This is a genomic window from Glycomyces sp. NPDC049804 (assembly GCF_040674615.1).
GTDB classification, from domain to species: domain Bacteria; phylum Actinomycetota; class Actinomycetes; order Mycobacteriales; family Micromonosporaceae; genus Glycomyces; species Glycomyces niveus.
The window spans coordinates 1-115,343 of sequence record NZ_JBFAMQ010000006.1 but is presented as its reverse complement, the minus strand read 5'-3'; the positions used below and the strand labels follow the sequence as shown (position 1 = coordinate 115,343).

At 69.7% G+C, this 115,343-nt stretch carries 86 protein-coding genes and 1 pseudogene (1 of these 87 running past the window's edge); 38 read left to right on the top strand and 49 right to left on the bottom strand.

The genetic code is table 11. From position 1 onward, the window contains the following. Window positions 1–516, top strand: the 3' end of a protein-coding gene (locus tag AB0K52_RS11595) for an ROK family protein (protein ID WP_363529797.1). It extends 663 nt beyond the left edge of the window; only the last 516 of its 1,179 coding nucleotides appear in the window; its start codon lies off the left edge, out of view; its stop codon occupies window positions 514–516. Window positions 517–576: 60 nt separating this feature from the next. Here the strand turns inward: AB0K52_RS11595 and AB0K52_RS11590 are convergent, their stop codons facing one another. Further along, a complete protein-coding gene (locus AB0K52_RS11590) occupies window positions 577–1,293 on the bottom strand; it encodes a hypothetical protein (RefSeq protein ID WP_363529794.1) in 717 nt (238 codons plus the stop codon). A gap of 97 nt (window positions 1,294–1,390) precedes the next feature. On the opposite strand from AB0K52_RS11590, the gene AB0K52_RS11585 reads away from it, so the two are divergent. Both AB0K52_RS11585 and AB0K52_RS11580 read left to right on the top strand, forming a co-directional pair. Beyond that, window positions 1,391–1,978: a TetR family transcriptional regulator gene (locus tag AB0K52_RS11585; RefSeq protein ID WP_363529791.1), complete on the top strand. Its 588-nt coding sequence runs from the start codon at window positions 1,391–1,393 to the stop codon at window positions 1,976–1,978. Window positions 1,979–2,066: 88 nt separating this feature from the next. Beyond that, complete coding sequence (locus AB0K52_RS11580) at window positions 2,067–3,044, top strand: NAD(P)-dependent oxidoreductase (RefSeq protein ID WP_363529788.1); 978 nt, start codon at window positions 2,067–2,069, stop codon at window positions 3,042–3,044. A gap of 186 nt (window positions 3,045–3,230) precedes the next feature. Here the strand turns inward: AB0K52_RS11580 and AB0K52_RS11575 are convergent. Beyond that, window positions 3,231–4,197, bottom strand: a pseudogene (locus tag AB0K52_RS11575) (WYL domain-containing protein). Between the two features lie 110 nt (window positions 4,198–4,307). Here AB0K52_RS11575 and AB0K52_RS11570 point away from each other — a divergent pair. Continuing rightward, entirely contained in the window at window positions 4,308–4,703 is a 396-nt protein-coding gene (locus AB0K52_RS11570) for a RidA family protein (RefSeq protein WP_363529785.1), read from the top strand. Between the two features lie 44 nt (window positions 4,704–4,747). On the opposite strand, the gene AB0K52_RS11565 is transcribed toward AB0K52_RS11570, so the two are convergent. Together AB0K52_RS11565 and AB0K52_RS11560 are read right to left on the bottom strand one after the other, a co-directional pair. Then, window positions 4,748–6,364: a family 43 glycosylhydrolase gene (locus AB0K52_RS11565; protein ID WP_363530562.1), complete on the bottom strand. Its 1,617-nt coding sequence runs from the start codon at window positions 6,362–6,364 to the stop codon at window positions 4,748–4,750. Window positions 6,365–6,462: 98 nt separating this feature from the next. Further along, entirely contained in the window at window positions 6,463–7,068 is a 606-nt protein-coding gene (locus AB0K52_RS11560; RefSeq protein ID WP_363529782.1) for an RICIN domain-containing protein, read from the bottom strand. Between the two features lie 138 nt (window positions 7,069–7,206). On the opposite strand from AB0K52_RS11560, the gene AB0K52_RS11555 reads away from it, so the two are divergent. After that, window positions 7,207–8,241: a LacI family DNA-binding transcriptional regulator gene (locus AB0K52_RS11555; RefSeq protein ID WP_363529779.1), complete on the top strand. Its 1,035-nt coding sequence runs from the start codon at window positions 7,207–7,209 to the stop codon at window positions 8,239–8,241. A 24-nt stretch (window positions 8,242–8,265) separates the two neighbouring features. Here the strand turns inward: AB0K52_RS11555 and AB0K52_RS11550 are convergent, their stop codons facing one another. Further along, on the bottom strand, window positions 8,266–10,068 hold the full coding sequence (locus AB0K52_RS11550) for a ricin-type beta-trefoil lectin domain protein (protein ID WP_363529776.1): 1,803 nt from the start codon (window positions 10,066–10,068) through the stop codon (window positions 8,266–8,268). 226 nt (window positions 10,069–10,294) lie between these two features. Between AB0K52_RS11550 and AB0K52_RS11545 the strand changes: the two genes are divergently transcribed. After that, on the top strand, window positions 10,295–10,990 hold the full coding sequence (locus tag AB0K52_RS11545) for a hypothetical protein (RefSeq protein ID WP_363529773.1): 696 nt from the start codon (window positions 10,295–10,297) through the stop codon (window positions 10,988–10,990). A 342-nt stretch (window positions 10,991–11,332) separates the two neighbouring features. Here the strand turns inward: AB0K52_RS11545 and AB0K52_RS11540 are convergent, their stop codons facing one another. From AB0K52_RS11540 to AB0K52_RS11530, 3 genes are all read right to left on the bottom strand, one after another. Next, the gene (locus AB0K52_RS11540) at window positions 11,333–12,319 is read right to left on the bottom strand and encodes a LacI family DNA-binding transcriptional regulator (RefSeq protein ID WP_363529770.1); all 987 of its coding nucleotides are present in this window, start codon (window positions 12,317–12,319) and stop codon (window positions 11,333–11,335) included. A gap of 190 nt (window positions 12,320–12,509) precedes the next feature. Continuing rightward, the gene (locus tag AB0K52_RS11535) at window positions 12,510–13,463 is read right to left on the bottom strand and encodes an alpha/beta hydrolase (protein ID WP_363529768.1); all 954 of its coding nucleotides are present in this window, start codon (window positions 13,461–13,463) and stop codon (window positions 12,510–12,512) included. A 284-nt stretch (window positions 13,464–13,747) separates the two neighbouring features. Continuing rightward, window positions 13,748–15,433, bottom strand: a complete 1,686-nt coding sequence (locus AB0K52_RS11530) for a cellulase family glycosylhydrolase (protein ID WP_363529765.1) — start codon at window positions 15,431–15,433, stop codon at window positions 13,748–13,750. Window positions 15,434–15,832: 399 nt separating this feature from the next. On the opposite strand from AB0K52_RS11530, the gene AB0K52_RS11525 reads away from it, so the two are divergent. From AB0K52_RS11525 to AB0K52_RS11515, 3 genes are all read left to right on the top strand, one after another. Further along, window positions 15,833–17,887, top strand: a complete 2,055-nt coding sequence (locus AB0K52_RS11525; protein WP_363529762.1) for a glycoside hydrolase family 36 protein — start codon at window positions 15,833–15,835, stop codon at window positions 17,885–17,887. A gap of 227 nt (window positions 17,888–18,114) precedes the next feature. Next, entirely contained in the window at window positions 18,115–19,809 is a 1,695-nt protein-coding gene (locus AB0K52_RS11520) for a hypothetical protein (protein ID WP_363529760.1), read from the top strand. A gap of 314 nt (window positions 19,810–20,123) precedes the next feature. Continuing rightward, complete coding sequence (locus tag AB0K52_RS11515) at window positions 20,124–20,843, top strand: FadR/GntR family transcriptional regulator (RefSeq protein ID WP_363529758.1); 720 nt, start codon at window positions 20,124–20,126, stop codon at window positions 20,841–20,843. Between the two features lie 4 nt (window positions 20,844–20,847). Here AB0K52_RS11515 and AB0K52_RS11510 read toward each other — a convergent pair whose 3' ends face one another. Next, on the bottom strand, window positions 20,848–22,401 hold the full coding sequence (locus tag AB0K52_RS11510; RefSeq protein WP_363529757.1) for an NAD(P)/FAD-dependent oxidoreductase: 1,554 nt from the start codon (window positions 22,399–22,401) through the stop codon (window positions 20,848–20,850). 279 nt (window positions 22,402–22,680) lie between these two features. On the opposite strand from AB0K52_RS11510, the gene AB0K52_RS11505 reads away from it, so the two are divergent. From AB0K52_RS11505 to AB0K52_RS11470, 8 genes are all read left to right on the top strand, one after another. Next, on the top strand, window positions 22,681–23,700 hold the full coding sequence (locus tag AB0K52_RS11505) for a LacI family DNA-binding transcriptional regulator (protein ID WP_363529754.1): 1,020 nt from the start codon (window positions 22,681–22,683) through the stop codon (window positions 23,698–23,700). A gap of 53 nt (window positions 23,701–23,753) precedes the next feature. Then, window positions 23,754–25,031: an extracellular solute-binding protein gene (locus AB0K52_RS11500; protein ID WP_363529751.1), complete on the top strand. Its 1,278-nt coding sequence runs from the start codon at window positions 23,754–23,756 to the stop codon at window positions 25,029–25,031. A 2-nt stretch (window positions 25,032–25,033) separates the two neighbouring features. Then, window positions 25,034–25,987 (top strand): sugar ABC transporter permease, encoded by a 954-nt coding sequence (locus AB0K52_RS11495; protein ID WP_363529748.1) that lies wholly within the window; start codon window positions 25,034–25,036, stop codon window positions 25,985–25,987. Window positions 25,988–25,989: 2 nt separating this feature from the next. Further along, window positions 25,990–26,892 carry a carbohydrate ABC transporter permease gene (locus AB0K52_RS11490; RefSeq protein ID WP_363529745.1) on the top strand — a complete coding sequence of 301 codons (903 nt, stop codon included), beginning with the start codon at window positions 25,990–25,992 and terminating at the stop codon, window positions 26,890–26,892. A 25-nt stretch (window positions 26,893–26,917) separates the two neighbouring features. After that, the gene (locus AB0K52_RS11485) at window positions 26,918–27,874 is read left to right on the top strand and encodes a glycosyl hydrolase family 32 (protein ID WP_363529742.1); all 957 of its coding nucleotides are present in this window, start codon (window positions 26,918–26,920) and stop codon (window positions 27,872–27,874) included. After that, window positions 27,871–28,785 (top strand): carbohydrate kinase, encoded by a 915-nt coding sequence (locus AB0K52_RS11480; protein ID WP_363529739.1) that lies wholly within the window; start codon window positions 27,871–27,873, stop codon window positions 28,783–28,785. Before AB0K52_RS11485 ends, AB0K52_RS11480 begins: the two co-directional genes overlap by 4 nt. Before the next feature lie 152 nt (window positions 28,786–28,937). Further along, entirely contained in the window at window positions 28,938–30,470 is a 1,533-nt protein-coding gene (locus tag AB0K52_RS11475) for a GH32 C-terminal domain-containing protein (RefSeq protein WP_363529736.1), read from the top strand. A gap of 275 nt (window positions 30,471–30,745) precedes the next feature. Further along, the gene (locus AB0K52_RS11470; RefSeq protein ID WP_363530559.1) at window positions 30,746–32,119 is read left to right on the top strand and encodes a potassium transporter TrkG; all 1,374 of its coding nucleotides are present in this window, start codon (window positions 30,746–30,748) and stop codon (window positions 32,117–32,119) included. Here AB0K52_RS11470 and AB0K52_RS11465 read toward each other — a convergent pair. The 4 genes from AB0K52_RS11465 to AB0K52_RS11450 all read right to left on the bottom strand — a co-directional run bounded on the left by AB0K52_RS11465 (window position 32,089) and on the right by AB0K52_RS11450 (window position 34,288). Next, a complete protein-coding gene (locus AB0K52_RS11465) occupies window positions 32,089–33,075 on the bottom strand; it encodes a DUF389 domain-containing protein (protein WP_363529733.1) in 987 nt (328 codons plus the stop codon). The two genes, AB0K52_RS11470 and AB0K52_RS11465, sit on opposite strands and share 31 nt — an antisense overlap. 153 nt (window positions 33,076–33,228) lie before the next feature. Then, window positions 33,229–33,639 (bottom strand): hypothetical protein, encoded by a 411-nt coding sequence (locus tag AB0K52_RS11460; RefSeq protein WP_363529730.1) that lies wholly within the window; start codon window positions 33,637–33,639, stop codon window positions 33,229–33,231. A gap of 14 nt (window positions 33,640–33,653) precedes the next feature. After that, complete coding sequence (locus AB0K52_RS11455) at window positions 33,654–33,911, bottom strand: hypothetical protein (RefSeq protein WP_363529727.1); 258 nt, start codon at window positions 33,909–33,911, stop codon at window positions 33,654–33,656. Continuing rightward, a complete protein-coding gene (locus AB0K52_RS11450; protein ID WP_363529724.1) occupies window positions 33,911–34,288 on the bottom strand; it encodes a DUF2089 domain-containing protein in 378 nt (125 codons plus the stop codon). The genes AB0K52_RS11455 and AB0K52_RS11450 overlap by 1 nt, the downstream gene beginning before the upstream one ends. Before the next feature lie 195 nt (window positions 34,289–34,483). On the opposite strand from AB0K52_RS11450, the gene AB0K52_RS11445 reads away from it, so the two are divergent. Beyond that, entirely contained in the window at window positions 34,484–35,185 is a 702-nt protein-coding gene (locus AB0K52_RS11445; RefSeq protein ID WP_363529721.1) for a rhamnogalacturonan acetylesterase, read from the top strand. A 53-nt stretch (window positions 35,186–35,238) separates the two neighbouring features. Here the strand turns inward: AB0K52_RS11445 and AB0K52_RS11440 are convergent, their stop codons facing one another. Beyond that, window positions 35,239–36,030 (bottom strand): TetR/AcrR family transcriptional regulator, encoded by a 792-nt coding sequence (locus tag AB0K52_RS11440; RefSeq protein ID WP_363529718.1) that lies wholly within the window; start codon window positions 36,028–36,030, stop codon window positions 35,239–35,241. Between the two features lie 107 nt (window positions 36,031–36,137). Here AB0K52_RS11440 and AB0K52_RS11435 point away from each other — a divergent pair, with 107 nt between their 5' ends. After that, window positions 36,138–36,743: a GNAT family N-acetyltransferase gene (locus tag AB0K52_RS11435; RefSeq protein ID WP_363529715.1), complete on the top strand. Its 606-nt coding sequence runs from the start codon at window positions 36,138–36,140 to the stop codon at window positions 36,741–36,743. Between the two features lie 614 nt (window positions 36,744–37,357). On the opposite strand, the gene AB0K52_RS11430 is transcribed toward AB0K52_RS11435, so the two are convergent. Further along, window positions 37,358–38,236, bottom strand: a complete 879-nt coding sequence (locus AB0K52_RS11430; RefSeq protein ID WP_363529712.1) for an aminoglycoside phosphotransferase family protein — start codon at window positions 38,234–38,236, stop codon at window positions 37,358–37,360. A 454-nt stretch (window positions 38,237–38,690) separates the two neighbouring features. After that, complete coding sequence (locus AB0K52_RS11425) at window positions 38,691–39,281, bottom strand: M15 family metallopeptidase (RefSeq protein WP_363529709.1); 591 nt, start codon at window positions 39,279–39,281, stop codon at window positions 38,691–38,693. An 89-nt stretch (window positions 39,282–39,370) separates the two neighbouring features. Between AB0K52_RS11425 and AB0K52_RS11420 the strand changes: the two genes are divergently transcribed. Both AB0K52_RS11420 and AB0K52_RS11415 read left to right on the top strand, forming a co-directional pair. Next, window positions 39,371–40,045: a response regulator transcription factor gene (locus tag AB0K52_RS11420; RefSeq protein WP_363529706.1), complete on the top strand. Its 675-nt coding sequence runs from the start codon at window positions 39,371–39,373 to the stop codon at window positions 40,043–40,045. After that, window positions 40,038–41,156 carry a HAMP domain-containing sensor histidine kinase gene (locus AB0K52_RS11415; protein ID WP_363529703.1) on the top strand — a complete coding sequence of 373 codons (1,119 nt, stop codon included), beginning with the start codon at window positions 40,038–40,040 and terminating at the stop codon, window positions 41,154–41,156. The genes AB0K52_RS11420 and AB0K52_RS11415 overlap by 8 nt, the downstream gene beginning before the upstream one ends. Before the next feature lie 622 nt (window positions 41,157–41,778). Here the strand turns inward: AB0K52_RS11415 and vanX are convergent. From vanX to AB0K52_RS11400, 3 genes are read right to left on the bottom strand one after another with little or no spacing between them, the layout of a single operon-like run. Next, window positions 41,779–42,387, bottom strand: coding sequence for a D-Ala-D-Ala dipeptidase VanX (gene vanX, locus AB0K52_RS11410; RefSeq protein ID WP_363529700.1), 609 nt, complete (start codon window positions 42,385–42,387; stop codon window positions 41,779–41,781). Continuing rightward, complete coding sequence (gene vanA, locus AB0K52_RS11405; RefSeq protein ID WP_363529697.1) at window positions 42,377–43,417, bottom strand: D-alanine--(R)-lactate ligase; 1,041 nt, start codon at window positions 43,415–43,417, stop codon at window positions 42,377–42,379. Before vanA ends, vanX begins: the two co-directional genes overlap by 11 nt. Then, on the bottom strand, window positions 43,410–44,387 hold the full coding sequence (locus AB0K52_RS11400) for a D-isomer specific 2-hydroxyacid dehydrogenase family protein (RefSeq protein WP_363529694.1): 978 nt from the start codon (window positions 44,385–44,387) through the stop codon (window positions 43,410–43,412). The genes vanA and AB0K52_RS11400 overlap by 8 nt, the downstream gene beginning before the upstream one ends. Before the next feature lie 130 nt (window positions 44,388–44,517). On the opposite strand from AB0K52_RS11400, the gene murF reads away from it, so the two are divergent. Further along, a complete protein-coding gene (gene murF / locus AB0K52_RS11395) occupies window positions 44,518–45,864 on the top strand; it encodes a UDP-N-acetylmuramoyl-tripeptide--D-alanyl-D-alanine ligase (RefSeq protein WP_363529691.1) in 1,347 nt (448 codons plus the stop codon). On the opposite strand, the gene AB0K52_RS11390 is transcribed toward murF, so the two are convergent. Both AB0K52_RS11390 and AB0K52_RS11385 read right to left on the bottom strand, forming a co-directional pair. Beyond that, window positions 45,856–46,689 (bottom strand): hypothetical protein, encoded by an 834-nt coding sequence (locus tag AB0K52_RS11390; protein WP_363529689.1) that lies wholly within the window; start codon window positions 46,687–46,689, stop codon window positions 45,856–45,858. The two genes, murF and AB0K52_RS11390, sit on opposite strands and share 9 nt — an antisense overlap. 78 nt (window positions 46,690–46,767) lie before the next feature. After that, the gene (locus AB0K52_RS11385; protein WP_363529686.1) at window positions 46,768–47,700 is read right to left on the bottom strand and encodes an aldo/keto reductase; all 933 of its coding nucleotides are present in this window, start codon (window positions 47,698–47,700) and stop codon (window positions 46,768–46,770) included. Between the two features lie 127 nt (window positions 47,701–47,827). Between AB0K52_RS11385 and AB0K52_RS11380 the strand changes: the two genes are divergently transcribed. Beyond that, window positions 47,828–48,709: a LysR family transcriptional regulator gene (locus AB0K52_RS11380; protein WP_363529684.1), complete on the top strand. Its 882-nt coding sequence runs from the start codon at window positions 47,828–47,830 to the stop codon at window positions 48,707–48,709. 22 nt (window positions 48,710–48,731) lie between these two features. On the opposite strand, the gene AB0K52_RS11375 is transcribed toward AB0K52_RS11380, so the two are convergent. The 5 genes from AB0K52_RS11375 to AB0K52_RS11355 form a co-directional block, all read right to left on the bottom strand. Further along, window positions 48,732–49,421: a hypothetical protein gene (locus AB0K52_RS11375; protein WP_363529681.1), complete on the bottom strand. Its 690-nt coding sequence runs from the start codon at window positions 49,419–49,421 to the stop codon at window positions 48,732–48,734. Between the two features lie 25 nt (window positions 49,422–49,446). Next, on the bottom strand, window positions 49,447–50,340 hold the full coding sequence (locus AB0K52_RS11370; protein WP_363530556.1) for a carbohydrate ABC transporter permease: 894 nt from the start codon (window positions 50,338–50,340) through the stop codon (window positions 49,447–49,449). Between the two features lie 26 nt (window positions 50,341–50,366). Next, the gene (locus AB0K52_RS11365; RefSeq protein ID WP_208494522.1) at window positions 50,367–51,383 is read right to left on the bottom strand and encodes an ABC transporter permease subunit; all 1,017 of its coding nucleotides are present in this window, start codon (window positions 51,381–51,383) and stop codon (window positions 50,367–50,369) included. A gap of 93 nt (window positions 51,384–51,476) precedes the next feature. Beyond that, window positions 51,477–53,156 (bottom strand): extracellular solute-binding protein, encoded by a 1,680-nt coding sequence (locus AB0K52_RS11360; RefSeq protein WP_363529677.1) that lies wholly within the window; start codon window positions 53,154–53,156, stop codon window positions 51,477–51,479. Between the two features lie 399 nt (window positions 53,157–53,555). Further along, on the bottom strand, window positions 53,556–54,509 hold the full coding sequence (locus tag AB0K52_RS11355) for a glycoside hydrolase family 43 protein (RefSeq protein WP_363529674.1): 954 nt from the start codon (window positions 54,507–54,509) through the stop codon (window positions 53,556–53,558). Window positions 54,510–54,603: 94 nt separating this feature from the next. Here AB0K52_RS11355 and AB0K52_RS11350 point away from each other — a divergent pair, with 94 nt between their 5' ends. Both AB0K52_RS11350 and AB0K52_RS11345 read left to right on the top strand, forming a co-directional pair. Continuing rightward, window positions 54,604–54,750, top strand: coding sequence for a hypothetical protein (locus AB0K52_RS11350; RefSeq protein ID WP_363529672.1), 147 nt, complete (start codon window positions 54,604–54,606; stop codon window positions 54,748–54,750). Between the two features lie 8 nt (window positions 54,751–54,758). Continuing rightward, entirely contained in the window at window positions 54,759–56,138 is a 1,380-nt protein-coding gene (locus AB0K52_RS11345) for a glycoside hydrolase family 43 protein (RefSeq protein WP_363530553.1), read from the top strand. A gap of 74 nt (window positions 56,139–56,212) precedes the next feature. Here AB0K52_RS11345 and AB0K52_RS11340 read toward each other — a convergent pair whose 3' ends face one another. Both AB0K52_RS11340 and AB0K52_RS11335 read right to left on the bottom strand, forming a co-directional pair. Beyond that, the gene (locus AB0K52_RS11340; protein WP_363529669.1) at window positions 56,213–57,523 is read right to left on the bottom strand and encodes a ricin-type beta-trefoil lectin domain protein; all 1,311 of its coding nucleotides are present in this window, start codon (window positions 57,521–57,523) and stop codon (window positions 56,213–56,215) included. A 269-nt stretch (window positions 57,524–57,792) separates the two neighbouring features. Continuing rightward, window positions 57,793–58,560, bottom strand: coding sequence for a FadR/GntR family transcriptional regulator (locus AB0K52_RS11335; RefSeq protein ID WP_363529666.1), 768 nt, complete (start codon window positions 58,558–58,560; stop codon window positions 57,793–57,795). Window positions 58,561–58,690: 130 nt separating this feature from the next. Here AB0K52_RS11335 and AB0K52_RS11330 point away from each other — a divergent pair, with 130 nt between their 5' ends. The 6 genes from AB0K52_RS11330 (at window position 58,691) to AB0K52_RS11305 (ending at window position 66,813) form a co-directional block, all read left to right on the top strand. Continuing rightward, window positions 58,691–59,959 (top strand): extracellular solute-binding protein, encoded by a 1,269-nt coding sequence (locus AB0K52_RS11330; protein WP_363529663.1) that lies wholly within the window; start codon window positions 58,691–58,693, stop codon window positions 59,957–59,959. Continuing rightward, window positions 59,960–60,922 (top strand): sugar ABC transporter permease, encoded by a 963-nt coding sequence (locus tag AB0K52_RS11325; RefSeq protein WP_363529660.1) that lies wholly within the window; start codon window positions 59,960–59,962, stop codon window positions 60,920–60,922. Continuing rightward, a complete protein-coding gene (locus AB0K52_RS11320) occupies window positions 60,922–61,749 on the top strand; it encodes a carbohydrate ABC transporter permease (RefSeq protein WP_363529657.1) in 828 nt (275 codons plus the stop codon). Before AB0K52_RS11325 ends, AB0K52_RS11320 begins: the two co-directional genes overlap by 1 nt. A gap of 1 nt (window position 61,750) precedes the next feature. After that, window positions 61,751–62,989 carry a mandelate racemase/muconate lactonizing enzyme family protein gene (locus AB0K52_RS11315; RefSeq protein ID WP_363529654.1) on the top strand — a complete coding sequence of 413 codons (1,239 nt, stop codon included), beginning with the start codon at window positions 61,751–61,753 and terminating at the stop codon, window positions 62,987–62,989. Between the two features lie 35 nt (window positions 62,990–63,024). Next, window positions 63,025–65,442, top strand: coding sequence for a ricin-type beta-trefoil lectin domain protein (locus AB0K52_RS11310; RefSeq protein WP_363529652.1), 2,418 nt, complete (start codon window positions 63,025–63,027; stop codon window positions 65,440–65,442). Between the two features lie 159 nt (window positions 65,443–65,601). Next, window positions 65,602–66,813 (top strand): alpha-L-fucosidase, encoded by a 1,212-nt coding sequence (locus AB0K52_RS11305; RefSeq protein ID WP_363529649.1) that lies wholly within the window; start codon window positions 65,602–65,604, stop codon window positions 66,811–66,813. A gap of 122 nt (window positions 66,814–66,935) precedes the next feature. Here the strand turns inward: AB0K52_RS11305 and AB0K52_RS11300 are convergent, their stop codons facing one another. After that, entirely contained in the window at window positions 66,936–67,751 is an 816-nt protein-coding gene (locus AB0K52_RS11300; RefSeq protein ID WP_363529646.1) for a helix-turn-helix domain-containing protein, read from the bottom strand. A 109-nt stretch (window positions 67,752–67,860) separates the two neighbouring features. Here AB0K52_RS11300 and AB0K52_RS11295 point away from each other — a divergent pair, with 109 nt between their 5' ends. Next, complete coding sequence (locus AB0K52_RS11295; protein WP_363529643.1) at window positions 67,861–69,057, top strand: Gfo/Idh/MocA family oxidoreductase; 1,197 nt, start codon at window positions 67,861–67,863, stop codon at window positions 69,055–69,057. Window positions 69,058–69,116: 59 nt separating this feature from the next. On the opposite strand, the gene AB0K52_RS11290 is transcribed toward AB0K52_RS11295, so the two are convergent. Beyond that, window positions 69,117–70,139, bottom strand: a complete 1,023-nt coding sequence (locus tag AB0K52_RS11290; protein WP_363529641.1) for a LacI family DNA-binding transcriptional regulator — start codon at window positions 70,137–70,139, stop codon at window positions 69,117–69,119. A gap of 340 nt (window positions 70,140–70,479) precedes the next feature. Here AB0K52_RS11290 and AB0K52_RS11285 point away from each other — a divergent pair, with 340 nt between their 5' ends. From AB0K52_RS11285 to AB0K52_RS11275, 3 genes are read left to right on the top strand one after another with little or no spacing between them, the layout of a single operon-like run. After that, entirely contained in the window at window positions 70,480–72,147 is a 1,668-nt protein-coding gene (locus AB0K52_RS11285; protein WP_363529638.1) for an extracellular solute-binding protein, read from the top strand. Continuing rightward, the gene (locus AB0K52_RS11280; RefSeq protein WP_363529635.1) at window positions 72,144–73,121 is read left to right on the top strand and encodes an ABC transporter permease subunit; all 978 of its coding nucleotides are present in this window, start codon (window positions 72,144–72,146) and stop codon (window positions 73,119–73,121) included. The genes AB0K52_RS11285 and AB0K52_RS11280 overlap by 4 nt, the downstream gene beginning before the upstream one ends. Next, complete coding sequence (locus AB0K52_RS11275; RefSeq protein WP_363529632.1) at window positions 73,121–74,023, top strand: carbohydrate ABC transporter permease; 903 nt, start codon at window positions 73,121–73,123, stop codon at window positions 74,021–74,023. The genes AB0K52_RS11280 and AB0K52_RS11275 overlap by 1 nt, the downstream gene beginning before the upstream one ends. Window positions 74,024–74,084: 61 nt before the next feature. Here the strand turns inward: AB0K52_RS11275 and AB0K52_RS11270 are convergent, their stop codons facing one another. Beyond that, window positions 74,085–75,752, bottom strand: a complete 1,668-nt coding sequence (locus AB0K52_RS11270) for an RICIN domain-containing protein (protein WP_363529629.1) — start codon at window positions 75,750–75,752, stop codon at window positions 74,085–74,087. 270 nt (window positions 75,753–76,022) lie between these two features. On the opposite strand from AB0K52_RS11270, the gene AB0K52_RS11265 reads away from it, so the two are divergent. After that, complete coding sequence (locus tag AB0K52_RS11265; RefSeq protein ID WP_363529626.1) at window positions 76,023–77,027, top strand: hydroxyacid dehydrogenase; 1,005 nt, start codon at window positions 76,023–76,025, stop codon at window positions 77,025–77,027. Between the two features lie 61 nt (window positions 77,028–77,088). On the opposite strand, the gene AB0K52_RS11260 is transcribed toward AB0K52_RS11265, so the two are convergent. The 13 genes from AB0K52_RS11260 to AB0K52_RS11200 all read right to left on the bottom strand — a co-directional run bounded on the left by AB0K52_RS11260 (window position 77,089) and on the right by AB0K52_RS11200 (window position 99,117). Then, entirely contained in the window at window positions 77,089–80,499 is a 3,411-nt protein-coding gene (locus AB0K52_RS11260) for a discoidin domain-containing protein (RefSeq protein ID WP_363529623.1), read from the bottom strand. A 202-nt stretch (window positions 80,500–80,701) separates the two neighbouring features. Beyond that, a complete protein-coding gene (locus AB0K52_RS11255; RefSeq protein ID WP_363529620.1) occupies window positions 80,702–83,137 on the bottom strand; it encodes a glycoside hydrolase family 2 TIM barrel-domain containing protein in 2,436 nt (811 codons plus the stop codon). A gap of 102 nt (window positions 83,138–83,239) precedes the next feature. Further along, window positions 83,240–84,892: an ABC transporter substrate-binding protein gene (locus AB0K52_RS11250; protein ID WP_363529617.1), complete on the bottom strand. Its 1,653-nt coding sequence runs from the start codon at window positions 84,890–84,892 to the stop codon at window positions 83,240–83,242. Window positions 84,893–85,011: 119 nt separating this feature from the next. Next, window positions 85,012–85,854, bottom strand: a complete 843-nt coding sequence (locus AB0K52_RS11245; RefSeq protein WP_363530550.1) for a carbohydrate ABC transporter permease — start codon at window positions 85,852–85,854, stop codon at window positions 85,012–85,014. 125 nt (window positions 85,855–85,979) lie between these two features. After that, window positions 85,980–86,933, bottom strand: a complete 954-nt coding sequence (locus AB0K52_RS11240) for an ABC transporter permease subunit (RefSeq protein WP_363529614.1) — start codon at window positions 86,931–86,933, stop codon at window positions 85,980–85,982. Between the two features lie 241 nt (window positions 86,934–87,174). After that, the gene (locus tag AB0K52_RS11235; protein ID WP_363529611.1) at window positions 87,175–87,927 is read right to left on the bottom strand and encodes an alpha/beta fold hydrolase; all 753 of its coding nucleotides are present in this window, start codon (window positions 87,925–87,927) and stop codon (window positions 87,175–87,177) included. A 53-nt stretch (window positions 87,928–87,980) separates the two neighbouring features. Further along, window positions 87,981–90,053: an alpha-galactosidase gene (locus AB0K52_RS11230; protein WP_363529608.1), complete on the bottom strand. Its 2,073-nt coding sequence runs from the start codon at window positions 90,051–90,053 to the stop codon at window positions 87,981–87,983. Between the two features lie 74 nt (window positions 90,054–90,127). Beyond that, entirely contained in the window at window positions 90,128–92,677 is a 2,550-nt protein-coding gene (locus AB0K52_RS11225) for a CBM35 domain-containing protein (RefSeq protein WP_363529606.1), read from the bottom strand. 20 nt (window positions 92,678–92,697) lie between these two features. Continuing rightward, window positions 92,698–93,714, bottom strand: a complete 1,017-nt coding sequence (locus tag AB0K52_RS11220) for a LacI family DNA-binding transcriptional regulator (protein WP_363529603.1) — start codon at window positions 93,712–93,714, stop codon at window positions 92,698–92,700. A 29-nt stretch (window positions 93,715–93,743) separates the two neighbouring features. After that, window positions 93,744–95,066 (bottom strand): sugar ABC transporter substrate-binding protein, encoded by a 1,323-nt coding sequence (locus AB0K52_RS11215; RefSeq protein WP_363529600.1) that lies wholly within the window; start codon window positions 95,064–95,066, stop codon window positions 93,744–93,746. Window positions 95,067–95,110: 44 nt separating this feature from the next. Further along, window positions 95,111–95,926: a carbohydrate ABC transporter permease gene (locus tag AB0K52_RS11210; protein ID WP_363529598.1), complete on the bottom strand. Its 816-nt coding sequence runs from the start codon at window positions 95,924–95,926 to the stop codon at window positions 95,111–95,113. A 12-nt stretch (window positions 95,927–95,938) separates the two neighbouring features. Beyond that, entirely contained in the window at window positions 95,939–96,874 is a 936-nt protein-coding gene (locus AB0K52_RS11205; protein WP_363529595.1) for a sugar ABC transporter permease, read from the bottom strand. 194 nt (window positions 96,875–97,068) lie between these two features. Continuing rightward, the gene (locus tag AB0K52_RS11200) at window positions 97,069–99,117 is read right to left on the bottom strand and encodes a glycoside hydrolase family 36 protein (RefSeq protein ID WP_363529592.1); all 2,049 of its coding nucleotides are present in this window, start codon (window positions 99,115–99,117) and stop codon (window positions 97,069–97,071) included. 195 nt (window positions 99,118–99,312) lie between these two features. On the opposite strand from AB0K52_RS11200, the gene AB0K52_RS11195 reads away from it, so the two are divergent. Then, a complete protein-coding gene (locus AB0K52_RS11195; RefSeq protein ID WP_363529589.1) occupies window positions 99,313–103,590 on the top strand; it encodes an Ig domain-containing protein in 4,278 nt (1,425 codons plus the stop codon). An 80-nt stretch (window positions 103,591–103,670) separates the two neighbouring features. On the opposite strand, the gene AB0K52_RS11190 is transcribed toward AB0K52_RS11195, so the two are convergent. From AB0K52_RS11190 to AB0K52_RS11170, 5 genes are all read right to left on the bottom strand, one after another. Next, complete coding sequence (locus AB0K52_RS11190; protein WP_363529586.1) at window positions 103,671–105,710, bottom strand: cellulase family glycosylhydrolase; 2,040 nt, start codon at window positions 105,708–105,710, stop codon at window positions 103,671–103,673. Between the two features lie 121 nt (window positions 105,711–105,831). Next, window positions 105,832–107,889: a cellulase family glycosylhydrolase gene (locus AB0K52_RS11185; protein WP_363529583.1), complete on the bottom strand. Its 2,058-nt coding sequence runs from the start codon at window positions 107,887–107,889 to the stop codon at window positions 105,832–105,834. 340 nt (window positions 107,890–108,229) lie between these two features. After that, entirely contained in the window at window positions 108,230–109,699 is a 1,470-nt protein-coding gene (locus AB0K52_RS11180) for a ricin-type beta-trefoil lectin domain protein (protein ID WP_363529580.1), read from the bottom strand. Window positions 109,700–109,839: 140 nt separating this feature from the next. Further along, entirely contained in the window at window positions 109,840–112,053 is a 2,214-nt protein-coding gene (locus tag AB0K52_RS11175) for an alpha-galactosidase (RefSeq protein ID WP_363529577.1), read from the bottom strand. Between the two features lie 92 nt (window positions 112,054–112,145). After that, window positions 112,146–113,288, bottom strand: coding sequence for an ROK family transcriptional regulator (locus AB0K52_RS11170; protein ID WP_363529574.1), 1,143 nt, complete (start codon window positions 113,286–113,288; stop codon window positions 112,146–112,148). A gap of 241 nt (window positions 113,289–113,529) precedes the next feature. On the opposite strand from AB0K52_RS11170, the gene AB0K52_RS11165 reads away from it, so the two are divergent. Beyond that, entirely contained in the window at window positions 113,530–115,218 is a 1,689-nt protein-coding gene (locus tag AB0K52_RS11165) for a hypothetical protein (protein WP_363529571.1), read from the top strand. Window positions 115,219–115,343 lie beyond the last annotated feature (125 nt).

The following is a 115,343-nucleotide window of genomic DNA, read 5'->3' as shown; positions in this document are numbered from 1 at the left end:
GTGACCTCGAACGGGGTCGAGCTCGGGCACATCTCCGTGGACGCCCTCGGCACGGTCTGCGGCTGCGGCAACCGCGGCTGCCTCGAACTCGTCGGCGGCCCGAACGCGGTGGTGCGCGACGCGAAGGACCACCCGGGCCTGTCCGCCCGGCTCGACCTCGAAGGCGACCAGCTCGGCGCGTTCATGCGCATCGGGCGGGCCGCGCTCGCGGGCGACCCGGACGCCGCGGCACTCATCGACGCCTCCGCGCAGATGCTCGCGGTCGGCACCGTCTCGCTGGTGAACATGTTCGACGTCGGCCGCGTCGTGCTCGCCGGGCGGGCCTTCGCCGACCTCGGCCCGCGCTACCGGGACGCGATACAGGAGGTGCTCGACCGCTCGGTGTTCATGCGGGACGTCCACACCGTCCAGGTCGACCTCGCCGGGGACGTCTCGCAGGCTCCGGCCATCGGCGGCGCCGCGATGGTGCTGCGGAACTTCCTCGAGTCCTCGGGCCTGCGCGAACGCGAAGGCTAGGAACGCGAAAGCCGCGGGGAGACGCTGCTCCCCGCGGCTTCCTCCTACCCCCTGGCAGGTCTAGGGCTTCGCGACCGCGTAGGGCGCGTCGGGCTGCGGCCCGGTGCCCTCGTAGGCCGCGATCCACGAGTCGTGGAGCCACATCTGGGTGCCGCGCCGGCCCTGCCCCGAGTCCCAGGCGATGTCGCGCTCGAAGGTCAGGACGCGCCCGTCCGGGCCGATGATGACCCAGGCGTAGAGGCCGCCGTCGTGGTGGAACTTGACCTTCATGCCCGAGACGGTGAGCTCGGTGCCGTCAGCGGCCGTGATCGCCTCGTCGTGCCGCTGCACGAAGTTCACCGAGAGCCCTTCGAGGTAGCCCGGGTCGAGTTCGCGCAGGAAGTTCCGCGCGTGCCGCTCGGCCTCGGCCTCGTCGAGGAGCGCGGCGCCGGCGTCCTCCTCGGTGAGGCGGGTGTACCCGAGGATCGTGCCCTCGGCGTCGAGGACGACGGTGGCGTGCGGGCCGCCCAGGCGCATCTCGTCGGGCTGGTGGCGGATGACGGTGACGGCGCGCTCGTCGTGGTGCTCGGTGCGCACGTCGACGATCGCCCAGTCCTTCGGGATCTCCAGGCCGGTGCCTTGCAGCGCATCGGTCTCCAGGTGCATCGCGGTCTGCATGTCGGGCTCCGGGAGGTCGGGTTCGGGATCGGTGTCGTTGGCGGCGTACACGGCCGCAGCGGTGCCGACGGTGACGAGCACGGCGCCCACCGCGACGGCGGTGGCGATTCGACGGGCCATCGGACGGCTCCTTTCAGAATCCAACGGAAACGTTGGAGTTGAGTATAAGCACACCGACCGTGGACTTTCAACGCAACCGTTGGATATGCTTCCCGGCATGGCCTGGAACACCGCTGAGACCAAGCGCAAGCTCAAGGACGCCGCCGTCGCGGAGTTCGCCGCGCACGGCCTCGACGGCACCACGATGGAGAAGATCGCGCGCCGCGCCGGGCTCAACAAGGAGCGGCTCTACTCGTACTTCGGAGACAAGCCGCAGCTGTTCGCCACCGTCCTCGCCGACGAGCTGAACAAGGTCGCCGCGGCTGTGCCGCTCACCGAGATCGAAGGGCCGCAAGCGGTCGGCGACTACGCCGCGGACGTGTACGACTACCACTCCGCGCACCCCGAGCTGACCCGGCTGCTGCTGTGGGAGGGGCTGATGGACCTGCCCGAGGTCCCCGACGAAGCCGCCCGCACCGACTACTACCGGGCCAAGGTCGCCGTCTTCGAACGCGCCCAGCGCGAAGGGCGGATCAGCGGCCGCATCCCCGCCGCCGACCTCGCGTTCCTCGTCCTCGCCCTCGCCGGCTGGTGGTACGCCGTGCCGCAGATGGCCCGGATGATGCACGCCGACAACGCCTCCGGCGCCTCCTCGAACCGGGCCGCGCTCAAGGAGGCCGCCGTCCGCCTCGCGGCCCCGGAGTGACCGCTCGCCGCAGGTCGCCGCTCCCCTGGCACCGGCCCCGGCCCGCCGGTACACTTCGGCGCGTCTCGACCTGATGGGAGCACCAACCATGAAGATCGTCGTCATCGGCGGCTCCGGCCACATCGGCACCTTCCTCGTGCCGCGCCTCGTGCGCGCCGGGCACGAGGTCGTCAACATCAGCCGGGGCACGAGCACCGCCTACGTCGAAGCGCCCGAATGGGAGCAGGTGCGCCAGGTCGCGGCCGACCGCGAGCGCCAGGACGCCGAGGGGACCTTCGGCGCCACCGTGCTCGCACTCGAACCCGACGTCGTGGTCGACCTCGTCTGCTTCACCCTCGAATCCGCGACCGCGCTCGTCGAGGCCCTGCGCGGCCGCGTCGCGCACCTGCTGCACTGCGGCTCCATCTGGCGCTACGGCAAGAGCCGCAAGCTCCCCATCGCCGAAGACGGCGAAGGGGCCGAACCGCCGCTCGACGAGTACGGCGTCCAGAAGGACCGCATCGCGCGGATGCTCAAGGAGGAGACCGCATCAGGCGGGCTCGTCACCACCACGATCCACCCCGGCCACATCGTCGGCCCCGGCTGGCACCCGATCGGCCCGCTCGGCAACCTCGACCCCGAGGTCTGGACGACCATCGCCGCCGGCGAGCCGCTCCAGATCCCCGGCAGCGGCGCCGAGACGATGCACCATGTGCACGCCGACGACCTCGCCCAGGCCTTCGAACTCGCCATCGCCGACCGCGACGCCGCCGCGGGCGAGGACTTCAACATCGTCGCCCCCACCGCCCTCAGCGTGCGCGGCTACGCCGCCATCGCCGCCTCCTGGTTCGGCCAGACCGCGGCCCTCGAAACCGTGACCTGGGACGAGTTCCGCGCCGGCACCACCGAGCAGCACGCCGAGGTCGCCTGGAACCACCTCGACCGCAGCCAGTGCTTCTCCATCGAGAAGGCCAAGGCCCGCTTGGGATACGCCCCCGCGTACGAGCCCGAGGCCGCCGTCCTCGAATCGCTGCGCTGGCTCCTCGACAACGGGCGGATCGAGACGCCGAACCCGCTGATCGTTTAGGGCCAGCCCCGCGGGTCAGGGCGCGGCGGTATCCGAGTCCGTTCGGTCGCGGCGTCGATGTACGGTTCGAGGCGTCGCCGAGGCCGCGGAAGGCCCTCTGCACAGTTGTATTCGGAGGGCCGACAACGCGCCGGCACGGCGGGCCACTGGCCGGATGACGACCGGTCCGACCCGCAGGGCAGGCCCTCAGGCGTACCGGGCCGCGAGCGCCGCCGCGCGGGCGTGCAGCGCGCGTCGCAGCGACTGCGGCGCAAGGGCCTCCGCGCCCGGGCCGAGCCGCCACAGCGCCCACTCCGCGTGCTCGGCGTCCTGGTAGACGACCTCCAGCACCAGCCGCCCGTCGGCGTCGGGCTCCTCAGCGTCGGCGCGGACGGCCACCACCGGGGCCAGGAGCGCCTCGCGCTGTTCGGGATCGATCCGCCCGCACGGTGAGATGGTCCTCGGCCAGGAACCTCGCGCACCGCTCGCGCCAGATCCGGTCGAGGTCCACGCGCTCGGGCCGCTCGGCAGGTTCCGCGAGCACCTCGGCCGCGAGGCACCGCGACAGGCGATAGGTGCGGTCCGCGCCCTCCCGCGTCGCCAGCAGGTACCCCTTGTCCCGCACGGTGACCAGCCCCAGCGGGTCCACGGTGCGCCAGCGCGGCTCCCCGTCCCTCGCCGCGTAGCGGAGGCGCAGCCGCCGTCCGTCGAGCACCGCACGCCTGACCTCGAGCATGACCGCCTCGGGGATCGCCTCCGCGGCGTGCCGCCGCGAGAGCAGGTCCGTCTCCGGTTCGACCAGGAAGCGGCTGGCCGCGTCCCCGACCGCCGCCTGATGCCGCTCGGGGAGGGCGTCGACCACCTTCCGCATCGCCGAGGCCAGCGCCGAACCGAGGCCGAACGCCTGCTCGCCGCGGCCTGATCCGGCCGTCAAGAGGGCAAGGGCCTCTTCGTGGTTGAGGCCCGTCAGCTCGGTGCGGAAGCCGGGCAGGAGGGCGAAGCCGCCGTGGCGGCCGCGTTCGGCGTACACCGGGACGCCCGCAGTCGAGAGCGCTTCGATGTCGCGCAGCACGGTGCGGGTGGAGACCTCGAGCTCGGCGGCGAGCGCGTCGGCGGTCATGCGCCCGCGCTGGCGCAGCAGGAGGACGAGGGAGACCAGGCGGTCGGCGCGCATGCGGGAATTCTAGTGGGAATACCTGACAAAGGATGTCGTGATTCCTTGGCAGGCTCGGTTCCGCGGCGGCAGCGTGCCGCCGCGCTTGATGGAATGGAGCCGATGTGGCGATGGAACGAACCGCGGTCAACCCGGTGGAGTGGTCGCTCGAGCTGGGGTTCAACCAGGGGGAGCTGGTGACCGGGCAGTCCCGGACCCTGTACTGCTCGGGGCAGACCGCGATGGACGCCGACGGCAAGCCGCAGCACGAGGGCGACATGGGCGCGCAGCTGGCGCTCGCGCTCGACAACCTCGAGGGCGTGCTCGGCGCGGCGGGCATGTCGCTCGCGAACCTGGTGCGGCTCAACGTCTACACGACGGACGTCGACGGGCTGTTCCCGCATTACGGCGTGCTGGCCGCCCGCCTGGGCGCGGCTGGTGCCGCGCCCGCGTCCACGATGCTCGGCGTGACGCGCCTGGCCCTCCCGGGCCAGATGGTCGAGCTCGAGGGCACCGCGGTGGCGTAGCGGACCGGGCCTCGCGGCGGCCTGACCGCCGCGAGGTCTGCCGGTCAGGGCGTGACGACCTCGAAGCGCCGCACGGTGATCGCGCCGCCGAGCGCCTGGGTGGCGTGGTTGAAGACCGCGAAGCGGTAGCCCATGAAGAAGGTCCAGTTGCTGTTGAGGGTGAACGCGGGGCCGAGCGGGATGAAGTTCGAGCCGTCCTCGCTGTAGGAGAAGACCGCCTGGCGGCCGGAGCCGGGCCGGATGTCGGCCTTGACGCGCAGCCAGACGCGGGTGCCGCACAGTTCGGCGCGGGCGCGTTCGGTGCCGGTGCCGGTGGTGTTCCAGGAGCCGTCCATGGTGAGGCCGTCGGTCATGGACAGGCGGGTGACGCCGTTCTCGCGGCGCAGGCCGATCCAGGCGGAGGCGTCGCGGAGCATGGCGAGGCCGGCGCGGTCGCCGTTGGCCATCGCGGAAGGGTCGATCTCCACGGTGGCCGTCGAGGTCGGGCCGGGGATGCGGTGGGTGATGGTGTTGCGGGCGTTGTAGAGGTCGTTGGTGACCGTGGCGGTCTGGAGGCGCAGGCCGTTGCCGGTGGTCCACTTCGTGTTGTCGGGGTTGTGGTTCCACTCCCATTTGGCGGCGAGGGCCGCCGAGGTGAAGGTGTCGGCGCCGGTCATCGGGGGCACCGGGTGCGGGGTGAGGTTCGGGAACGGGTAGGTCTGGCCCCAGGCGCCGTTCACGGTGGTGACCTGCGGCCAGCCGTCCGAGGTCCAGGTGATCGGGGCGAGGGCGGGCATGCGGCCGCCGGGGTAGGCGTCGACGAAGGCCATGTAGTACCAGGCGCCGCCGGGGGTGGAGACGAGTCCGCCCTGGTGCGGGACGCCGCCGCCGGCGATGGGGCCGCGCATGTCGAGCAGGACCTGCCGGAGCGTGTAAGGGCCCCAAGGGGACGAGGCCTTGAGGATGTACTGGCCGTTCGCGGGCCGGGTGAGGAAGATGTAGTAGTTCCCGTTGATCTTGTAGAAGCGGGCGCCTTCGAGGGTGCCGATGTTCGACGGCGTCGAGAAGACCTGCTGGTTGCGGACCTCGGTCTTCCCGTCGGCGGAGAGCTGGGCGACCGAGATCTGGGTGTTGCCGTACGCCACGTACATGGTGTTGTCGGTGTCGATGAGCATGCCGGCGTCGTAGTACGCGCGGGAGAGCTGCGCGTGCTGCGTCCAGGGCCCGGCCGGGTTCGTCGCGGTGTACATGTAGGACCGGGCGAAGTCGATCTGGCCGAGCCAGTAGTAACGGGACTCGCTGGGGCGGTAGGCGAGCGTCGAGGCCCAGATGCCGCGCACGTAGCCGCGGCCGCCGCTGAGGTCGTATTTGGCGCCGAAGTCGAGCCGGGGCACGGAGTGGCCGATGAACTCCCAGTTGACGAGGTCTCGCGAGTGGAGCACGGGGGCCCCGGGCGAGTAGTGCATGGTCGAGGCGGTCATGTAGAAGTCCGCGCCGACGCGGATGACCTCGACGTCGGCGAAGTCCTGCCACACCACGGGGTTCGTGAAGGAGGTCTGCTGCGCCTCGGCCTGGCCGAGGGCGTAGGGGGCGTACACGGCGGCTGCGGCTCCGGCGGCTAGTCCCGCGCCCGCGATGAGCAGGCGGCGGCGGTCGGACGAGTGGCGGAGTGCGTGTTCGATCCAGTTCACGGTGGTGCTCCGGGTTTTCCTCGAGGTCGGGGAGGGGCGGTCGGTTCGGTATCGCTCGATGGCACCGACCGCCCCATGGGGGATCGGGCTCAGGCCCCGCCGATGGCGGCGAGGACGGTGTCGGCGCCGCAGGTGACGCCGACGGGGGTGAGCGTCCACTGCTGGTTGGCCGCTCCGGTGGGGGCGTACTGCACGATCGGCGCGCCCGCGCTGGTCGACCAGTTGTGGACGTCGAGGGCTTTGCCGGAGTGGCGGTTGACGATCGAGTAGTACCCGGCCGCGTCCCTGGTGACCTTCCACTGCTGGTTGGCGCCGCCCGTGTCGGTGTACTGGGCGACCGTCGCGCCGTCGGCGGTGCTGGCGTTCCACACGTCGAGCACCAGCCCGGAGCCCCGGACCTGGATCTTGTGGTAGCCGGTGCCGAGGTCGATGAAGCGGAACTGCTGGTTGGTGCCCTCCCAGTTCGTGTACTGGGTGAGGATCGCGCCGGTCGCGGTGGAGGCGCCCTGGATGTCGAGGACGAGGCCGGAGTGGCGGGACTGGACGGTGTACCAGTCGCTGGCGGTCGGCTGGGCCTCGGCGCGGTCGGGGGCGAGGCCGATCAGTGCGGCCGTGGCGAGCACGACCGCTGCCGCCACCGCACCGAGGGCGCGGGCCCACCGGGCGAGGAGGGCGATGTCAGGTGCCGGTTGCATCGGGACTCCTTGATCCGAAATTTTCGATTGAGATATCGAAATTTCCGATTACAAGTTATCGATATGCATCGATTCCTGTCAAGTCGGCGCGGCACATCGATCCGGACCGTCCGGCACGACCGCCGCTAGAATCCTCGAATGGACTCCTCCCCCGACGCCCCCGCGCCGCAAGGCGAACCGTTCACGATCGCGCAGCTCGCCGAACACGCGGGCGTCTCGGTGGCCACGGTCTCCAAGGTCGTGAACGGGCGGCTCGACGTCGCGCCCGAGACCCGGGAACTGGTCGAGACGCTCATCCGCCGCTACGGCTACCGCCGCCAGAAGAAGGCCTCCCGGCCCGCGCCGCTCATCGAGGTCGTCTTCCACGAGATCCGCGGCCTCTACCCGGTCGAGGTCATCAACGGCGTCAGCGCGGTCGCGCGCGCGAACGGCCTGGGCATCGTGGTCTCCGAGCTCGGCGGCGGCCACACCCCGGGCCGCGGCTGGGTCGAGGACGTCCTGGCGCGCCGCCCCGTCGGCGTCATCCCCGTCTTCTGCGGCGTCACCCCCGACCAGCGGGAGCGCCTGCGCGCCAGGGAGATCCCGATCGTCGCGGTCGACCCGACGGGCGAGCCCGACCACGACGACCCGTCCGTGGGCACCAGCAACTGGAACGGCGGCCTGGAGGCCACGCGGCACCTGCTCGAACTCGGGCACCGCCGCATCGCGGTCATCACCGGGCCTGACAAGGTGCTCGCGGGCCGGGCCCGGCTCGACGGCTACCGCGCCGCCATGGACCTCGCCGGCGTCCCGGTCGACCCCGAGCTGGTGTGCGTGGGCGACTTCCAGATCGAGGACGGCCGCAAGTTCACCCGCGACCTCCTGCGCCTGCCCGACCCGCCCACCGCCATCTTCGCCTGCAACGACGGCGAGGCTCTGGGCGTCTACCAGGCCGCCGCGGAGGCCGGGGTCCGCATCCCCGAGGATCTGAGCGTCGTCGGCTTCGACGACCTCCCGATGGCCGAGTGGAACATCCCGCCGCTCACGTCGATCCGCCAGCCGCTCCACGAGATGGCCGAGACCGCCGCGCGGATGCTCCTAGAGCTCGCGGCCGGGCGCGTCCCGCCCAAGCGCCGCGTCGAGATCGCCACCGAGTTCGTCCTGCGCACGAGCACGGCCCCGCCCGCCCGCTGAACCGCGGGCGGGCGGGGCGGCGGGTCAGCCGAGCGACCACCGCTGGTTCGATCCGCCGTGGCAGGTCCACAGCACCGCCTGGGTGCCGTTGGCCGTGGCCGCGCCGGAGACGTCCAGGCACAGGCCCGACAGGGCGTTCCTGACGGTGCCGTCGGCCTGGAGGGTCCAGCGCTGGTTCGTGCCGCCGTGGCAGGACCAGATGATCACCGGCGTGCCCGCGGTGGTCTGGTTCTCGTAGGCGTCGAGGCAGCGCCGCGACGATCCGCTGTAGACGGACAGTTCACCGCTCGCGCTCAGCGTCCACTGTTGGTTGGCGCCGGTGTGGCAGTCCCAGATCTGGACGCGGGTCCCGTTGGCCGTGGCCGAGTTCGGCACGTCCAGGCAGCGGTTGGACGCCGCCGAGCGGAGCTGCCCGGTGTCGTCGCCTCCGCCTCCCGTGGCCGGGGTGAGGTAGACCGAGTACGCGTCCCGGGCGCTCTGGATGTTGACCGGCACGGTGATCGAGCCGTTCGCGGCGCTCACATCCTGGCTGTACACGACCTGCGGCGCGGTGAGCGGGGCCGCCTCCGGGATGCGGTTGACCGTGACGTGGACGTTCCCGCCCTCGGTCAGCCACGGCACCGAGGCCAGCCCGTTGAAGGTGACCGAAGTGGACCCGGTGGCGCCGTTGATGTTCCCCAGCACGGCCACCGCCCGGCGGGCGGCCTCGTCCTTGGCGGCTGAGATCGCGGTGCCGTTCACCTGGCCGGAGGTCTGGACCAGCCGCCCGGTCATGTCCGCGTAGGACTTCATCACCCACCAGTTGCCGGTGGGCTGCCAGGTGCCGCCGGACTGGGTCAGCAGCCCGGTCAGGTTCGGGGTGAGGCAGCAGAACCAGTTGCCGCGGATCGCGTTGTCGTAGTCGGACTGGGCGAACCGCGCCAGGTACCACGCGGTGACGTTGGCGGTCTGCATGTTCTGGGGCTGGTACTCGTTGGCGGACAGCGGCAGCGCCGGGATGCCCTGTGCGGAGAGCGCCGCGAGCGTCGCGTCGCCCACGGCCACCGGGTCGTCGACGTTGCCGAGGGTGTGGTTGGCGATCATGTCGGGCAGGGTGCCGGCGGCCTTGACGTGGGAGAGGAAGGTCCGCCACTGCTCGGGCCGGCGGTCGGGGGTGTACGCGAACGACGGGCCGACGATCTCGGCGTCGGGGTCGACGCGCTGGATGGTGCGGACCGCGGTGTCCCACATCTGGAAGTACTGGGGGCTGTTGACCCCGCGCGTCCAGAAGATGTCGATGTCGGGCTCGTTCCAGATGTCGTAGGTGATCGGCAGGCCGGTGTCGCGCAGCTGCGCGACGACGGTCTCGAGGAAGGTCACCCAGTTCGAGCAGTTGCCGTTGTCGCAGGGGTACATGGTGTTCGCGGGCTGGCCGCCGTACGCGCCGTACATGTCGCTGAGGATCGCCTGGTACTGGGCGTTGTAGGGGGCGGCGGTGAACCGCCGCGCCTGGGAGGTGATCGAGGCGAGCACGGCCTGGGTCGCCTGGCCGTTGCGGTAGCCGTCCTGGATCCAGCCGCGTGAGACGTGGCCGCCGCCGCGGAAGGCGTTCATGCGCAGGGGGTCGAGGAGTGAGGCGGGCGGCTGGGAGCCGTCCGCGTTGACGCCGTAGAGGAAGCCGAGCCCGACGCCGGTCGAGGGGCCGGCGTCGGAGGCGAGGTTGACGGTAAGCCCGCTCTGCGCCCGGGCCGCCTGCGGCGCGAGGAGCTGGGCGGACAAGACCATCAGGAAGGCGAGGAGGACCGCGGCGGCGCCGCGGCCTCGGACTGTGAGCGCTCTCAGTCTCATGGATGCTCCAGGTCGGTGAGGTTTCTCGGATGGGGTGGCCGAAGCCGGGAGGCGCCGCGGTAGCGGCGGTCGCGGCGGGGATCGAGGACGCCGCGCACCGATTCATTCGATGTTTCGACCGAACGATTCGATCCACATACCATAGACAGATGTCGATATTCGGTCAACCCGTGCGAGCCCGATGTGGAGCGCGGGCGGTGTCGGCGGGGCCGGATAGGCTCCGGCCATGCCGAACTCCTCGTACCTGTGCACCACCGACGCCGAATCCCTCTACCCCTCGACGACCGTGGCGGACTTCGAGCCGTCCACGCACGTCGTGGCGTGCGACGCCCGCTGCGTCCCGCTGCTGTGGCTCGCGATGTTCCGCGCCGCGGACATCAGGACCCAGACGATCGTGATCGAGGCCGACCCTGACGAGGTCTCCTTCGAGTTCGATGTGGCGACCGGCGACTTCGTCGAGATCGAAGGGGAGGACGAGGAGGACGAGGTCGTCGAGGCGGTCGCGCCGCTCGTCGCCAAGGAGCGGGCGCTCGCGCAGCTCGACGCCGCCGTGCCCGTGCTCAACCGGCTCTTCGAAGCCGAAGGGCCCCTTGACGACCACGCGGCGATGCTGCGGCAGGCCGTGGCCGCCGCGCCCGGGAGGTTCATCACGATCGAGCTCGACGAGATCGACGCGCTCTGGGAGGAGGGCACCTTTCAGCCCGCGCTCCGCACCGCACTGTCCGCCATGGACGCGAGCGCCGACCGGGCGGCCGAGCGCGCCGACCTCGTCGAGATCGCGCAGCTGCGCGCCGGCCGCGCCTTCCCGCCGGCCCGCTTCCTGCTCGACGGCCGCGACGCGGCGGACGACGACTTCTGGAACTTCGTGCGGCTGCTCGGCACCGCGTTCAGCGCCGCCGTGCCGTGGGAGCCGAGCAATTAGGGGTGCTTGCGAATCCTCGGCGAGTCGGTGTCCGGGTCCGTTTGTTCGCTCGCAGTACCGCTGGACGGCTCGCAAGCGTCGCCGAGGCCGCGGAAGGCCCTCCGCATACCGGTGTCGCATGTGGAGGGCCGACAACGAAGCGAGCGGGGAACGGGCCGGACTGCCGCCCGGGGTTCCCGAACACCTAGGGCCTGTCCTGTGCATCAGGAAGCGGCGGTATCCGAGTCCGTTGGTTCGCTCGCAAGGCGGAAGGCCCTCCCTATGCCGGGGTGGTATCGGGAGGGCCGACAACGCGGCGAGCCGGGCCGGATGGCGACCGGTCTGATGGACCGGACCGGCCCCCTAAGCCGACTGGCGCCAGAGCATCTTGGACGCCACGACCCGGTTGATCGGGTCGAGCCGCGCGAAGTCGGCGGCGGCCAGCGCCTCCACGATGTCGAGGGTGTGCGCGGTGAGCCCTTTGCGGTCCAGCGCGATCGACGTCAGCGGCGGGTCGACCGCCTCGCCGAGCGCGAGGCCGTCGACGCCGACGATCCGCACGGCGCCGGGGACGTCGATGCCGAGCGCGTGGGCGCTCTGGACCGCGCCGAGTGCCATGAGGTCGTTGAACATGAGCACGGCGTCGGTGTCCGGGTGGCGGTCCATGAGCTCGGCGAAGGCCCTGCCGCCGCCGGAGATCGACTCCTCCCCGCGGACGACGGCGGTGAGCTGGTCGCCGACCGCCTCCTCGAACCAGCCGCGGCGCGGCGAGGGGCCGTAGACGCCGCCGTGCTCCTCCGAGTACGAGGAGTCGACCATCCCGAACCGGCGCGCGCCGCGCTCGCGGAGGGCGCGGATCGCTTCCACCACACCTGATTTGAGGTCGATGTCGACCGCGTGGATGCCGGGGAGCGCGCTCGGGGTCTCGAGTCGGACCACCGGCAGGCCCTTGGCCACGGCCAGCAGCTCCTCGTCCGAACCGGTGAAGTGCCCGATCACGACGTCGACCTGGTTCGACAGCAGGGTGATCGCCTCCGCTTCGGTGCCGGAGGAGGCCATGACGACCTGCCAGCCGCGCTCGGCGGCCGCTTCGACCAGGTCCCCGGCGAGCTCGGTGAAGTACGGGTTGCGGAACGAGGCCACGACCAGGCCGAGCGCGTGGGTCTTCTGCCTGGTGACGAGGTTGCGGGCGAACCGGCTGGGGCGGTAGCCGAGGCGTTCGGCGGCGGCCAGGACCTTGCGGCGGGTCGCGTCGCTGATGTCCCCCATGTCGTTCATCGCGCGGGTCACGGTCTGCCGCGAGACCCCCGCCTCCGCTGCGACGTCGAGGATCGTCACCCGTTTGGCCACTGCATTCCCTTTCGCTCCACTCGCCGTGCCGCTCGATCGGCGGTGCTCGATCCGGCGGTGCCCAATTCGACCATGACGCGCCCGCCGGGCCCGCAGTGGATGCGGGTCCGGCGGGCGCTGACGCTGGTCAGGCGACGGGGGCCGGGGCGCGGGCGGCGGGCGGCCCTGCCGGTCACACGCTCGTCCCCGCTCAGCCCCTGACGCCGAGGTCGGCCTCCCAGACGACGCCCGGGACGGCGGCGTCGTCGGCGAGCCGGTCGCGGGCGGCGGTGTCGCCGTACAGGCCCCACCGCATCCAGTCCAGATAGGTCTCCAGCGTGGCGCCCGTGTTCGGGCCGCCCCAGATGTACTCGTGGTGGCCCACGCCGGTGTGCGTCATGAACGCCTTCGGCGCGGGCAGCTCCGCGTAGGCCTGGCGCGCCAGGTCGAAGTGCGTGAGGGTGTCCTGGTCGCCGTGCACGAACAGGACCTTGGCCTTCACGTCGGGGGACGGGTCGCCCATGTCGATGCACGCGAACGGCACCGCGGCGGTGATCCGCGGGTCGGGCCACGCGGAGAGCAGGCCGTGGGTCGTCATGCCGCCCAGGGAGTGCCCCGCGGCGCCGACGCCCGCGTCGAGGGCCATGCGCCCGGCGAAGGGGTCGCCGGCCGTGTCGTTCAGTGCGAGCGTCCGCGAGATGACCTCGGAGACGTCCTTCGACTGGTTGCCGTTGTAGACGTCGCCCACGTTGCCCTCGGTGCCTCCCGAGGTGGTCGGGAAGACCGGCGCGGGGACGATGAACCCGGCTTCGGCCAGCGGGAGCACGAGCGCCCCGTAGCTCTCCGGGCTGCCGCCGAGGCCGTGGCTGAACTCGCAGACCGGGAAGACCCCGTCGGCGAGCGGCGCGTCCCGGACCGGTCCGCCGCCCGCGGCGCCGGTGGCGGGGTAGAAGACGCGCGTGACGAGGCGGCGGTCGCCGCGGTTCCACTGGAACTCGCGCACGCCTACCGCGAACGGGTCGGTCGGTGCGGTGCCGCCCTGGCGGGGCCGGCCGTGGCCGGGCCGCGGGCCGGCGAGCGCCTGGCCGATGCCGAGCGCGGAGGCTCCGGCGGCGGCGGTGCCGGCGAGGCCGAGGCTCAGGAGGGTGCGTCGTCGCATGGTCATGTCGTCGCTCCTCAGCGGGTCGCGGCCGGGAGGCCGAGTCGGTACGGGCGGGGAGCAGCGGCGTGCCGGGTGCCGGTGTTCCGTGCGGTGGCGGGGACGGTTCGGTTGCGGCGCATAGGCGTCGTCTCGCTTTCTTTCGCGATTCTCGGAGCGGTCTCCGAAGCCAACGGTTCCAAACTATAGATATCGTTCGATATCGGGTCGAGACGTGACGGCGGAAGGGATCGCTGACGGCATGGCGAAGGGGCGGCGCGAGTGCGCCGCCCCTGGTCGTCCGTTCGCGGTCAGGCGACGGTGCCGGTGACGACGTCACCGTTCTTGGTCACGGTGTACTCCATGACCGCGCCGCTCCAGAAGTAGAACGTCAAGGTCACCGGGGCGCCCTCGTCGATCGCGGCGAGCATGTCCTTGGTGAGTTGGATGGTGTGGTTCTTGTAGTCGGGCCGGAAGTGGTCCCAGAACCCCTTGTAGGTGGTCCAGTCGTGGGGGCCGGCGCCGGTGCCGTCGGCGTAGACGGCTTCCATGGTGGCCAGCTGGTCGCCGTTGAACTGCGTCGGGATGAGCAGCGACTCGGCGGTGCCGGTCGCGTCCTCCTGCACGGGGTTCTCGTAGCTGATGACGTTGAGCTTCCACGGCATGCCGGCGGAGAAGCGGACCTCGAGCTGGGCCTTGGTGCCCGGCGCGCGGTCGCCCAGGATGCCCGTGAGGACCTTCGCCTTGACGGTGAGGGTGTCGCCGTCGAGGGTGTAGTCCTTGCCCGCCTTGAGCTTCGTGTTGCCGAAGTAGAGGCCGGTGAAGTCGAGGCCGTTGTAGTTGAGGGTCACGGACTTGTCGGCGACCTTGTCGGTGGAGTCGACGAACACGAGGTCCGAGGAGGCCGTGCCCGAGCGGGTGGTCCAGCCGCTGCTGGTGTAGCCGTACTCCTCCTGGTCGCGCCACCGGTGCATGAAGCGGTCGTAGAGGGTGCCGTTGTCCCACAGCATGGTGGTGATGCCGCTGGTGCGGGCGAGGTAGGTGAAGTGCTCGAAGAACTTCAGGGCCTCGCCTCGCTCGACCTTGCGCTGGTAGTGGTCGAGCAGGCCGTACTCGCCGATGATGACCGGGATGCCCTTGGAGACGAAGGTGTCGACCTGGCGCTGGAAGTCGCCCTCCAGGATCGCCTGGTACTCCTCGGTGTACTTGGTGCCGCCGGCGATGTTGACGCTGAAGGGCCAGTAACCGTACTGGTGCGTGGTCGCGGCCAGCATGGGGTCGTCCAGCTCCTCGATCTCGGCGGCGAGGGCGTCGAGGTGCTCCTGCGCGGCGTTGGTGTGGACCGTCTCCAAGACCAGGAGGCGGTCGTCGTTGTCGCCGCCGGAGTTGCGGACGATCTCGTGGAACGAGGCGTTCAGCTCGGCCATGAGGGCGTGGTTCTCCTCAGTGCTGACATCGTTCCAGCCGACCTCGTTCATCGCCTCGAACACCAGCTGCTTCGGATAGTCCTTGAAGGTCTCCGAGATCTGGACCCAGGTGGCGTCGAACTGGGCCAGGACCGCGTCGTGCTGGGCGGGGTCGGAGAACTTGTTGAGGTACTGCCACGAGTCGTGGTGCGTGTTGATCATGACGTAGAGGCCCTCGGCGAGCGCCTGGTCGACGACCTCTTGGACGCGGGCCATGACGTCGGGGTCGATCTCGTAGTCGGGCGCCGGTCCGGTGTGGGTGTTCCAGCTGACGGGCATCCGGATCGAGTTGAACCCTTCGGCGCGGATGGCCTTGAAGAAGTTCGCGTCGGGACGCGGGTTGCCCCAGGTGGTCTCGTCGGCGTCCTCGTCGCCGCAGCACATGGAGTCGAAGGAGTTGCCGAGGTTCCAGCCGGGCTGCATGGCCGCGACGATCGCCTCGGCGGTCTGCGGCTCGGGGTCGGCGGCTTGGGACGCGGCCGGGACGGCCAGCAGTGTGAGGGTGAGCGGGGCGGCCAGGAGCAGCCTCATTGCCTTGCGTATCAAAGGAGTTTCCCCTTTCGGCGCACCTGGGGACGGTCCGCGGCGCGGCCGCGGGGAGGTGCGGGGTGGGCGGGTGCCGGCCCGGCTCCAGACGGGATGCCGTTGGGCGCGATATGGAAAGAGTGCAATATCTCGCTGCCGGTGTCAATGTTTGGACGGCCGATGAAACTAAAAGTTCCGGAACCGTGACCTAGTGGCGGATAGATCCGACCTATTCGCCGACCGGCTTGACCGCCCGGGAAGTCTGCCATGAAATGACCGGGTACGGGCGACCGACGACGGCCGATTCATCGGGTTTTTCGGGACCGGGACCTTGCGCTCACCCGCGCCCGCGACTAGCTTGATTCGATGACACCATGTGACCTATGATCCAAAGTGGAGCGTTCTGTGGCAGCGACCGATCCCCGGCCCGACGTCGAGCCTGACTTCGAGTGGACCCTTCCCGGACTGCACCTCGGGTTCGACCACGCCGACGACCGGCCGGTGCGGCTCGTGCGCTTGGCGACCGGTCCCGACGCGCCTTCGGCCGCCGCGCCCTGGGCGATCGTCGACGTCATCACGCCCGGCGAGCATCGCGCCCGCAACAACCAGAGCCTCCTGCACTCCGGTGCGGGCCAGCGCCTCCGGTACGTCGACCACGAAGCGGAAGACGATGAGCTGCGGGTCCGCCAGCGCGATCCGCGGACCGGCCTCGAGGTGACCAGCGCGTTCCGCGCCGCCGGGCCGGGACTCCAGCTCCGGCACACCGTGCGCAACGGGTCCGAGCGCGAGGTCGTGGTGCTCTCGGTGAGCTCCCTGGTCGTGGCCGTCCCCGAAGGCGAGCACGAACTCCTGTGGGGCGAGAGCGAATGGCTCGCCGAGGGGCGCTGGCGGCAGCGGCCGCTCGCGGAGCTGCTGCCCGACGTGAACGTGCCGTTCCACGGCCAGTACTCGCGCGGGCGGTTCGCGCTGACGAGCCACGGGAGCTGGTCCACCGGTTCGGTGCTGCCGACCGGTGTGCTGGTGAACCGATCGGGGCCGTCGCTGGCGTGGCAGGTCGAGACGAGCGCGGGCTGGCACTGGGAGGTCGCCCAGACCGGTCCGACGGTCACCGTGGGGGTGAACGGCCCCACGGACCTGTTCCACCAGTTCGCGGTGCGGCTGGCCCCGGGCGAGGCGTTCACGAGCGTGCCGGCCGGCCTGTGCGTCGCGGACGGCGGGCGGGACGCGGCGTTCGCGGCGCTCACGGAGTACCGGCGCGCGATCCGGGAGCTGCGGCCGGTCGACGCGCGGCTGCCGGTGGTCTACAACGACTTCATGAACACGCTCATGGGCTGGCCGACGACGGAGCGGCTGCTGCCCCTCATCGAGTCGGCGGCGGCCGCGGGCGCGGAGTACTTCTGCATCGACGCGGGCTGGTTCGCCGAGATGGAGGGCAACTGGTGGACGGGCGCGGGCGAGTGGCGCGAGGCGCGGGGCCGGTTCGACGGCGGGCTGCTCGCGGTCGTCGACGCGATCCGCGCCAAGGGGATGCGGCCCGGGCTGTGGCTGGAGCCGGAGGCGGTGGGCGTCGACTCGCCGCTGGCGGAGAAGCTTCCCGAGGAGGCGTTCTTCCGGCGTTTCGGGGAGCGGGTCGAGGAGGCCGGGCACTTCCAGCTCGACCTGCGGCATCCGGCGGCGCGGGCGCATCTGGACGAGACGGTGGACCGGCTCGTGGACGAGTTCGGGCTCGCGTTCTTCAAGCTCGACTACAACACGAACTCGGGGGTCGGCACCGAAGTGGACGCCGCCGGCGCCGGTGCGGGGCTGCTGGGGCACACCCGGGCGTTCCGGGACTGGCTGCGGGAGGCGCAGGGGCGGCATCCGCATGTGCTGTTCGAGAACTGCGGTTCGGGCGCGATGCGCATGGACTACCACGTGCTGTCGGTGGCGCATATGCAGTCGACGAGCGATCAGCAGGACTTCCGGCTGTACGCGCCGATCGCGGCGGCCGCGCCGGCGAGCGTGGTGCCCGAGCAGGCGGGGAACTGGGCGTATCCGGCCGCGTCGATGAGCGTCGAGGAGACGGCGTTCGCGATGACGGCGGGCGTGATGGGGCGGATGTACCTGTCGGGGTTCCTGGGCGACTTGCGGGTGGAGCAGTCCTCGCTCGTGCGTGAAGCCGTTGCGCTGCATAAGGACTGGAGGCATCTGATCGCGGCTTCGACGCCGGTCTGGCCGCTCGGGCTGCCGGGCTGGGACGACGAGGTCGTGGCGCTCCAGCTCGACGCGGGCTCGCGCTCGCTGCTGGCGGTGTGGTCGCGGGGCGCGGCCGCGGAGGTCGCGCTGCCGGGGCTGCGCGGCCGGACCGTGGAGCAGGCGTATCCGATCGCGTTGCCGCAGTGGGCGATCCGCGGCGGCGGTGGCGTGCCGGTGCTCGAGGTGCCCGCGGGCCCGGCGGCCCGGATCTTCACCGTGAGGTGACGATGCATCAGATGTCTGCGTCGAATCCACGTGCGTATGAGCGGTTTTGACGGTCTGACAGGCGTCACGACTCCGCATCGATCGCGATACATCTGATCTTTATGCGCCTCAGGGGTTGCGAGAGCAACTCGGCCTCCCCTACGTTTGTTTAAAGGCATATCCAAATTTACAGATCCCCTGCCGCCGACCCCTTCCCCCGCGGCGGCACGAATTGAAAGGCCGATGACGTGCCCGACTCCTCTTCCGCATCATCGATGCGCCGCCGCTCGCTGTTCAAGGCCGCCGGGCTCGGCGCGGTCGGCGCTGCAGGGCTCCCCTTCGCCGCCGCCTGCTCCGACCTCAAGACCGGCGAAGGCTCCACCCAGACGACCGAGGGCTTCGACTTCCTCCCCGAATACAAGGAATGGCCCCTCCCGGCCGAGCCCGACCTGGTCGGCAACCCGCCGAACCACCCGTCCGCCTTCACCTCCTACCCCGAACCGGTCGAGGGCGTCACCGAGGTCGCCTCGGGCACCGGCTCCTACGAGTTCACCGTGCCGTTCTGGGGCGAGGCCCCCTCGAACGACGACCCCTACTTCGCGGCGCTGCGCGACGCGTGGGGCGGGACGAACATCGCGCTGCGCCAGGCCGACGGCAACACCTACGCCGACACCTCCGTCCAGTGGCTCAACGCCAACGAGTACGGCGACGGCATCCTCCTGTTCAGCTGGATGCTCGGCTCGCACACCAACTTCCCCGAGACGGTCGTCAACTCCTTCTACGATCTGACCGACATCGTCAAGGGCGACATCTCCGAGCGCTGGCCGCTCCTCGCCGGCCTCCCCACCGACTCGTGGGCCCAGTCCGTGTGGTCCAAGGACCCCGCCGACCCCGAGACCGCCCGCATCTACGGCATCCCCGGCTCCTTCCACGGCGGCGTCGGCAACGCCATCCTCGCCCGCACCGACCTCCTCGAAGAGGCCGGGATCGCCATGCCGACCACGGTCGAAGAGCTCCTGGACGCCGCCCGCGCCTGGTCGGACGACGCGAACGGCAAGTGGGCCTTCCCGGGCATCGACTGGATCCTGCCGCAGCAGTTCGGCATGGTCGGCTACGACGGCTGGTCCTGGGACGAGGAGCAGGGCAAGCTGATCCACGACTGCGAGACGCCCAACTTCACCGAGCTCATGGAGTTCCGCCGCGCGCTGTGGGACGAGAAGCTCATCCACCCCGACGCCCCCACGGGCACCCTGGACGGCAACGCCCTCCACGCGGCCGGAAAGGCCCTGTTCGCCCAGGTCAACCTCGTGCGCTGGTACGAGTACACGAACCTGATCAAGACCGGCCTCGCCCAGGGCACGGTCGCGCCGCTGCCGATGCTCGGCGCCAAGGGCCGCACCCCGGTCGTCTCCGCCGCCGCCTCCGTCGACGGCTGGACCTTCCTCAACAAGGACCTCTCCAAGGAGCAGGTCGAGGAGATCCTGGACGTCGCCAACTGGTGCTCCGCGCCGTTCGGCACCAAGGAGTGGGAGCTCATGGAGTACGGCGTCGAAGGCGCCGACTTCGACTACGACGCCACCGGCAACCCGGTCCACACCGAGCACGGCGCCAAGATCGTCCAGGCCCCGGTCAACTTCAAGCAGTTCTCCGGCAAGGTCCAGAACTTCCTCACCGGCGACCCCGAAGTGGTCCAGCAGCACTTCGAGTGGAACGCCGCCCTCCAGCAGTACATCGTGCCGAACCTCTTCGAGGGCGTGCGCGTCGAGGCCCCGGCCGCCGCGAAGTCCGCCGCGCAGACCTTCAGCGACCAGCAGAACGACATCGCCTACGGCCGCGCCGAACTCTCCACCATCCCCGACATCGTCGAGACCTTCATGACCAACGGCGGCGAAGAGGCCCGCACCTTCTACACCGAGATCTTCAAGAGCCTCAACGAGAAGTGACCCCGTCCGGGCCGGCGGCCGCGTTCATGCGGGAGCACTTCACCGAGGCCGCGATGACGGAGGCGATCAAGGGCTGACAACAAGCGTCCCGGGGGTCCGCCCCGGGACGGCCGCGAGCGCGATGTGAGGGTCGGGGGGTCGATTCGCCGTCGTACTGCGCGCGGCCGGGGGCCTTCCGCCCCGGACCGGCAGGTGCACACTGCCGGACCGGGACCGGAAGGCCCCCTTCGCATACCACCGCGCGCGGCACGTCTGTGGCGGGAATGATCCGATGATTCTTGCGGTTCGCAGGCGACTCGGCGATACTTGCACGCATGTCCCGCACGGACGATGTCGTCAACGGCATCAAACACATGATCCTCAACGGCGAGATCCAACCCGGAGAGCGCCTGCCGGTGGAGAAGGACCTCGCCGAGACCCTGGGCGTCTCCCGGGGCTCGCTCCGCGAAGGCGTCCGGGCCCTGTCGATCCTCGGCATCCTCAACTCGCGGCAGGGCGACGGCACCTACGTGACCGACCTCGACGTCTCCCAGCTGCTCTCGCCGATGGGATTCGTGGTCGACCTCCAGGGCGAGGGCCAGACCCGCCACATCCACGCCATCCGCCGCCTCCTCGAATGCGAGGCGGCCCGGCTCGCCGCCACCCGGATCACCGACGAGGCCCTCGACGAGGCGGGAGCGCTGCTCGACGAGGCCGGCCGCATCCTCGAGGAGTCCCCCGAGGCGCACGAGCGGATCATCGAGATCGACATCGCGTTCCACCGCATCATCGCCGCCCACACCGGCAATCCCGTGCTCACCGGCATGATCGAGACGTTCGCGAGCCGCACCGTCAGGGAGCGGCTGTGGCGGAGCCTCCGTGAAGAGGGCATCGACCGGCGCACCCACGGCGAGCACCACGCCATCTGGCGGGCGCTCAGCCACCACGACCCCGACTCGGCCCGCGTCCGCATGGCCAACCACCTGCTCGGCGTGGAGGACTCCCTGCCGTTCCTGCCGTCCGAAGAGGACGAATCGCCGGAGGCGGACGCCTAGCGCCTCATCCGGCCTCGAGCACCGCCATGGCCGCGTTATGCCCGGGGATACCGCTCACGCCGCCGCCGCGCACCGCCCCCGCGCCGCAGAGGAAGACGTTCGCGTGCTCGGTCTCCACGCCCCACCGGCCAGGATCGGCTTCGGCCCGGAACGGCCATGACAGGTCGCGGTGGAAGATGTTCCCGCCCGGCAGCCGCAGGTCCCGCTCGAGGTCGAGCGGGGTCTTCGCCTCGATGCAGGGCGCCCCCTCGGCGTCCACCGCGAGGCAGTCGGCCAGCGGCTCGTCCAGGTAGCGGTCGAGCTGCGCGACCGTGGCCGCGAGCAAGCGCGCCTTCTCGTCCTCCGGGCCGTCGAACAACCTTGCGGGCGTGTGCAATCCGAAGAGAGTGAGCGTCTGGAACCCCTGGCGCACCAGGTCGTCGCCGAGGATCGAGGGATCGGTGAGCGAGTGGCAGTACACCTCCGACGGCGGGTGCGACGGGAGCCGCCCGGAGGCCGCCTCGGTGTACGCGGCCTCCAGCTGCGCGAACGACTCCGACACGTGGAAGGTCCCCGCGAACGCCTCGCGCGGGTCGACCCCGGTGTCCCGCAGCCGCGGCAGCCGCTTGAGCAGCATGTTCACCTTGAGCTGCGCCCCTTCGGCCCGCTCGGGCCGCTCCCGGCCCAGCAGCGCCGCCAGCGCCTCGGGCGAGGCGTTCACCAGCACGTTCCGGGCCTCGACCGTCCCGCTGCCGTCCGCATTCGCGTACGTCACCTGGGCGCGGGCGCCGTCGGTGGCGAGCGCCGTGACCTCGTGGCCGGTGCGGATCTCCGCCCCGGCGGCCCCGGCGGTGGCGGCGAGCTCGTCGGTGAGGGCGCCCATCCCGCCGATGGGCACGTCCCAGTCACCGGTGCCGCCGCCGATCACGTGGTACAGGAAGCACCGGTTCTGCCGCAGGTCCGCGTCCCAGGCAGAGGCGAAGGTGCCGATGAGCCCGTCGGTGAGCACGACGCCGCGCACGAGGTCGTCGGTGAAGGCCTGCTCGATGGTCTCGCCCAGGGGCTGCTGGAAGAACATGCCCCAGATCCGGTCGTCGCCCACGCGCCCGCGCAGTTCGTCCTCTGTGGGCAGCGGCTCGGTGAGGGTCGGGAACACGCGCTCGGCGACGTGGGCGGCCTTTCCGTAGAAGTCCTGCCAGGCCTCGAATTCCCGGTCCGATCCGGTGAGACGCGCGAAGGACTCCCTGGTGCGGAAGACATCGCGCGTGACGAGGAGTCCGGTGTCGCGTCCCCCGCGTTCGGTCGGGGTGTACGAGGAGACGGCGCGCTTGCGCACCTCGAACCGCAGGTCCAGATCCTCCACGATCTTGCGCGGCAGCAGGCTCACCAGGTACGAGTACCGCGACAGGCGCGCGTCCACCCCGGCGAACGCGGGGGCGGAGATCGCCGCTCCTCCGGTGTGCCCCAGCCGCTCCAGGACGAGGACGCGCTTTCCCGCTCGGGCGAGGTAGGACGCGGCGACGAGGCCATTGTGACCACCGCCGACGATCACGGCGTCATAGGACTGGCGCAGAGGCATCCCCATTCCTAACACGCCCCGGGCCCGGCCGGATCGGGTTGGCGCCGCTCAAGCCCAAGATCGGCGGGCCAGGCCTTCCAGGTGCCGTTGTCCACGGTCACCACCTCGGACGGCCGCGGTCGCTCGACCGCGGCCGGACGCGTCGTTGCGCAACCGTGACCTGAGCGTGGCCCGGTTGTGGCCGAGCGGTCGTAGATTCTCGGTTAATCGATTAACAACTTTCGGCGGAGACGTCTTAGCATGTTGGTTAATCGATTAACCTATGAAGGGAAGTCAACGGTGACCAAGCAGCCCCGATTGGCCGACGTCGCGCAGGCGGCCGGCGTCTCCACTGCCACGGCCTCCATGGCGCTCAACGAGACCGGCGGACGGCGCATCGGCCCCGAGACCCGGGAGCGGGTGCGCGCCGCCGCCGCGGAGCTGGGGTACCGGCCGAACACGGTGGCGCGGGGGCTGCGGACGCGGCGGACCCAGATGATCGGGTTCGTCGGAGACGATGTCGCGACCACGCCCTTTGCGGGGCAGATGATCCGGGGCGCGCACGATGCGGCCCGCGAGGCGGGGTTCCTGCTCCTCATGGTCGACACCTCCGGCGACCCGGCCGAGACCGGCGAGGCCATCGCGGCGCTTCAGGAGCGCCAGATCGACGGCATCCTGCTCGCGACCATGTACCACCAGGTCGTCGAGGTCCCGGCCGCGATCGGTTCCACCCCTTGCGTGCTGCTCGACGCGCGGACTCCGGACGGCTCCGCCTCCTCCGTCGTCCCGGACGAGCGCGGCGGCACGCTCGGGGTGCTCGACGAACTGACCGCGGCCGGTCACACCCGCATCGGACACGTCACCACCTCCGAGGACGTGGAGGCCCGCGCGATCCGGCTCGCGACCTGGCGCGAGCGCGTCACGGCCGGCGGCCTCGACCCCGACGAACTGCTCGTGGAAGTCCCGGCCTCGACCACCAGGCCCGCCCACGAAGGGGCGCTGCAGCTCCTCGGCCGACCCGATCGGCCGACCGCGATCTTCTGCTTCAACGACCGCATGGCGATGGGCGTCTACCGCGCCGCCGCCGAACTCGGTCTGAGCATCCCCGGCGACCTTTCCGTCGTGTCCTACGACGACCAGGAACTCATCGCCCCGGATCTCTTTCCCGGCCTCACCTCGGCCGCCCTCCCCCACTACGAGATGGGGCGCTGGGCGGTCGTGGAACTGCTGCGCCGCCTCGACGATCCCGAGGCCGCGCCCGTGCAGCACCTCATGCCCTGCCCGACCGCGAGGCGGCACTCCGTCGCACCGCCCCGATGAGGCGCCGGCAGCCTCCGCAACCCTTCTGCCCGATTCACATTGGAGTGAGCACCATGCAACGCCGCAACCTCATGAAACTGGCGGCCGCCACCGGCGGCGCCTCCCTCGCCTACTCCGCCCTCGCCGCGTGCCAGAGCGCGGGCGGAACCTCGGACGGCGAGCTCGTCCTGTGGGCCCACAACGCGGGCACCCCTGCGGAGATCGAGGTCACCGAGGAGATCATCAAGGCCTTCAACGACTCCCAGGACACCTACCAGGCCACGTTCGAGCCGTTCCCGCAGGATGTCTACAACGACACGGTCAACGCCGCGGCCCTTTCCGGCGATCTTCCCGATCTGCTCACCGTGGACGGACCCAACGTCCCGAACTGGGCGTGGGCCGGGCATCTCCTGCCGCTCGACCTGCCCGCCGACATCACCGACAAGTTCCTGCCTTCAGTGCTCGGGAAGTTCCAGGGCGAGCTGTACTCGGTCGGCCACTGGGAGGCCGCGTGCTCGATCTTCGCGCGCCAGTCGGTGCTCGAAGGGGCCGGCGTGCGCATCCCCACGATCGAACAGCCTTGGACGCGCGAGGAATTCGACGACGCCCTGCAGCGGGTCACCGCTGACGGGACCTACCAGTGGGCCATCGACTTCTCGACCGCCGACACCGGTGAGTGGTACCCCTACGCGTACTCGCCGTTCCTGCAGAGCTTCGGCGGCGACCTCATCGACCGCGAGACCTACCTGAAGTCCGACGGGGTGCTCAACGGCCCCGAGGCCCTCTCCTGGGGCCGGTGGTTCCAGGGGCTGTTCACCGGCGGGCTCGCCAGCGTCGAGTCCCCTGTCGGGGCTGAGGACTTCATGCAGGGCAAGGCGGCCATGGCCTTCCACGGCAACTGGGGCGCACTGGCCGCGATGGACCTCTACGACGACATGCTGTTCCTGCCGCCGCCGGACTTCGGCAACGGCCCCAAGATCGGCGGCGGCTCCTGGCAGTGGGCCGCCACCGCGACCGCCGACGCGACCGGGGCCACCGCGTGGATGGAGACCGCGCTCTCCGACGAGTACGTCGCCGAGTTCGCCAACAAGACCGGGCTCATCCCCGCCACGGACGCGGCCGCCGAACTCACCGAGAACTACGCCAGCGACGGCAAGCTGCGCATGATGGTCGACTACTCCAAGGAGTACGCGGTGCTGCGGCCCGAGACGCCGGCCTACACCGTCATCGCCTCGGTCTTCACGCAATACGCGGGCGACATCATCCACGGCGGTGACGTTCAGGAAGCGCTGGACGCGGCCGTCGCCGAGATCGACGCCGACATCGAAGCGAACGCCGGATACGGGTTCTAGCCATGGCACTCGCCAGTGCTGAGAGGGCCGCCGTCACGGCGGCGGCCCCGCCCTCACCGCCGAAGGCCAAGCGCCGCAGCCACTCCCGTGCCGAGCAGCGCGCGGGGACCGCGTTCGCGATCCCCGGCGTGGTGCTCCTGCTCGTGTTCGTCATCGGCCCGGCCGTCGTGTCGCTGGTCCTGGCGTTCACCAACGCACGGCTCATCTCCCCCACCCCGCCGGAGTTCGTGGGCCTGGAGAACTTCCAGCGCGCGTTCGCCGAGGACGATCTGTTCCACAAGTCCATCCTGAACACGTTCCTGTTCGCCGCGATCGTGGTGCCGCTCCAGGGCGGGCTCGGGCTGGTACTCGCTCTCCTGGTCAACCAGCGGCTCGCGGGCAGGAACTTCTTCCGCACCGTGTTCTTCCTGCCGGTGATCACCTCGATGGTCGTGGTCAGCCTCTTGTGGCGGTTCATGTACCAGGAGGACGGGCTCGTCAACTCGGCGCTGTCGATGGTCACCGGCGGCGCGTGGGCCGGCCAGGCGTGGCTCTCGGAGCCCTCGACCGCATTGGGCGCCATCGTGGTCATGAGCGTCTGGCAGGGCGTGGGGTTCCACATGATCATCTGGCTCGCCGGACTCCAGACCATCCCCGAGGAGGTCTACGAGGCGGGCGAACTGGACGGCACCACGCCGTGGCAGCGGTTCCGGCACCTGACGCTGCCGCTGCTCAAGCCCACGTTCGTGTTCGTGCTCATCACCATCACGATCGCCGCCATGAGCCTGTTCGTGCAGGTCAACATCATGACCGGCGGCGGCCCGGTGGGATCGACCAGCACACTCGTGCTCCAGATCGTCCAGAAGGGCTTCCAGCAGCAGCAGATGGGCTACGGCGCCGCGCTCTCGCTGATCTTCTTCTGCATCGTGCTCGCCCTGGCCCTCGTCCAGCGGCGACTGACGAGGGACAAGGACTAGCCATGGCCGCAACGACATTCAAGGCCCCCGCCAAGGCCGCGCGCGCGTGGACCTACGTGCCCATGACCGTGCTCGCGCTGTTCTTCCTGTTCCCGATCGTGTTCATGGTCGCCGCGAGCCTCAAGACCGACCACCAGATCTTCGCGGACATGAACTCCCTCAACGCGTTCCTGCCGGTCGGGGACCTCTCGCTCGCCAACTACGCGGCAGTGTTCGACCGGGTCCCGTTCTGGCGCTTCCTCGGGAACACGCTGTTCGTGACGTTCATGGTCACCGCCTTCGGCCTCATCGTGAACTCGATGTGCGGCTACGCGCTGGCCCGGATGCGCTGGAAGGGCCGCGGCCTCGTGTTCGGGCTCGTCATCGCCACGCTCATCCTGCCGTTCGACACCACCATCGTGCCGATGGTCTACCTCGTGGCGAACCTGCCCTGGGTCGGCTTCGACGGCCTCACCCCGGTCCTGGAGTTCGGCTGGCTCAACACCTACCGCGTCCAGATCGTGCCGTTCATCGTGAACGCCTTCTCGATCTTCCTGTTCGCCCAGTACTTCAAGAGCCTCCCCAAAGGACTCGAGGAGGCCGCCGCGATCGACGGGGCCGGATGGCTGCGCACCTACTGGCGCATCATCGTGCCCCTCTCCAAGCCCGTGTTCGCCACGGTCGCGATCCTGTCCGTGATCACCTCCCCCGCCACCTGGAACGCCTACCTGTGGCCGCTCATGACCGTCCAGAGCGAAGAGCTGCGCCCCGTCATGGTCGGCGTGCAGTACTTCTTCCAGCTCGACACCGCCTGGGGCGAGGTGATGGCCTACATCACCATGATCACCGTGCCGATGGTGATCGTCTTCCTCGTCTTCCAGCGCGCGTTCATCCAGTCCATCGCCGCCGCCGGCATGAAGGACTGAACTCCCCCCACTAGTGAGGAAACCAATGCTCAAGCTCGCCGACCACTGGGTCTGGGACTCCTGGTACGTGATCGACGACGACGGGCGGCACCACGTGTTCTTCCTGCGCGCCTCGCGCGCGCTCCAGGAAGAGGGCCGCCGCCACCACCGCGCCTCCATCGGCCACGCCGTCTCCGACGACCTGAGGGACTGGACGCTCCTGCCCGACGCCCTCGTCCACGCCGACACCCCCGCCTGGGACGACCAGGCCACCTGGACCGGCTCGATCGTGCGGGAGGACTCGGGGCGGTGGCGCATGTTCTACACCGGCGTCTCCCGCTCCGAAGGCGGCAAGGTGCAGCGCATCGGCTCGGCCGTCTCCGACGACCTGCTCGTGTGGCACCGCGAACCGGGCCCGCAGGTCGAGGCCGACCCGCGCCACTACGAGAAGTTCTCGGAGGAGTCCGACTGGTTCGACGAGGCCTGCCGCGACCCGTGGGTGGTCCGCGCCGGGGACGGCTGGCACATGCTCTTCACCGCGAGAGCCGAAGGGCCCGAACCGACCCGCGAACGCGGCGTGGTCGGACACGCCCGCTCGGCCGACCTCGTCACCTGGGAGGTGCTCCCGCCCCTGAGCCGCCCCGACGCGCTCGGCTTCGGCCAGATCGAGGTCACCCAGCTGCACCGGGTGGACGGCCAGTGGCTGCTGCTGTTCTGCTGCGGCAAGGCCGAGGCCTCCGACGCGCGCCGCTCCCTCGGCGAGACCGGCGACAACTACGCGGTGCCCGTCGACGACCTCTTCGCAGGTTTCGACGGCGCCGTTCTCAACATCGCCAAGGCGAGGCCGTTCGAGCATGAGAGCCTGTACGCGGCGAGACTGCACGACGTTGACGGCCAGACCGTCATCATCGGCTTCCGCAACATCGAGGACGGCGGGTTCGTGGGCGAGCTCGCGGACCCGATCCCGGTCCGCTGGGACGGAGAGAGGCTGGTGCGCAGATGATCGGAGTGGTCGGCGAGGCCCTGATCGATCTCGAAGTCGGACACGAGGACGCCCGGCACCCGGTCGCGCACCCCGGCGGCAGCCCGATGAACGTCGCGGTCACACTGGGGCGCTTGGGGTCCGAGGCCGCGTTCCTCGGGCGGCTCTCCGGCGACGCGTTCGGGAAGCTGCTGCGTACCCACCTGGCCGAGTCCGACGTGAACCTGCGCTGGGTCGTCGACGCCGAGGAGCCGACCAGCCTCGCGATCGTGTCCGTAGCGCCGAGCGGTTCCGCGAGTTACGCGTTCCATGTGGCCGGCACCGCCGACTGGCAGTGGCGGGACGCCGAACTGCCCCACAACCCGGGCCTCGACGCGGTGCACGCCGGGTCACTCGCGCTCGCCGTCGAGCCCGGCGGCCCGGTGCTCGAGCAGTGGCTCGCCGGCCTCGCCGCGCACACGACGATCAGCCTCGACCCGAACGTGCGCCCCGCGCTGCTCGGCGACCGGGAGGCCTACCGCGAACGTCTGCGGCGCTGGCTCGAGTTCGCCTCCATCGTGAAGGTCTCCGACGAGGACCTGGCGTGGATCTGGCCCGGCATGGACCCGGCGGCCCTGGCCTACGGGTGGATCGCCGAGGGCCGCAAGCTGGTCGTGGTGACGCGGGGCGGCGACGGCTCGCAGGTGTGGGCCGGGGGCGAGGCCTTCGAGGTGCCCGCCGCGCCGGTCGACATGGTCGACACGGTGGGTGCGGGCGACTCGTTCAGCGGCGCGCTCCTGGACTGGCTCGACCGCAACGGCCGCCTGCGTCCCGAGGGCCTGGAGCGGTTGAGCGCCGGGGAGGCGCGCGAGGCGGTCGAGTTCGCGTCCAAGGTGGCCGCCGTGACCTGTTCGCGGGCCGGCGCCAATCCGCCTTTCCGTTCGGAATTGTAGTTCAGCGTTTCTCTGGGGCCGTTCCGCAATGCGCGGAGCGGCCCGTTTCGAATTAACCGAAATTAACCAGATACATTGATGGATTTAACTTCGCTTAACTATTTATGATCGTTCGGTCAATTGCGAACACTCCCGGAGACTTTGGAGCGACGATGCTGCAGACCTCGAGAAGGAACCTCTTCCGCGCGGCCGCCGCCGGCGGCGCGATCAGCCTGTTCGGACTCCCCGCCGCGGCGCAGGACGCCACCTATCGGCCCGTCTACCACTTCTCGGTGCCCGACCGCTGGAAGAACGACCCGCAGCGGCCGATCTACGTGGACGGCAAGACGTACTACTACTACCTCTACAACAAGGACTACCCGGAGATGGGCACCGGCACCTCGTGGCGACTGGCGTCCTCGACCGACAATGTCGCCTTCACCGACCTCGGCACCGCCATTCCGAAGGAGACGAACCCGAACGGCTCGATCTGGTCGGGCTGCATGGTCGTCGACGAGCAGGACACGGCCGGATTCGGCGCGGGCGCGATCATCGCGATCGCCACCCAGGAGGACCGGTTCGCGACCGCCCCGCACCGCCAGGCGCAGTTCCTGTTCCACTCCACCGACGGCGGCCGCACCTTCGCCCGACACGAGCCCGCCGTGCTCCCCAACCCCGGCGTCGTGGACTTCCGGGACCCGAAGGTCGTCTGGGACGCCGCCCGCTCGCAGTGGGTCATGGCGCTCGCGGAGAACGACAAGATCGGGTTCTACCGCTCGACAGACCTCAAGACCTGGACTTACACCGAGGGGTTCATTCGCGGCGGCATGGGCGTCTTCGAATGCCCCGACCTGTTCTACCTGGAGTCCGCCACCGGCCCCGGCCGCTGGGTGCTCGGCGCCAGCGCCAACACCAAGGGCTCGGGCGGCCCCGCGACCTACGCGTACTGGATCGGGAACTGGAACGGCACGACCTTCGTGCCCGACCACCCTGACCCGAAATGGCTCGACCACGGCTGGGACTGGTACGGCGCGGTCACATGGGAGCGCCGGACGGGCGCGGTCCTCGACCCGCGCACGCGGTACGCGATCGGCTGGATGAACCACTGGGACTACTTCGGCACGACGCCCTCGTGGGACGCGGACGGGTTCAACGGCACCGACTCGATCGTGCGGGAGATCAGCCTCCACTGGTACAGCGCGACCGAGCCGGTGCTCCTGTCCACGCCGGTCCGCGCCCTCGCCGACCGCGCCTCGCGGACGGTGCACCTCGGCGACCTCACCGTCGACGGCAACGTGCCGCTCGACTACCGCGGCCGCGCCTACGAGATCCGGACCAGGGCCACCTGGAACCAGCTCGACAACCTCGGCATGCAGCTGCGCCGGTCCCCGGACGGCACCCGCCACGCCGACGCGGGCGTCTACCTCGCCGGCGGCTACGCCTACCTCAACCGGGGCTACACCGGAAACCCCGACACGACGGGCCGCTGGCTGGAGAGCCGCACCCCGTTCAACGCCGCGAGGAAGGAGGCGACGCTGCGGATCCTGGTCGACAACCTCTCGGTGGAGGTGTTCATCGACGACGGCCGCTACGTCCACTCCAGCCTCGTCTACGCCCAGCCCGGCGACGACCGCCTGGCACTGTTCACGGACGGCGGTCCGGCGGTCTTCAACGACGTGACGATCACCGAGTTCAGCCAGATCTGACCGATGCCGCTGCTCACGGCCACGCCGATCATTCCCGTGCCCGGCGTGGTCACTGGGCAGCCCGCGGCGATCTCCTCTGAGGACCGCATGGGGCAGATACCGAACATCATGGTCCTGAAACGGGACTGCCTGTAAAGAAAACGTCAAGACTCGCGGCCGGGGCGGTCGCTCAAGGGCAATTTCCGCTGGTTAGCGGTGTTGTGTCGCCTTCGACGGGCGGGCCGCGGCGATATCCTGCTGACGGCGGCGCGGTCCGGTGCCGCGAACTCGACCAGCTGGAAGGCCGTCCCCTGCGAGCAATCCTGAGCGCCGTCCTCGAAGGCGCCGTCCGGAACCCCGTGCGCATCATTCCCGCGGCGTTCGCCGCGGTGATCTTCGCCGCCGCGGGGCTGCTCATGCTGCCCGTCGCGCAGACGGCGCCTGGAGAGACCCGCTTCGTCGACGCGTTCTTCACGGGCACGTCGGCCATCTCGGTCACCGGGCTGATCACCGTGGACACGCCGACGCACTGGACCGGCTTCGGCGAGGCGGTCATCCTGGTCTGCATGCAGCTCGGCGGGCTGGGCATCATGACGACGGCGGCCTTCCTCGGCATGGTCGTGAGCCGCAGGCTGCGGCTGCGGGCGAAGCTGATGACGCAGGCCGAGCTGCACCCGTCTATCAGCCTCGGCGACGTGAAGAGCGTGCTGCGCTTCGCGGCTCTGTACACGTTCACCGTCGAGATCCTCATCGTCGCGGTGCTGGCGCTGCGGTTCCACTTCGCCTACGGCTTCGCGCCGGGCGACTCGCTCTGGCAGGGCGTCTTCCACAGCGTGGCGGCCTTCAACAACGCCGGGTTCTCGCTGTTCTCCGACTCGATCATCGCCTTCGCGACCGACCCGTGGATCAGCATGCCGCTCATCCTCGGAACGATCCTCGGCGGGCTCGGCATCCCCGTCGTCTACGAGCTCTCGCACCGCCGCGCGGTCCGGAGCTGGTCGCTCCACACCAAGATGACGCTGTCGGGCACGGCGGTGCTCCTCTTCGGCGGGTGGCTCGTCCTGCTGGCCCTGGAGTGGTCGAACCCGGCGACGTTCGGCCAGTACGCGTGGCACGACCGATTCCTGCCCGCGTTCTTCCAGTCCGCGGTGCTGCGCACGAGCGGGTTCAACTCGATCGACGTGGGGCAGTTGAACGACGACTCGCTGCTGGTCTCGATGGTGCTCATGTTCATCGGCGGCGGTTCGGCCTCGACCGCGGGCGGCATCAAGGTCGCCACGTTCTTCCTGCTGATGTGGGTGATCTGGGCCGAGATCCGCGGCGATCGGGACGCCTCGGCGTTCCGCCGCCGCCTGCCGACGCAGGTGGTGCGCGAGGCGCTCACCGTCGCGCTGGTCTATGTCGCCATGATCGTCGCCGCGGTCATGCTCATGCAGCGCTTGGAAGACGACATCATGCTGGCGCCCATCATGTTCGAGGTCGTCTCGGCCGCGGCCACCGTCGGGCAGTCGACGGGCATCACCTACGACCTGGGCGACCCGTCGAAGTGGCTCATCATCGTCGTCATGTACGGCGGCCGGATCGGCCCGGTGCTCTTCGCGACCTCACTGGCGATCGCCACCCGCAAGCGCCTCTACCGCTACCCCGAGACGCGCCCGCTCGTCGGCTGACCGGCCGCGACCTCGGGCGAGCGCGGCGCGATGTCGTGCCGGCCGAGGCGCGACCACATCAGGCGCTGGATGGACAGCGTCGCGATCCCGGCCACGATCATGCCCACGAGGTTGACGCCGAGCTGCACGAGCGACGCCCCGACCTCGTTCCAGTGTGCGAGCGCGATCGCCACGGCGATGTTCCCGGCGGCGGGAACCGTGGTGACCGAGATGAAGACGCCCACGAGCGCCGACGACTTGCGTGCGGTCATCGAGAGGATGCCGGCGACCCCGGCGAGGACGGCGACCACGAAGGACCAGCGGTCGGGGTGGATGATGAAGCTGGTGAGCGGCCGGTCGTCGAGCATCGCCGGCTCGATCCAGCCGATGAGGCGGCTGACGGCCGCGCACGCGAGCGTGATCGCGATGGCGACCGCGAACCCGGCGGCGAGGGTGCGGGCGGCCGCGCCGATCAGGCGCACGTTCCGTTGCAGCACACCGAAGCACATGGCGGCGACCGGCCCGAAGTCCGGGCCGAGGACCATCGCGCCGACGATGAGGATCGGCTGGTCCAGGAGCGCGCCGATCGCCGCGATCTGCACCGCCAGCGCCAGGAACGCGAAGTAGGACCAGGTCATGCGGGCCTCGGCGGCGGTGCGGGCGGACAGCTCCTCCCACACGACGGCGTCCTCGGGGTCGCCGGGGGCGGCGTGCTCGGCCGCCTCCGCGGCGGTGGAGATCGAGAGGTCGAGCTGCTCGACGCTGATGCCGCCGGTGTCCTTGAGCCCGAGGGCTTTGAGGTCGGCGAGCACGGCGTTGGCGCCTTCCCTGGCGACGTCGAACTCGACGAGGTCGCCTTCGGGGTCGAAGGCGGCGCCGGGGAGTCTGAGGACGTTGACGACGGCCGGGCTGTCGGCGGCGATCCGCAGTACCTCGTCGGTGCGGGAGGCGGGGCTGATCACGCGAATGTGCAACACGTTCGGCATTCTCTCCCACTTCGACGCGGCCGCGGGTTTCAGGCCCGCCGCTCCTGCCTCCTGACCGCCCGGTCGATCCGGTGCCGCCAGACGGCCGTGCGCCACCGGGCGCCCATGAGCTTCGCCGCGACGCGGCACCGCCGGATCATGCGTCTACTCGCTGTAGATGCGGACCTGGGCCTCGGAGGAGTCGACCTCCACGACGACCTCGTCGAGGTGGTTGACCAACTCCTCCAGCTCATTGGGCTTGAGCTGCGTGAGGTCGAAGGGGACTCCGGATTTGGCCATCTCGGCGTTGGCCTTCTCGAGGGCCTGCGCGGGGACGAGGGCCGAGAGGCGCACGCCGGCGCGCAGGAGCGCGACGGGGACGCGGATGTTGACGCGGCCGGGTTCGCCGTTCTCCATGTAGTCCACCACGAGCCGCAGGTACTTCTTGCCGGTCTTGCGGTCGGCGGCCGGTGCGGTCTCGCCGGGTTCGATGGCGGTGAGGAGCCGTTCGGCCTCGTCGGCGTTGATCTTGCCTTCGGCCAGCATGTCGAGGATGGCTTTGCGTTGCTCGTTCACGGCGGGCGCCTTTCTCAGCGGATGATGAGGAGCAGGGCGGTGCGGCCCTGTTCGATGTCGAAGCGGGAGCCGGGGAGGGCGCCGATGAAGCGGCCGACGCCGGCGACGGTCGCGAACACGCGCATGTGGAACACGAGGCAGGCGATGACGCCGCCGATGAGCGCGAGGAGCAGGACCGGGGAGAGCAGGACGACGGCGAGGAGCACCGGGATCCAGAGGCGGATCGTGCGGTGGCCGGGCCGTTTGATCTTCAGGGTCACGAGTTGGGGCATCACGTCGGTCCCTCCAGTTCGGCCAGCGCCTGGTCGGCGGTGATCTCGCCGCGGCGGAGGCGGTCGATGACGTCGGCGCGCGAGGGGGCCGGGTCGGTCTCGACGAAGTCGAGGGCCTGGCCGATGCGGTTGAGCCGGGACTTGACGGTCGGGTAGCTGATGCCGAAGGTCCGCTCCATCTCCTTGATGGAGCCGTGGCACCGCACGAAAGCGGTGACGAAGACCTGGTCTTCGGCACTGAGCTGGGCGAGCTGGGGCAGCTCGAACGCGCCTTCGACCGCGATCCCGGAGTCGTCGAGGCGTACGCGCTCGACGGTGAAGGGGCGGCCGCGGGTCAGGTCGGTGAGCTCCTGCCAGTCCGATGCTTCATCTGCCATACCTCAAGTTGTACCCGCTGGATTATTAATTTTCAAGAGTCAGAGATTGATTTTCTTGATATCAGGCCTTCGGTTGGTGCAGCGCCGCAGCGCCACCGAGCTCGCGGTGGTCCGCGATCGCTACGATGCCCTTGCTCCTGCCCTCGCCGAGCACTTCGCAAGAAGCGAGCTCATCAGAAGCGTGAAAGGCCGACCATGATCCACCTCGCCGGCGACTCCACCGTCGCTCCCACCGACGGCGGCGCCACTTCGGGCCACCCCGCACTCCCCCTGCTCGGCTGGGGCGACGAACTCGCCGCGTTCCTCGAGGAGCCGGTCGCCAACCGCGCCTTCGGTGGCGCCACCACCCGGTCCTTCCGCGAGCAGGGCAACTGGAAGCTCGTCACCGACGGACTCCGGGCAGGCGACACTGTCGTGTTCGGGTTCGGCCACAACGACCAGAAGGAACCCGACGCACTCGCCGCCCACGGCGGCTACCGCGAGCGCCTGACCGCCTTCATCGAAGAGGTCCGCGCCGCCGACGCGAAGCCCGTGCTCACCACGAGCGTCGAACGGCGCATGTTCGCCCCCGACGGGACCCTTCGCCACTCGCACGGTCCTTACCCGGCCGAGGTCCGCCGCCTCGGACGCGAACTCGACGTGCCGGTCATCGACCTCAACGTCTTCACCCGCTGGCTATACACCTCCCTCGGGCAGGAGGAGTCGGCCGCGCTCTTCGTCCACGGCGCCGCCGCCGCGCGCGGCATCGAGGTGAGCGCCGACCTCAAGAAGGACAACACCCACTTCACGACCGCCGGAGCCGTCGCCGTCGCCCGCTTCGTCGCCGAAGCACTCCGCGCCCTCGCCGGGGAAGGTGCGGACGCCGCGCCCGCCGGGCTCGAGCTGATCCGCAAGTAGCCGCGACCCACTCGCCCCTGCCGACCTCGCACCAGCTCTGATGGGGCACCGCCTCAGCGCTCGAGGCGGGCCTGCACCCCGGTGAGCAGGGCGTCGAGGGCGAATTCGAAGACGGCGTCGAAGTCGGTGAACGCGCCGCCCGCCGGTTGACGGGCGAGCCTTGGGAAGGCGGCGGGGTCGAGCGTCTCGACGAGGTGCGAGGTCTGCGCCTCCCACCACTCCTCGATGCTCACCCCGGACGCGTCGGCCACCTCCTGCTCCGAGGTCGGCAGCAGCGCGATGCCCTGGACGATGCCCGAGGAGGCGAGGTAGACCGTCATGGCCGCCTCGGCGGGCAGCCCGGCGGAGGCGGCCGCGTCAAGCGCCCGTTCGACATTGCCGAGCGTGTTGGGCCCCAGCGGCGGACGGGTGGAGGCGAGGACCTGGAGGACCCACGGGTGGCGGCGGTAGAGCCGCCACTCCTCGCGGGCCTCGTGCGAAAGCCGTTCGCGCCAGCCGAGGGCGGGGTCGCTGGGGCGCAGTTCGCCCGCGACCGTGTCGGTCATCGCCTGGATGAGGGCGTCGCGGTTGGCGAAATGCCGGTACAGGCTCATGGTCGCCGCTCCCAGCGCGGTGGCGAGTCGCCGCATCGAGAGCTCCCGCAGGCCTTCGGCGTCGGCGAGCGCGATCGCGGCGGCGGTGATCCTCGCGGGAGTCAAGGCCGACGGCCGTTCGACGCGCACCGCCGGACGGGTCCGCTTGCGGTGCCGGTACGCGCGGGCCTGGCACGCCCGCGAGCAGTAGCGGCGGCGTCGGCCGCGCGACGCCTGGTCGATTTGGCGGCCGCATTGCGCGCATCGGTCCACGGTTCGCTCATTTCGTCACGCGTCAGGAGTGTGACGTAATTCTAGGCGCTCAGCGGCGCGGGCGTTAACTTCGAGCGAAACGGTCCACCGATCGAAGGGAACCCGAAATGAGCGACATCAACGTCCGCCGAGCTCAAGCCGCCGATCTCGACGCTGTCGTGCCCGCGTTCGCGGCGGCCACCGCTGACGAGGTGGTCAACGTCTGGATCGCCGCCGCCGGCCCCGTACCGGTCGATGCGTACACCTCCTACCTCACCGAGTCGATGCGGAAGCACCTGCGCGACGACGAGGTCTGGATCGCCGAACGCGACGGCCGCATCGAGGGCCTGTCCGTGTGGATGCAGGTGGCGTCGACCGAGCGCTTCCACGCTGAAGTCGAGGACATCGCGGCGATGGCCGAGACCATGGCGCTGCCGATGCTGGGGCGCGCCGAGAGCGTGATGCGGCTCATCGCCGGGGCGCACCCCGAGAAGTTCCCGCACCTGTACCTCTTCTCGATCGCGGTGGTCCCCGAGCACCGCGGCGCGGGCGCTGGCGGGGCGATGCTCAAGGCGCGCTTGGCGAGCGCCGAGCAGGAGGGCATGCCGGTGTACCTCGAAGCGAGCACCGAGGACTCCGCCCGCCTGTACCGCCGGCACGGCTTCGAGGCGATCGGCGAGCGCCTGCGGTTGCCGGAGGAGGGGCCGACCCTGATTCCGATGTGGAGAAATTGAGGCTGGCTTTTCCGGCCTCAGGTCAAGGCATCAGCGACGAAGAGGCGGCGGGGAGGGCCGGGCGGGTCGCGGCGGCCCGACCTGGTTCCGGTCAGGGCGAGGCCGGGTGGGTTCGCAGCGGCTCGGCCTAGGTTCGGCCTGGCGAGGCCGGGCGAGTCCCGGCGGCTCGGCCTGGTTCCGGGCGAGTCCCGGCGACCCGGCCTGGTTCCGGCCTGGCGAGGCCGGGCGAGTCCCGGCGGTTCGACCCAGTTCCAGTCGGAGCGAGGCCGGGCAAGTGGCGACGGCTCGACCTGATTCCGGTTGGGGCGCAGCCGGGTCGGAGAAACATGAATGCTTTCTCGTCTTGTGGGTGATGCGACCTCGACCGTGAGCGTGGACAATTGAGGTACGTACGGGTGTACGGAATCCATGTAGGTGAACGAGATAGTGGTAAGCAGACTACGACATAAGCCTCTGGCTATCTGCCTGCATTGCATGGACGTCGAGTTGCGTTGGGGACAAAGACCTTCGCTCTCGGCTACGGCCTCGTAGAGCACCACCCGCTAAGCACTGCGGCCTGGCAGCGATCAAGAACCTGGCCCTCACCGGTCAGCCACTCGACCGTACCGATCGCATCAGCGCAGGATGCGGGAGAGCGCTGCTTCCCCGGCAAGCTTCCAAGTCGGTTTGCCTCCGGCCCAGCCGCGCTCTCCGGCGATGCCGATCTCGATCAGCACGAACGACTTGATGAGCGCCAGACCGCGGGCGCGCAGGACCGTGCCCTCGTCGGCTGCCTTGTACGCGTTGAAGAACGCGTCGGAGGTGCCGTCGGGCAGGAGGATCCAGGCGGCGGCGAGGTCGACGGCGGGATCGCCGACGAAGATCTCGCCGAAGTCGATCACGCCTGCCAGGCGACCGTCTTCGACGACCACGTTGGCCGGGTGCAGGTCGCCGTGCAGCCACACACTGGTGCCGCTGTGGGGGTCCGCGTCGAGCGCCTCTCGCCAGACGGCGCGGGCGCGGTCGGCGTCGACTTCGGGGAGGCGCTGGAGCGTCTGCTCGAACCGCTCGTCCATGTCGGCGAGGGCCGCGCCGCGGCCGTCGTTCGCGGGGTTGCCGGCGGGTCCTTCGAGGTGGAGGGCGGTCAGGAACTCGGCGAGCGTGGCGGCCGATTCGGGGTCGGTGATCGGGGCGAGGTCCGCAGGTGTGCCGTGGACCCAGGTGGTGATGAGCCAGTGGTGCGGGAACCGCTCCGAGGGCTCGCCGAGCCGGGTGGGCACGGGGACCGGCAGCGGCAGTCGCGAGGCGATGTCGGGGATCAGGCGGTGCTCCCGCTCGAGCAGCGCGGGGGCGTCGTCGGTCCGGGGGATGCGCACCGCCAGATCGGGGCCGAGACGCCACATCTGGTTGGTCCAGCCGCCGTCGACGGCCTTGACCTCGAGGTCGGCCAGGTCGGGGCATTGCCGCTCCAGGAGGTCCCGCAGCAGCCGTTCGTCGATCGCCGTGTCGCTCAACGTGACATCCCTTCTCCACGGCCCCGGCGCCTACCCTACCGGCGCCGCCGGGGCCGGGCGGCTGAGACCGGCGCCCGGCCCGCTCCCGCTTCGCCGCCTGCCTTGAGTCGAGCCGTACCGCTCCACGGCGAGAACCGCCCGAGCGGTGATCGATCTGCACGGGCGCCCACGCTACCCGCACCACTGTGGGCCGGGCGGCTGAGATCGGCGCCCGGCCCGCTCCCGCTTCGCCGCCTGCTTTGAGTCGAGCCGTACCGCTCCACGGCGAGAACCGCCCGAGCGGTGATCGATCTGCACGGGCGCCCACGCTACCCGCACCGCTGCGGGCCGGGCGGCTGAGATCGGCGCCCAACCCGCTCCCGCTTCGCCGCCTGCCTTGAGTCGAGCCCTACCGCTCCACGGCGAGAACCGCCCGAGCGGCGATCGATCAGATCGCGGGGGCGGACGCGCCTGGTTACCGTCGTGTCCGCGGATCTTCGGCGGGGTTGGCGTACATCGGCGGCGGGCCGTGCTCGATCGCTTCGGGGCGCAGTTCGAAGTGCCAGGGCTCGTTCGCGTAGACGCGGCAGAGACCGTGGGCGGCAACGTGCTCGGAGAGCCAGGCCGCGGCGGCGGGCGGGCCGATGTCGACCGCGCGGCCGGCCACGTGCGCCGAGGTCTCAGGGGTGGAGACCCAGCGGGAGGCGGCGGCTTCGGAGCCGTATTCGGCCACGGCTTCGCGGCGCAGCTGGCGCTGGTACTCGGGCGAGCGCCAGCCGCTGTTGACGTAGAGGGTGACGCCCTCGCGGGCGGCCTCGGCGCCGGCGCGGCGCAGGGCGGCGAGGAGCGGCGGGTCCAGGTTGGCGACGCCCGGCACGGTGTCGTCGAAGACCGTGGTCCGGTACGGGACGGCACCATCGGGGACGCCGAGCGCGCCGCGGTCGCGGATGCGCAGGAGCCGGTAGCCGAGGGCGGCGGCCAGCGCGGCGAGGACGGCGACCGCGCGGGCGGCGAGGCCCCGGCGGAGGCGGCGGGTCATGGCGCGAGGTGCAAGGGTGCTGGACATGCGTCCAGTACAGGCGGGGCGGTGTTGTGGGCGCGTTAGCGGTTTTCCATATGCCGACGATAGGGGCGCGGCCGTAGCATCTTGGAACTATGCGCGTGCTGATCGTCGAGGACGAACCCTTTCTGGCCGAGGCCATCCGCGACGGCCTCCGGCTGGAGGCCATCGCCGCGGACATCGCCGGGGACGGCGACACCGCCCTGGAGCTGCTGAGTGTGAACGCTTACGACATCGCGGTCCTCGACCGCGACATCCCCGGGCCGTCGGGCGACGAGGTGGCCGCGCACATCGTCGCGTCCGGCACCGGCATGCCGATCCTGATGCTCACCGCGGCCGACCGGCTCGACGACAAGGCCTCGGGGTTCGAGCTCGGCGCGGACGACTACCTTACGAAGCCGTTCGCGCTCAAGGAGCTCGTGCTGCGGCTGCGGGCGCTCGACCGCCGGCGGGCGCATCACCGGCCGCCGGTGCGGGAGATCGCGGGTCTGCGTCTGGACCCGTTCCGGCGGGAGGTGTTCCGCGACGGGAAGTACGTGGCGCTCACCAGGAAGCAGTTCGCGGTGCTCGAAGTGCTCATCGCCGCCGAGGGCGGCGTGGTGAGCGCCGAGGACCTGCTGGAGCGGGCGTGGGACGAGAACGCCGACCCGTTCACGAACGCCGTGCGCATCACGGTCTCGGCCCTGCGCAAGCGGCTCGGCGAGCCGTGGGTGATCGCGACCGTGCCCGGTGTGGGCTACCGGATCGAGACGGGTGCGGCCCGTGGATAGGCGGCCCGGCCTCAGCGCCCGGCTCAAGCTCACGATCAGCTATGCGGCGTTCCTTCTGCTCGCCGGGGTCCTGCTGCTCGCGGTCGTCTGGTTCTTCCTCCTCCGGTACGTGCCGCCTGAAGCGGTGACGGTCCGCGGCGAGTGCTCGGACCCCGCCCGGCTCTGCCCCGGCACGTTCATCCCCGGCCGGGGCGATCTCATGCGGGCCTTCATACCGAAGGCCGCCGTGGCACTGGGCTTCCTGCTCGTGTTCGGCCTCGCGGGCGGATGGCTGCTCGCGGGCCGGATGCTGACGCCGCTCCACCAGATCGCGGCGGCCACGCGGATCGCGGCGAAGGGCTCGCTCTCGCACCGTATCCGGATGCCCGGCCGCCGCGACGAGTTCCGCGAGCTCGCCGACGCGTTCGACTCGATGCTCGAGCAGCTCGAAGCGCATGTGGCCGAGCACCAGCGGTTCGCCGCCAACGCCTCCCACGAGCTGCGGACGCCGCTCGCGACCATGCAGGCGCTCCTCGAGGTCGCCCGGCGCGAGCCGGCGCCGGGTTCGGAGGAGCTGGTCGAGCGCTTGCATTATGTGAACGCGAAGGCGGTCGACCTCACCGAGGCGCTGCTGTTGCTGAGCCGCAGCGGCCAGCGCACGTTCGTCGGCGAGCGCGTCGACCTCTCACTGGTCGCGGAGGAGGCCGCCGAGACGCTGCTGCCGCTGGCGGAGGAGCGCGGCGTCGACATCGAGGTCGCCGGGGACTTCGCGGCGGCGGCGGGCTCGCCCGCGCTGCTGCTGCAGATGGCGGTCAACTTGCTGCACAACGCGATCGTGCACAATCTCGGCGAGAACGGCACGGTGCGGATGGCGACCGCTGCGGAGGAGGGCGGCGCGGTGCTGACCGTGGAGAACACCGGCGCGCAGTTGACGGCGCACCTGGTCGCGACGCTCACCGAGCCGTTCCAGCGCGGCACGAGGCGCGTGCGCAGCGACCACGCGGGGGTCGGCCTGGGCCTCGCGATCGTGGACAACATCGTCCGCGTCCACGACGGCACGCTCACCCTCACGGCCCGAGAGGGCGGCGGCCTCCGCGTCGAAGTCCGACTGCCTGGGTCTGCTGGGTCGTGACCTGCGAAAACGAGCGATGTCGGACCCGTGTGGGAGAGTCGTGTCATTTCTTCGGTAGGTCGGAGGTGGCTGCGGGTGGGAAGGGGCATGCCCTATGCCGCAGCGCCGGCTGCCCGCGCCTTGGCTCCTGGCGCCTTTCCTGTGCATAAGGGAGCGTCGATATCCGACCGTTGGTTCGCTCGCAAGGCGGAAGGCCCTCCCGATACCGGGGCGGTATCGGGAGGGCCGGCAACGCAGCGAGCGGGCGAACGGGCCGGATAGCGACCGGTCTGATGCACAGGACAGGCCCCAGTCGCAATAGCGCGGATTGAAACCCCTGCGTCACAGGCATTTCGCCGCCGTCTCCTCGACCTTCAGGCCGTACTCCCGGCAGGGCTTCGCGACGAGCCTGTCGATCTCCCTGTCCGACGGGTCGCCACCCCGAGGCCGACACGGCGACTGCGAGTACAACGATCAGCCCGCCGATCAGCAAGGTCTCCATGTGAGAACGCGACCGGAACCACGTCGCGCCGCATGGGCAAGGCGCCTGGCGAAGTTCCTGGCGCACCGGCGGGAAGCGACTCGCTGCGCCTTGCGCCGCCGCCGCGGCTTCGCGGGGGCGGGCGAGGCGGCGGGACCGGTTTCAAGTGACGGAGAAGTCGAAGTAGGTGTCCGGGAACGGCTCGTTCTTGAGCGTGTAGTGCCACCACTCCCATTGATACGAAGCGAAACCGCAGTCTTCCATGAGGGTGCGCAGGAGCCTGCGGTTCGCGGCCGCCTCGCGGGTGAGGCCGGCGGCTCCGTGGTGGGAGACCGGGTCCATCAGGTCGTGGTGGCCGCCCATGGGGACGGGTTCGCCGGTGTCGAGGCGGCAGAGGGTGAGGTCGACGGTGCTCCCCCGGCTGTGGCCGGATTTCGGGGCCACGTAGTGCTTCTCGACCATTTCGGAGCGGTCGATGTTCGGGTAGTGGCGCGCCTTCGTGCGCCCGTCCTCCGGGAGCGCCGCCCACTCCAGGAACCGGTCGACCGCGCGCTGCGGCCGGTACGCGTCCCACAGCAGCAGGCCGAGCCCCATCGCCTCCGCTTTGCCTTGCGCTTCGAGCAGGGCCGCGCACAGCGCGCGCGTCCCCACGATGCGGTCGGTCAGGTATCCGTCGACGGGCGCGCCGGTGAAGTTGTCCGGTCCGGCGTAGCGCGCGTCCCAGCGCGCGCCGGGCACCAGTTTGTCGACGTACGCGAAGTCATCCCGCAACGGCAGTCCCCTCCAGCGCCAGCGCGACCAAGCGGTCGATCACCTCGGCGAGCGGCAGCCCCGACGCCGCCATCATTCTCGGGTAGCGGCTGTAGGAGGTCAACCCGGGCATGGTGTTCACCTCGTTCAGGACGACGGTGCCGTCTCCTTTGAGGAACAGGTCGACCCGCGCCAGGCCCCGGCATCCGAGGGCGCGGTAGATCGCCTTCGCGGTCTCCTGGACGAGTGCGCGCGACGAGGCGGGGATGTCGGCGGGCACGATGAAGGTGGCGTTCTCGGACCCGGTCTCGGGCGCGTCCTCCTGGTGGATCCTGAAGAAGCCGTGGGAGAGCGCGACGCGGTCGACCTCGCCGGCGAAGAGCGCGGTGCCGTTGCCGATGACGGCGCAGCCGATCTCCTCGCCTTCGACGGCCGCTTCGATGAGGACTTTGTCGTCGTAGCGCCGGGCGGTCGCCATGGCGTCCTCGAGGTGGTCGGGGTGGTCGACCTTGGTGACGCCGAACGAGGAGCCGGAGCGGGCGGGTTTGACGAAGACGGGGTAGGGCAGGGTCTCGGCGTCGGTCTTCTCGTCGGGGCCGACGGTCCAGAAGCCGGGCACGGCGATCCCGGCGTCGCGCACGACGAGGTACGCGAGGGTCTTGTCCATGCACAGCGCGGAGCTCGGCACGTCGCATCCGGCGTAGGGGATGCCGGAGAGTTCGAGGAGGCCCTGGATGGCGCCGTCTTCGCCCTGCTTGCCGTGGAGCACGGGCAGGACGACGTCGAGCGGGATCGTCCGGTGTCGGCCGCCTTCGAGGACGAGGAGGCCGCAGGTGCCGCGGTCGGGCGAGAGGATCGCGGGCAGGCCGTGCTCCCAGCCCGGTTCGGGTCCGTCGCAGAGCCGCCATGCGCCGTGTTCGGTGATGCCGATGAAGTGCGGCTCGTACCGGTCGCGGTCGAGGCTCGCGGCGACTTCGCGGGCGGATTTGACGGCGACCCCGTGCTCCTCGGAGCGGCCGCCGAAGACGATGCCGACCTGCAGTTTACCCATGCTGGGTTCCCTTCTCGAAGTTCAGGCAGTTCACAATGGACTGCTCGACGGTGTCGCCGAGCGCGTGGTCCGTGTAGTAGGCGGTGTGCGGGCTGATGAGCACGTGGGGCATCTGCTGGAGGCGCAGCAGCGGCTTGCTCTCGACGGGCCGGTGGCGGCGGTCGGCGTAGAAGACGCCTTCCTCGCCTTCGACAACGTCGAGGGCCGCGCCGCCGAGCCTGCCGCTCTCCAGGGCCGAGACCAGGGCTTCGGTGTCGATGAGCGCGCCGCGGCCGGTGTTGACGACGACGGCGCCGGGTTTCATGAGCGCGAGGCGCCCGCGGCCGAGGAGGTGGTGCGTGCCCGCGTTGAGCGGGGTGTGGAGGGTGACGATGTCGCTGCGGCGCAGCAGGTCGTCGAGGGGCGCGTATTCGGCGTCTGTCTTGGGGCCGTTGTCGTGCGCGAGGATGCGGCAGCCGAAGCCGCGCAGCCGGTCGATGACCGCCGATCCGATGCGGCCGGTGCCGACCACGCCTGCGGTGAGGTCGCGCAGTTCCCTCCCCCGCGTCTCGTGGAGGCGGTAGTCGTGCGCGTCGGCGCGGAGGACCGTGGACTTGGCGTGCCGCAGGGACATCAGCATGAGCATGAGCGTGTAGTCGGCGACGCTGTCGGGCGAGTAGGCGACGTTGCCGACCTCGATGCCGAGGCTGCGGGCGTACTGGACGCTGATGTGGTTGTAGCCGATGCTCCTGGTGGAGATGTAGGCGACGCCGGCCCTGCTGAGGGCCCGGAGCGCGGCGCCGGTGACGCGGGTCTGGTGGCCGATGCTGACGCAGCGGCAGCCCGCCGCGAAGTCGGCGTTCGCCTCGGACGGCGCGGCGGCGGTGATGCGGGGCGCGACGCCGAAGCGCGGCGCGAGCGCGCGGAACAGCGCGGCCTCGTCGTCGCCGCAGCCGTAGACGGCGATGCCGACCGGTTCCCTGTTGGTCATGCGCACAGTCAACGGGACCGGGCGTTACCGGGGCGTATGGCGTTTTCGATACGCGCGCGATAGGCGCTTATCGCGGGCGTATGGAAAAGCGCATACGCCCCCGCAACCGCGCGGGTCCTTGGATGGGCGCATGATCCCATTCAGTCTCAAGGAGATCGCCGCCCTCGCGGACGGCACGGTCGCGGGCGATCCCGATGTCATGGTGACCGCCCCGGCGGTGCTCGACGGCCGCCTGGCCGAGCCGGGCGGGCTGTTCGTCGCGTTCGACGGCGAGCGGGTCGACGGGCACGACTTCGCGGAGCAGGCCGGAAGGGCCGGCGCGGCGGCGGTGCTGGGTTCGCGGCCGACGACGCTGCCCACGGTCGTCGTCGCGGACGCGCAGGCGGCGCTGCAGGCGCTCGCCGCCGAAGCCGCCGCGCGCTTGCGGGCCGGGTTGACCGTGGTCGGCGTGACCGGCTCGCAGGGGAAGACGAGCACCAAGGACCTGGTGGGGGCGGTGCTGTCGAGCGCGGCGCCGACGGTCGCCACGGCCGGGTCGATGAACAACGAGCTCGGCGTCCCGGTCACGATCCTGCGCGCCGACGCCGGGACCCGTTGCCTGGCTTTGGAGATGGGGGCGCGGCGGGTCGGCGACATCGCGGCGCTCGCCGCGCTGGCGCCGCCCGACATCGGGGTGGTCCTCAACGTCGGGCAGGCGCATCTGAGCTATTTCGGGACGCGCGAGGCGATCGCCGAGGCCAAGGGGGAACTGGTGCGGGGCCTGCGGCCCGGTGGCGCGGCCGTGCTCAACGCCGACGATCCCGCTGTGGCCGCGATGCGCGCCCACACCGACGGGCCGGTCATCACCTTCGGTTCGGCTCCGCATGCCGACGTGCGGGTGGCGGGGTTGGAGTTGGACCGGCGGGGCAGGCCTTCGTTCACCTTGCACGCCAGGGGTATTGCGGTGCGGGTCGCGCTGCCGTTCGTGGGCGCGCATCAGGCGCTCAACGCGGCGGCGGCCGCCGCTGCGGGGCTCGCCGCGGGGGTGCCGCTCGAGCGGGCCGCCACGGCGCTCGCGGGGGCCTCGCTGTCGAAGTGGCGCATGGAGTTGCGGGAGCTGCCCGGTGGCATCACGCTGCTCAACGACTCCTACAACGCGAATCCCGACTCGGCCCGCGCCGCCCTGGACGCGCTCGCCGCGATCGAGGGCGGGCGTCGCATCGCCGTGCTCGGCGACATGGCCGAGCTCGGGGACGCGAGCGAGGCCGAGCACCGGGCCGTCGGGCGATACGCGGCCGCGAAGGCGGACATCGTGATCGCGGTCGGGGTCGCGAGGCCGGTGGCTGACGGGGCGGGCGGGCGGGGGATCGCACTGGCGGACAACGCGGCCGCGATCGAGTGGCTTCGCGCCCGGCTCGAACCCGGCGACATCGTCCTGGTCAAGGCCTCTCGGGAGGCCCGCCTCGACGAGGTGGCGGAAGCCCTCGGGTCAGACTGACACTTCGAGGCCCGCGCGGTCCTTGTCCTTCAGGCCCGCCTGGGCTTTCCTGACCGCTTCGCGGAGCTGGGCGGCGAGGCCGATGCGGCCGTCGTCCTCGAAGAGCGCGTTGCGCATGAACGTGACGCCGCGCAGCCGCCCGTACCGGTCCACGGTGGCGCGGCAGAGGCGGCTCGTCGAATAGGCCTCGTAGCGGTACGAGTCCCCGCTGCCCTTGCCGGAGCCGATCTCGGGGAAGAGGTCGTGGCGGCCGATCTCCTTCGCGCTCCGCCAGCGCCGCTGCTCGGCGTCGACCCACGCGCGGACGATGCACACGCCGAGGGTCTTGCCGCCCATGCGTTCGGCGCCGCGCAGCAGCTGGAGGTCGAGCATGGTGCCGTCGAGTTTGAGGGTCACCGAGGCGACGCCGTGGGGTTCGCGGCCGGTGAACTCGCTGCCGGGGTCGACGATCTCGTCGGCCTGGTCGCGGAAGTCGGGGTGGAGTTTGGCGATCTCGCGGATGACGAGGTGCTGGGCGGTGAGCACCTGCCGGGGGCTCATGCCGCTCACCGGCACACTATCCACAGTGGATCTCACGACGCGCCTGACGCCGCCGGCGTACTGCGGGTGGCGCTCGCCGGTCCGCTCGATGAGCTCACGCACCCGCTCTTTGTCCGGACGCTTGCCGAGGTGCCGGGTGAGGGCGGTGTCGAAGACGCGGCGCACCAGGATGCGGTACGCCGCGCGCTCCTTGTCCGGGAGCTCGCGGTAGGCGATGCGGGCCTCGCGGCTGCCGGTCCGCATGTAGGTGACGAGCGCCCTCGGGCCGGGCACTGGTGGTGTCATTGGCGTCCTTGTCCTGGGCGGGCCACCGGAAACCCGCCCAGTCTACAAACGGGACGCAAATCTATAGTGGACGGTTGCTTAGGGGACGGTGTACCCGGCCGCGCTCAGCAGCTCGTACCACTCCGGGCGGGTCAGCGGGACGTCAGAGCCCTGGGCGGAGGCCGCCACGCGCTCGGGGTTGGTCGTGCCGATGACGACCTGCATCTGCGCCGGGTGGCGGGTGATCCAGGCGACCGCGATCGCGATCGGCGGCACGTCGTACTTGGCGGCGAGGCGGTCGATCACCTCGTTCAGCTCGGGGTAGCGCTCGGAGCCGAGGAACGGGCCGGTGAAGAAGCCCGCCTGGAACGGCGACCACGCCTGGAGGGTGATGTCGTGCAGGCGGCAGTAGTCGACGATGCCGTCGTCGCGGGAGACCGACTGGTCCAGGGCCTGCATGTTCGCGGCGATGCCCTGGGCGATCAAGGGCGCGTGCGTGATCGACAGCTGCACCTGGTTGGCCACGATCGGCTGGTTCACGTACTTGCGCAGCAGGTCGAGCTGGCGGGCGGTGTGGTTCGAGACCCCGAAGGCGCGGACCTTGCCGGCGGCCTGCAGGTCGTCGAACGCGCGGGCGACCTCCTCGGGCTCGACCAGCGCGTCCGGGCGGTGCAGCAGCAGGATGTCGATGTAGTCGGTGTCCAGCGCCTCGAGCGACTCGTCCACGGACTCGACGATGTGCTCGTACGAGAAGTCGAAGTACGGGCCGGGGTGCATGATGCCGGTCTTGGTCTGGATGATCAGTCGCTCGCGCTCGGCGGGCGTCAGCTTCATGGCCTCCGCGAAGCGGCGCTCGCAGCCGTGGCGGCCGTTGCCGTAGAGGTCGGCGTGGTCCAGGAAGGTGATCCCCGCGTCGGTCGCGGTCTTGAGGAGGGTGCGCACCTCCTCGTCGGTCTTCTCCTGGATGCGCATCAGGCCGAGCACCACGTTCGGTGCGGTGATGTCGGTGCCGGGCATAGTGAAGGTCTTCATCGGTCTCTCCTCGCCGGAGCGGTCAGCACGAGGCCCGGGAAGGGGCCGCGCCGACCATGCTAGGCACCGCTAATCTAGAAGTCCAACAACTGCCGATCATGGCATTGAGAAGCACGGGAAATCATTCATGGATCTGCGGCAGATGGAGTACCTGGTCGCGCTGGCGGATGAGAGGCACTTCACTCGCGCCGCCGAACTGACCGGCATCTCCCAGTCCGGTCTCTCGGCCGCCATCAGGGGGCTGGAGGAGGAGCTGGGCACGAGCCTGTTCATCCGGACCACCCGGCGGGTCGAGCCCACCGAGGCCGGTTTCGCGCTGCTGCCGTTCGCCAGGGCGATGCTCGAGCAGGCCGCGGGCGCGCGCGACGCGGTCGTCAAGGCCAGCCGCGACCTCTCCGGGTCGCTGCGCATCGGCTCCGAGCAGTGCCTGGGCCTGGTCGACATCGGATCCCTGCTCGACCGGTTCCACCGCCGGCACCCGCGCGTCGAGACCCACTTCGTGCAGTCGGGCTCGCACGACCTGCTGGGGCTCCTGCGGGCCGGGGAGCTGGACGTCGCGTTCGTCGCCACCGACCGGCACCTGAGCGGCCTGCCGCGTCTGGAGATCGGCCGCCAGCCGCTGCTCGCGCTGCTGCCCCACGATCATCCGCTCGCCTCGAAGGCCTCGGTGCCGTGGGAGGCGCTGGCGGACGAGGCGTTCATCGACTTCGGGCCGTCCTGGGGGATGCGGACCTTGAACGACGACGCGTTCGCCGCGCGCGGCGTGCACCGGCGCGTCAGGTGCTCGGTGAACGACGTGCACACGCTGCTCGACCTCGTGTGCCGGGGGCTCGGGATCGCCGTGGTGCCGCGGCATGTGGCCGCGAAGCCGCAGGCGGAAGGGTTGCGGGCGCTGCCGATGGCCGATGGCACTCCGGAGTGGACGGTCTCGGCGGTGGCGTCGGGGCTCGACCGGCCCGACTCCCCCGCCGCGCACTTCCTCGAGCTCGTCCAGGAGCCGCGCGGCTGAGGTCCGCAGGCCCCGCCGCGGGTCAGTCCTGGACGGTGAACCGCTTGGTGACGTCGGCGACCACCGGCCGCACGAGCACCCACAGCATCAGGGCGAACGCCCAGGAGACCAAGAGGAGCACGGCCTCCGAGGCGAGGGCCACGACGCCGACGGCCACGGCGAGCAGCAGGAGCATGCCGAGCGAGGCCTTCCAGGAGAGGAAGAACTCCGCGGCCGCCACCCGCAGCACGTCCCGGAAGCGGAACGAGAAGAACGAGGACACCACGAGCAGGTGCCCGGCCCACACGGTGAGCACCGCCAAGAGGACCGCGCACACCGGCCGCAGCAGCGCGCCCCCGGCGACCTGCTCCGCGAAGAGCACGTTCACCGCGAGCACCGTCGCGACCGCCAGGACCGGCACCCACCAGGCGAGGGTGTCGCGCAGGTTCATCCTCAGGCCGCGGAACAGCGGCCGCGCCGGGCTCAGGTCCGGCTCCTTCTCCCAGGCGCGGTGCGCGTACAGCGCCGCCGAAAGCGCGGGCGCGGCCGGCAGGAGCGCGGCCACGAACCACGCGACGTTGCCGGGAGCGGGGGCGAGCAGCATCCACACCAGCAGCGTCGGCACCCCCGCGACCGCGAGGAACACCCCGAGGACCAGGTACCGGTAGACGGCGGCGGTGAACCGGGAGAGCACTCCCGGACCGATCTCCCCCGCGTGCTGCCGCATGCTCATGCTGTCGCCCCTTCCCTTGCCCGCATTAGCCCTTGACCGATCCAAGCATGACGCCCGAGACGAAGTACCGCTGGACGAAGGGGTAGATCGTCAGGATCGGGATGACGGTGAGGATCATCGTCACCGCCTGGATGTTCGCCGAGACCTGCGCGGTCGTGCTGCCCGCGGCCGCGGCGCCCTCGGACGCCGTCGTCGACGCGCCCGCGATGAGGTTGCGCAGGAACAGCGTGATCGGGAACAGCTCGCTCTTGTCGAGGTAGAGGAACGCGGCGAACCAGTCGTTCCAGAACGCGACCGAGTAGAACAGCACCATCGTGGCGATGACGGCCTTCGACAGCGGCAGCACGATCCGGCCGAAGATGCCGTACCAGCCGAGACCGTCGATCTGCGCGGCCTCCTCGAGCTCCTTCGGGAGGTTCTCGAAGAACGCCTTCATCACCAGCAGGTTGAACACCGAGATCGCGCCCGGGAGCACGATCGCCCACATGGTGTTCTTCATCTCCAGCGCCGAGATGAGCACGTAGTTCGGCACGAGGCCGCCGTTGAAGAACATCGTGAACACGGCGATGCCGATGAGCACCTTGCGGCCCTTGAGGTGCTGCTTCGACAGCACGAACGCGTACGTCGTGGTCAGCGTCATGGCGATCGCCGTGCCGACCACGGTGTACAGCACCGTGTTGCCGTAGTTGCGCCAGAACATGTCGTTCGACATGACGGCCGCGTACGTGTCCAGGTTGAACCCGACCGGCAGGAAGTTGACCTGCCCGGCCTTGATCGCCCCGGAGGAGCTGAACGACTGGGCGAGCACCGTGATGAACGGGTACAGCATCCCCACGCACAGCAGCACGAGCAGCGTGGCGTTGACGGCGCCGAAGACGCGCTCGCCCCTGGTCCTGGTGGTCCCCCGCGGCTTCACCATCGCGAGGTCGGTCGTGCGTACATCGGTCACCACAGGCTCGTCCCCGTCGTCCGCCGCGAGATGAGGTTCGCGGAAAGCACCATCACAAGGCCGATCAGGGCCTGGAACAGGCCGATCGCCGTCGCATAACTGAGATTGTTCGACACCAGGCCGACCCGGTACAGGTACGTCGAGATGACGTCGGCCGTCTCGTACGTCAACGGGTTGTACAGCAGGAAGACCTTCTCGAAGCCCACGTTGATGAACATCCCGATGTTGAGGATCAGGAGCGTCACCATCGTGGGGCGGATGCCCGGCAGCGTGACGTGCCAGGTCTGGCGCCACCGGCCCGCGCCGTCGATCTTCGCCGCCTCGTAGAGGGAGTCGTCGATCGAGGTCAGGGCCGCCAGGTAGAGGATGGTGCCCCAGCCGACCGTCTGCCACACTTCGGATCCCACGTAGATGAAGCGGAACCACTCGGCGCGCTGCAGGAACGGCACCTCCTCGCCGCCGAAGGCGCGGATGATCTGGTTCACCGTGCCCTCCAGCGACAGGAGCTGCATCAGCATGCCGACGATGATGACGATCGACAGGAAGTGCGGCAGGTACGAGACCGACTGCACGAACTTCTTGAAGTACTGCTGACGCACCTCGTTCAGCATGAGCGCCAGCACGATCGGCAGCGGGAAGCAGACGATCATGGTCAGGGCGCCCAGGACGACCGTGTTCGTGAAGACGTGCCAGAACGACGGGTCGTTGATGAACATCTCGATGTAGCGCAGGCCGACCCACTCGTCACCGAAGACGCTCCCGCCGGGGCGGAACCTGCGGAACGCGATGACGTTCCCCAGCATCGGGCCGTACTTGAAGATGATGAAGAAGATCAGCGGCACGACGGCCAGCGAGTACAGCTGCCAGTCGCGCTTGAACGCCTCGCGCCAGGTCTGCTTGCGCTTGCGGGGCCGCGCCTTCGGCTGCGCCCCGCGCGGCCGCGCGGGCGCGGCGTCGGCGATGGCCCCGCGGGCCTCGGCCCGCGGGGACTGCTCGTCTTGTGTGAGGGACATAGATGCGCCCTCCCGTCCGCGGCGGGGGCAGAGCGGCTGATCTGCGAATGCGGCGGAGCCGAGTTCACCAGCCTCCCCGCCCCCGGTGGCGGACTAGGAGTTCTCCTCCTCGAAGCGGGTGCGGGCGGTGTTGATGAGGTCGACGTACTGCTGCAGGCCCTGGGCCTCGAGTTCGCCCACGTAGTCGTCCCACTCGGCGATGTCGCGCTCGCCGAGGATGAACTTCAGCGTGTTCGTGTCCACAGTGTCCTTGAGCGGGGTCGCCATCAGCGAGGACGACTCCAGCTCCGCCTCGTCCAGCGGGGCCGGCGGGTTCGGGTCGCGGGGGGTACGGCTCGAAAGCACGGCTTCGACATACTCGACGAAGGTGGGCGAGTTGTAGGACTCCTTCAGCGCCCGCGACTCGGACGAGTCGGCGAACACGGCGTTGGACCAGCCGAGGTCGCGCTGGATGTCCGTGGGCGCACCGGGGTTGATGTTGTAGGCGTTGAGGGAGAACTCCGGCTTGAGGGTGATCTTGCCGGAGGCGTCCTTGGTGTAGGTCTCGTCGAGCACGCCCCAGCGGATGAGCTCGCGGGCCTCCTGGTTGTAGTACAGCCAGTCGAGGAACTGCAGGATCGCGACGAAGTTCTCGGAGTCGGCGATCTCGGCGTTCAGCATGAAGCCGTTCCAGAAGTTGCGCGGCTCCACGATCTGGCCGGCCGGGCCGCCCGGCGGGGGGATCACGACGACCTCGTGGTTGCCTTCGCCGACCGTCTCGTTGAGGGCCTGCTGGAACTCGATCGCGGTGCCCGGCGAGCCGGACGCCGCGAACACGAGGTTGCCCGCGACCTTCTCGGTCACGCTGCCGCCGCCGCTGCCGTCGTTCGCCGCGGTCATCGAGTCGGTGTCGAGGAGGCCGTCCTCGACGAGGCCGCGGAAGAACTCGACCATCTGCTTGTAGCCCTCGGTCACGGCGGTGTACTCGAGCTTGCCCGAGCCGTCGTCCACCATGCCGTTGCCGAAGCCCCAGCCGGCCCGCGCGCCCCAGGCGTGGGAGGCGTAGTTCAGCATCGACGCGCCCTCGAAGCCGTCGGCGAGCGGCTTGGAGTCGGGGTACTTCTCCTTGATCTTGACCAGGGCCGCGCGCATCTCGTCCCAGGTCTGGGGCACGCCCGCGCCGACCTCTTCGAAGACGTCCTTGCGGATGACGACGGTGAAGACGGGGACCGAGACCTCCTGCAGGCCCGGCAGCATGTAGTACTTGCCGTCGGCCTGCTTGAGGTTGTCGACCATGTCGCCCAGGTCCCACTCCTCCACGTACTTCTGGAAGTTGGGCATGTGCTCGACGTAGTCGCTCATCGGCAGGATCGCGCCGGAGGAGACGAACGAGCTCTCGTCGCCGGTGTAGACCAGCGGGATGACCGTGGGCGCGTCGCCGGCGCTGATGAGGAGGCTGCGCTTCTCGGTGGCGTCACTGAACGGGATGTTCGTGACCTCCATCTTGACGTTGGTGCGCTTCTCGATCTCCTTGAAGAACTGCCACTGGTCGGTGATGGGAAGGTCCGGCCAGTCGGTCCACAGCACCGACAGGGTGAACGGCTCGGTGGCCGTGAACTGCATGTCGGCCGCGAAGTTCTCCATCGCGCCCTTGGACTGCGCTTCGACGTCGATCTCGGTGCCGCCGTCGTCGCTGCAGGCCGCGAGGGCGGCCGCACCGGTCGCGGCGAGCGAGAATCCGATAACCCTGCGACGGGTGGCTCCACTGGGCGTCCGCCCGAACACACTCGACATGTCTCTCCTCCTTGAGATGGCCCAAGACTTCGCCCCGTGCTTCTCTTCGGGCGGGCGAGGTTGCACTGCCGTAACGATCGAAACTTTCGGGGCTATTTCCGATAACTTCCAGAGCTTACGTACCACGAGCAGTGATGTCAATAAATCTCCCCCGGTGGCTTGAGAAATACGCAGCGTGACCTCGGGAAACATTCGGAAACCGCAACAAAGGGGACGGCGTGAGAGCGCCTTCCCGCAGGCCGCGCGGGGAATGCTGTCGGTCTCGGACCGTCTTGCCGGAAGGCCCGCCTTTCGGGCCGATTCGGCGGTTCGACGCCGTTCGACCGGGCGCCAGGCAAGCCTTCTCCAAAGCGGTCCGAGACTCAACCCGGTCAAGAAAAGACCGGAACTTTCAAAGGATCACGCCCAGGCCTTCGCGAGGCGCTCGTACTCCTCGGCGGTCACCGGAAGGACGACGCCGTGGCACGGGTCCGGCGGCAGCCGGAAGTCGGCGGCGGGGGTCCACTGCCCGCCCGCGAGGTCGTCGGTCTCGAAGGGCACGTACCGCCGCTCGAGGGTGAACTCGTCGATCCAGAGGTACCACTTGTCCTCGGTGTTCGACTTGTAGACGAGGGGGCCTTCACCCTGCTTGACCGCCCCGAGGCCGATGCCCTCGGCCAGCGGCGCCCACTCGGCGGCCGTGAGCGAGGCGGCGGTCTCGGAGAACACCGACTTGCCTTGCGGGGCAAGGCCGCCGCGCGCGCGCTCGTCCTTGAGGAAGCGGTAGTAGCGGCCGTCGTGGTCGATGACGGTGGCGTCGATCGTCTGCCAGCCGCGGTCGATCCACGTGCGCGCTTCCGAGAACTCCCGGAAGTCGCGGGTGAGGGCGTACATGATGCGGTTGTAGCTCTCGCCTTCATGGGAGGCGTCGGCGTAGACGGTCGAGGACCAGTGGACGAGGTAGGCCTCCTGCTCGGGGTCCCACACCGACTCGGGCGCCCAGGTGTTGCCGGCCTCGGGCGGCGCGACCTCGATCAGCCGGCCCTCGCCCCAGTCGACGAGGTCGCGCGACTCCCAGACCATGATCGAGCGGCTGCCCCATCGCTGCATCTCGTCCCAGTCGGTGCGCTCGAAGACCCGGAGGTCGGTCGCGACCATGAAGAACCGGTCGCCTTCCGGGGAGCGGACGATGTGCGGGTCGCGGACGCCGCGGTCGCCCAGGGTCGAGTACAGGACCGGCGCGCCGCCGTTGAGGTCGTCGAAGTGCAGGGGATCGTTGCCGTCGCTGAGGGCGAAGTGGATCTGCTCGCCGTCGGCGGACTCGCGCTTGAAATGCACGTAGAGGTAGCCCGCGAAGTCGGGTTGCGTGGTCATGGCGCTCCTGGAGATGTTCGGTTCCGGGGTTTTGTGAAGGATCACGATAGCCGCGCCGCTCGGCCCTGCCAAGGCCCCTAGAGGAAAAGATCAGATGACCGTAGGCATCGAGTTATTTACATACATGGACACTATGGATACCCTGAGCTCTAGTTTCCGTGCTTTCGATGAATTCATCGAAAGTTTCGAGGACGATCGCACGACTCCTGAGGCGCGTGAGCGCCGGAAAGGTTTCCCATGACGACCCGCATCCCGCGTCGGCGCAGGATCGCCGCGGCGCTCGTAGCCGCGTTCGCGGCGGCCTCGCTCAGCGCGACCGCCGATCCGTCGCCCGACCCGGCACAGGCCGACAACCCGATCATCCAGACCATCTACACCGCCGACCCCTCGCCGCTGGTCCACAACGGCCGGCTCTACCTCTACACCGGCCACGACGAGGACGGCTCGACCTGGTTCACCATGAAGGAGTGGCGGGTCTGGTCCACCGACGACATGGTCAACTGGACCGACCACGGCTCCCCGCTGAACCTCGACACCTTCTCCTGGGCCAGGCAGGACGCCTGGGCGGGCCAGGCCGTCGAGCGCAACGGCAAGTTCTACTGGTACGTCCCGGTCATCAACGACGCCACCGGCAGGCCCGCCATCGGCGTGGCCGTCGGCGACAGCCCCACCGGGCCGTTCCGGGACGCGCTCGGGCACCCGCTGGTCCAGAACGGCGAGATCGATCCCACGGTCTTCATCGACACCGACGGCCAGGCGTACCTCTACTGGGGCAACCCGAACCTCTGGTACGTGAAGCTCAACGCCGACATGGTCTCCTACTCGGGCGGGATCAACCGCATCCCGCTCACCACGCAGGGGTTCGGGACGCGGCCGAACAGCACCGACCGGCCCACCCTCTACGAGGAGGGGCCGTGGGTGTACAAGCGCAACAACCTGTACTACATGGTGTTCGCCGCCAGGTGCTGCTCGGAGTTCATCGCGTACTCGACGGCCCCGGGACCGACCGGGCCGTGGACGTACCGGGGCACGATCATGCCGACCCAGGGCTCCAGCTTCACCAACCACCCCGGAGTCATCGACTACAAGGGAGGGTCGTACTTCTTCTACCACAACGGCGCGCTGCCGGGCGGCGGCGGCTTCACGAGGTCGGTGGCCGTCGAGAAGTTCACCTACAACGCCGACGGGACCTTCCCGACCATCAACATGACCACGGCCGGGGCGCCGCAGGTGGGGACTCTCAACCCCTATGCGAGGCAAGAGGCCGAGACCATCGCGTGGGCGACCGGTGTCGAGACCGAGCGCTCCAGCGAGGGCGGCATGAACGTCGGGTGGATCGAGAACGGGGACTCCATCAAGGTCAAAGGCGTGGGCTTCGGCGCGGGCGCCAAGTCGTTCACCGCGCGGGTCGCCTCGGCGACCGGCGGGGGCGCGATCGAACTGCGGCTCGACGGACCGAACGGCCCGCTCGCGGGCCGGTGCACGGTCTCGGGGACCGGCGGCTGGCAGAACTGGTCGAACGTCTCCTGCCCGGTCACGGGCGCGACGGGAACGCGGGACCTGTACCTGAAGTTCACCGGCGGCAGCGGTTACCTCTTCAACGTGAACTGGTGGCAGTTCACCGCGTAAGCGGCTGCGGTGCAAAGGAACGGGCCTCCCTCTCGGGAGGCCCGTTCATTCATGCGAGGTACTCGCCCGACGGATCAGACGAAGGACCACTTCTGGCTCGAGGAGCCGTTGCAGCTGGCCAGGACCACACCCGTGCCGTTCGCGGTGCCGTTGTTCACGGTGCCCAGGCAGAGGCCCGACTGGACGCCGGTGACCGTGCCGTCGGCGTTCACGTTCCACTGCTGGTTCGCGCCGGTGTGGCAGTCCCAGATGATGACCCGGGTGCCGGGGGCCGTGCCCGCGCCCTCAGCGTCGAGGCACTTGCCGCCGTAGACGCTGAGCTGCTTCGACGCGGTGCGCGTCCACTGCTGGTTCGAGCCGGTGTGGCAGTCCCACAGCTGGGTGAGCGCGCCGTTCGACTGCGACTGGGCCGCGACGTCGAGGCAGCGGTTCGCCGCGGTGTTGCGGACCTGGTCGGTCTCGGCCGGCGGGGTCGAGGAGAACTGGCTGATGAAGTTCCAGACCTCGTTCTTGACCCAGCTGCGGGCGCCGCTCTCGCAGCCCGTGCAGCCGTCCACCGGACCCTGCTGGTGGCCGCCGTCGAACGCCGCCCACCGGACCGGGTAGCCGGCGCGGCACGAGTAGTTGGTGGTGATGTGGGTGCCACTGCCCGAGGCGGGCTCGCGCGGGCTCAGCGCCGCGCAACCGTTGTTCGCCACGAAGCGGTCGCGCATCGCGCGGGCGTTCGGCATGCTGTCGGTGACGCCCTGGATGCCGAAGTAGGCCACGGCCCCGGTGCCGCCGCTGCAGCCGCTGACCGGCCCCGGCACGGCGATCGCGATCACCGCGCGGAACACGGTCGGACGGGCGCACGCCAGCGCGTAGCTGATGGCCCCGCCGTAGCTGAAGCCGAGGGAGAACCGCTGCGACTCGTCGACGCAGAGGTCGGCTTCGATGCGCCGGATCATGTCGTCGAAGAAGACGATGTCCCGGCCGTTCGGGTTCGCCCAGGCGTTGTCGATGCCCTGGGGAGCGACGAAGATCGCGGAGCCGCCCGAGAGCGCGTCCAGGCCGTAGTGGGCGTAGACGGCGCCGTCGGAGCCGCCTCCGGCGACCTGCTGGGCGGTGCCGCCCCACCAGTGGTTGCCGAAGATGAGCTTGTGGGGCTTGTTGCGGTCGTAGCCGGTGGGGATCTTGAGGATGAAGCTGCGGTTGATGCCGCTGCTCTGGATGGTGTGGGTGCCGCTGGTGAGGGTGGGGGCCTTGCCGCAGCCGGCGCTGGCGGCGGCGGTGAAGTCCGCCGTGGACTGCTCAGGCGTCCCGGCGGCCTGCGCGGTCGCGCCTCCGGCCATCGCCATGACGATCGCGGCCGCGAGGCACGCGAGAACGGATCTGATTCTCGACATCGAAGGGAACTCCTTAGGTCAGGCTCGTCGGAGACCTGTGGGGCGGCATCGCATGAGAGGGTCCGTTGCGGAAATGCGGCCCGACGCCGGTTGAGATCGCTCCCAAGCCGGGCGGGGATCAGGCCGTACGGTGCCTTGAATATCGATGTGAGTCTATATAGATTGGATGTATGCGGTCAATACCCGAGGCGGTGGAGAAGTTTGCCGGAGTATGTCCACCGGTTGCGGCGCAAGACATCCGACCACTCGGCGTACCTCCGGAGGCCCGGTCAGCGCGCCAGGCGGTCCGGGTCGCCCTGCTCGCCGCGGCGCACCAGCCACGCGTCCGTGATATGGGCGAACATGGCCTCGGCCGCGCCCTCGGGGTCGCGGGCGGCGATGCGCTCGAAGATGCGGCGGTGGCCCCGGTTCGAGGCCTCGCACAGGGCGCGCTCGGTCTTTCCCATATAGCTGGCGGTGTTGATGACCTGGCTTTCGAGCGAGCGGACGACGGCGCGCGCGATGCGGTTGCCGGAGGCGCGCATGACCGTGTCGTGGAAGGCGCGGTCGTGCTCGTGGTAGGAGGCGGGGTCGTCCACGAGCGCGTCCATGCGGTCGACCAGGTCGCGCATGCGGGCGACGGCCGCCTCGTCGGCGGCGCGGGCCGCGACCTGCGCCATGTCGGACTCGAGGAGGCGGCGGGTGACGACGAGGTCGTCCAGGATGCCGAGGGTCGCGTCGTCCTCGATGGTCTCGGCGAGCACCGCTCCGTCGAGCAGGTTCCAGGAGGTCGAGGGCAGCACGGCGGTGCCGGAGCCCTGCCGGATCTGGACCAGGCCCTTCTCCTGGAGGACCTTCACGGCCTCGCGGATCACGGTGCGGCTCACCGAGAACGCGGCGCAGAGGGCGTGCTCGGCGGGCAGGGTCGAGCCGGGCGGGTAGTCGCCGCGCACCACCCGCCGCACCAGCTCCTCGGTGACGGCCTTGGCCAGGTTGGCGGGCCGCCGCGACCATGCGGGCGGGGCGGGCTCTTCGGTGATGGGGCGGTGCAGTGCCATCGGTCCTCCGTCGGGGCTCGCGGGCAAGTATACGGCATCACTCCATTGACGTAAGACGTCATACAAGTTATGTTTACCGCGATCCTGTGAGCCGGACCCCTCCGGCGCCCCTACAGAGAGTGATCTAGCGATGAAGCGACGAGCACTGTGGTCGACCGCCCTGATAGCACCCCTCGCGCTGTACGGATGCGGCAGCGCCGCCGGACCGGACTCCGGTTCGGGAGGCGACAGCGGCACCCTCGTGGTCTGGGACTGGAAATCCGGCGACGCGACCGCGACCTCCTATGTGGAAGCGGCGAAGGCCGACTTCGCCGCGAAGCACCCGGACGTCGAGGTCGAGTTCGTGGCCCAGCCGTTCGACCAGTACTACAACCTGCTCGGCACGGCCATCCAGTCCGGCGAGGGCCCCGACGTCATGCTGTTCAACGGCGGCGGGCAGCTGCGCGAGCGCACCGACGCGCTGCTCCCGCTCGAGGACTACCTCGCCGAGGACATGGACCGCCTGGCCGGCTGGGAGGCGTTCTCCGCCGACGGCCACGTCTACGCCGCCCCCGTGACCCTGCAGGGCCACCCGATCTACTACAACAAGGCGCTCTACACCGAGGCCGGGCTCGACCCCGAGGCCCCCGCCGCCACCTGGGACGACTTCCTCGCCGACTGCGCCCAGATCGAGGAGGCCACCGGCGCGAACTGCTTCGCCCTGGGCAACAAGGAGGGCATCGGCATCCAGTTCTTCCTCTCCGGGATGGGACCGGGCGTGCTGGGCCCCGAGGAGTACGACGCGTGGATCGCCGGCGACCGCGACTGGACCTCCCCCGACGTCAAGCGCCTCTTCGAGATGTGGGTCGAGGCCGAGCAGGCCGGGCTCAACAACGACGGCGTCAACTCCACCGCGATGTTCAACGACGAGTTCGCGATCTTCGACGCCGGGGACGCCGCCCACGTCATCGGGCTCATGTCCGATGTGGGCCACTGGAAGGACTTCGCCGAGTTCATCGGCCCCGAGAACGTCGGCGTCATGCCCGCCCCGCTCGCGAACCCCGCGGCCGAGCCGAGCCTGCCGTACGACGGCGGCATCGGCTACGGCGTCGCCGAATGGACCGAGGACCCCGAACTCGCGGCCGACCTCGTCCGCTCCCTGTCCTCGACCGCAGCGCTCGAGGCGTTCTACGCCGACGCCGGCGCCATCGCCGCCGACACCACGATCGACGCCTCCAGCTCCGGCCCCGCCACCGCGGCCATCGTCGACCAGCTGCAGACCGGCAAGCCCGCCCTGCACGTCGCGCTCTCGGCCGAGACCCTGGAGCTCATGGGGCGGCTCTCGCAGCAGCTCCTGAGCGGATCGGTCACCGTCGACGACGCGCTGGCCCAACTCGCCGAGAGCGACCAGGCGGGCTAGATGCCGACCGCCACCACCGACTCGCCGGTCCGGACTGCGCTCCGGACCGGCCCCGTAACCCCGCGGCGCCGCGCGAGATCCGGGCGCGGCGCCGCGGGCCGGTCCCGGGCGGAGCGGCTCGCGCCGTACGTCCTCGTCGCCCCCGCGGCGCTCATCATCGCCGTGTTCCGCCTGTACCCCTTGGGACTCGGCGTGAACTTCTCCTTCACCGGCGACGGCGACCGCAACGGGCAGGCCGTCGGCCTGGACAACTACGCGGCGCTGTTCGAGGACCCGCTGTTCCTCGCGTCCATGAAGAACGTGGGGCTGCTCGTGCTGCTCCTGCCGGTGGCCGTGGCCATCCCGGGGCTCCTCGCCACCTTCATCTACCTGCGCGTGCCCGGGCACCGCGTGTACCGGAGCGTCTACTTCTTCCCCGCCGTCCTCTCCCCCGTCATCATCGGCGCGATCTTCAACCTCCTGCTGGCCTTCGACGGACCCGCCAACGCGCTGCTCGGCGCGGTCGGCCTCGGGCCGGTCGACTGGCTCGGCGACCCCGGCATAGCCATGTACGCCGTTGTGGGCGTGCACATCTGGGCGACCTTCGGCATGGCGCTCGTGGTGTTCCTGGCCGGATTCGCGACCTTGGACGCCTCCCTCATCGACGCGGCGCGCGTCGACGGCGCGTCGCTGCCGCGCGTGGTGCGGCACGTGATCGCACCCGGACTCTCGCGCACCATCCAGTTCGTCGTCGTCACCACCATGATCGGGATGCTCACCTCGATGTTCGGCTTGCTGTACGTGATGACCGGCGGCGGCCCGGAGGGCTCGACCTACCTGCCCGAGTACTACATCTGGTTCCAGCAGGGCCAGATGGGCCGCCCGGCACTCGCCTCCGCGGCGTCCACCGTCCTCTTCGGCGTGATGCTCGTGGTCGGCCTCGCCCAGATCGCGGTACTGCGCCGCGCCGGGAGGGAGGACTGATGAACGCCCTCCGCGCCGGCCGCTGGCTCGCCGCGATCCCCATGGCCGCCTTGGCGATCGCCACCGTCTACCCCCTCGTCTTCACCGCCAACGTCGCCATGAAGACCCGGCACGAGTACGTGCTCGACCGCTTCGCCCCCGCCGAGGGACTGCGCTGGGACGCGTTCGCGACCGCGTGGACCAGCGCCGACATGGGCCGGTACCTCGCCAATTCGCTGATCGTCGTCGGCGGCGCGGTCGCGCTGCTGCTGCTCTTCGGGTCGATGGCCGGGTTCGCCTTGAGCCAGTTGCGGTTCCGCGGCTCGCGGGCGCTGTATCTGGCGTGCCTCGCGGCGCTGTTCATCCCGTTCCAGGTCATCATGGTCCCGCTCGCGCGGACCATGGGCCAGGCCGGGCTCGTCGACACCTACCCGGGGCTGATCCTCGCGTACACCGCGCAGTTCCTGCCGTTCACGGTCTTCCTCATGACCAGCTACTACAGCGGCATCCCGGCCGAGATCGCGGACGCGGCGCGGATCGACGGGAACTCCGCGTACGGGGTGTACGGGCGGATCATGCTGCCGCTGGGGCGCCCGGCGCTCTTGTCGGTGGGCATCCTCAACGCCCTGTTCTGCTGGAACGACGTGCTCATCGCGCTGCTGCTCATGCCCTCGGCCGAGCACCGCACCCTCATGGTCGGGGTGACCTCGCTGCGCGGCCAGTACTCCGCGGACATCCCCACGTTCGCCGGGGGCGTGCTCATCGCGGCCCTGCCGGTGCTCGTGCTCTACCTCTGCTTCCAGCGCCAGATCGCCACCGGCGTGACGGCCGGCTCCACGAAGGGATGACATGCGGATCACCGGCTATCGCACGCTGACGACGATCCAGGAATGGGCGCGACCCGTCGGCGACGCCAACGGCGTCTTCGCCGACGGCGTCACCACCGTCCCGCTCGTCCTGGTGGACACCGACGAGGGCCTCACCGGCGTCGGCATCGGCTCGCACGCCGAGATCGAGCAGGTCTTCGCGGGCGTGGAGGGCGAGGACCCGCGCGCCGTCACCGCACTGTACGACCGGATGCTGCGGCGCGCCTTCAAGGCCGGGCACGCGGGCGCGGTGTTCGCGACGATCGGCGCGCTCGACACGGCCCTGTGGGACCTCAAGTCGCAGGCCGCCGACGAGCCGCTGTGGCGGTTCCTCGGCGGCAGGGACCGGATCGTGCCCGCCTACGCGTCCGGGCTCGACATCGGCCTCGGCGACGAGGACCTGGCCGCGGCCTACCGCGTCTACGCCGAACGCGGCCTGCGGGCCGCCAAGCTCAAGGGCGGCCTCGACGTGGAGGCCGATCGGCGCCGGCTCGGCATCGTGCGGGATGTGCTCATCGAGGCGGGCACCCCGCGGCCGGGGCTCATGCTCGACGCGAACGAGACGTGGTCGCGCAAGCAGGCCGTGCGCCACGTGCGCGAGATCGAGTCCGCTTTGGATCTGGTGTGGATCGAGGAGCCCGTGCGGCGCTGGGACGCCGAAGGCCTGGGCGTCGTGCAGCGGGGCGTGCGCGCGGCCGTCGCCACCGGCGAGAACCTCACCGGGCTCGAGCAGTACCGCCCGCTCCTGCAGGCGGGCGCGGTCGACGTCGTCCAGGCCGCCGCCGTCGGCGGCATCACGCACTTCCTGCGGGTCGCCGCGCTCGCCCACGCATTCGACCTGCCGGTGAGCCCCATCGGGAACATCCCGGTGGGCCTGCTCCACGCCGCCTCGTCCGTCCCCAACCACCTCGTCAGCGAGCTGCAGGACCTGCGCCCGCCCGTCGGCGTCACCGCCGACCTCGACATCGAGGACGGCGCGTTCGTCCTCGGCGACACCCCCGGACTGGGACTCACCGTCCACGCCGGGGCCATCGCCGGGCTGGGCCGCGTGCCCCGCCCGGCGGACCCGGCCGGACCGGGCGTACGGCCCGCCCGCGCCGGACTGCAACTGCTGGCGACCACCATCAGCGCGCAGCACGACACGATCGACCGATCCCCTGCCCGCCGCGGACTGGAGGAGACCGAGGCGCCGCCCGCCTCGCGGCGCGCACCCGCCACCTGACCGACCGCCTCGCCAATGAAGGAAAGGCACGACCCATGCGGCACTCACCCCCACTGCGGTCCCCCAAGAAGAGGCTCACCGCACTCGCTGCGGCCCTGCTTCTCGCCGTCGCCGGGGCCCTCGCGGCCCTCGGCGCTTCCCCGGCACAAGCGCAGACCGCCTACACCTACTACGTCTCCCCCAACGGCAACGACAGCAACACGGGCAGCTCGACCCAGCCGCTCAAGACCCTGACCGAGGCCCAGCGGCGGGCCCGGCAGTCCGCCGCGGCGGGCGACGGCGACGTCACCGTCACCCTCCTCGCCGGCACCTACCGGCTCACCAGCCCGCTGCGGTTCAACGCGACCGACAACGGCCGCAACGGCCACACCGTGACCTGGAAGGCCGCCGACGGGGCCGCCCCCGTCGTCACCGGCGCGCAGCCCGTCACCGGCTGGGTCCTCGACGACGCCGCCACCGGGATCTACCGGGCCGACGTCGGCACCGGGTTCGACACCCGGCAGCTCTACGTCGACGGCGTGCTCGCCCCGCGGGCCCGCACCCGCATCGCGAACACGGACCTGACCCTGACCTCCACCGGGTTCACCCTCAACAACGCCAACTTCGACTACCTCGCCTCGCTCCCCGACAAGCAGCGCATCGAACTCCAGGGCCTGCTGTCCTTCACCAACCGGTTCACGCCGGTGCAGAGCATCAGCGGTCGCACGGTGACGATGCAGCAGCCCGCGTGGAACAACAACACCTACGGGTACGACACGATGCAGAACCCGTTCCGCACCCCGCAGTACTACCTGCTCAACTCCAAGCGCTTCCTCGACCAGGGCGGCGAATGGTACCTGGACACGACCGCCGGAAGGCTCTATTACAAGCCGCTCGCGGGCCAGAACATGGCGAACGCCAAGGTCGAACTGCCGCGCCTGGAGACGCTGGTCGAAGTCGGCGGCACGTACGACGCGCCGGTGCGCGCGCTCGAATTCTCCGGGCTGACCTTCACCGGCACCAGCTGGCTGGACTCCAGCTCCAACAACGGGTACGCGAACCAGCAGACCGGCACGTTCATCACCGGCGTGCAGCAGCACCGGCCCGCCGACGCGTTCACCTCCTGCCGCTCCGGCTGCAAGGGCTTCGAAGCCGCGCGCAACGGCTGGGCGCAGGTCCCCGCCGCGGTGCAGGTCTCCGCCGCCGACGGCATCACCTTCAGCGGCAACACCTTCAGGAACCTCGGCTCCGTCGACCTGGGCATCGGCAACGACGCCAACGCCCATTCCACCGGCGTCGGCCTCGGCGCCAAGAACATCAAGGTCACCGGCAACACCTTCACCGCGGGTGCAGGCGGCGGCATCGTGGTCGGCGGGGTCCGCCCCGACGCCCACCACCCGTCCGACCCGCGGATGATCAACAGCGACATCCTGATCAGCGACAACAGGGTGCACGACACGGCACTGGAGTACCTCGACCAGGTCGCCATCCTCGCCACGTACGGCACCCGGGTCACGATCGACCACAACTACGTCTCCGACATGCCGTACAGCGGCATCAACGTCGGATTCGGTTGGGGCGCCAACGATCCGGGCGGCAGCCCCGAATACCTCAACCGGGGCCTCTACGACTACCAGCCGATCTACCAGACGCCCACGACCTCGCAGTACGTGAACGTCACCGGCAACCATGTGCGCAACGTCGTGGAGACGCTGTTCGACGCCGGCTGCATCTACTCGCTCTCGGCCCACCCGAACAGCTCCATCACCGGAAACCACTGCGAGAACAGCGGCCAGCTCGGCATGTACTTCGACGAGGGCTCGCGGTACTTCAACCTGTCCGGCAACGTCTTCCGCAACACGTACGGCCAGTGGGCGCACGCCAACAACCAGAGCGGCAACCTCACCGGCAACATGTCCGTCACCGGGAACTTCACCACGAACCCGGCGATCACCGGGCTCGTGGACGGCCAGCGCGGCAACACCGTCAGGAACAACACCACGTTCAGCGCCGGCTCGATCCCGGCCGAGGCCTCCCGGATCATCGCGAACGCGGGGCCGCGTGACGGCGGCGGCGGTTCGACCACGGGCGCGCTGCGGTCGGCGGCTTCGAACCGGTGCCTGGACGTGCCGAACCAGTCGACGACGAACGGCACCCAGGTGCAGATCTACGACTGCTGGAACGGCGCGAACCAGCAGTGGACCTACACCGCCGCAGGCGAACTCACGGTGTACGCGGACGGGAACCGGCGATGCCTGGACGCCTCGGGCGGCGGGACGGCGAACGGGACGGCGGCGATCATCTGGACCTGCCACGGCGGTGCGAACCAGAAGTGGAACCGCAACGCTGACGGCACGATCACCAGTTCGTCGGGGCTGTGCCTCGATGTGGCGGGCGCGGCGACCGCGAACGGCACCAAGGTGCAGCTGTGGAGCTGCACGGGCGGCTCCAACCAGCGGTGGACGCTGGGCTGAGCCCTGCTGACAGCCGACGGCGCGGCCTGCCGGGGCCGCGCCGTCGGCGTGTCCGGCCGTGGTGAAAACCGACCACCAGTCGGTGAATGCCCCCCTTCCGGTCGCAGGTCTGCGGGCCTAGGCTCGACCCGGACTGACGCTGCGAAAGGACTACCGACCATGACTGGTGCGCACCGCGAGAACCTGCCCGAGTGGGCCCGGGAGGCGAGCTTCGGCATCTTCATCCACTGGGGGGCGTACTCGGTCCCGGCGTGGGCCGAGCCGATCGGCGCCCTGGGCACGATCCCGGACGGCGAGTGGTTCGGGCACAACCCCTACGCCGAGTGGTACGCGAACACGATCCGCATCGAGGGCTCGCCCGCGGCGGCGCACCACGCGGAGACCTACGGGTCGGCGCCCTATGAGGACTTCCTCGACCAGTGGCGGGCCGAGGCGTACGACCCGGCCGACTGGGCGCGGCTGTTCTCCAGCCTGGGCGCGGACTACGTGATCCCCGTGACCAAGCACCACGACGGGATCACGCTGTGGGAGGCGCCCGGCAGCGAAGGGTTCAACACCGTCGACCGCGGCCCGAAGCGCGACCTGATCAGCCCGCTCGCGGAAGCGGTGCGCGCGGAGGGCATGCGCTTCGGCGTCTACTACTCGGGCGGCATCGACTGGTCGGTCTCCGACTACCCGCCGATCGAGAACGTCCCGCAGCTGTTCACCCTCTGCGTGGAGCCCGACCCCGGGTACGCGGCCACCGCGACCGCCCACGTCCGCGACCTCATCGACCGCTACCGGCCCTCGGTGCTGTGGAACGACATCGGCTGGCCCGACGCGGGCAAGGAGAACGGATCGCTCGCCGAGCTGATGGAGCACTACCGCGGCACGGTCCCCGACGGCATCGTCAACGACCGCTGGGGCGCGGAGGTCTGGGACTACCGCACCAGCGAGTACTCCGCTTCGACGGAGAACGAGGACGGCATCGGCTGGGAGAACAACCGCGGCCTCGGATACTCGTTCGGCTACAACCGCATCGAAGACGAGTCGGAGACGATGAGCCCGCGCCAGGTGGCGGAGCTCTACTCCGACGTGGTCTCGCGCGGCGGGCGGCTCCTGCTCAACGTCGGCCCGGACGCGTCCGGGCGGATCCCGGACGTGCAGCGGCGCACGCTCGAGGGCGTCGCCGAGTGGATGCGGGCGATCAAGCCCTACACGACCGACCGGAGCTTCCCCGGCGGCGACAAGGTCACCGTCTCCGCCGAAGGCGACGCCTGGTTCCGGTCCTGGGCGAGCGGCGACCGGCTCGTCGTCGTCGCCGACCGGCCCGACGCCCTGAAGATCGACGCGCCCGGCTTCGAGGTCGTGGCGATCACGCTGCCTGAATAAGTGCGGTGGACGGGCCGGGGCAGAGCGGCCGGCCTGTGAGCGCGGCGAGGCCGTGCTCACCGGCCGCCCCGCCCCGGCCTTTCGTCGTTCCCTGACTTGCCGGCCGCCGCCCTTCCCGGCGCTCACTGATGCTGACGGCGGTACGCGGCCGGCGGCACGCCGCATTCGGTCTTGAACGCGGTGTAGAAGCGGCTCACGGAGCTGAAACCCGATTCGGCGGCGACGTCGACGATCGGCAGGTCGGTGGTGATGAGCAGTCGGCGGCCTTCGGCGAGGCGGCAGCGGGTCAGGTAGTCGCCGATCGTGGTGCGCACGATCTTGCGGAAGTGCGTCATCGCGTAGTTCGGGTGGAGGTTCGCCGCGGCGGCCACATCGGCCACCGTCAGCGGCTCGCGGAAGTGCCCGGCCAGGTGGCGCACCATGGCGACGACGTGCCGCAGCGCCGGGTCGCCGCCGGTGTACGGGCGCACCGGCTCGCCCGGCGCGTCGAGCGCGAGGCGGCGCACCCGCGCCTCGACCTCGAGCAGGAGGATGCGGCGGCGCTCGGGCTGAGCGCTGGCCAGGTCGGCGGCCCACTGCGTGAAGTTCGCCGGGTCCGATGCCATTGCGGCCGTGGGCGGGGCGATGAGCGGCATGCCGGAGAGCAGGCGGCCGACGAGGGCGGCGGGCAGGCCCCAGCCCAGGAAGGTCGCGAACGGCACGTGGACCCAGTGCGCCCGGGTCGCGCCGTTCGCGACGAGCTGGTGCGGCACGGCCGCCCAGAAGGCCGCAACGGAACCGGGTCCGATCTCCACGGGTTCGCCGCCGAAGAGGTAGAGCATGGTGCCGCCCTCGGCCACGAAGTTGATCTCGAGGTCGTCGTGCTGGTGGGCGGTGTCCATGAGGACGGGGCGCCCGGCCCAGCCCACCAGGCGGGGCGGTTCGATCTGAGTATCCAAGAAACACTCGCTCGTTTCGATGAAGACTTCTCGGATCAGAACCTATACGTTCGTGGCGGCGTCCGGCACCGGCCGTTCGGCCACACACCTGCAATGAAGGAGCTTCTCCGTGTTCGCTATCGGCATCGTCGGGGCCGGGCAGTTCGCCGGCGCTTTCGCGAAACTGTTCAACGCGCATCCCGGCGTCTCCCGCGTCACCGCCACCGACCTGATCCCCGAGCGGGCCGCGACCCTCGTCGGGGACCTCGGGCTGGCCGGCGCGGAGGAGGACTTCGACGCGATGCTCGCCTCTGATGTGGACGCCGTCGCGATCTTCACGCAGCGGTGGACCCACGGGCCGCTCGTCGTCAAGGCGCTGCGCGCGGGCAAGCACGTGTACTGCGCGGTGCCGATGGCGTTCACCGTCGATGAGATCGGCGAGATCATCGACGCGGTCAAGGAGACCGGCCTGACCTACATGATGGGCGAGACCAGCCAGTACCACCCGGCCACGGTGCTCGCCCGGCAGAAGGCGGCCGAGGGCGGGTTCGGCCGCCTCTTCTACGCCGAGGGCGACTACCTGCACGACATGGACCACGGCTTCTACGCGGCGTACCAGTACAGCGGCGGCGCCGACTGGAAGAAGACCGCGAGCTTCCCGCCCATGAAGTACCCCACGCACGCCGTCGGCGGCGTCCTCGGCGCCTGGAACACGCACGCGGTGAGCGTCAGCGCGATCGGCGTGCCCGACCAGCTCGGCGACGGCGTCTTCGACAAGGAGGTGAGCATGTTCGACAACGACATCTCGAACGCCACCGCGCTGTTCGAGACCGCCGACGGGGGCAGCTTCCGCACCAACGAGTTCCGCCGCATCGGCCTCGCCCACTGGATCCCCGAGTCCCGGTTCGTCTTCTACGGCACCGAGGGCATCCTCGAGCAGGGCTCCCGCACCAGCTTCTGGCACCAGAAGTCCGAGGACCTGCAGGACGTCACCGAACTGCTCAAGCCCGGCTGGGCGACCGGCGCCGACGACCCGGTCCTGGCCAAGGTCGACCCGGCGCTGCACGACTCGTTCATCTCCGGCCACGCGCCCGTCCACGACACCTCGGCGCTGCCGGTCGAGTTCAAGGGGCTCGGCAACGGCCACATGGGAAGCCACCAGCTCCTGGTGAACGACTTCGTGACGGCCGTGAACGAGCAGACCCTCCCGACCGTGAACGCCTGGGTGGCGGCGCGGTACACGCTCCCCGGCATCGTGGCCCACGAATCGGCGCTGCGCGGCGGCGAGCGGATCCGCATCGAGGACTTCGGCGACGCCCCGCAGTAGCGGTCACGTACGACAGCCCCTGGCGACAACGCCAGGGGCCGTTCACGTCACAGCGGGGTTCAGCGGCGCGGCGGCGCCGTGGACTCCCTGACCACGAGCTGCGGTTTGACCACTGAGGACTCAAGGTCGGTCTTGCCCTGCAGCAGCTGCGACAGCAGACCGAATGCGCGCGCTCCCAGATCCTCGAAATCCTGTTCGACCGTGGTCAGGGACGGGCGCCAGAGCGAGACGAGGGGCTGGCCGTCGAAGCCCGCGACGGAGACGTCGCCCGGGACGTCGAGGCCGCGGTCGGCCAAGGCCCGCATGACGCCCAGAGCGATCTCGTCGTTGCCGCAGAACACGGCGGTCACGTCGTCCCGGCCCGCGATCCGCTCACCCCAGCGGTAGCCCGAGAGCGCGTCCCATTCGGAGTGCATCACCGTGGGGATCTCGGCCCCCGCGTCCTGGAGCGCGGCGCGCCAGCCCTCGGTGCGGCCGGAGACCTTGCCGCCGGTGGGCCCGGCGATGTGGTGGACGGTCCGGTGCCCTTGCCGCAGCAGGTACTCGGTCACCTGGCGGCCGCCGGCGGCCTCGTCGATGAGGGCCGCGAGCGACCCGTCCTTGCGCTCCGACTCGCCTCCGGCGGCGACGACCGGCAGCGACTCGGGCAGCGCGCGCGAGGCCTTGATGCCCGCCTGGCGGAACTCCAGGACGATCGCCCCGCCGATGGGCTGGGACAGGGCGAGGTCGACCGCCCGCGTCACCGATTCGTCCTCGTCTGACGCGACGATCGTTATCGACACCGACATCCCCGCCTGCTGGGCGGCGGTCTCGACGCCGCTGAGCGTGTTCGCGTACCCGTAGCTCGACGTGGTGGCCTCGGCGATGATCGAGATGAGGTTCGGCTGGCTCAGCCGCAGCGACCGGGCGGCGCTGTTGGGTCGGTAACCGAGCTCCTTGACCGCCGCGTTGACTCGCGCGACCAGCTCAGGGGCGACGTTCTTGGTCCCGTTGAGCACGCGGGAGACAGTGGGGACCGAGACGCCCGCCGCCTTGGCGACGTCGGCGAGGACAGGGGCGCGGTACGACTTCGAGGAGGCCATGGGTTTGAGGATACGAGACGTTCCGCGCCGACCGCGCCCCGGGATCCCTCCTCGAGATAATCGTTATCTCAAATATCGATCCGCTTCAAGATCGTTTTCGAGACTTCCTCAAGGAGGCTAAGAACACGTCTACCAGGCGATCTGTTGAAGCGACGAGGCAAGTCCCGTTGAGACATAGAAAGCCTTTTCCATCCTGATCATTGACCGGCATCGATCATGTTGATAACCTTCTCTCGACGCTGGGCAACGGAGGCCGACCCCTTCCGGCACCTCGGGCCTCCCTCCCACCCGTCGAACCAGAATCATCAACCTCAGGGACATCAGTAGGAGGACCCCTCTCATGGTCGAATTCTCACGCCGCAACTTCCTCGGTGCCGCAGGTGCGGCAGCGGCGGCGGCCGCGGTCGGCGCGACCGCCGCCGGATGCTCGGAGAACGTCGGCGGCAGCGCCGGCGGCGACTACGACATGCCCACGTACCAGCCCGCGCCCGAACTCGACGTCCAGCCGTACTACGCGACTGAGACCGAAGGCATGCTGGACGTCTACACCGAATACCCTAAGACCTACTTCAAGTCCGTCAATCGCGAGCCGGGCTCGGGCGGCAAGGTCACCTGCTTCCAGCTCACCTGGGGCGACCCGTCGAAGCCCCTGGACGAGAACCCGTACTGGCAGGAGCTCAACGAGCGCATCGGCGCCAGCTACGAGCCGCAGTTCGTCCCGCAACCGGTCTTCTACCAGAAGTTCGCGACCATGCTCGCCTCGGGCGACGTGCCCGACCTCGTCTTCATGGACGACCAGAACGCCGTCAGCCTCCAAGGCATCAGGGACGGCGCGTTCGCCGACCTCTCCGAGGTGTTCTCGGGCGACAACATCCTCAAGTGGCCCAACATCGCCGCCCGCAAGGAAGAGATCTGGCGGGCCGCTCTCAAGGACGGGCGTATCTTCCAGATCCCGTCCGTCGGCGCAGCGCTGACGAACATCCCCACGATGCGCACCGACCTGGTCGACCAGACCTCGATCGGCCGCGCCCCCAAGGACGCCGACGAGCTGTTCACCATGCTCAAGGAGGTCTCGGCCCTGGGCACTGGCCCTGGCGGCCAGAAGGTCTACGGCCTCAACCGGTACGACCCCCACCCCGGCACCGCGTCGATGTTCCAGCGCCTGTTCAAGGTCGGCCCCGAGTGGCAGCTCAACGGCGACGGCGACCTGGTCCACCTGATCGAGACCGAGAACTTCAAGCTCATGCTCGAATGGCTGGCGCGGGCGTGGGCGGAGGGAATCTTCGACCCGGTATCGATGTCCCCCACCCCGACTGACATCGTCTCGGGCGCCGCGATCCGCTACGACCCGGTCTGGGGCGCCACCGGCGCGACCGGGCTCTCCCAGTGGGAGGCCGACCTGCCGGGAGCGAAGTACGACTTCTTCGACATGCCCGGCTTCGACGGGTCGGCCCAGCTCGCGGTGCGGAACATCCCCTACGGCAAGTCGGTCTCGGTCTCGGCTGCCGTCGCCGGGGACTCCGACCGGCTCACCGAGGTACTGAACGTGCTGGACTACTTCTGCGCACCGTTCGGCTCCGAGGAGCACCTGTTCGTCAACTCCGGGCAGGAGGGTCGCCACTTCGACTTCGACGAGCACGGCATCCCGATCCCCAACCCCGAGTATGCGACCGAACTGGGCGTCCAGTACGTCGGCGTCCCCGGCGACAGCGGCGGCTACCAGGTGCACCCGAACGCGCTCCCGTGGGCCGAGTCCTTCGTGACCGCGATGGAGTCGCTCGCGCAGAACTCGATCGACCGGCCCCTGACCGGCCTCGAGAGCGCTTCGGACACCTTCATCACGAAGGGCGCGCAGCTCAAGCAGTTGTGGACCGACTTCGAGAACGGCGTCATCACCGGCCGCGAAAGCATCGACGACCTGGAGTCGTTCGTCTCCAACTACATGTCGCAGGGCGGCACGCAGGTCAAGGACGAGTACACCCAGGCCCTCAAGGACGCCGGCAAGTGAGCGTGAAAACCGCCGCACGCCCCGAGACCCGCACCCCGCGGGCCTCGGGGCCTTCTGCCGCTGCAAAGCGCAAAGGCTCGCTGCGCCAAAGGATCTGGCGCGAGCGCTGGACCTACACATTCATCATTCCCGGCGCCCTCTTCTTCCTGGTGTTCATGTACGTGCCGATGCTCGGGAACGTGATCGCGTTCCAGCAGTACTCGCCGTTCCGGGGCATCGAGGGCTCGCCGTGGGTGGGCTTCGCGAACTTCAACGCGATCTGGGCCGACCCGGAGATCCTGCAGGCCCTGCGCAACACCCTCATCATCGCGGTGTTGCAGCTGGTCTTCGCCTTCCCCGCGCCGATCGCGCTCGCGCTCCTGCTCAACTCGCTGATCTCGGAGCGGGTCAAGCGCATGGTGCAGACCGCGGTGTACCTGCCCTACTTCCTGTCGTGGGTCATCGTGATCTCGGTGTGGCAGCAGGTCCTCGGCGGCGGCGGCCTGGTAGCCGGCATCCTCGACGGCTGGGGCATATCCGGGTTCGACGCGATGACGAACGCGGACTCCTTCAAGCTCCTCGTCGTCGCCCAGGGCATCTGGAAGGACTGCGGATGGGGCACGATCATCTTCTTCGCCGCGATCGCGGGCATCCCGAACGACCGCTACGAAGCGGCGGCGATCGACGGTGCGACGCCATGGCAGCGCACCTGGCACATCACGCTCCCCGCCCTCATCCCGGTCGCCACGCTCCTGCTCATTCTCAACATCGGGTCGATCCTCACCGTCGGCTTCGAACAGCTCCTGCTCCAGCAGCCCATGGTCGGCGCCGAAGCCGCGCAGGTGCTCGACACATTCGTCTACTTCAGAGGCGTCCTCGGCGGCCAATGGGGCGTCGCCACGGCCGCGGGCCTGCTCAAGGGCGTCATCGGCACCATCCTGGTGCTCTCGGCCAACCGGTTCGCAAAGAAGCTCGGCGGAGAGGGGATCTTCTGATGACCGCTATTACCAAGGGCTCCAAGGGCGTCGCACCGTGGTTGAGCCCGCCCTCGGTCGGGATCAGGGCCGTGAAGGCCGTCGTGATCGTCCTGATCGTGATCACGATGATCTACCCGCTGGTCTACGTGATCGCGATGAGTTTCGCCGCGCCGTCCCAGGCCCGCGCCGGGGTGGTATTCCCGACCGAGTTCTCCCTCGACGCCTACCGGGCGATCTTCAACGGCGGCACCGTCACCCAGGGGCTGACGAACTCGCTGTTCATCACCGTGGTTGGCACGCTCCTGTCCCTTGCCGCGACTTCGATGCTCGCCTGGGGCCTGGCGCGGACCCGGCAAGTGCCGGGGGCGAAGTTCGTGCTCGTGATGATCTTGGCGACGATGTTCTTCAGCGCCGGGATCATCCCGAACTTCATGCTCGTCAAGTACCTCGGGCTCCTGGACTCGACCTGGTCGCTGATCATTCCGGGCCTCATCTCGGCCTTCAACATGATCGTCATCCGGAACTTCTTCCAAGGCCTCCCCGAAGAACTCATCGAGGCCGCCCGCATCGACGGCGCCGGCGAGTGGCGGATCTTCCTGCGGATCGTGCTGCCGCTGTCGAAGCCGGTGCTCGCGGTCATGGGCCTGTTCTACGCGGTCGGCTACTGGAACACCTACTTCAACGCGCTGCTGTACATCAACGACGCCGAGAAGTGGCCCATCCAGGTCGTGCTCCAGCAGTACGTCCTGGCCGGGGTCCAGATCCCGGGGGCGGTCGTCTCCCCGGACCAGCCCCCGCCGCCCGGCATCACGCTGCAGATGGCCGTGATCGTGCTGGCGACCCTGCCGATCCTCATCGTCTACCCGTTCCTCCAGCGCTACTTCACCTCCGGCGTCCTCACCGGGGCGATCAAGGGCTGAAGTACGAGAGATCGCAAGGGGCCGAACGCGAAAGCGTTCGGCCCCTTCGTCGTGCTCCGTGTCAGGCGACGCGGACCAGGCGCCAGCGCTGCGGCACCGAGCCCTTGTTCGGCCACTGGATCGCGGGGTCGCCGTCGGCCTCCTTGTTGCCGTTGTCGAGCAGCATGCCGGAGCGTTCGCAGGTGAGCGTGACCGCGCCACCGCCCACGTCGGTGATCTTCCAGCGCTGCGAGGCCGTGCCGTTGTCCGCCCACTGCTTGACCTGCGTGCCTTCGACGGTGGAGTTGCCGTTGTCGAGGGCCTTGCCCGAGTGCTCGCAGATGAGCTTGTGGTAGCCGCTCCCGACGTCGGTGATCTTCCAGCGCTGCTGGATGCCGCCGTTCTCACCCCACTGGATCACGGCGCGCCCGTCAACCGAGGAGCGGCCGTTCTCGAGGAACTTACCGGAGCGTTCGCACATGAGGAGGTACGTGCCGCCGGAGACGACCGCCGGGGTGGAGCGCATGTGCGCGAGGGTGCCCCAGCCGAGGGCGTCGAAGCCGCCGGAGTTGCCGCCGTAGTCGCCGCCGCCGCCTTCGGGGCGGGCGAGGGCGGCCATGCGCGCGGTGTAGGGCATGCGCAGGCCCTTCCTGACGCTGTAGTGGTTGTAGACCAGCTCCCAGACCGGTCGGATCTGGCCGCGCGCGCCGGTGGAGACGACGGTGTGCTCGACGCCGTCGCAGTTGCGGTAGGTCGTGAACGGCACGTCGTAGCCGAGGTTGTAGCGGGCGACGTATTCGGCGGCCTTGGCGAAGGCGTTGTCGCGGGCGGAGTAGAGGTCGATGCCCTGGCTCCAGGCCATCTCCATGAAGGCGCCCATGAGGCCGATGCCCATGATGGAGTGGGCCTGGTCGCGCCCGGACTCCTGCCATTGGGCGAGGTCGCCGTGGATGAACGGGATCGCGTTGTTGATCGAGCCGGCGCCCGCGCCGTTGCGGAAGTAGTCCACAGCTTCGTCGATCTTGGCCTGGTCGTCGCAGAGGATGCCGATGGCGAGGAGCGAGGCCATGTTGCACAGGTCCCAGTTCGCCCAGTAGTGGGTTTCGCAGGTGTTGTTGTGCCGCACCAGGAAATCGCTGTTCAGGGGGTAGAAGACGTTCAGCATCATCTGCTGGAACCGGCCCAGGTCGAACCCGGGCGCGCCGCGCACCAGCTCCCCCGCGTTGGCGAACTGGTACCCGTAGATGCCGGAGGCGAGGCGCGAGTCCGAGGGCGGGTAGTAGATCGACTTGAGCGTCCCCGACCAGGCGTTGCAGATGCGCACGGCCGCATCGCGATGGGCGGTGTCGCCGCTGATGTGCCAGCGCAGGGCGTTCTGGTAGGCGGCGTGGGCGTCGTTGTAGAGCAGCCAGTAGTTCTGGGGTTTGTCGGTGTTGCCGCGCACGATCTCCTCGACGGGCTGGGGCGTCCAGGTGCTCTGCGAATGGGCGTTGGCGACGAGTTTGTCCCAGCCCTGCTTCCAGGGCTGGGCGTTGGCGTTGACTTTGGCGCGCATGCGGTCGAGGTCGGCTCGGACGTGGAGCATGCCGGGGTGGGCGAGCGCGAGGGCTTCTGCCTGGCTTGTCTGCTGCTGGGCTTGTGCGACGGCGAGGCCGCCCGCTCCGGTGGCGGCCAGGGCGCTCGCGGCGAACGCGCCCTTGAGGAGGTTGCGGCGCTTGAAGCGCGGGTTGCCGGTTCGGTCGTGGGTCATGGTGCTCCTTCGGCGGTCGTTGGCGAGGGGCGGACGGGAACGCGACCCGAGGATGGATAACGTTATCCCTCACCTACGAAGATAAGGTTTTCATCGAGGCATGTCAATATCCATTGATCTCGGATTTCTCGGAACATTCGGGCACCACCTGTGGCGGGATCCTTGCAGATAGGAGCCATGCGATCCTGAATGTTGGATTTCGGACTCGACAAGGCCGGCGACACGGCCTAAGTTAGAAATCGTTATCTCTCGGACCTAGCAAGGATTCGCATGACCGAACGCATCCCGGGCCTGTTCGCGATGGACCCTGTGTACCTCCCGAAGCTGTTCCCCGAGCCGTACCTGCGCCGCCTCCAGTCCGTCGTCGACATCGACCCCGCGTATGTCGCACGGGACTTCACCGACGAACGGGCGGCCGCGGCCCTCGCGGACGCGGAGGTCGTCATCACCGGATGGGGCGCGCCGCGGCTCGATCCCCCGGTGCTCGCCGCCGCACCCAAACTCCGCGCCGTGCTCCACGCTGCCGGCAGCGTCCAGTGGATCGACCGGGCCGTCTACGAGCGCGGCATCGCCGTCGTCTCGGCGCAGCAGGCCAACGCCGTCCCCGTCGCCGAGTACACGCTGGGGATGATCCTCTTGGCGGGCAAGGACATCTTCGGCCTGCGCGAGCGGTTCCGCGCCGAGCGCGGCTTCGTCATCGGCGAGGACCACGGCGAGACCGGGAACTTCGGACGCGCGGTGGGGCTGATCGGGGCCTCTCGGATCGGACGCCTCGTCATCGAGCTGCTGCGGCCGTTCGACTTCGAAGTCCTGCTGGCCGATCCGCACGTGGACGCCGACGAGGCCGCCCGGCTCGGCGTGCGGCTGGTCGAGGTCGACGCGCTCATGGCCGAGGCGGACATCGTCTCGGTCCACGCGCCCGACCTGCCCGAGACGCGCCGGCTCGTCAACGCCGAGCGCCTTGCGGCCATGAAGGACGGCGCCGTGCTCGTCAACACCGCGCGCGGCTCGCTCGTCGACACCGACGCGCTCGCCGCCGAGCTGGCGACCGGCCGGATCTCGGCGATCATCGACGTCACCGATCCCGAGCCGCTGCCCGCCGACTCGCCGCTGTTCCACCTGCCGAACCTGTTCCTGACGCCGCATGTGGCCGGGTCGCAGGGCAACGAGCTCGCGCGCATGGGGCGGTTCATCGTCGAAGAGGCCGAGCGGCTGGCCGCGGGCGAGCCGCTGCGCCACGCCGTCGACCCGCGCCTGCTCTCGATCCAGGCGTGAAGACCGCACCGCCCCGCCGCGCAGTTGCGCGGCGGGGCGGGCGGCCCGAGACGGTCTGTGGTTATGCGAAGTCCCCGAAGAACTGGACTTCGGCGAGGTTGCCGTGCCAGCGGTTCGGGTTGTAGATCTTGAAGTAGCGGTAGTGGGTGTCGTCGGCGACGCTCTTCCATTGCCAGACGCCGGCCTTGGTGCCGGTCAGCGGCTCGGTGAGCGTGGTCCACGTCTGGCCATCGTTGGAGCCCTGCACGATCGTGCCATCCGACCTGGACGTGCAGCACAGCCGCGGCAGGAAGTACACCTCGTCGAGGCGCACAGCCGATCCTTCTCCGAAGTCCACGGTGTAATACGAGCCGACGCCGGTGTTGAGGTCCCCGGCCGTGTTCTCGTCGCCGTCGAAGAGCAGGTAGCCGATCTGGTCGGCGGGGAGCCCGTTACCGGGCCACTGCTTGTCGGAGGCGAGGACGGTGGCGAGGTCAGCCACGTCGATGAGCTGGTCGCGGTTCCCGCCGACGAACAGGCTCGCGCCTTCGGTGGGGCCGTACAGGGTCGGCCCGGCCTTGCCGTCGTCGGTGTAGTCGACGGTGAGGGTGACCGAACCGGGTTCGACGCCGTCCAGGACCACGGGGGCGAGCCAGTTGACGCCGTCCTCCGAAGCGGCGGCCGCTTCGATGCCCATCACGTCCACCGTGACGGCGTCGACCGGCTGCCTCGTGGTGACCGCGACGTTCACGGTGTCGCCGACGGCGACCTTCCCGGCCACGGCGTCTTCGGAGGTCATGGCCGCCTTCGAGATCTGGTTGCCGATCTCGTGGCGCTCGCCGTAGATGTGGAACTCGGTCATCTCGAAGACGGTGCTGATGTTCCCGTACAGGACCTCCGGCAGCTGCTCGATCATCTGGACCTTGATGTACCGGAACTGGTCGTCCCGGAGTTCCGGCTCGACTTCGAGGGTGTTGAAGTCCTGGGTGAACGCCGTGGCCCCCGGGGTCAGCCGGGTCCAGTCGACACCATTGTTCGAGCCGTACACGGTCGAGTTGGCGAGCCGGTCGGCGAAGATGTTGCTCTGGAATCCGAACTCCCTGGCCGAGACCCGGAAGTCGGCGCCGAAGTCGAACGTGTGCGACATGTTGACGGCCAGGGGATAGCCGAGACCGGTCTGGTTGTCGCCGTCCACGAGGAGCGGTGCGAACTCCTTCGCGGTGGAAGAGTGGAGCAGGCCCGGGAAGTCGAGACTGCCGTCCACACTGGTCTTCGGCGAGATGAGGCGGAGTCCGTCGGATGCGGCGACCATGCCCGCCAGAGCGTTCGCGTACTCCGCGTCGGTGCCGTCCTCGAGCTTCGCCGAGGCCGCGTCGCGGGCGGCGGTGAAGGCGGCTTCAGTCGCCGACTCGTATCCGTCCTCAGGTTCGAAGTCCTCCTCGGCCAGCGCCAGCGCCTCCTGGCGGTCGGCGGCGGCGTCGAGGACGACCGTGCGCGCGATGACACTCGTGCCGTCGTCGGCGGCGACGGTGATCGTGCCCGAGTCCTCCCCGGTCCAGGTCAGCCGCCCAGTGGCGGTGTCGAGTTCGGCGCCGTCGGGGAGGTCGGTGGCGCTGTAGGTGATGCCGTCGCCGGTGGCGGCGAGGTCGATGGTGAGGTCGGCGCCGTCCCAGCCGATGACGCGTTCGGCGGCGTCCTCGGGGTAGACCGGGCCGTCGAGTTCGGCCTGGGCGTTGATGTTGATGTGGTCGATGTCGACCGCGGCGCCCTCGGTCTCGATGAACAGGATGTCGCCCATGGCTCGGGAGACCGTGACGTACCGCCATTCGCCGCCCGTGTCCGGCACGGTCACGGAGGTGTCGCGCCTGACGGTGTCGTCGTGGCTGACGCCGCCCAGATGGATCTCAGCCGGGCCTTCGGTGCGGACGAGGAAGCCCTGCTGCGGCTTGTTGTTCCCGCCGCTGACGTAAGAGATCTTCGAACCGCCCGCCATGGTGACGAAGCCGTCGCCTTCCTCGACGTTGCCGGCGAGGTGCGTGTAGCGCTGCTCGATCTCCAGGATGTCGGGGTCGGGGTTCGGCGCCTGGGCGGTCTCGCCCGCGGCTTCGGCGGGCGCGAACATCCACGAGTCGCCGCCGCCGTCGCGGCCGTCCCAGCCGATCTGGACGGGGGTGGGGCGCTTGGCGTAGGCCTCGGCGAAGAAGGGGGCGATCGCCTCGACGTCCTCGCCGCGCTGGTAGGTGTAGTAGTAGTACATCTCCCAGAAGCTCGCGGTGGCGTAGCGGCCGCGGTAGCCGTCGGCGATGTGGTTGTAAGTGTCGCGGATCGTGCCGTCGGGCGAGATCGCGTACGCGATGGGAGTCCACTCGGGGTCGCGGCCGGACATGAACTGCCAGAAGTAGTCGGCGGCCTTGAGGATGCGGTCGTCGAGGAACTCGTACGGTCCCACGGCGTCCTCGGCGGTCGAGACCGTGCCGTCGACCGGGTCGACCTCGGTGCCCTGGGCCATCATCATGCGGGACAGGGCCGCGAAGTTCGTGAGGTTGCCGCCGCCGTGGGCCTGGTCGCGCCCCATCTCGGTCAGCTGCACGTGGGGGTCGTCGATGGGCTCGCCGGTCTTGTCGTTCCTGTCCACCCAGCGGGCCAGGCGCGAGACGGAGCCGTTGAAGCCCTCGTCCTTCGCGGTCTCGTTGACCGTGAACCACTCGACCTTCTCGTGGTACAGCTCGGTGTCGTCCATGAAGATCGACCCGGCCATGGAGCCCAGGAGCGGGTAGTTGTGCTGGTTCATGAAGCGGTCGGGGGAAGACATGAACGTCGCGATGGCGGGCTTGATCAGGTTGTCGCTGAAGGCTTTTGCCTCGTTCTCGGTGAGCACGAGAGCCGGGTCGTCGCCGCAGCTGGTGTAGCGCAGCAGTTCGGCCGCTCCGGCCATGCGGAAGAGCGGCATGCCGTTGTGGATGTGGGAGTCGACGTAGTACTCGAACTTCGTCGGGTCCATCTGGGCCCAGTTGCGGATGATGGCGAGGGCGTTGCTGCGGTGGACCTCCTTGCCGGTGAGGACGTGCATGACCGCCTGGGTGTAGGCCTTCAGGCCGTCCGCCTCGAACATGCCCCTGGTGCCGGCGTTGAAGGCCGTCGTGCGCGGCTTGGTCGGGTCGGTGCCTGCGTTGGACGGCTTCACGCCCTCCCCGGCCGCGCCCGATTTCTTGAGGGCCTCGAACCCGGTGGCCCACGGTTCGGCTCCGGCCGCGAGCTGGGTGCGCACGTTCTCGATGATCGGCTCGGTGAGCCCGATGCCGGGGTGGCTGAACCCGGCTTCACTTGTCGTGGAATTGAACTGCACGTCGCAGGTGGTCGCCGCTTGCGCGGGTTCGGCGCCAGGGGCGACGAGTTGGACGAGGCCTATGGAGAGCAGCATTGCCGCCATGAGCGCGGCGGCGCGCCTGGGCAGGGCGCGGCGATCGCGGGTGGCGGCCGTGGGGGGACGCATGAGAGGTACCACTCCATTCGAGAGAACGGTTTCTATCGAGGGATAACGATATCTCACTCGGGAGCGGGAGGCAAGGGCGGCAGGAGGGATCATCATAACCGCAGTTGAAGACGGAAATGTGACGCGCAGAGCCTGCCGAGGCAAGCCCTGCGCGCTTTGATGATCGACCTATAGGGATATCGTTATCCGGCCTTCGATCCACTCAGTAGACCCGGATCTCGCGGATCTCCAAGGGCCGCTCGGGGAACGACACGCGCACCGCCAGCGCGGTGCGGGCCTCGAACTCGAGCTTCACGGAGCGGTCCTCGCCCGGCCCGTGCTCCTGCACCGGCTCGAAAGTGCGGCCGTCGGCGGCCGATTCGACCACCCACGGGGCGGTCGGCGCCTCGGCAAACGTGATGTCGAACTGCCTGATCTGGTACGGGAACTCGAGGCTCGGCGCGATCCACTCCCCCGGACCGTCGCCGGCGGCCCGCCAGGTCGACTCGCCCGGTTGGGTGGCGTTGCCGCCGTGGTGGCCGGGTGCGGCGCTGCTGGTCTTGACCGGGCGGTACTCGCACAGGGAGATGTAGCCGCCGCCGAGCGGCGGTTCGGTCAGGTAGGGCGCGGGCGTCTGGAGCCGCCGCTCGCCGCTGCCCGCGGGCTTGGCCGGACCGGTCGCGGTCAGCGCCAGCTCGGCCGGGGCGACGCCGTCGGCCGTGGCGCGGATGCGAAGCGGCCCAGGGGTGTAGGACCGCATCTCGATCGCCCCGGCCCCGTCCCAGACACTGCCGGTCTCCGGCGAGAGGGTGAACGAGCGGCCGGACGGGAAGAGGCCGTCCCCTTCGAGGACGGTGAGCAGGATCGGCTTGTCGTCGGCGACGCGGACGCCGTGCTCGTCGACCATCTCGACCTCGATGCGGGCGTCGCCGGTGCCGTCGGTCGGAACGGTGTCGACATCGGACCGGATCTGGAGTGCGGCCGCCTTCCCGGGCTGCGGGAACTCGGGCGGGGCGATGCCCAGCAGCCGCTCGCGGTACCAGTGGTAGGCGCGCTTGGGGCGGCGGAAGTAGTCGGCCAGGCCCTGGAGTCCGGCGCCCGGGGCCACGGTCTTGTAGTGGAACCCGCACCAGAAGATCTTCCCCGAGCGCCACGGGTAGTCGATCTCGACGCCGTGCTCCCACTGCACTTCGTACTCGCCGGGGCCGTTGCCCGAGACGCCGTGGTACTCGGAGACGACGCTGGGGAAGCCGGGGTCGTGGAAGAGCTCGGCGCCGTCGCCGTTGTACCCGGCGATGTCGCCGAGCACGTCGAAGCCCTTGCGCTGCGCGCCGCCGACCGCCGCGGGCCGGGTCGGGTCGAGCGCCTTCGACATCGCCACGAGTTCGACGGTGAGGGCCTTGGCCTTGTCGACCACGGCATCGTCGGTGAAGAACGCCTCGTTGCCGATGCTCCAGGTGATGATGCTCGGGTGGTTGCGGTGCACGCGGATCATGGTGCGCAGCGCGCGGCGCAGGCTCTCCTCGAACTCCGCCTCGTCCTCTTCGTGAATCGGGTAGGCGCTGGCGAACCAGAAGCCTTCGATGTCCTCACCGCCCATGCCCCAGAAGTGGAGCTCGGACCAGAACAGGACGCCCTGCCGGTCGCATTCGGCGGCGAAGTAGGGGTGGTGGGGGTAGTGGGAGCCGCGGATGATGTTCATCCCCAGGTCCTTGATCATGCCGATGTCGCGGCGGATCGAGGCGCGGGTGCCCGCGTCGGCCCAGCCGCCGCGGTTCTGGTGGACGTTGGCGCCGTGGAGGTCGCAGTGCTCGCCGTTGAGGAAGAAGCCGCGGTCGGCGGTGAACTCGAACCAGCGCACGCCGAAGGCGGTCGACTGGGTGGAGCGGACGCGGCCGTCCACTTCGACCGAGGCGGTGAGCTCGTACAGGTGCGGGTGGTCGGGGTGCCAGAGCCGCGGGTGGGGAAGGGTCCCTTCGAGTTCGACCACGGCTGTGGACCGGGCGGGGATGGTCTGCTTGACCGCTTGGAGCTCCGCGACCGGGCCGCTGTCGGCGATCACGGCCGAGACTACGGCCTCGACGGGGTGCGGTTCGTCGTTGACGACCTCGACCGAGACGTTGACCGCGGCTGCGTCGGGCTCGATCACGGGCGTGGTCACGCCGATGCCGTACCAGTCGACGCGGACCCGGTCGGCGACCAGGAGGCTCACGTCGCGGTAGATGCCGCCGCCGAAGCTGTAGTCCCCCGCGCGCGGGGCCAGTCGCGCGTCCCATTGGTTGTCGACCCTGATGAACAGGTCGTTCCCGCCCGCGCGCACCGCCTCCGAGATGTCCACAGTGAACGGCGTGTAGCCGCCCTTGTGGCTGCCCACTGAGCGGCCGTTGACGAACACCTCGCAGGCCTGGAAGACGCCCAGGAACTCCAGCGCGATCCACTGCCCCAGCCACGCCTCGTCCACGTCGAGGGTGCGCCGGTAGCAGCCGTGCCCCACGTAGATCCGGTAGTCGCGGAAGTCGGGGAGCTCGAAGGAGTGCGGCAGACCGACGTCGGACCATTCGGAGCCGTGCCAGGAGGGTCCGGGGTCGGCCTCGGCGCCCGGGTGCTCGCCGTACGCGAACGCCCAGTCGCCGTTGATGAAGTGCCGCTCGCTGATCATGCGATGTCGCCTTTCATAAGTGGCAGAGCAAAGGAGGCAGGGTGGTGGCGGGCCGCCTCGTCGTCTTGACCCGGAGGCGGCCCGCCGATTCAGGGGACGGTGCTAACGCGAGGCGTCCCAGGCCTCTTGGTAGATCTCGACGTACCGTTCGGCGCCGAGATCGGTCAGGTTCTGCTGGAACTCGTTCCAGTCGTCGTCGCTGTCGATGTCGCGGACGCCGGTCACGAACTCGGCGCTCGCCTGGGTGACGAAGTTCTCCACATTGGTCTGCAGCGTGGCGAGCTCGGTGGCGGTCTCGCCGGTCACCCCGACTTCCCAGTAGGGGAACAGCTCAGCGGATTCGTGGCCCTCGTAGAGCTTCGTGGCCTCGAAGAGCCTGCGCTCGTAGCCCTCCGGCGTGTAGACGTCCGTGGCGGTGACCTGGCTGTTGCGGAACTCCGCGTCGCTGAAGAACTGCCCGATCGGGCCCCACGAGTTGTTCAGGCCCTCGCCCTCCGGCAGGGTCAGGAGCTCGAAGGTCGGTTCCAGGCTCTCGTCAAGGGCCACATCGCCTTCACCGGCCGGCTCCCAGTTGACGCCCTCGACACCGAACTCGGCTTGGAGGTGGCCCTCGTAGGAGACCATGAAGTCCAGGATCTGCATGAGCTTCTTCTGCTTGGCCTCACTGGAGCGGTTGGTGATGACGAAGGTCGCACCCGGCGCGGCCCCGGCGCCGCCGCCGGCGTAGGTCGCGTCGCTGCCGTTCGGTCCGGTCAGCGGCGCGACCGCGTCGTACTGCTCATAGCGCTCCTCGTCAGAGGCGGCGTCGACGAACCACGGGTGCATGATGGCGACCGATCCGAGGATCACGCCGTCGGCGCTGTTGCCCTTGGCGCTCAAGGCCTCACCGTTCTGCGTGAAGGCGCCCTCGTCGATCAGGCCGTCCTCGTACAGGGACGCGACGTAGGCGATCGCGTCGCGCCATTCGTCGCGAGTCGGCTGCAGGGTCACCTGTCCGTTGACGGCCCCGAGGGTCGCCGGGTTCGCGGCCTCGGCGTTGGCGTACATCTCCGGGGTGTAGACGAACGGGTTCATCAGGTACGAGAGCAGGGTGCTGCCGCCCGCAGCGGAAAGCGGGATCTCGTCGGCCTGGCCGTTGCCGTTGGGGTCCTGCGTCTTGAACGCCTCGAGGACCGTGCGCAGCTCTTCGGGGGTGGTCGGCTGCTGGAGGCCGAGGGTGTCGAGCCAGTCGGAGTTCATCCACAGCTTCGACGGGTACGAGCAGTGGAAGCAGTCGTTCCACGCGGGGATGCCCCAGATCTTCCCGTCCGGGGAGGTCGCCAGCTCCTTGAAGCCGGGCTCCTTCTCAAACGCGGCCGTGAGGTTCGGGGTGTCCTCGCCGATGAGGTCGTCGAGCTGCACGATCACGCCCTGGCCGCCGAGCTTCACCAGCTCCTCACTGGAGAACTGGTCGACCCACGGGATGAGCATGTAGGCGTCGGGGTAGTCGCCGCTGGCGAGCGAGATCTGCCGCTTCTCGGCGGCGGCGGTGCCGTCCCAAGTGGTGGTCTCGAACTGGAGGTCGACGTCGAACTTCTCCTCGAGCACCTTGGTGAACGCGTTGGTGTCGAAGTCCGCGTCGTCGCCTTGCGGGACGAAGATGGTGATCACGTCGTCCGGTGTGGTCTCCGGGTCGGAGGAGCAGGCGGCGAAGGCGCCCGCCGAGACGGCGAGGGCCGCTCCGGCGGCGGCCGCTCGGGTGAATCTGCTGGTCATCGTTGACTGCCTTTCAGATGAGGAGTTGGGCGGTTTGAGGGGAGGCGCGAGTCGGTCGGCTACGGCGAAGCTTGCGAGCCGTAGATCAGCCGGCCACGGCGAAGCTTGCGAGCCGTGGATCAGCCCTTCACGGAGCCGAGCATCACGCCCTTCGTGAAGTGCCGGGCCACGAACGGGTAGACGAGGAGGACGGGCACCGTCGAGACGACGATGAGCGAGAACTTCATGAGGTCGGCCATCTGCTCGGCCGCCATCTGGTCGGCGAGGTTGGTGCCGCCGGTGTTGTTGACGATGAGGACGTTCCGCAGGACGAGCTGGAGGGGGTAGAGCTCTTCGCTGCGCAGGTAGATGAGGGCGGAGAAGTAGGAGTTCCACTGCCCGATGCCGTACATGAGCGCGATGACCGCCAGGAGCGGCTTCGACAGCGGCAGCACGACCGACCACAGGAACCGCAGGTCCGAGGCGCCGTCGAGCTGCGCCGCCTCGTACAGCTCCCCCGGGATCGAGGAGCGGAAGAACGTCATCGCGATGAGCACCTGCCAGGCGCCGATCGCGGCGGGCAGGATGATCGCCCAGCGGGTGTCGAGTAGTCCGAGGGCGCGCACGACCATGTAGGTCGGGATCAGGCCGCCGGAGAACAGCATCGTGAACAGGACGCCGCCGATGAGGACCTTGCGGCCCACCAGCTCCGACCGCGAGAGCGGGTAGGCGATCATCACGGTGAGCGCGACGCTCACGAGGGTGCCGACGACGGCGTAGAACAGCGAGTTGCCGAAGCCGGTGAGGATCGCGTCGCTGGTGAGCACCGCCTCGTAGCCGATGAGTGTGAAGTCCACGGGCCACAGGAACACCCGGCCGCCCGAGACCGCCGCGGGGCTCGAGAACGAACTGGCCACGATATTGATGAGCGGCACGAGGACGATGAGCAGGAACGTGGTCAGCAGGATGTAGACGCCGACCATGAAGACCCGGTCGACGCGGGTGTCCTGGACGCGGTTGCTGCGGCGCTTGGGGTCGCGCCGTTCGGGCTCCGGTTCGGCGGGCGGGGCCAAGAGGGTGGTCTCGGTGGTCATTGCGGGGGCTCCCTTCACCACAGGCCGTTGCCGGTCACGCGCTTGGAGACGGTGTTCACGGCCAGGAGGAGGATGAGGTTGATGACGGAGTTGAAGAGCCCCACCGCCGTCGCGAGGCTGAAGTCGGCGCTGAGCAGGCCGATCTTGTACGTGTAGGTCGCGATGATCTCCGAAGTGGAGAGGTTGAGCGGGTTCTGCAGCAGGAACGCCTTCTCGAAGCCCACGGCCATGATGTTGCCGACGCTCAGGACCATCACCACGACCACCGTGGGCGCGATCCCGGGCAGGTCGACGTGCCAGATCTTCCGCAGGCGGCTCGCACCGTCGAGGCGCGCCGCCTCGTACAGGCTCGGGTCGATGCCCGCCAGCGCGGCCATGTAGATGATCGCCGAGTACCCGGCGGTCTGCCACACGTCGCTCCAGACGTAGACGCTGCGGAAGGCGTCGGGATCGGCCAGCAGGTTCGAGTTCATCCCGAAGAAGCCGAGGAAATCGGACATGAACCCGATGCGGGGCGAGAAGATCAGGATGAGCATCGAGACGACGATGACCGTCGAGATGAAATGCGGGGCGTAGGTGACCATCTGGACGGTGCGCTTGAAGAACCGCGCCCGGACCTCGTTGAGCGCCAGGGCCAGGATGATCGGGATCGGGAACCCGGCCAGGAACCCGTAGAGGCTCAGCATCAGCGTGTTGCGGATGAGGTCCCAGGCGACGGGGTTGGCGAAGAACCGCTCGAAGTGGTCGAGCCCGGCCCATGGCGAGCCCCAGATCCCCTGGACCACGTTGTAGTCCTTGAACGCGATCACGTTGTTCGCCATCGGGATGTACTGGAAGATCACGAAGTAGGCGACCGGCAGGACCAGCAGCGCGTAGAGCTGCCAGTGGCGGCGCAGGCTCCGGCCGAGTGCGCCGCGCCGGCGCTTGCGCAGGGCAACGGCCGCGCGGTTGTCGAGCGCGGCGGTCATGAGGCCGTCGCTTTCGCCTCGGACGCCGAGGGGCGGCGTTCCGCGGAGGTGGGCAGCATGTTCACTCCTTTGTGAAGATCGGTTCCGTGAACCTTCCCGGCTGGGGGTGTCCACGAGGATGGCACACGGACTCGGCTTTGCGCAATCGTTTGTCCACGACTTTTCGAGTTCGATGAATTTCGATGACTTACGCCAGAGGGCGGACCGCTCCCATCGGAACGGCCCGCCCTCAGCGGTCGGTTCAGGCGTTCCCGGTCAGGAACGCCGCGGTGATGTCGACCAGGCGCTCGCGCGCGGGCACGGTCTCGAAGCCGTGGCCCACCTTGTCGAAGACGTCCAGGTCGAGCCGGTCGCCGTAGAGGTCTTGGTAGCGCTCCAAGAGGTCGCCTTGGAGCACGAAGTCCTCCGTGCCGACGGCCAGGAGCACCGGCCCGGTGTACGCGGCGGCGTCGGCGAACGGGTCGATCCCCTTGGCGTCGTCGACGAACCGCTGGTGCACCGGCAGGCCGCCGAAGTCGTCGTAGCCGCGCTCGGCGATCGCGTCGGCGCGCCGCTTCGCGCCCTCCTCGCTCATGGCCACGGCCCCCGCGGCCGGCGCCCACAGCGCCAGCGCCCGGACGGGCCGCTGCGCGGCGGCGAGCTGCGCCGTGAGCCCGCCGAGGCTCATCCCCATGAGCGACAGCCGGTCCGCGTCGATCGCCTCGTGCGCGGCGAGCCCGTCAAGGACCGCGACCGTCTGCGCGACCTGGTCGGAGACGGTGAGGTCGGCGAAGTCGCCGTCGGAGTCGCCGCAGCCGGCGAAGTCGAACCGGTAGGCGGCGGTGCCGTTCGCCGCGAGGCGCTCGGCGAGCCGCACGAACGAGTAGCCGAACTCGGCGCGGTTGCCGCCGAAGCCGTGGCAGAGCGCGACCGCCGGGGCCGCCTCCGCGCCCTCCGGGAGGTGCAGGACCCCGCGGATGGTGCGGCCGCCGTGCTCGATGTGAAGGTATTCCATTGTGCGCGTACCTAACTGGGTTGAAGGAGTGATGTTCGGGAGCCCTGGGAGGGTCAGGGTTCCCTGGTCAATTCGATCATGGCCGACGCGTAGTCCGCCGGTGTGAGCCCGAGGTCGAGGCCGTGCGACGCGAGGATCGCGCCGTGGTGGACGCGGCCGGTCCGCACTTCACGGTACCGGGCGTCCGGGTCGACGTGGAGCTTGAGGAGCGGGTCGGGGTAGGCGAAGTCGCGGGCCCTCCGCCAGGCCAGGACCACCGTCGTGTCGCCCCGGTCGTACTGGACGCCGGTGACGTTCCCGGCCCGCAGGGGGCGGCGGCGGCCCAGCTGCACGGTGGGGCGGACCCGCTTGTAGTCGGCCACGAGCTCGGCGCCGCGGGCCTGCTCGTCATCGCTCCAGATCCGCAGGTCGCCGCCGACGGCGAGGACCCCGGCCATCGCGACGTGGAAGCGGAAGTCGAGCGGGACCTCCCGGCGGGTGAGGGGGTTGGGCGAGTCGGTGACCCACGCGCCCATGACCCGCGCGGGGTAGACCTGCGCGAAGCCGTCCTGGATCGCGATCCGGTCCACCGCATCCGTGTTGTCCGAGGTCCACACCTGGTCGGTGCGGCGCAGGATGCCGAAGTCGACCCGGCCGCCGCCGGAGGAGCACGACTCGATCCGCAGGTGCGGGTGGTCGGCGCGGAGCCGGTCGAGGATCGCGTAGAGGTTGCGGGTGTGGTCGAACCAGAGGCGGTCCGGGTCGTCGTTTCCGGGCCACCCGGCCTCGGTGAAGGGCCGGTTCATGTCCCACTTGACGAAGTCGATCTCGTTGCCGCTCAAGAGCTCGTCGAGGCGGGCGTGGATGTGGTCGGCGACGTCGGGGCGGGCGAGGTTGAGCACCAGCTGCTGGCGCACCTCGCTGCGGCGGCGGTGCGGCTGGTGGTAGACCCAGTCGGGGTGGGCGCGGTACAGGTCCGAGTCGGGGTTGACCATCTCGGGCTCGACCCAGATCCCGAAGCGCATGCCGAGGCCGTGCACATGCTTGATCAAAGGCCCCAGTCCGTCCGGGAAGCGGTCGGGGTTGGGGGTCCAGTCGCCGAGCCCGGCGCGGTCGTTGACGCGGGCGCCGAACCAGCCGTCGTCCATCACGAACAGTTCGCAGCCCATCGCCGCCGCGCGGTCGGCCAGGCGCATCTGGTCCTCCGCGGTGAAGTCGAACTCCGTGGCCTCCCAGGAGTTGTAGAGCACCGGGCGCACTTCGCCGGGGTGGGGCAGGACGTGCGCGAGCGCGTAGTCGTGCCAGGCGCTCGCGGCCCCGGCGAACCCGTGCGCGGTGTGCAGGCCGGCCGCGACCGGCGTCTCGAGGGTCGCGCCGCCGTCGAGGCGGATCGCGATCGGGTCGTGGCCGAAGCCCGCCGAGACCGTGACGCTCCCGGTGGGTCCCTTCTCGACGGTGATGCGCCAGGTGCCGCTCCACGCGAGCGCCGTGGACCAGACCGGTCCCGCGGTCTCGGTGGCGGCGCCGTCGTCAATGGCGACCCACGGGTTCGACTGGTGGCCCGTGACGCCGCGGCGGGAGCCGATCACGGTCTCGCCGTATGGGATCGTGGTGCGGGTGAGCTGGGTTTCGGCGCCCCACTCGCCGTGGAGCTGACTCAGGCGCGGCTCGTCGAGCCCGGGCACGACCCAGGTGGCCGAGTCGGCGCGGACGACCTCGATCGGCTCGGTGCCGCGGTTGCGCAGCTCGAGGGTGCGTTCGATGACGTCGGAATCGGGGCGGGTGCGGTAGCGGGTGCGCACTTCGAGCGGGTAGTGCCGGTCGGTGAAGACGAAGGCGAGGGCGCCGTCCCCTTCGACCGCCTCGGTGAAGGCGAGTTCGAGGTCGCGGGTGCCGTCGGCGAAGCGCACCTGGAGGCCGTTGTGGCCGTACTGGAACGCCGAGCCGGTGCTGAGGTCGTAGCGGGGCTCGCGGCCGATGACGGGCCGGAACGGGGACTCCGGCAGCTCGAGGAGGGCCAGCGCCTGCTCGGCGCTCAGCCTTGGTCCCCAGTGGAGGCCGCGGAGCCGGTCGTGGTCGTCCACGGCGACGACGTAGCTCGTGTTCGGCGTGTCGATGGACCAGAGGCGGGTGTCGGGCGCTGGCATTGGTTCCCTTTCGGTGGTGGTTCCGGTCGTGGTGAGAGCCCGCCCCGGCGGGGGCGGGCTCTCGCGGTGCGTGGCTAGCCGTGGAGCGGCGCGATCTCGAAGCGGTCGAAGTCGGCCGTGCGGCCCTGGCGGTCCCCGATGCCGGTGAACAGGCCGGGGTTGCCGATCTCGATGGTGTTCGTGCCGGGTTCGAGGTCGACGATGAGCGGGTAGGACCAGAAGTCGTTCCAGCTCCAGGTGGCGCGCATGGGCACCGTGGCGGCGGCTTCGCCGTTCACGGTGAACTCGGCGTAGCGGGAGATGATGTCGGTGTTGTAGGCGTGGCCGCTCTTGCGCTCGTCGTTGGCGTAGTGGACGAGCAGCAGGTGCGGCCCGGCTTCGGCGGCCTCGACGGTGAGGGTGGCGGTGTTGCCTTCGCCGCCGCCCACGCCGGTGATCGCCTGTCCTTCGGTGGCCCAGCGGTTCTCGGTGAGTGCGGCGGTGCCGGCGAGGTCGGCGTCGGCGGCCGCGATGAGGGTGAAGCCCTCGTCGCCGCCGTCGCCGGTGACGGTGAGGTCGCGGACGTGGAGGGTGCCGCGCGTCGCGTTGAGCGCGATGCGGTTGATTCCTTCGTGGAGCGCGAGGGTCTGCTCGTCCTCCAGCTCGAAGGCGATGTCCTCGGTGTGGGGGCCGAGCACGCGCAGTTCGCCCTTGCCTTCGGTGTCGGCGGCGATCTCGTAGTACCCGTCGGCCGGGGCGAACACGTCGAAGACGACCTGCTCGTCGCCGTTCAGCCCGACGCCTTCGCGGTGGCCGTACCGGTACTCGGCGTCGCCTTCGGTGCGGGCGAACACGGCCGGGTAGGTGTGGGTGTCCACTACGGACGGCTTGAGGTCGATCTTGTCGAGTCCGGCCTCGCCGTAGGCGGTCCCGGCCTCGTGGTCGGACTTGGCGAGGGCGATGGCGTTCTCCCCCGCTTCGAGTTCGACTTGGACGGTGACCTGGCCGCGCGAGCCCCATTGCATGGTCGAGGGGTACGTGACCGTGGCGGCGGCGCCGCCGTTGACGGTGAGGAACTGCTCAGTCGGCGAGGCGCCTTCGGGGAGGTTGCGGCCGAAGGTGTTCCCGTAGGTGACGGTGAGGTCGTAGGTCCCAGTCTCGGGTACGTCGACGGTGAACTGGACGCGGCTGTCGGCCCGGTTCAGGGAGCCGACGCTCTTGCCGCCGGAGGCGGGGAAGGCCCACGAGTTGGCGGCGCTGCCCTCGTTGTAGACGGCGCCGCCGGTGATCGCGGCGTCCTCGGCCTCCCAGGTGCCCGACCAGGGCGTCTCGACGGGCTCGGCCCGGCCGGTGCCCGGCGTGAGGGTGATCCAGTAGGCGGACATGGGGTCGAGGTCCCCGAGTCCGATGCTCGCCGCGCCGTTCGCGTCGGGGCGCAGGGCGATCCGGTCGACGGCCCGCGGCGCGGGCGAGGAGCCCTCGTTGCCGGTCCAGGCGATCTCGTGGACGGTGGCGGTGACCTTGCGTCCCAGGGTGAGACCGGTGAAGTCCACGGTGGCCTCGCCGGAGCCGCCGCCGAGGAGGATCTGGGCCTGGTCCTTGGTCTCGTCGTAGGTGGCGATGCCCTGGAGGGTGTCGACGGCGTCGTTCTGCGGCGGGGTGACCAGGGCGGTCTGACCGGTCATCTGCGAGTAGGTCTTGAGGAACCACCAGCCGCCGTTGGGGACGTTGGTCTGCGGGGCATTGCCGGAGAGGCCGCCGGAGGCGGTCCAGTAGGCCATGTCGGCGAGCGCGTCGGTGTCCTCGAACATGGCGGCCCACTGCACCATCTGGCCGGGTGCGCCGAAGTCGCGGTTGTTGCCGTACTCGTTGATGTTGATTCGGCGCGGTTCGAGGCCGAGTTCGGCTTCGAGGGCGCGGTAGTCGTCGTGGTTGCGCTGGTAGTAGCGCAGGGAGTCCGGGGAGAGCTCGTGCCAGGTGATCACGTCCGGCACGGTGCCGGCCGCGGTGGCGTGCTCCATGAAGTCGCGCATGAAGCGGGCGTCGTAGTGGGACTCGTTGGGTCCGGCGATGGGGGTGTCGGGGGCGATCTCGCGCAGGAGCGCGTAGGCGGCGTCCCAGTCGTGGAAGAAGCGGGCGGTGGTGCCCTCGTAGTCGGAGCCGCGGTTGTACCAGATCCAGTTGGGTTCGTTGAAGGGCACGTAGACGAGCCGGTCGGCGTGCGGGGAGGCCTCCATGGCGGGGACCATCGCCTCGACTTCGGCGAGGTAGGCGTCGATGCCGTCGTTCTGGTAGGGCCAGTCGGGGTACCAGTCCTGGAGGTTGACGAAGGCCTCGCCGCCGTCGTGCTCGGCGAGGACTTCGAGGACGTCGTTGGCGTCGCCGTTGGGGTGCTGGGTGCCGCCGGTCGGCTTGGGGGCCATCGAGGACATGCGGAGGGGGTCGAGGAGGTTGTCGCCGGGGACGCCGTTCTCGGAGATGCCGTAGAGGGAGCCGACCGCGCCGTGGTCGGGCGCGCCCGTGAGTTGTCCGAAGTCGACGGTGAGGACGGGGGCGTCCTGGCCTTGCGCGGGCGCGGCGGCGAGGCCGGTGAGGAGGCCGGCCGCGGTGGCGGCGGCGAGGCCTCTGCGCAGGAGTGGTTGCATTGCAGCCCTTTCGGTGGTCGTCATTGACGAGGCGGTCCTGAGGTCTCGCGGACGATGAGTTCCGGGGACCGCCAGGACGGGCGGGGATCGGGTCCGCCTTCGAGCATGGCGCGCAGCCGTTCGAAGGCGCCGCGGCCGACGCCGCGGAAGTCTAGGTCCACTGTGGTGAGCGAAGGGACGTGGTAGGCGGCGAGCGGGTAGTCGTCGAAGCCGATGACGCTGAGGTCGCCGGGGACGGTGCGGCCCGCGCGGTGCGCGGCGTGGAGGACCCCGAACGCGAGGTCGTCGTTGCCGCAGAGGATCGCGGTGACGGCCGGGTCGGCGACGAGCGCGGCCGCGGCCTCGGCCGCCGCGGCCACGGACCAGCCGGACTCCACGGCGGCGGGGGCCGCGATCCCGGCGGCGGCCAGCGCGTCGGACCAGCCGGTGCGGCGGCCAGCCGTGCCGGGGATCGCGAGGTAGTGGACCTGGCGGTGGCCCATGTCGAGCAGGTAGCGGGTGGCGCGGGCGGCGACGGTGCGGTCGTCGAGGGAGATGAGCCAGTCGGCGTCCTGGTCCTCTTGGTGCTCGCCGCAGGTCGCGACGGTCGCTCCCGGTTGGCGCTCGTGGAGGGCGCGCATGGCGCGGACGGTGGTCTCGTCGTGCGCGATGACGATGGCGGCGGCGCCGTCGTGCGGGAGCCGTCCGAGGAGGTCGGCCTCGTCGTAGGCCTGGTCGGGGTCCATCACCGAGACGAGCACGGAGAACCCGGCGTCCCTGGCGGCGTCTTCGATGCCGCGCAGGGTCTCGGCGGTCCCGTACAGGGAGGTGTCGGTAGTGAGGACGGTGACGGATTTGAGCGCGCCGCCGGCGAGGGCGCGGGCCGAGCGGTTGGGCCGGTAGCCCAGCTCGGCGATCGCGTCCTTCACTCTGGCCCGGGTGGCCGCGGCGACCTGCGGGGCGTCGTTGATGACGCGCGAGACGGTCTGGTGCGACACGCCCGCGCGCTTCGCGACGTCGAAGATGCTCACGGGCCGGGGTCCGGCGGCGGCGCTCATGCTCTCGGTGGCCTTTCGGTTGGCGTGCGCTATTCGGCGTTGGCGATCGCGACGACCGCCTCGGCCGCCGCCTGGGCGTCCTTCGTGCCCAGCCAGACCTGATTGAACTCGTCCATCGCGGCGGTGCCGAACGCGGCGTCGTTCATGGAGAGCGGGTAGCCGATGGTGGTGCCTTCGGCGGCGGTCTGGAAGCCGGTGACGTCGATGCCCTCGCCGGCCCAGTAGTCGGCGAAGTCCTGGTTGAGGGAGGAGACGCCGGGCCACACCGAGCCCATGCCGGTCGCGATCGCCTGCGCCTCTTCGGTACCGAGGAACTTGACGAGCTCCCAGGCCTCGTCCGGGTGCTCGGTGCCGGCGTAGATGGCGTTGGAGAGGCCGTTGATGACCGTGCCAGAGCCGACGGGCCCGGAGGGGTTGTCGGCGACCGCCCACGTGCCCGGTTCGAGCCCGTCGCGGTAGAAGCTGAGCATCCAGGAGCCGTCGAGGGTGGTGGCGGCCTGGCCGGGGACGACGTAGTCGCCGGGGACGCCGCCGTTGGGCTGGTTGGTGGATTCGGCGGGGACGGCGACGTGCCACTTGTTGTAGAGGTCGGCGGTGAACTGGATGGCCTCGACGCATTCGGGGGCGTCGATGGCGTAGTCGCCCCAGGGCTCGGTCTGGAGCGAGCAGCCGTTCTGGACCGCGTAGTTCCACCAGTCGGTCTGGCCGGTGTTGGAGGACATGGCGGTGCCGTACTGGACGACGTTCTCGGGGTCGAAGTCGGGGCTGAGGGCGTTGTTGCCGTTCGCGTCGACGGTGAGCTTCCGGAGGAATTCGACGTAGGTGCCGCCGTCGACGGGGTTCCATTCGAGGTCGCCCACGGTGGCGGGGTCGATGCCGGCGGCTTCGAGGGCGTCGAGGCGGTAGACGAGGGCGATGGAGTCCCAGTCCTTGGGGAGGCCGTACTGCTCGTCCTCGAACTGCCAGGAGTTGTAGAGGTTCTCGGGGTAGATCGAGGTGTCGAGGCCGTCGTCCTCGATGTCGTCGGTGATCGGCAGGAGGACGCCGTTGGAGGCGTAGGTGGGGAAGCGGGAGACGTGGTTCCAGAACACGTCGGGGGCCTCTTCGGCGGCGAAGCGGCTGTCGAGCCCGGCCCAGTAGTCCTCCCAGGGGTTCTGCTCGAGCTCGACTTCGATGTCGGGGTGCTCCTCGTTGAAGGCCGCGATCATGGCTTCGAGGGCGGGGCGCTGGTTGTCGTCCCAGAAGGCGTAGCGCAGCGTCACCGGGCCCCCGTCGTCGCCGCCGCAGGCGGCGAGTCCGGCGGGGAGGGCGAGCGCGAGGGCGGCGAGGGCCGCGGGGCGGGTCTTGTTCATGCCGTTTGCCTTTCGTCGTTGAGAGGTCGGTTGCGGAGCCGGTGTCACTTCATGCCGCTGAGGGCGATGGAGCGGACGATGTGCCGCTGGAAGGCCAGGAAGACGGCCACCAGCGGGAGCAGCGCCATCGCGGAGGCGGCCAGGACGAGGTGGTACTCCTGGTTGAACTGGGACTGCATCTGCGCGATGCCGCGCGTGATGACCCGGGTGGACTCCGAGTGGGTGATGATGAGCGGCCACAGGAGGTTGTTCCAGGTGTTCACGAAGCTGATGACGGCGAGGGTGCCGAGGATCGGGCGGGCCATGGGGACCATGACGCGCCACAGGATCGTGAGCGTCCCGGCCCCGTCGATGCGGGCGGCGTGCTCGATCGACTCGGGGATGGTCTTGAAGTACTGGCGCACCAGGAACACGCCGTAGGGCATGAGGAACCCGAACACGAACGGCAGGACGAGGCCGAGGTGGGTGTCGACCAGGCCGAGTTCGCGCACGATGATGAAGGTGGGCACGAGGGTCACGATCTGCGGCACCATGAGCGTCGCGATGTAGGCCCAGAACAGCTGGTCGCGGCCGGGGAAGTCGAGGCGCGCGAACGCGTAGGCGGCGAGGGTGGAGAACACGAGCTGGCCGAGGGTGACCGCCACGGCCACGATGATCGAGTTGACGACGAAGGTGGCGAAGTCGTAGCGGCTCCACACTTCGGCGAAGTTGGTGAGGATCGGGTCCGCCGGGGGCGCCCACGGCTCGGAGGTCAGGATCTCCTGCTTGGACTTGAACGCGGCGTTCATGGTCAGCAGGTAGGGGGCGACCGAGACGAGCGCGCCCGCGACGAGCACGAGGTAGAGCGGGATCTTCTTCATCGGTTCGGCCCCTTAACTGAAGTCGTAGACGGTGCGCTTGCGGAAGAAGGCCGCCTGGGCGAGGGTGATGAGCGCGATGACGGCGAACAGGATCACGGCGAGCATCGACGCGTACCCGGCGTTGCGCTGGGTGAAGGACTCCAGGTAGATCTGGTAGTTCAGGGTCGCGGTGGAGCCAGCGGGGCCGCCCGCGGTCATGACGTGGATGGTGTCGAAGACCTGGAACGAGCCGATGACGCTGGTGATGAGCACGAACATCATCGCCGGGCGCAGCAGCGGCAGGGTGATCGTGAAGAACCGGTGCACCGGCGAGGCGCCGTCCACATCGGCCGCCTCGTAGAGCTGCGCGGGGATCGCCTGCAGCCCGGCGAGGAAGAACAGCATCGTGTAGCCGGTGTACTGCCACACGTTGACCGAGGCGATGACCGGCATGGCCCAGGCCGAGTCGGTCAGCCACGCCGCGCCGTCGATCCCGAACAGGGCGAGGAAGCGGTTGAGCGCGCCGTACGCGGGGTCGAACACCCACCGCCAGATGACGCCGAGCGCCACCGGCATGGCCATCCAGGGCAGCACGTAGAGGACGCGGAAGGTGTTGCGGGCCTTGATCTTCGCGTTGAGCGCGAGCGCGAGCAGGAGCGCGAGCACGGTCTGGACGGGGATGTTGAGCAGGACGTAGTAGAACGTGTTCCCGATCGACCGCAGCGCCCGCTCGTCCCCGGCCAGCTCCCGGTAGTTCTCGAGCCCGATGAACTCGGGGTCGGAGAGCAGGTTCCAGTCGTAGAGGCTCAGGATCGCGACGATCACGATCGGGGCAAGCAGGAAGACGGCGAATCCGGCGATGCTGGGCGCGAGCAGCGCGTAGGCCTCGACGGTCGTGCGCCGCCGCCAGCGCGGTCGACGCGGAGCCGCTTGCTCGGGGCGTGGCTCGGTCCGGGTAAGGGTCTGCATGGGCACCTGGCTTCTCGGTAGGGGTCGAGATGCGAGGAAATGTTAGCGCTCACGGCGTGACCCAGTCAACACAAAAGCTCGATATTTCCATTCCTCAATATGAAGGAACCGGTCGGCGCCCTGTTCAAGGGCGCCGACCGGCTCGCCGTCCCGCTACTCCCCCGCGCCTCGCGGCGCCGAGTCGCCGTTAGCGCTCACTGCACGGCGAAGATCCGCGCGGCCGGCCCCTCCGGGACGCGCAGCACCGGCACGTCCCCGTCGGCGCGGACCGCCCACGCGGGCAGGTCGACCGGGTAGGCCTGCCGCACATGCCGACCGCGCAGCCCCGGCAGGGCGACCTCCGCCGCCGCACCGCGGGACCACACCGCCAGCAGCGACTCGGCGCCCGCGTCGAGCTGCAGCGCGATCACGTCGTCGTCCCAGCCGGGCAGGCCGAGGGGCCACACCGGGTGGGAGCGGGCGAGCGATGAGCGCCAGTCCTTGTGGAGCGCCACGGCTTCGCGCACCAGCGCGAACCGCTCCGGGCCGAGCCCGCCCAGGAACCCCGAGAGGTAGAGCCGGCCCATGACCCCGGCGGTCATCGCGAACGCCGTCTCCTCGAGACTCATGGCGGCGTCCGGGCAGGCCCAGTTCCCGGCCTGCTCGGGCAGGACGCTCGCGGGCGCGGCCGCCGCGATCGGCGCGTAGCGGCGGAAGTCCTGCTGATCGCTCGTGGACTGCAGGTGCGCCACCGAGAGCAGGTGGTAGTCCATGCGCATCGCGCCGGAGCCGCAGTTCTCGAACAGGACCTCGGGGTGCCGCCGCTGGGCGCCGCTCAGCCAGTCCCGGAACGCGCGCGTGTGTCCCAGGAGCCCGGCGCCCGGGCCGTCGCAGTCCACATCGGTGCCGACCCCGGCGTTCACGTTGTAGTCGAGCTTGAAGAACGCGATCCCGAACTCCTCCACGAGCCGGTCGACGGCCTCGTCCAGGTGAGCGCGCGCGGCGGGGTGGCGGAAGTCGAGCTGGTAGTGCCCGGTCTCGAAGACGCGGCGGCCGTGCCGCTGGAAGAACGCCTCCTCGGGCAGCTCCCTGGCGGCTTTCGCGTTGGCGCCCACCGCTTCGGGCTCGAGCCAGATGCCCGGGCGCATCCCCTTGGCGCGGATCGCGTCGAAGACGGCGGCGAGCCCGCCGGTGAAGTGCCCGGGCGCTTCGTGCCAGTCGCCGGCGTCGGTCCACCAGTTGCCGGTGCCGTACCAGCCGGCGTCCACGCAGTAGTACTCCGCGCCCGCCTCGGCGGCGGCCTCGATGAGCGGGAGCTCCTTCTCGGTGGAGGGACCGGCCATGAGGGTGTTCATGAAGTCGTTGTAGACCAGGGGAAGCCGGGCGTCGACCGGGCGGACCTCGCGGATCGCGCGCCGGTAGTCCGACAGGGCCGCGAAGGCCGCGTCGCGCCCGCCGTCGGCGACGCAGCACCCGGCGGGCACCGTCGTGAACGCCTCGCCGGGCGCGAGCCGCCGCGTGAACTGGTGGTGCAGGTCGGTCGGGCCGTAGACGCCGACGGTGACCGTGCCCTCGTGCTGGCCCGCCTCCCAGTGCCAGCCCGCGCTGGTCTCGACCTGCCAGGCCAGCGACGGCCCGCCCTCGGTCAGGAGCACGCCGGTGGGCAGGAACTCGCCGCTCGAGAACGAACCGTGGCTGGTCCTCGCCACGTTCCCGCGGTTGCGGCGGTGGTGGAACGCGGGGTTGACGTCCGGCAGCAGCTCGGTGAGCGGGCGCTGGTGCCAGCGCCCCTCGGCGAGCCATTCGCTCTCGCCCCAGAGGAGGTCGTGCGCGCCTTCGGGGACGGCGACGAGCGCCGAGCTCACCGCCAGGAGCACGAGCTCGTCGTCCGATCCGTTGCGGACGGTCTGGCGGATCTGGAGCCCCGGCCCGGCGGCGCGGAAGACGCTGGTCACTTCGAGGCCGAGTTCGGGGTCGCGCTGGTGGACGCGCAGTTCGTCGCTGTCGGCTTCGTGGCCGGTGTAGCGCAGCCGGAGTCCGGCGCCCCAGAGCAGGAGGCTCTGGTTGTGGCGGGCGCGGTGCTCGCCGGCGGTGCTGAGGTCCACGATCGGCGAGGGCGCGACGACCGAAGGGGCGCCGGGGCCGGCGGCCCAGTGGACGAGGCGGACGGGCCGCTCGTCCGCGCCGGTGTCGAATCGCAGGTGCAGGCCGGGACGGGTCCATTCGATGGCCGTTCCGGCGGGCGGGGGTGCGGTCGCGGTCATGTGCTCGCTCCAGTTCGGATCGTCGGAGGGAAGGTCGCGCCCGGGGAAGGCACGCGTTTTCAGGAAAACGATATCGGAGTCTTGATTCCAGTTCTGTACGCCGTTAGCATCGATCGAAGGATAACGATATCCCGCTTTCTCGGCGCGCCTCGACCCCTGTCCCCCGGCGCGCCGGACTACGGAAGGAACCCTGCGATGAAGCAGACCAGACCCCGAGGACGGCCCTGGCCGACCGCCGCGGCCGCCGCACTGGCGCTCGCGGCCGGCATGGTGGTGGCGGCCTCGCCCGCCCCGGCCGCCGAGCCCTCCGGACTCATCACCGATCATGTGGTCGCCGTCAACGAGACGGTGAGCGACGCCGGGTTCGTCCACCCCGGCATCGGCCTCTCCGCCGACGACCTGCGGACGACCCAGGAGATGGTGCGCTCCGGCCAGGAGCCGTGGGCGTCGTACTTCGACGCCATGACCAAGACCGGCTTCGCCTCCACGACCTGGCGGGCCTCGAACGCCCTGTCCGCGGCCGAGCCCGACAAGGCCCGCACCCGGATCTTCGACAACGCCGGGATGCGCGGGCGCGAGACCAACGACTCCTTCGGCGCGCTCACCCAGTCCCTCATGTGGGTCAACACCGGGAACGAGGTCTACCGCAAGAACGCGATCCAGGCGCTGCGGGTCTGGGCCGACATGGACCCCGACGGCTACACGTACTTCCCCGACGCGCACATCCACACCGGACACCCGCTCTACCAGTTCCTCATGGCCGCCGAGATCATCCGCGCCACCGAACCGGCGGACGACGACACCCCAGGGCAGCACGACGGCTACAACGTGGTGTGGAGCGCCGAGGACGACGAGCGGCTGCTGGGCAACTTCGCCAACCCCGTCCTCGAAGAGTTCCTGGCCCTGAACACGCACTGGATGAACCAGCACAACTTCGGCCTCTTCGGACGGATCGCGACCGCGATCTACTCGGACGACGCGGCCGGCTACGCCAAGGGCGTCGAGTGGTACACCGTCAACGAGGGCGACACGGCCTACGACAACGGCTCGATGGCCGCGCAGATGCCGCTCATCGAGGCGGACGACCCGATCAACCCGTACGGGTACGACTTCGTGCAGGTCCGCGAGATGGGCCGCGACCAGGCCCACGGCGAGTGCAACATCGACAACTTCGCCGGGCTCGCGCGAATGCTCGAACTGCAGGGCACCAAGGTCGACCCGGTCGACGGCACCGTGTCGACCGCCGAGGACGCGGTCTCCGCCTACGACTTCCTGGACCAGCGGCTCCTCCAAGGCGCCGAGCAGTTCTACAAGTACATGCAGGGCGGCTGGATGCCGTGGGTCGACGAGCGCGGCGAGGACTGGTTCGGCACCGTCTCGCAGGCCTACCGCGGCCGCATCTTCAACACGATCTCGGTGGCGGAGCTGTACTACGAGTACAAGATCGAGCGCGGCGTCGACGTGGAGGCGGAGGCGCCGTGGCTGGCTCGCCTCGCGTCCCGCATGGACGGCCCGATCTTCACCCGCGGCGCCTCGACCACGGCGAACTTCTGGGGTCCCGGCGACAAGAACCCCGAGTACTGGGTCGCCTTCCCCGAGGAGCTGGCCGGGACCGAGCCGGAGCCGCCGCGAGAGGACCCCGCCTGGCGGTTCGAGAAGGCCGGGCTCATGCTCGACGACCGCACCGAGCTCGTCACCGAGGACGGCGTGACGTTCGCGCGCGCGAGCCTCACCGACGAGGGCACCACGACGGCCATGTCCCGCTTGGAGTTCGCGCAGGGCGCCGTGTTCGGCCTGAAGTACCGCAGCGACGGGCCGGCGCACTTGGAAGTGCTCCGCAACCCCGAGCCGTCGGGGCTCAATCCCCATGAGGCGCCCAAGAGCACCCTGGCGGTGCAGGACCTCCCCGACACCGGCGGCGAGTGGCGGTACTTCGCCTACCCGATGACCGGCAACCCGATCAACTACTTCCGGCTCACCGGCGCCGACGGCACCACAGTGGACATGGAAAAGGTGGTCACCACCGGCGCGAAGGACCTGACGCCGCCGCAGTTCCCGCAGGCCGACGGCACCCTCTACCTCGCCGCGAACATGGAGCGGACGATCGACGTCAAGGCCGTCGACACCGGCGGGGGCGTGACCTACACGGCCGAGGGCCTGCCCGAGGACGCGTCCTTCGACACCGCGACCGGGGACCTCGTCTGGACCCCCGGCGACGCCGACCGGGGCCGGCACGAGGTGCGGATCTTCGCCGACGACGGCCAGACCGTCGCGAGCCGGACCTTCGAACTCGTCGTCGCGGCCAACCGCCCCAAGACGATCGACGCCCTCCTGGCCGACGTCTACGATCCCGACGCGGTCTACGAGACCGCCAGCGCGGCCCGCTTCGACGCCGCCCTGGACGAGGCCAAGGAGGCCTCCGAATCGGGCACTGACGAGGCGTTCCTGACCGCGCTCGACGCGCTGCGCGACACGGTCGACGGCATGCGGCTGCTGAACCCGCGCCTCGCGGACGGCGGGCTGGACATCTCCGGCGGCATGGTCACTCCGCACGACGCCACGCCCGTCCAGGTGGACAGGATCGTCGGCCCCGACCACACCGGCAACATCCTGCACACCTCGTTCGTGCTCGATTTCGGGACCCGGTTCCGGGTCGCGGCCGAGGAGTTCTGGTTCCAGGGGCCGTACGCGTTCGCGATGCGCTCGGCCGGAACGAACGTGTACGGATCGAACGACGGGATCGAGTGGGACCTGCTCTCGGAGCGGCCCACCGCGGAGGTCAACAGCTGGGAGCACATCCCGGTCGTCGAGGAGCACCGCGGGGAGCAGTACCGGTTCCTCAAGCTGCAGGTCGACGAGCCCGCGCTGCCGAACGACCCGGCGTACCCGGGCATCTGGATCGTCGACGAGTTCCACATCATGGGCGAGCGCACCGAACTGCCCGGCGCGATCGACACTGCGTCCTTCACCTCGCCTGGCGCGCTGCGGGAGCGGGTGACGGCCGGTGACACCGCCGAGCTCGCCTTCAAGAGCGACGAGCCGATCGGCGATGTGGCGGTCGAGATCGGCGGCCACCAGGTCGAAGCGGTCAGCGAGGACGGGCTTTCGTGGAGGGCGAGCCTGGAGCTCGGCGAGGACACCCCCGTGGGCGACGTCCCGTTCAGCATCGACTACAGCATCGGCGGCGAGGCGGCGCCGAGCGTGCTCGGTACGACCGACTTCAGCCGCGTGTACTTCTCCGATGATCGCAATCTGGTGGACCCGGCGACGTTCGCCGAGGTCGTGGACGACAGCGGCGCACCCGACGCCACCCGGGAGGCGCAGGCCGCGCTCATGCTCGACGGCAAGGTGAACTCCATCGGCGCGCTGAGCGGGACCACCGGCGAGTACCACGTGACCTGGGACTTCGGGGAGGGGCGCGGGCTCGAGCTCGACCGCGTCGACTTCCTGATCAACCAGGACACCAGGTTCCCGGGCCTCATCGACACCATGGTCTTCCAGGGCTCCAACGACCTCGAGCACTGGACGACCCTGACGGGACCGGCGTTCCGCGGCTACGACTGGCAGAACCTGGAGTCCGGAGACGAGACTCCGTACCGGTACCTGCGGCTGCGCAACCGGTACGCCGTCTCGGTCTCGGAGTTCAGGCTCTTCGGCGATGTCGGGGGCGACCTCGACACCGTGCTCGAGCAGGCCGACGCCGTCGACCTGGAGGCGTACACGCGCGGTTCGCGGCTCCTCTTCCCGCGCGAAGTGGCCGCGGTCCGCGAGGCCCGAGAGGAACCGGGCGCCGATGAGGAGGCGCTCGCGCGGCGGCTCATCGACGCGTGGGAGCTCCTGGACCCCTTGGTGACCGAGGCGCCGGCCGCGTTCGACCGGAGCTGGGTCACCGCGAGCACCGTGAGTTGGGACGGCACGCTCAACGCGGCCGACAACGGCTGGCGCATGTTCGACGGGGACCCCGGCACCTGGACCGACACCACCACGAAGTCGTGCACGAACACCGTGCTCCCGACCGACGGGACCGAGTTCGAGGTGGTCGGGATCAGGTACTTCCCCAAGGACGCTTCGGTGAACCGCGCGACCAACATGTCCATCGACGGTTCGAACGACGGCGGCGCGAACTGGACCGCGTTCGCGAACACCGGAACCCCGGTGCGCGGCTGGAACACGGTCGCCTTGGCGGAGCCCGTGAGCTATGGGGCGCTGCGCATCAGCGGCGGCAACGGCTACTGCAACGTGGCTGAGCTCGAGTTCCTGGTCAAGGTCGTCGACAAGACGGCGCTCGACGTCCTCTTGGGCGACGCGGCGGCGCTGAACGAGGCCGATTGGACGGCGGACTCGTGGGCGGCGCTGGTCGCCGCGCGCGACGCCGCCCAGGCCGCGAAGGACGGGAAGGGCGCCTCGCAGCAGGAGGTGGACACCGCGGCCACCGGTCTCGCCGACGCGATCGCCGGTTTGATCAAGGCGTAGACCCCCAGCGGACAAGGCCGCCGGGCCGGAGCAGCTGCTCCGGCCCGGCGGTTCTCGTTGTGGTGGGGGATGAACGGTGCCTAGGAGGCCGTGCCGGTCACGGTCGTGCCGGTCCGGGTGACCGTGTAGACAATGGTCTCCCCGCCCCACCAGTGGAAGGTGAGGGTGGCGGGCTCGCCCTCCTTGAGGCTTTCGAGGAACGCGGTGTTGAGGATGATCGTGCCCGCTTCGTAGTCGTAGATGAAGCTGTGCCCGAACTCCTGGTACGGGGTCCAGGAGGCGGGGCCGGCGTTGGTGCCGTCGGCGTACTTGGCCTCCATGGTGGCGAGGTTGTCGCCCTTGAACTCCGTCGGGATATTGAACGCGGCGGTCGTCGTCCCGGTCGCGTCCGAGAGCACGGGCCGGTCGTTGGTCTTGATGTAGATCCGCCAGGGCGTTCCGGCCGAGAAGCGGGCCTCGACGATCGCGTTGACCCCGTACTCGCGGTCGCCCGCGAGGCGGGTGAGCGCGGCGGCGGTGAAGGTGAGCGTGTCGCCCGAGACCGTGTAGTCGGCGCCCTCCTTCAGCTTCTTGTCCTCGTGCCACAGGCCTTCGAACTCGAGGCCGTTGCGGTTCAGCGTCAGCGACTCGTCATTGATGATGCCGGCCTTCTCGAGGTAGATCCGGTCGAACGAGGTGGTCCCCGAACGCGACGTGACCTCCGTCCGAAGGTGCTCGGCGACGTACGGGTCGCGCCACTCGAGGGTCTCGCGGTTGAGGAACTGGCCGGCGTCCCACAGCATCGTCGTCAGTTCGTTCTCGCGGGCCTGGAACTGCAGGTCCTCGAAGAACTTCAGCATCTCCCCCTGTTCGATCCGCTCAGGCGCCCAGTGGGAGTAGTTGAAGACCGCCCACTCGCCGACGATCACCGGGATGCCGTTCGCCACCAGGGTGTCGTGCGCCCGCTGGAAGTAGCCGGCGAGGTCCTGCTGGACCTGCTCGTTGTAGGTGGTGAAACCGGCGATGTTCACCGTGAACGGCCAGAACCCGTAGTAGTGGATCGTCGCGGCGACCATGTCGTCGTCGAGGCCCTCGATCATGGTCTTCAGCGGGTCCAGGCGCGGCTGCTCGGCGTTGGTGTTCAGCGTCGGCAGGACCAGGAGCCGGTCGGCGTTGCCGCCGCCCGAGGCCCGGACGACGTCGTAGAAGGCGCGGTTGAGCTCTTCGTTGTAGGGCTCGCCCGCATCGCCTTCCTTGCCCACGAACTGAGGTTCGTTGTTGCTCTCGAAGGAGAGCTCGGCCGGGTAGTCCTTGAACCGCTCCGCGATCTGGGCCCACATGGACTCGAACTTGGCCATCACGTTGTCGTGGTCGTTCGGCAGCTCGTCGAGCCACATCCACGAGTCGTGGTGGAGGTTCAGCATCACCTGGAGGTCGTTCTCCAAGGCCCAGTCCACGACCTGCGCGACGCGCTCCATGCGCTCCGGTGCGATCGTGTAATCCGGGGCCGGGCCGGTGAACTCGTCCCAGGTCACGGGGAGCCGGATCGAGTTGTAGCCTTCAGCCCTGACGGTCTGGAGGAGCTCCTCGGTGATCAACGGGTTGCCCCAGTTCGTCTCGCCGCCGAGGGCGTCGAGGGTGTTGCCGATGTTCCAGCCCGGCTGCATGGCCGCGACCTGCTCCTCGGCGTTGTCCCAGGTCGGCTGCTCGCCGACGGTCCCGTCGCAGAGGCGGCCGTTGAGGCGGAACTCGGCGGGGGCGGTGTTGGCGCCGGTCCAGGAACCGGTGAACCCGAACGAGGTCGAGCCGCCGGTCGCAAGCTTCGCGTTGTGGCCCAGGGCCTCGACCTTGGCCGCGTCGGCCTTGCTCTCGTCCTTGGCGCTCCACAGTTTCGTGACGCGCTGGCCGTCGGGCCACTCCCATTCGAGGGCCCAGCCGTCGATGGGGTCGCCGAGGTTGGTGACCTCGACGTTGGCGTTGAATCCGCCGGACCACTGGCCGGTGACCTTGTAGTCGACCTCGCAGCCTTGGGCCGCTTGGGCCCCTACGGCGGTGAACAGTCCGGCGGTGAGCGCGGCGACGGTGGCGGCGGCGAGCACGCCGATCCGCAGCCTCCGGCGGCGCACAGGGGTTGGTGTCATCTCAAGACTCCTGTCAGGAGAGTGGGATTCCTTGAAGGGTTCGGAGTTCGGGGATCGGGGACCGCCGGGCCGGAGCGGTGCGCTCCGGCCCGGCGGCCGCGCTGGTGTCCTTGCGCGATGGTTACGAGGCCGTTCCGGTCACGGTCGTGCCGTTCTTGACGACGGTGTAGTCGACCGACTCGCCGCCCCAGAAGTGGTACGTGATCGTGACGGGCTCGCCGTCCCTGATCGCGTTCACGAACGAGGTCGGAACGGTGATCGTGCCGCCGTTGTAGTTCGGCAGCCAGCTCACGTTGGACTCCTGGAACGGGGTCCAGGAGGCGGGTCCGGCGTTGGAGCCGTCCGCGTAGTGGGCCTCCATCTGCTCGATGCGGTCGCCCTTGAACTGCGTCGGGATGACGAGCGAGTTCGTCCCGGTCGCGTCCGAGAGCACGGCCTGGTCGAAGGTGATGATGTTGATGCGCCACGGGACGCCCGCGGAGAAGCGGGCCTCGATGGTGGCGTTGGTGCCGTAGGCCCGGTCGCCCGCGAGGCGGGTGAGGGTGGCGGCCTTGAAGGTCAGCGTGTCACCCGAGCGCGTGTAGTCGGTGCCCTCGACGAGCTGCGTGTTCCCGTGCCACAGGCCCTCGAACTCGAGGCCGTTGAGGTCGAGCGTCTGCGACACGTCGCCGATGGTGCCGGCCTTCTCGAGGTAGATCCGGTCGAACGAGGTCGCACCCGAGCGGGTCGTCCAGCTGGAGGAGATCCGGTCTTGGAGGTACTGGTCGTGCCACTGCAGGGTGTTGCGGTTGAGGAACTGGATCGCGTCCCAGATCATCGTCGTGAAGTGGTACTGACGGGCCTGGAACTGCAGGTCCTCGAAGAACTTCAGCATCTCCCCGTACTCGACCACCTCGGGACCGGTCACGCCGTAGTTCAGGATCGCCCACTCGCCCACGATGACCGGGATGCCGTTCGCCACGAAGGTGTCGTGCGTCCGCTGGAAGGCGCCCGCCAGGTCCGCCTGGGACACTTCCTCGTAGGTCGGGTACCCGGCGACGTTCACCGAGAACGGCCAGAACCCGTAGTAGTGGATCGTCGCGGCGACCATGTCGTCGTTCAAGCTGTCGATCATGGCCTTGACCGGGTCGAGGCGCTCCTGCGCGGCGTTGGTGTTGAGCGTCGGGATGACCAGGAGACGGTCGGCGTTGCCGCCGCCGGTGCCGCGGACGATGTCGTAGAACGCTCGGTTGAGCTCCTCGTTGTACGGGTCGCCCAAGTCGTTCTCGGCACCCACGAACTGCGGTTCGTTGTTGCTCTCGAACGACAGCCCCTCCGGGTAGTCCTTGAAGCGCGTCGCGATCTGCGTCCACATCGCCTCGAACTTGGCCATCACGTTGTCGTGGTCGTTCGGCAGCTCGTCGAGCCACATCCACGAGTCGTGGTGAAGGTTGATCATGATCTGGAGGTCGTTCTCCAGAGCCCAGTCCACGACCTGCGCGACGCGCTCCATGCGCTCGGGCGCGATCGTGTAGTCCGGACCCGGCCCGGTGAACTCGTCCCAGGTGACGGGCAGGCGGATCGAGTTGTAGCCCTCGGCCTTGTAGGTCTGGAGCAGTTCCTCGGTGATCATCGGGTTGCCCCAGGCGGTCTCGCCGCCCAGCGCGTCGAGCGTGTTGCCGATGTTCGTGCTCGGCTCCATGTCCGCGACCTGGTCCATGGCGTTGTCCCACTCCTGCGGGCCGCCGGTGGGCGTCTCAGTGGGCTCGCCGGTGGTGCCGTCGCAGAGGCGGCCGTTGAGGCGGAACTCGGTCGGGTCGGTGTTCTCACCCGACCAGGAGCCGGTGAAGCCGAACGAGGTCGTGGCGCCGGTGGCGATCTTCTTGTTGTAGCCCAGGCTCTCAGCCTTGGCGGTGTCGCCCGCGCCGGTGTGCTTCGCGTTCCAGATGCTGGTGACGCGCTGGCCGTCGGGCCAGGTCCACTCGAGGCTCCAGCCGTCGACCGGCTCACCGAGGTTGGTGACCTGCACGTCGGCGATGAAACCGCCCGGCCACTCGCTGGTGACGTCGTAGGCGACCTGGCAGCCTTGGGCCGCTTGGGCGCTCACCGCGCCGAGAAGACCCGCGGACAGTGCGGTGACGGCGGCACCGGCGATCACGCCGAGGCGCAATCGCCGTCTGTGGACAGTGCTTGGACTCATCGAGACTCCTTGCAGGGGAATGGGTTCAGGAAAGTGTCTGGGGATGCATCGAGGAATGTAGATCTCTGCTCGACCGTTGAACGGTAAAGCTTGTCCGGTGAGTTTGTCAACATGCGAAACCAAGTAAGCGGTCTCCAAGGCATTTTGCATGCCGATGAAACCGACATTGAGGACAAAACTTGAAGCGCTCGCCATCGCGCTGGCGGCCAAGGCTTACCGTCCGTCGCGACGCTCCCGTTAGTTGGTTTCTCGTCGTGACAAACGGTCGGTGTAGGCCCGCGAAAGCCCCGCCGTGCGAGGTGGACGCACGGCGGGGCTCAAGGTTCAGAGGTTCAGAGATTCAGAACGTCCACTGCTGGCTGGCGCCGGTGCCGCATGTGAACTGCTGGAGGCGGACGCCGTTCGCGGTGCCGGCGTTGACGAGGTCGAGGCACTTGCCGGAGTGGCGGGCCACGAGCTGGACGTTGCCGCCGCCCGCGTCGCGGCGCTGCCACTGCTGGTTCGCGCCGCTGCCGCAGGTCCACAGGATCGCCCTGGCCCCGTCGGCCGTCGAGGCGCCCGAGATGTCGAGGCACTTGCCCGAAGCGGCGGAGACGATCTGCACATAGCCGCCGCCGGCGTCGCGCAGGGTCCACTGCTGGTTGGCACCGCCGTGGCAGTCGTACTGGATGATCTCGGCCCCGTCGGCGGTCGAGCCGCCGACGACGTCGACGCACCTGCCGGACAGGCGGTTCACGATGTCGGTGGTCTGGCCGCCGCCGATCGTGTCGCCCCAGGCGTGGCGGATGCGGTCGGCGCCGGACGCGTTGCGGATGGTCAGGTCGATGGCGGTGCCGCTGCCGCTCGCGGCGAACATCGAGTACCAGTCGTACCCGATCGAGCCGGTCTTGCCGCCGAGGCCGGGCCAGTAGGTCGAGCCCATGCGCTGCTCGCGGGCGACGTCGGTGACCGCGCGGAGGTAGCGCACGAAGTTGTCGGTGCTGGCGGCGTTGGCATAGTTGCGGCCGTCGTTCATGGGCGAGCCGAACTCGGTGAGGACCGCTCGCGGGCCGCACGAGCCCAGCTGGTCGCGGACGCTCTGCACCCACCCGGCGTAGTCCTTGGTGCCGTAGAAGAACGCGTAGTGGTGGAAGGAGATGAGCGTGCCGTTGAGGCGGGGGTCGGCGCAGATGGGCTTGGCGTCCTGGCTGAAGCCGGTGCCGCCGATGAGAATGCGGTCCTTGGGAATGGAGGGCCGGGCGCTGATCCACGAGGCCGCGAGGTTCCGCCAATCGGTCGAGCTGTAGCCGTGCGGCTCGTTCATCGGCTCGAAGTACACCAGGGAGTTGGACCCGTATTGGGAGGTCACGGTGTTCCACATGGTGTTGAAGGCGTTCATGTTGGTGATGCGCCCGCCCGAGGCCGCGCCGTCCTCCCAGTAGGCGAGGATGACCTTGAAGCCGCGGGCGGTGGCGGCGTCGATGGTGCCGCGGTAGGCGTTCCACCAGGTGGTGCCGACGGTGTGCGTGTTGACGGGGAGCCGGACGGTGTTGGCGCCCATGGTCGCGGCCATGTCGGCGTAGATGGCGTCGGCCTTGGCGCGCACGGTGTCGTAGCTGTCGGACTGGCTCAGCCGGTCCAGGACGAGGGGGCCTTCGACGAAGTTGTCCCCCAGCACGGCCCAGTTGAAGCCGCGGAACTGGCTGGTGTCGGCCGCCGCGGGCGACGCCCCGGTGAGGACGGCGACCGGCACGAGCACCAGTGTGGACAAGAGGGCGAGGAGGAGGCCGCGAAGGGAAGGCCGCGGCGGGGACGAGGTTGACGCGTTCATGGGAGGGCCGTTTCTCGTGCGACGGTGCACGTGTCAGCGGAACGGAGGGCATGAGGTCACATGTGTGACGTCATATCAGTCCGAATTATGGCATCGCTCCCAGAGCGCGTCAACCATCGATATTCATCAATTCATATGGTTCAGCCGCCGGTCGCGATCTCGAGGACGAGCGCTTCGCCGGGCGCCAGCAGCGGGAGCTGCACGCCCACGTCGGCGAGGACCGAGCCGGGCAGGCGCAGCGCCCCTTGGAAGAGCCACGGCGGCGGGACCTCGTCGAGCCCGCGCGGCGCCTGCAGCTCGGGCACGGGCGCGACCCGGTACCGCGCTTCAGGGTCGAGGCCGGGGACGCGGAGCGAGGTGGCGAGGGCGCGGTTCCCGGTGGCGTGCCGGGCGACGCGCACGACCGCGCGGGTGCGGTCCTCGCTCAGGACCGCGGTCGCGGTCGTCCCGTCGTCGCCGGTGTCGAAGTGGCTGACGGTGCCGGTGTGGAGGAGCCCGCGGAGGCGGCGGTAGCAGGCGATCGCTCGGCGCAGCCGGTCGAGTTCCTCAGGCGTGCACGAGGTGATGTCCCATTCGATCCCGAAGGAGCCGAAGAGCGCGGTCGCGATCCGGAAGTCGAGGCCCGAGGCGCGGTGGGTGGTGTGGGCGGTGGGCGGGCCGATGTGGGAGCCGATGAGCTCGAGCGGCAGCAGCAGCTCCGTCCACCGCTGGATGGCAAGGCGCTCAAGGGGGTCGTTGGTGTCCGAGGCCCACACCCGGTCGGTGCGGTCGAGGACGCCGAGGTCGACGCGGGCGCCGCCGGAGGCGCACGACTCGATCTCCAGCTTCGGATGCAGTGCCCGGAGCCGGTCGAGCAGCCGGTAGACCGCCGCGGTGTGCTTGTGGACGTTCGCGCGGCCGTCGTGGACGGCTTCGATGAGGTCGCGGTTCTGGTCCCACTTGATGTAGTCGAGCCCGTATTCGCTCACGAGCGCGGAGATCGACTTCAGCAGGTGCTCGAACGCCTCGGGACGGGTGAGGTCGAGCGCGTACTGGCCGCGCCACGCCCGCGTCGACGGGGGCTGGAGCAGCCACTCGGGGTGCTCGCGGACGAGGTCGGAGTCGGGGTTGACCATCTCGGGCTCGAACCACAGACCGAACTGCATGCCGAGGGAGCGCACGGTGCGCACGATCGGGTGCAGCCCTTCGGGCCAGACGCCCGGGTCGACCGTCCAGTCGCCGAGCCCGGCGGAGTCGTCGCGCCTGCCCAGGAACCAGCCGTCGTCGAGCACGAACCGCTCGACGCCGATCTCGGCGGCTGTGCGCGCCAGCGCCTCCAGGCGTTCGAGGTCGTGCTTGAAGTAGACCGCCTCCCAGGTGTTGAGCACCACGGGACGGGGCTCGCGCGGGTGCGAGGGCCGGGAGCGGAGGGAGCGGTGGACCCGCTCGCCGAGGCCGTCGAGTCCCTTGTCGCTCCAGACGAACACGGCGTCGGGGGTGCGGAAGGACTCGCCCGGGGCGAGTTCGATCTCGCCGGGGCGCAGCAGCGGCCCGGCGCCGAGGAGGGTGCGGGCCTCGGGGAGGGCGTCGTGGCGGTAGACGGCGTCGCCGCTCCAGGCGAGGTGCACGGCCCAGACTTCGCCTGCGGCGCTGTCGAATCCGGGGGTGCCGAGGACGAGTGCGAAAGGCGAGTCGTGGCCGGTGCGGCCGCGGCGGGTCTCGCGGACGCGGCTGCCCTGGGCGAGAGGGCCGCGCTGGGGGGCGCGTTCGCGGGTCCAGCGGCCGGTGAAGTCGAGGGCGTCGGCGGCCCGGTCGTCGACGGGCATCACCGCTTCGAAGGCGGCCAGGGACAGCGCCTCTTCGGCGGTGTTGACGATCTCGTGGGCGATGCGCAGGACGCCGGCGTCGTCGAGGCGCAGTTCGCTGCGCAGGAGAAGGCCGGGGGCCTCGGCCCGGACGTGGAGGGTGCCGGTGTCGACGTCGGTCTCGAAGCCGGCGTCGGCGACGGTCCACCGCACATGCTGGATGCGGCCGGCGCGGTGGGCGGCCAGCCCGGGGCGGCCCTCCCAGCCGTCGGGCTCTCCGGGGACGAGGGTGAGGGGCCAGGGGGCGTCGAGCGCGCTGGGCGAGACGGAGCGGGTGCGGGCGCGGCGCATCTGCTCGAAGTCGCTGTGGCCGAGGTCGCCGAGGTCGCGGCCCCAGTGCAGCACTTCGGGAAGGCCCTGCTCGGGCAGGTGCACGACCACGGAGACGCCACCGCCCCAGAGCATCCGGGTCTTCCCGCCTTCGTCGGGGCCGAGGCCCGTGTCGGCGTCGGGCGCCGGGACGATCTGCCGGAGGTGGGGGGCCTCGGCGACGGCTGGCGGTTCGGTCATGCGGACTCCTCGGTGGACGGGTGCGGGGCCGTCCAAGTATCGGCAAGCCAGAGGAGTTTGTCAATTGTTGAAACTAAGTTTGGGAGCATGGATTAGAACCGGAGGTAGTCCCGGATGGCGAGCACGGCCCCGGCCCTGGCCCATTCGTCGAACTCGAACGGCTGGATGTCCAGGGCGATCGGGGCCCCGTCGGGGTGCCGGTTGGCCGCTATCGCGGCGTCGAGCTCCTCGCGGGCGAGCTCGGTGACCGCGATGCCGTCGCCGGTGATGACGATCTTCTCGGGGTCCATGGTGTTCGCCAGGGTCGCGGCGAGGACGCCGAGGGCGTGCCCGGCGTCGCGGAACGCCTGCCGGGCGGCGGGGTCGCCGTTGCGGGCGAGCTGGAGGACGCTGGCGTAGTCCAGGCCCGGGGTGCGCAGAGCGCCGACGATCGCCGCGTTCGCGAGGTACGAGGCGAGGCAGCCGCGGTGCCCGCGGTCGCAGCGCGGCCCGGTCGGCTCGACCGGCAGGTGCTCGAGGTTCCCGGCCTTGCCGTTGGCGCCCGTCACGACCTTCCCGTCGACCACGATGCCGACGCCGACGCCGGTGCCGACGGTGATGAGCACCATCGACTCGTATCCGGCGCCGACGCCGAACCAGTGCTCGGCAGCGGTCAGGGCGCGCGTGTCGTTCTCGGCGGTGGCGGGCAGCCCCACCCGCGCGCTGACGAGTTCGGCCAGCGGCACCTCGCGCCAGCCGAGGAAGGGCGACTCCAGCAGGATCTGCTGCCCGCCCTTCGACACCACGTCCCCGGCGAGGCCGATCCCGACCGCCTCGATGCCGGCATGCTCGGCGGACAGGCGCTCGTAGACGCCGCCGATCTGCTCGACGGTGTCCTCCACCGACTGCGAGACGAGCGGTTCGTCGTAGGCGGCCAGGGCCTCCGCGGCGAGGTCGGTGACGACGGCGAAGAGCCGGTCGCTGGTGAGCTTGACACCGAGGAAGCGCCGGCCCTCGGGGCGGATGCGCAGGACTTCACTGGGCCGGCCGGTGGCCCCGCGCAGCTCGAGGGGACCGTCGGCGATCAGGCCCTGCTCGATGAGCGTGCGCGTGACCCGGGTGAGGCTCGCGCGCGACATGCCGAGCTCCCGGGCTATCTCCGCGCGGGACTTCGGTCCGTGGATCAGCAGCTCACGCAGGGTGCTGCGCTCCAGGCCGCTGAGCGGGGCCGCGGTCGCGGGCCGGTTCTGCTCCATTGCGTCTCCTAGGTTTGTTCACTGACAACGGTATCCAAGTCGTATTCATCAGATCTATGCCCCCGAATGTCTGCTTCCCGGCAGTTTGCCGCCCGACCGTGCGCAACAACTTCGTTTCATTAGTTGACAAACTCGAGCGCGTCTGCGTACCGTACATCGCACCAGGTCAGGCATACACATACCTCTATACGCCCGACCTGCGTCGACTCCCTATCCCTTCGCGACAACGAGGTTCAGCGACATGACCAATCCCTCAGACCGGGCGCCCTTCAAGCGCCGTTCCCTGTTCAAGGCCGCGGGGCTCGGGGCCGCGGGGGCCGCGGGCCTCCCGGTCATCGCCGCCTGCTCCGACATCAAGTCCAACAGCGGCTCCACCCAGGACAGCAAAGGCTTCGACTTCCTGCCCACCCACGAGGACTGGCCGCTCCCGGTCCAGCCCGACCTGGTCGGCGAGCCGCCGCACCACCCGTCCGCGTTCACCTCGTACCCCACGCCGGTCCAGGCCATCACCGACCTGCCTTCCGGCAAGGGCACCTACGAGATCACCATCCCGTGCTGGGGCACCCCGCCCGCGCAGGACGACCCCTACTTCGCGAAGTGCGCCGAGGCCTGGGGCGGCACCACGGTCAAGATCCGCCAGGGCGACGGCATGACCTACGGCGACACGGCCGTCCAGTGGGTCAAGGCCAACGAGTACGGCGACGGCATCCAGCTGTTCAACTACATGACCGGGTCCTTCGCCAACTTCCAGGAAACGGTCGTCAACTCCTTCTACGACCTCACCGAGATCGTGCAGGGCGACATCGCCGAGCGCTGGCCGCTCCTCGCCGCCCTCCCGACCGACTCGTGGGGGCAGGCCGTGTGGTCCAAGGACCCGAGCGACCCCGAGACCGCGGGCATTTACGCCATCCCGATGACCTACAGCGGCGGTCAGGGCAACGGCATCCTCGCCCGCACCGACCTCCTGGAGGCCGAGGGCCTGGCGATGCCGACCACGGTCGAAGAGCTCCTCGAGGTCTCCCGCGCCTGGACCACCGACTCGAGGTGGGCCTTCGTGGGCCTCGACTGGTTCATCGGCCAGTGGTTCGGCTTGGGCGGCGTCGACGGCTGGAACTGGGACCCCGACCAGAAGAAGATGATCAACAACATCGAGAAGCCCGAGTTCACCGAACTCATGGAGTTCCGCCGCACGCTCTGGGACGAAGGGCTCATCCACCCCGACGCTCCGACCGGGACCCTCGACGCCGCCGCGATGCAGGAGGCCGGGCAGGTCATGTTCACTCAGGACAACCTGGTCCGCTGGAACGACTACAACCTCAAGGTCAAGAACGGCCAGGCCGAAGGCGCGGTCGCCCCGCTCCCGCCGCTCGCCGCGAAGGGCCGCACGCCCATGGTGCCGCTGTCCGCCGGGATCGGCGGTTGGACCTTCCTCAACAAGGACCTCTCCAAGGAGCAGGTCGAGGAGATCCTCGACGTCGCGAACTGGTGCGCCGCCCCGTACGGCACCACCGAGTACCAGCTGCTCCAGTACGGCGTCGAAGGCGAGCACTTCGAGCTCGACGCCGCCGGCAACCCCACGTACATCGGGGCGGGCCCCGAGGTCGTCCAGGGTCCGGTGAACTTCAAGGCGTTCGCCCAGGTCGACACGTTCCTCACCGGCGACCCCGACATGGTCGCCGCCCGCTTCGAGTACAACGCCTCGATCCAGCAGTACGTCGTGGAGCCCCCCTTCCAGGGCATCCGCATCGAGGCCCCCGCCGCTGCGAAGGCCGCCGGCACCACCCTCTGGGACCAGCAGTCGGACATCGCCTACGGGCGCGCCGAACTCTCCTCCATCCCGGAGATGGTCGAGACGTACTTCAAGAACGGCGGCGAAGAGGCCCGCAAGCACTACACCGACGCGTACCTGGCCGTCTACGGCGACGAGTAGCGACCTGGTCGGGGGGGGCGCCCCGGCCGCCCCCCCCCCCCCCCCACCCAAAAAAAAGACAGGGAAAAAAAAAGAAGGGAACAAACCAAAAGACGACACCCCCCCAACACGACCAACGCACCCCC

What these genes read in the sequence shown, in the direction of transcription:
- AB0K52_RS11590 (WP_363529794.1), bottom strand. Translation starts at nt 1,293, where the DNA reads ATGGCCCGTCGAATCGCCACCGCCGTCGCGGTGGGCGCCGTGCTCGTC.
- AB0K52_RS11585 (WP_363529791.1), top strand. Translation starts at nt 1,391, where the DNA reads ATGGCCTGGAACACCGCTGAGACCAAGCGCAAGCTCAAGGACGCCGCC.
- AB0K52_RS11580 (WP_363529788.1), top strand. Translation starts at nt 2,067, where the DNA reads ATGAAGATCGTCGTCATCGGCGGCTCCGGCCACATCGGCACCTTCCTC.
- AB0K52_RS11570 (WP_363529785.1), top strand. Translation starts at nt 4,308, where the DNA reads ATGGAACGAACCGCGGTCAACCCGGTGGAGTGGTCGCTCGAGCTGGGG.
- AB0K52_RS11560 (WP_363529782.1), bottom strand. Translation starts at nt 7,068, where the DNA reads ATGCAACCGGCACCTGACATCGCCCTCCTCGCCCGGTGGGCCCGCGCC.
- AB0K52_RS11555 (WP_363529779.1), top strand. Translation starts at nt 7,207, where the DNA reads ATGGACTCCTCCCCCGACGCCCCCGCGCCGCAAGGCGAACCGTTCACG.
- AB0K52_RS11550 (WP_363529776.1), bottom strand. Translation starts at nt 10,068, where the DNA reads ATGAGACTGAGAGCGCTCACAGTCCGAGGCCGCGGCGCCGCCGCGGTC.
- AB0K52_RS11545 (WP_363529773.1), top strand. Translation starts at nt 10,295, where the DNA reads ATGCCGAACTCCTCGTACCTGTGCACCACCGACGCCGAATCCCTCTAC.
- AB0K52_RS11535 (WP_363529768.1), bottom strand. Translation starts at nt 13,463, where the DNA reads ATGACCATGCGACGACGCACCCTCCTGAGCCTCGGCCTCGCCGGCACC.
- AB0K52_RS11530 (WP_363529765.1), bottom strand. Translation starts at nt 15,433, where the DNA reads ATGAGGCTGCTCCTGGCCGCCCCGCTCACCCTCACACTGCTGGCCGTC.
- AB0K52_RS11515 (WP_363529758.1), top strand. Translation starts at nt 20,124, where the DNA reads ATGTCCCGCACGGACGATGTCGTCAACGGCATCAAACACATGATCCTC.
- AB0K52_RS11510 (WP_363529757.1), bottom strand. Translation starts at nt 22,401, where the DNA reads ATGCCTCTGCGCCAGTCCTATGACGCCGTGATCGTCGGCGGTGGTCAC.
- AB0K52_RS11500 (WP_363529751.1), top strand. Translation starts at nt 23,754, where the DNA reads ATGCAACGCCGCAACCTCATGAAACTGGCGGCCGCCACCGGCGGCGCC.
- AB0K52_RS11495 (WP_363529748.1), top strand. Translation starts at nt 25,034, where the DNA reads ATGGCACTCGCCAGTGCTGAGAGGGCCGCCGTCACGGCGGCGGCCCCG.
- AB0K52_RS11490 (WP_363529745.1), top strand. Translation starts at nt 25,990, where the DNA reads ATGGCCGCAACGACATTCAAGGCCCCCGCCAAGGCCGCGCGCGCGTGG.
- AB0K52_RS11485 (WP_363529742.1), top strand. Translation starts at nt 26,918, where the DNA reads ATGCTCAAGCTCGCCGACCACTGGGTCTGGGACTCCTGGTACGTGATC.
- AB0K52_RS11480 (WP_363529739.1), top strand. Translation starts at nt 27,871, where the DNA reads ATGATCGGAGTGGTCGGCGAGGCCCTGATCGATCTCGAAGTCGGACAC.
- AB0K52_RS11475 (WP_363529736.1), top strand. Translation starts at nt 28,938, where the DNA reads ATGCTGCAGACCTCGAGAAGGAACCTCTTCCGCGCGGCCGCCGCCGGC.
- AB0K52_RS11455 (WP_363529727.1), bottom strand. Translation starts at nt 33,911, where the DNA reads ATGCCCCAACTCGTGACCCTGAAGATCAAACGGCCCGGCCACCGCACG.
- AB0K52_RS11450 (WP_363529724.1), bottom strand. Translation starts at nt 34,288, where the DNA reads ATGGCAGATGAAGCATCGGACTGGCAGGAGCTCACCGACCTGACCCGC.
- AB0K52_RS11445 (WP_363529721.1), top strand. Translation starts at nt 34,484, where the DNA reads ATGATCCACCTCGCCGGCGACTCCACCGTCGCTCCCACCGACGGCGGC.
- AB0K52_RS11435 (WP_363529715.1), top strand. Translation starts at nt 36,138, where the DNA reads ATGAGCGACATCAACGTCCGCCGAGCTCAAGCCGCCGATCTCGACGCT.
- AB0K52_RS11425 (WP_363529709.1), bottom strand. Translation starts at nt 39,281, where the DNA reads ATGTCCAGCACCCTTGCACCTCGCGCCATGACCCGCCGCCTCCGCCGG.
- AB0K52_RS11420 (WP_363529706.1), top strand. Translation starts at nt 39,371, where the DNA reads ATGCGCGTGCTGATCGTCGAGGACGAACCCTTTCTGGCCGAGGCCATC.
- vanA (WP_363529697.1), bottom strand. Translation starts at nt 43,417, where the DNA reads ATGGGTAAACTGCAGGTCGGCATCGTCTTCGGCGGCCGCTCCGAGGAG.
- AB0K52_RS11400 (WP_363529694.1), bottom strand. Translation starts at nt 44,387, where the DNA reads ATGACCAACAGGGAACCGGTCGGCATCGCCGTCTACGGCTGCGGCGAC.
- murF (WP_363529691.1), top strand. Translation starts at nt 44,518, where the DNA reads ATGATCCCATTCAGTCTCAAGGAGATCGCCGCCCTCGCGGACGGCACG.
- AB0K52_RS11390 (WP_363529689.1), bottom strand. Translation starts at nt 46,689, where the DNA reads ATGACACCACCAGTGCCCGGCCCGAGGGCGCTCGTCACCTACATGCGG.
- AB0K52_RS11385 (WP_363529686.1), bottom strand. Translation starts at nt 47,700, where the DNA reads ATGAAGACCTTCACTATGCCCGGCACCGACATCACCGCACCGAACGTG.
- AB0K52_RS11380 (WP_363529684.1), top strand. Translation starts at nt 47,828, where the DNA reads ATGGATCTGCGGCAGATGGAGTACCTGGTCGCGCTGGCGGATGAGAGG.
- AB0K52_RS11375 (WP_363529681.1), bottom strand. Translation starts at nt 49,421, where the DNA reads ATGAGCATGCGGCAGCACGCGGGGGAGATCGGTCCGGGAGTGCTCTCC.
- AB0K52_RS11370 (WP_363530556.1), bottom strand. Translation starts at nt 50,340, where the DNA reads ATGGTGAAGCCGCGGGGGACCACCAGGACCAGGGGCGAGCGCGTCTTC.
- AB0K52_RS11365 (WP_208494522.1), bottom strand. Translation starts at nt 51,383, where the DNA reads ATGTCCCTCACACAAGACGAGCAGTCCCCGCGGGCCGAGGCCCGCGGG.
- AB0K52_RS11360 (WP_363529677.1), bottom strand. Translation starts at nt 53,156, where the DNA reads ATGTCGAGTGTGTTCGGGCGGACGCCCAGTGGAGCCACCCGTCGCAGG.
- AB0K52_RS11355 (WP_363529674.1), bottom strand. Translation starts at nt 54,509, where the DNA reads ATGACCACGCAACCCGACTTCGCGGGCTACCTCTACGTGCATTTCAAG.
- AB0K52_RS11350 (WP_363529672.1), top strand. Translation starts at nt 54,604, where the DNA reads ATGACCGTAGGCATCGAGTTATTTACATACATGGACACTATGGATACC.
- AB0K52_RS11340 (WP_363529669.1), bottom strand. Translation starts at nt 57,523, where the DNA reads ATGTCGAGAATCAGATCCGTTCTCGCGTGCCTCGCGGCCGCGATCGTC.
- AB0K52_RS11335 (WP_363529666.1), bottom strand. Translation starts at nt 58,560, where the DNA reads ATGGCACTGCACCGCCCCATCACCGAAGAGCCCGCCCCGCCCGCATGG.
- AB0K52_RS11330 (WP_363529663.1), top strand. Translation starts at nt 58,691, where the DNA reads ATGAAGCGACGAGCACTGTGGTCGACCGCCCTGATAGCACCCCTCGCG.
- AB0K52_RS11325 (WP_363529660.1), top strand. Translation starts at nt 59,960, where the DNA reads ATGCCGACCGCCACCACCGACTCGCCGGTCCGGACTGCGCTCCGGACC.
- AB0K52_RS11320 (WP_363529657.1), top strand. Translation starts at nt 60,922, where the DNA reads ATGAACGCCCTCCGCGCCGGCCGCTGGCTCGCCGCGATCCCCATGGCC.
- AB0K52_RS11315 (WP_363529654.1), top strand. Translation starts at nt 61,751, where the DNA reads ATGCGGATCACCGGCTATCGCACGCTGACGACGATCCAGGAATGGGCG.
- AB0K52_RS11310 (WP_363529652.1), top strand. Translation starts at nt 63,025, where the DNA reads ATGCGGCACTCACCCCCACTGCGGTCCCCCAAGAAGAGGCTCACCGCA.
- AB0K52_RS11305 (WP_363529649.1), top strand. Translation starts at nt 65,602, where the DNA reads ATGACTGGTGCGCACCGCGAGAACCTGCCCGAGTGGGCCCGGGAGGCG.
- AB0K52_RS11290 (WP_363529641.1), bottom strand. Translation starts at nt 70,139, where the DNA reads ATGGCCTCCTCGAAGTCGTACCGCGCCCCTGTCCTCGCCGACGTCGCC.
- AB0K52_RS11285 (WP_363529638.1), top strand. Translation starts at nt 70,480, where the DNA reads ATGGTCGAATTCTCACGCCGCAACTTCCTCGGTGCCGCAGGTGCGGCA.
- AB0K52_RS11275 (WP_363529632.1), top strand. Translation starts at nt 73,121, where the DNA reads ATGACCGCTATTACCAAGGGCTCCAAGGGCGTCGCACCGTGGTTGAGC.
- AB0K52_RS11270 (WP_363529629.1), bottom strand. Translation starts at nt 75,752, where the DNA reads ATGACCCACGACCGAACCGGCAACCCGCGCTTCAAGCGCCGCAACCTC.
- AB0K52_RS11265 (WP_363529626.1), top strand. Translation starts at nt 76,023, where the DNA reads ATGACCGAACGCATCCCGGGCCTGTTCGCGATGGACCCTGTGTACCTC.
- AB0K52_RS11260 (WP_363529623.1), bottom strand. Translation starts at nt 80,499, where the DNA reads ATGCGTCCCCCCACGGCCGCCACCCGCGATCGCCGCGCCCTGCCCAGG.
- AB0K52_RS11255 (WP_363529620.1), bottom strand. Translation starts at nt 83,137, where the DNA reads ATGATCAGCGAGCGGCACTTCATCAACGGCGACTGGGCGTTCGCGTAC.
- AB0K52_RS11250 (WP_363529617.1), bottom strand. Translation starts at nt 84,892, where the DNA reads ATGACCAGCAGATTCACCCGAGCGGCCGCCGCCGGAGCGGCCCTCGCC.
- AB0K52_RS11245 (WP_363530550.1), bottom strand. Translation starts at nt 85,854, where the DNA reads ATGGTCGGCGTCTACATCCTGCTGACCACGTTCCTGCTCATCGTCCTC.
- AB0K52_RS11240 (WP_363529614.1), bottom strand. Translation starts at nt 86,933, where the DNA reads ATGACCGCCGCGCTCGACAACCGCGCGGCCGTTGCCCTGCGCAAGCGC.
- AB0K52_RS11235 (WP_363529611.1), bottom strand. Translation starts at nt 87,927, where the DNA reads ATGGAATACCTTCACATCGAGCACGGCGGCCGCACCATCCGCGGGGTC.
- AB0K52_RS11230 (WP_363529608.1), bottom strand. Translation starts at nt 90,053, where the DNA reads ATGCCAGCGCCCGACACCCGCCTCTGGTCCATCGACACGCCGAACACG.
- AB0K52_RS11225 (WP_363529606.1), bottom strand. Translation starts at nt 92,677, where the DNA reads ATGCAACCACTCCTGCGCAGAGGCCTCGCCGCCGCCACCGCGGCCGGC.
- AB0K52_RS11220 (WP_363529603.1), bottom strand. Translation starts at nt 93,714, where the DNA reads ATGAGCGCCGCCGCCGGACCCCGGCCCGTGAGCATCTTCGACGTCGCG.
- AB0K52_RS11215 (WP_363529600.1), bottom strand. Translation starts at nt 95,066, where the DNA reads ATGAACAAGACCCGCCCCGCGGCCCTCGCCGCCCTCGCGCTCGCCCTC.
- AB0K52_RS11210 (WP_363529598.1), bottom strand. Translation starts at nt 95,926, where the DNA reads ATGAAGAAGATCCCGCTCTACCTCGTGCTCGTCGCGGGCGCGCTCGTC.
- AB0K52_RS11205 (WP_363529595.1), bottom strand. Translation starts at nt 96,874, where the DNA reads ATGCAGACCCTTACCCGGACCGAGCCACGCCCCGAGCAAGCGGCTCCG.
- AB0K52_RS11200 (WP_363529592.1), bottom strand. Translation starts at nt 99,117, where the DNA reads ATGACCGCGACCGCACCCCCGCCCGCCGGAACGGCCATCGAATGGACC.
- AB0K52_RS11195 (WP_363529589.1), top strand. Translation starts at nt 99,313, where the DNA reads ATGAAGCAGACCAGACCCCGAGGACGGCCCTGGCCGACCGCCGCGGCC.
- AB0K52_RS11190 (WP_363529586.1), bottom strand. Translation starts at nt 105,710, where the DNA reads ATGACACCAACCCCTGTGCGCCGCCGGAGGCTGCGGATCGGCGTGCTC.
- AB0K52_RS11185 (WP_363529583.1), bottom strand. Translation starts at nt 107,889, where the DNA reads ATGAGTCCAAGCACTGTCCACAGACGGCGATTGCGCCTCGGCGTGATC.
- AB0K52_RS11180 (WP_363529580.1), bottom strand. Translation starts at nt 109,699, where the DNA reads ATGAACGCGTCAACCTCGTCCCCGCCGCGGCCTTCCCTTCGCGGCCTC.
- AB0K52_RS11175 (WP_363529577.1), bottom strand. Translation starts at nt 112,053, where the DNA reads ATGACCGAACCGCCAGCCGTCGCCGAGGCCCCCCACCTCCGGCAGATC.
- AB0K52_RS11170 (WP_363529574.1), bottom strand. Translation starts at nt 113,288, where the DNA reads ATGGAGCAGAACCGGCCCGCGACCGCGGCCCCGCTCAGCGGCCTGGAG.
- AB0K52_RS11165 (WP_363529571.1), top strand. Translation starts at nt 113,530, where the DNA reads ATGACCAATCCCTCAGACCGGGCGCCCTTCAAGCGCCGTTCCCTGTTC.